The sequence below is a fragment of the Streptomyces sp. NPDC041108 genome, from assembly GCF_055592645.1.
This window is the reverse complement of sequence record NZ_JBVIYK010000010.1, coordinates 84,604-183,152: the sequence shown is the minus strand read 5'-3', so window position 1 is coordinate 183,152 and position 98,549 is coordinate 84,604. Positions and strand designations below refer to the sequence as shown.

80 protein-coding genes, 2 tRNA genes and 1 pseudogene are annotated in these 98,549 nt (G+C 70.2%); 43 read left to right on the top strand and 40 right to left on the bottom strand.

Annotated features, from left to right (window positions below; translation table 11 throughout):
* Window positions 1-179 precede the first annotated feature (179 nt).
* From ACZ6BB_RS27130 to ACZ6BB_RS27105, 6 genes are all read right to left on the bottom strand, one after another.
* Window positions 180-1,838: a long-chain fatty acid--CoA ligase gene (locus ACZ6BB_RS27130; protein WP_471617766.1), complete on the bottom strand. Its 1,659-nt coding sequence runs from the start codon at window positions 1,836-1,838 to the stop codon at window positions 180-182.
* A 238-nt stretch (window positions 1,839-2,076) separates the two neighbouring features.
* Entirely contained in the window at window positions 2,077-2,796 is a 720-nt protein-coding gene (locus ACZ6BB_RS27125; protein ID WP_471617765.1) for a SigE family RNA polymerase sigma factor, read from the bottom strand.
* Window positions 2,797-3,014: 218 nt separating this feature from the next.
* Window positions 3,015-4,181 (bottom strand): lipid-transfer protein, encoded by a 1,167-nt coding sequence (locus ACZ6BB_RS27120; RefSeq protein WP_471617764.1) that lies wholly within the window; start codon window positions 4,179-4,181, stop codon window positions 3,015-3,017.
* Entirely contained in the window at window positions 4,178-4,627 is a 450-nt protein-coding gene (locus tag ACZ6BB_RS27115) for a MaoC family dehydratase (RefSeq protein WP_471617763.1), read from the bottom strand. The genes ACZ6BB_RS27120 and ACZ6BB_RS27115 overlap by 4 nt, the downstream gene beginning before the upstream one ends.
* Window positions 4,624-5,721, bottom strand: coding sequence for a bifunctional MaoC family dehydratase N-terminal/OB-fold nucleic acid binding domain-containing protein (locus ACZ6BB_RS27110; RefSeq protein ID WP_471617762.1), 1,098 nt, complete (start codon window positions 5,719-5,721; stop codon window positions 4,624-4,626). Before ACZ6BB_RS27110 ends, ACZ6BB_RS27115 begins: the two co-directional genes overlap by 4 nt.
* Before the next feature lie 436 nt (window positions 5,722-6,157).
* Window positions 6,158-6,406 carry a hypothetical protein gene (locus ACZ6BB_RS27105; protein WP_471617761.1) on the bottom strand — a complete coding sequence of 83 codons (249 nt, stop codon included), beginning with the start codon at window positions 6,404-6,406 and terminating at the stop codon, window positions 6,158-6,160.
* A 63-nt stretch (window positions 6,407-6,469) separates the two neighbouring features.
* Here ACZ6BB_RS27105 and ACZ6BB_RS27100 point away from each other — a divergent pair, with 63 nt between their 5' ends.
* Window positions 6,470-7,342, top strand: a complete 873-nt coding sequence (locus ACZ6BB_RS27100; protein ID WP_471617760.1) for a bifunctional DNA primase/polymerase — start codon at window positions 6,470-6,472, stop codon at window positions 7,340-7,342.
* Between the two features lie 77 nt (window positions 7,343-7,419).
* On the opposite strand, the gene ACZ6BB_RS27095 is transcribed toward ACZ6BB_RS27100, so the two are convergent.
* From ACZ6BB_RS27095 to ACZ6BB_RS27085, 3 genes are all read right to left on the bottom strand, one after another.
* Window positions 7,420-7,632, bottom strand: coding sequence for an antitoxin (locus tag ACZ6BB_RS27095; RefSeq protein ID WP_471617759.1), 213 nt, complete (start codon window positions 7,630-7,632; stop codon window positions 7,420-7,422).
* A gap of 413 nt (window positions 7,633-8,045) precedes the next feature.
* Window positions 8,046-8,132: transfer RNA gene (locus ACZ6BB_RS27090), tRNA-Ser, on the bottom strand.
* 495 nt (window positions 8,133-8,627) lie between these two features.
* Window positions 8,628-10,424 (bottom strand): S1C family serine protease, encoded by a 1,797-nt coding sequence (locus ACZ6BB_RS27085; protein ID WP_471617758.1) that lies wholly within the window; start codon window positions 10,422-10,424, stop codon window positions 8,628-8,630.
* Window positions 10,425-10,679: 255 nt separating this feature from the next.
* Between ACZ6BB_RS27085 and ACZ6BB_RS27080 the strand changes: the two genes are divergently transcribed.
* From ACZ6BB_RS27080 to ACZ6BB_RS27070, 3 genes are all read left to right on the top strand, one after another.
* Window positions 10,680-11,489, top strand: a complete 810-nt coding sequence (locus ACZ6BB_RS27080) for a glycerophosphodiester phosphodiesterase (protein WP_471617757.1) — start codon at window positions 10,680-10,682, stop codon at window positions 11,487-11,489.
* 418 nt (window positions 11,490-11,907) lie between these two features.
* On the top strand, window positions 11,908-12,537 hold the full coding sequence (locus tag ACZ6BB_RS27075; RefSeq protein ID WP_471617756.1) for an ATP-binding protein: 630 nt from the start codon (window positions 11,908-11,910) through the stop codon (window positions 12,535-12,537).
* A gap of 152 nt (window positions 12,538-12,689) precedes the next feature.
* Window positions 12,690-13,679, top strand: a complete 990-nt coding sequence (locus ACZ6BB_RS27070) for a DUF5926 family protein (protein ID WP_471617755.1) — start codon at window positions 12,690-12,692, stop codon at window positions 13,677-13,679.
* A gap of 246 nt (window positions 13,680-13,925) precedes the next feature.
* Here ACZ6BB_RS27070 and ACZ6BB_RS27065 read toward each other — a convergent pair whose 3' ends face one another.
* Complete coding sequence (locus ACZ6BB_RS27065; RefSeq protein ID WP_471617754.1) at window positions 13,926-14,723, bottom strand: hypothetical protein; 798 nt, start codon at window positions 14,721-14,723, stop codon at window positions 13,926-13,928.
* A 55-nt stretch (window positions 14,724-14,778) separates the two neighbouring features.
* Window positions 14,779-15,444, bottom strand: a complete 666-nt coding sequence (locus ACZ6BB_RS27060) for a bifunctional DNA primase/polymerase (protein WP_471617753.1) — start codon at window positions 15,442-15,444, stop codon at window positions 14,779-14,781.
* A 513-nt stretch (window positions 15,445-15,957) separates the two neighbouring features.
* Between ACZ6BB_RS27060 and ACZ6BB_RS27055 the strand changes: the two genes are divergently transcribed.
* Both ACZ6BB_RS27055 and ACZ6BB_RS27050 read left to right on the top strand, forming a co-directional pair.
* Window positions 15,958-17,481 carry a PP2C family protein-serine/threonine phosphatase gene (locus ACZ6BB_RS27055; protein WP_471617870.1) on the top strand — a complete coding sequence of 508 codons (1,524 nt, stop codon included), beginning with the start codon at window positions 15,958-15,960 and terminating at the stop codon, window positions 17,479-17,481.
* Window positions 17,482-17,641: 160 nt separating this feature from the next.
* Window positions 17,642-19,123 carry an aminopeptidase P family protein gene (locus ACZ6BB_RS27050; protein WP_471617752.1) on the top strand — a complete coding sequence of 494 codons (1,482 nt, stop codon included), beginning with the start codon at window positions 17,642-17,644 and terminating at the stop codon, window positions 19,121-19,123.
* A 47-nt stretch (window positions 19,124-19,170) separates the two neighbouring features.
* On the opposite strand, the gene ACZ6BB_RS27045 is transcribed toward ACZ6BB_RS27050, so the two are convergent.
* Window positions 19,171-19,497 (bottom strand): triphosphoribosyl-dephospho-CoA synthase, encoded by a 327-nt coding sequence (locus ACZ6BB_RS27045; protein WP_471617751.1) that lies wholly within the window; start codon window positions 19,495-19,497, stop codon window positions 19,171-19,173.
* A gap of 742 nt (window positions 19,498-20,239) precedes the next feature.
* Between ACZ6BB_RS27045 and fxsA the strand changes: the two genes are divergently transcribed.
* The 4 genes from fxsA (at window position 20,240) to fxsT (ending at window position 28,371) form a co-directional block, all read left to right on the top strand.
* Complete coding sequence (fxsA, locus tag ACZ6BB_RS27040; RefSeq protein WP_471617750.1) at window positions 20,240-20,437, top strand: FxSxx-COOH cyclophane-containing RiPP peptide; 198 nt, start codon at window positions 20,240-20,242, stop codon at window positions 20,435-20,437.
* A 34-nt stretch (window positions 20,438-20,471) separates the two neighbouring features.
* Entirely contained in the window at window positions 20,472-22,880 is a 2,409-nt protein-coding gene (locus ACZ6BB_RS27035) for an FxsB family cyclophane-forming radical SAM/SPASM peptide maturase (protein WP_471617749.1), read from the top strand.
* A 149-nt stretch (window positions 22,881-23,029) separates the two neighbouring features.
* A complete protein-coding gene (locus ACZ6BB_RS27030; protein ID WP_471617748.1) occupies window positions 23,030-24,280 on the top strand; it encodes a TIR-like protein FxsC in 1,251 nt (416 codons plus the stop codon).
* A gap of 77 nt (window positions 24,281-24,357) precedes the next feature.
* Complete coding sequence (fxsT, locus tag ACZ6BB_RS27025; protein WP_471617747.1) at window positions 24,358-28,371, top strand: FxSxx-COOH system tetratricopeptide repeat protein; 4,014 nt, start codon at window positions 24,358-24,360, stop codon at window positions 28,369-28,371.
* Between the two features lie 27 nt (window positions 28,372-28,398).
* On the opposite strand, the gene ACZ6BB_RS27020 is transcribed toward fxsT, so the two are convergent.
* The gene (locus ACZ6BB_RS27020; RefSeq protein WP_471617746.1) at window positions 28,399-28,851 is read right to left on the bottom strand and encodes an ATP-binding protein; all 453 of its coding nucleotides are present in this window, start codon (window positions 28,849-28,851) and stop codon (window positions 28,399-28,401) included.
* 559 nt (window positions 28,852-29,410) lie between these two features.
* Here ACZ6BB_RS27020 and ACZ6BB_RS27015 point away from each other — a divergent pair.
* The 9 genes from ACZ6BB_RS27015 (at window position 29,411) to ACZ6BB_RS26975 (ending at window position 40,126) form a co-directional block, all read left to right on the top strand.
* The gene (locus ACZ6BB_RS27015; RefSeq protein ID WP_471617745.1) at window positions 29,411-30,223 is read left to right on the top strand and encodes a hypothetical protein; all 813 of its coding nucleotides are present in this window, start codon (window positions 29,411-29,413) and stop codon (window positions 30,221-30,223) included.
* A gap of 167 nt (window positions 30,224-30,390) precedes the next feature.
* A complete protein-coding gene (locus ACZ6BB_RS27010) occupies window positions 30,391-31,134 on the top strand; it encodes a YcnI family copper-binding membrane protein (protein ID WP_471617744.1) in 744 nt (247 codons plus the stop codon).
* A gap of 84 nt (window positions 31,135-31,218) precedes the next feature.
* A complete protein-coding gene (locus ACZ6BB_RS27005) occupies window positions 31,219-31,890 on the top strand; it encodes an SCO family protein (protein WP_471617743.1) in 672 nt (223 codons plus the stop codon).
* Complete coding sequence (locus tag ACZ6BB_RS27000) at window positions 31,887-32,351, top strand: copper chaperone PCu(A)C (RefSeq protein ID WP_471617742.1); 465 nt, start codon at window positions 31,887-31,889, stop codon at window positions 32,349-32,351. Before ACZ6BB_RS27005 ends, ACZ6BB_RS27000 begins: the two co-directional genes overlap by 4 nt.
* Before the next feature lie 13 nt (window positions 32,352-32,364).
* A complete protein-coding gene (locus tag ACZ6BB_RS26995) occupies window positions 32,365-34,473 on the top strand; it encodes a copper resistance CopC/CopD family protein (RefSeq protein WP_471617741.1) in 2,109 nt (702 codons plus the stop codon).
* An 8-nt stretch (window positions 34,474-34,481) separates the two neighbouring features.
* On the top strand, window positions 34,482-36,023 hold the full coding sequence (gene efeB, locus ACZ6BB_RS26990; RefSeq protein WP_471617740.1) for an iron uptake transporter deferrochelatase/peroxidase subunit: 1,542 nt from the start codon (window positions 34,482-34,484) through the stop codon (window positions 36,021-36,023).
* A gap of 285 nt (window positions 36,024-36,308) precedes the next feature.
* On the top strand, window positions 36,309-37,244 hold the full coding sequence (gene pheA, locus ACZ6BB_RS26985) for a prephenate dehydratase (RefSeq protein WP_013002307.1): 936 nt from the start codon (window positions 36,309-36,311) through the stop codon (window positions 37,242-37,244).
* A 708-nt stretch (window positions 37,245-37,952) separates the two neighbouring features.
* Window positions 37,953-39,230: a serine--tRNA ligase gene (gene serS / locus ACZ6BB_RS26980; protein ID WP_471617739.1), complete on the top strand. Its 1,278-nt coding sequence runs from the start codon at window positions 37,953-37,955 to the stop codon at window positions 39,228-39,230.
* The gene (locus tag ACZ6BB_RS26975) at window positions 39,227-40,126 is read left to right on the top strand and encodes an HAD family hydrolase (RefSeq protein ID WP_471617738.1); all 900 of its coding nucleotides are present in this window, start codon (window positions 39,227-39,229) and stop codon (window positions 40,124-40,126) included. The genes serS and ACZ6BB_RS26975 overlap by 4 nt, the downstream gene beginning before the upstream one ends.
* Window positions 40,127-40,575: 449 nt before the next feature.
* On the opposite strand, the gene ACZ6BB_RS26970 is transcribed toward ACZ6BB_RS26975, so the two are convergent.
* The 6 genes from ACZ6BB_RS26970 to ACZ6BB_RS26945 all read right to left on the bottom strand — a co-directional run bounded on the left by ACZ6BB_RS26970 (window position 40,576) and on the right by ACZ6BB_RS26945 (window position 45,043).
* Window positions 40,576-40,659: transfer RNA gene (locus tag ACZ6BB_RS26970), tRNA-Ser, on the bottom strand.
* Window positions 40,660-40,944: 285 nt separating this feature from the next.
* Window positions 40,945-41,265, bottom strand: coding sequence for an SGM_3592 family protein (locus ACZ6BB_RS26965; protein WP_471617869.1), 321 nt, complete (start codon window positions 41,263-41,265; stop codon window positions 40,945-40,947).
* 225 nt (window positions 41,266-41,490) lie between these two features.
* The gene (locus tag ACZ6BB_RS26960; protein ID WP_471617737.1) at window positions 41,491-42,210 is read right to left on the bottom strand and encodes an ABC transporter permease; all 720 of its coding nucleotides are present in this window, start codon (window positions 42,208-42,210) and stop codon (window positions 41,491-41,493) included.
* A gap of 10 nt (window positions 42,211-42,220) precedes the next feature.
* Window positions 42,221-43,132 carry an ABC transporter ATP-binding protein gene (locus ACZ6BB_RS26955; RefSeq protein ID WP_005482879.1) on the bottom strand — a complete coding sequence of 304 codons (912 nt, stop codon included), beginning with the start codon at window positions 43,130-43,132 and terminating at the stop codon, window positions 42,221-42,223.
* A complete protein-coding gene (locus tag ACZ6BB_RS26950; RefSeq protein WP_471617736.1) occupies window positions 43,129-44,064 on the bottom strand; it encodes an ABC transporter permease subunit in 936 nt (311 codons plus the stop codon). The genes ACZ6BB_RS26955 and ACZ6BB_RS26950 overlap by 4 nt, the downstream gene beginning before the upstream one ends.
* Window positions 44,054-45,043, bottom strand: coding sequence for an ABC transporter ATP-binding protein (locus tag ACZ6BB_RS26945; RefSeq protein WP_471617868.1), 990 nt, complete (start codon window positions 45,041-45,043; stop codon window positions 44,054-44,056). Before ACZ6BB_RS26945 ends, ACZ6BB_RS26950 begins: the two co-directional genes overlap by 11 nt.
* Window positions 45,044-45,412: 369 nt before the next feature.
* Here ACZ6BB_RS26945 and ACZ6BB_RS26940 point away from each other — a divergent pair, with 369 nt between their 5' ends.
* The 6 genes from ACZ6BB_RS26940 (at window position 45,413) to ACZ6BB_RS26915 (ending at window position 51,931) form a co-directional block, all read left to right on the top strand.
* Window positions 45,413-46,270: a M24 family metallopeptidase gene (locus ACZ6BB_RS26940; RefSeq protein WP_471617735.1), complete on the top strand. Its 858-nt coding sequence runs from the start codon at window positions 45,413-45,415 to the stop codon at window positions 46,268-46,270.
* Window positions 46,267-48,051, top strand: a complete 1,785-nt coding sequence (locus ACZ6BB_RS26935; RefSeq protein ID WP_471617734.1) for an SDR family oxidoreductase — start codon at window positions 46,267-46,269, stop codon at window positions 48,049-48,051. The genes ACZ6BB_RS26940 and ACZ6BB_RS26935 overlap by 4 nt, the downstream gene beginning before the upstream one ends.
* A gap of 277 nt (window positions 48,052-48,328) precedes the next feature.
* Window positions 48,329-49,270: a MerR family transcriptional regulator gene (locus ACZ6BB_RS26930; RefSeq protein WP_471617733.1), complete on the top strand. Its 942-nt coding sequence runs from the start codon at window positions 48,329-48,331 to the stop codon at window positions 49,268-49,270.
* A gap of 132 nt (window positions 49,271-49,402) precedes the next feature.
* On the top strand, window positions 49,403-49,951 hold the full coding sequence (locus ACZ6BB_RS26925) for an RNA 2'-phosphotransferase (protein WP_471617732.1): 549 nt from the start codon (window positions 49,403-49,405) through the stop codon (window positions 49,949-49,951).
* Window positions 49,952-49,987: 36 nt separating this feature from the next.
* Window positions 49,988-50,890: an LLM class flavin-dependent oxidoreductase gene (locus tag ACZ6BB_RS26920; RefSeq protein WP_471617731.1), complete on the top strand. Its 903-nt coding sequence runs from the start codon at window positions 49,988-49,990 to the stop codon at window positions 50,888-50,890.
* 171 nt (window positions 50,891-51,061) lie between these two features.
* Complete coding sequence (locus ACZ6BB_RS26915) at window positions 51,062-51,931, top strand: HAD family hydrolase (RefSeq protein ID WP_471617730.1); 870 nt, start codon at window positions 51,062-51,064, stop codon at window positions 51,929-51,931.
* A 106-nt stretch (window positions 51,932-52,037) separates the two neighbouring features.
* On the opposite strand, the gene ACZ6BB_RS26910 is transcribed toward ACZ6BB_RS26915, so the two are convergent.
* The 5 genes from ACZ6BB_RS26910 to hisC form a co-directional block, all read right to left on the bottom strand.
* Complete coding sequence (locus ACZ6BB_RS26910) at window positions 52,038-53,102, bottom strand: peptidoglycan DD-metalloendopeptidase family protein (RefSeq protein ID WP_471617729.1); 1,065 nt, start codon at window positions 53,100-53,102, stop codon at window positions 52,038-52,040.
* Window positions 53,103-53,321: 219 nt separating this feature from the next.
* Window positions 53,322-56,912 (bottom strand): thiol reductant ABC exporter subunit CydD, encoded by a 3,591-nt coding sequence (gene cydD / locus ACZ6BB_RS26905; protein ID WP_471617728.1) that lies wholly within the window; start codon window positions 56,910-56,912, stop codon window positions 53,322-53,324.
* A gap of 136 nt (window positions 56,913-57,048) precedes the next feature.
* Window positions 57,049-58,053, bottom strand: a complete 1,005-nt coding sequence (gene cydB / locus ACZ6BB_RS26900; protein WP_471617727.1) for a cytochrome d ubiquinol oxidase subunit II — start codon at window positions 58,051-58,053, stop codon at window positions 57,049-57,051.
* A gap of 27 nt (window positions 58,054-58,080) precedes the next feature.
* Window positions 58,081-59,589: a cytochrome ubiquinol oxidase subunit I gene (locus ACZ6BB_RS26895; RefSeq protein WP_471617726.1), complete on the bottom strand. Its 1,509-nt coding sequence runs from the start codon at window positions 59,587-59,589 to the stop codon at window positions 58,081-58,083.
* Between the two features lie 203 nt (window positions 59,590-59,792).
* Window positions 59,793-60,872 carry a histidinol-phosphate transaminase gene (hisC, locus tag ACZ6BB_RS26890; RefSeq protein ID WP_471617725.1) on the bottom strand — a complete coding sequence of 360 codons (1,080 nt, stop codon included), beginning with the start codon at window positions 60,870-60,872 and terminating at the stop codon, window positions 59,793-59,795.
* 412 nt (window positions 60,873-61,284) lie between these two features.
* Between hisC and ACZ6BB_RS26885 the strand changes: the two genes are divergently transcribed.
* The 3 genes from ACZ6BB_RS26885 to ACZ6BB_RS26875 all read left to right on the top strand — a co-directional run bounded on the left by ACZ6BB_RS26885 (window position 61,285) and on the right by ACZ6BB_RS26875 (window position 64,755).
* Window positions 61,285-62,397, top strand: coding sequence for a LacI family DNA-binding transcriptional regulator (locus ACZ6BB_RS26885; RefSeq protein WP_471617724.1), 1,113 nt, complete (start codon window positions 61,285-61,287; stop codon window positions 62,395-62,397).
* A gap of 200 nt (window positions 62,398-62,597) precedes the next feature.
* Window positions 62,598-63,692, top strand: coding sequence for a metallophosphoesterase family protein (locus ACZ6BB_RS26880; protein ID WP_471617867.1), 1,095 nt, complete (start codon window positions 62,598-62,600; stop codon window positions 63,690-63,692).
* Between the two features lie 184 nt (window positions 63,693-63,876).
* Complete coding sequence (locus ACZ6BB_RS26875) at window positions 63,877-64,755, top strand: hypothetical protein (protein WP_471617723.1); 879 nt, start codon at window positions 63,877-63,879, stop codon at window positions 64,753-64,755.
* A gap of 284 nt (window positions 64,756-65,039) precedes the next feature.
* Here the strand turns inward: ACZ6BB_RS26875 and ACZ6BB_RS26870 are convergent, their stop codons facing one another.
* Window positions 65,040-66,509, bottom strand: coding sequence for a VWA domain-containing protein (locus ACZ6BB_RS26870; protein ID WP_471617722.1), 1,470 nt, complete (start codon window positions 66,507-66,509; stop codon window positions 65,040-65,042).
* Between the two features lie 96 nt (window positions 66,510-66,605).
* The gene (thiC, locus tag ACZ6BB_RS26865) at window positions 66,606-68,474 is read right to left on the bottom strand and encodes a phosphomethylpyrimidine synthase ThiC (RefSeq protein WP_471617721.1); all 1,869 of its coding nucleotides are present in this window, start codon (window positions 68,472-68,474) and stop codon (window positions 66,606-66,608) included.
* Between the two features lie 220 nt (window positions 68,475-68,694).
* On the opposite strand from thiC, the gene ACZ6BB_RS26860 reads away from it, so the two are divergent.
* On the top strand, window positions 68,695-70,164 hold the full coding sequence (locus ACZ6BB_RS26860; protein ID WP_471617720.1) for a YibE/F family protein: 1,470 nt from the start codon (window positions 68,695-68,697) through the stop codon (window positions 70,162-70,164).
* A gap of 30 nt (window positions 70,165-70,194) precedes the next feature.
* On the opposite strand, the gene ACZ6BB_RS26855 is transcribed toward ACZ6BB_RS26860, so the two are convergent.
* The 4 genes from ACZ6BB_RS26855 to ACZ6BB_RS26840 form a co-directional block, all read right to left on the bottom strand.
* Window positions 70,195-70,632 carry an SsgA family sporulation/cell division regulator gene (locus ACZ6BB_RS26855; RefSeq protein WP_005482911.1) on the bottom strand — a complete coding sequence of 146 codons (438 nt, stop codon included), beginning with the start codon at window positions 70,630-70,632 and terminating at the stop codon, window positions 70,195-70,197.
* Between the two features lie 98 nt (window positions 70,633-70,730).
* Window positions 70,731-71,456: an IclR family transcriptional regulator gene (locus ACZ6BB_RS26850; protein WP_471617719.1), complete on the bottom strand. Its 726-nt coding sequence runs from the start codon at window positions 71,454-71,456 to the stop codon at window positions 70,731-70,733.
* Window positions 71,457-72,195: 739 nt separating this feature from the next.
* Window positions 72,196-72,408 carry a DUF5326 family protein gene (locus ACZ6BB_RS26845; RefSeq protein WP_471617718.1) on the bottom strand — a complete coding sequence of 71 codons (213 nt, stop codon included), beginning with the start codon at window positions 72,406-72,408 and terminating at the stop codon, window positions 72,196-72,198.
* A gap of 164 nt (window positions 72,409-72,572) precedes the next feature.
* Window positions 72,573-72,890, bottom strand: a complete 318-nt coding sequence (locus ACZ6BB_RS26840) for a cupin domain-containing protein (protein ID WP_471617717.1) — start codon at window positions 72,888-72,890, stop codon at window positions 72,573-72,575.
* A 57-nt stretch (window positions 72,891-72,947) separates the two neighbouring features.
* Here ACZ6BB_RS26840 and ACZ6BB_RS26835 point away from each other — a divergent pair, with 57 nt between their 5' ends.
* The 5 genes from ACZ6BB_RS26835 to ACZ6BB_RS26815 all read left to right on the top strand — a co-directional run bounded on the left by ACZ6BB_RS26835 (window position 72,948) and on the right by ACZ6BB_RS26815 (window position 76,678).
* Window positions 72,948-73,325, top strand: a complete 378-nt coding sequence (locus ACZ6BB_RS26835) for a phage holin family protein (RefSeq protein ID WP_471617716.1) — start codon at window positions 72,948-72,950, stop codon at window positions 73,323-73,325.
* 8 nt (window positions 73,326-73,333) lie between these two features.
* Window positions 73,334-73,825 carry a low molecular weight protein-tyrosine-phosphatase gene (locus tag ACZ6BB_RS26830; protein WP_471617715.1) on the top strand — a complete coding sequence of 164 codons (492 nt, stop codon included), beginning with the start codon at window positions 73,334-73,336 and terminating at the stop codon, window positions 73,823-73,825.
* Entirely contained in the window at window positions 73,822-74,967 is a 1,146-nt protein-coding gene (locus tag ACZ6BB_RS26825) for a cystathionine gamma-lyase (RefSeq protein WP_471617714.1), read from the top strand. The genes ACZ6BB_RS26830 and ACZ6BB_RS26825 overlap by 4 nt, the downstream gene beginning before the upstream one ends.
* A gap of 201 nt (window positions 74,968-75,168) precedes the next feature.
* Window positions 75,169-76,074, top strand: coding sequence for a LysR family transcriptional regulator (locus tag ACZ6BB_RS26820; RefSeq protein WP_471617713.1), 906 nt, complete (start codon window positions 75,169-75,171; stop codon window positions 76,072-76,074).
* Window positions 76,075-76,195: 121 nt separating this feature from the next.
* Window positions 76,196-76,678 carry an NUDIX domain-containing protein gene (locus ACZ6BB_RS26815; RefSeq protein WP_059079598.1) on the top strand — a complete coding sequence of 161 codons (483 nt, stop codon included), beginning with the start codon at window positions 76,196-76,198 and terminating at the stop codon, window positions 76,676-76,678.
* A 42-nt stretch (window positions 76,679-76,720) separates the two neighbouring features.
* On the opposite strand, the gene ACZ6BB_RS26810 is transcribed toward ACZ6BB_RS26815, so the two are convergent.
* Entirely contained in the window at window positions 76,721-78,196 is a 1,476-nt protein-coding gene (locus ACZ6BB_RS26810; RefSeq protein WP_471617712.1) for a globin domain-containing protein, read from the bottom strand.
* Between the two features lie 657 nt (window positions 78,197-78,853).
* On the opposite strand from ACZ6BB_RS26810, the gene ACZ6BB_RS26805 reads away from it, so the two are divergent.
* The gene (locus tag ACZ6BB_RS26805) at window positions 78,854-79,720 is read left to right on the top strand and encodes a GNAT family N-acetyltransferase (RefSeq protein ID WP_471617866.1); all 867 of its coding nucleotides are present in this window, start codon (window positions 78,854-78,856) and stop codon (window positions 79,718-79,720) included.
* Between the two features lie 28 nt (window positions 79,721-79,748).
* Here the strand turns inward: ACZ6BB_RS26805 and ACZ6BB_RS26800 are convergent.
* Window positions 79,749-80,063: pseudogene (locus ACZ6BB_RS26800) on the bottom strand (MFS transporter); the annotation flags it as partial.
* A gap of 61 nt (window positions 80,064-80,124) precedes the next feature.
* On the opposite strand from ACZ6BB_RS26800, the gene ACZ6BB_RS26795 reads away from it, so the two are divergent.
* Window positions 80,125-80,577, top strand: a complete 453-nt coding sequence (locus ACZ6BB_RS26795) for a GNAT family N-acetyltransferase (RefSeq protein ID WP_471617711.1) — start codon at window positions 80,125-80,127, stop codon at window positions 80,575-80,577.
* Window positions 80,578-80,657: 80 nt separating this feature from the next.
* Here the strand turns inward: ACZ6BB_RS26795 and ACZ6BB_RS26790 are convergent, their stop codons facing one another.
* Together ACZ6BB_RS26790 and dnaB are read right to left on the bottom strand one after the other, a co-directional pair.
* Complete coding sequence (locus ACZ6BB_RS26790; protein ID WP_471617710.1) at window positions 80,658-82,043, bottom strand: serine hydrolase domain-containing protein; 1,386 nt, start codon at window positions 82,041-82,043, stop codon at window positions 80,658-80,660.
* A 50-nt stretch (window positions 82,044-82,093) separates the two neighbouring features.
* Window positions 82,094-83,572, bottom strand: a complete 1,479-nt coding sequence (gene dnaB / locus ACZ6BB_RS26785; RefSeq protein WP_037726035.1) for a replicative DNA helicase — start codon at window positions 83,570-83,572, stop codon at window positions 82,094-82,096.
* 449 nt (window positions 83,573-84,021) lie between these two features.
* Here dnaB and ACZ6BB_RS26780 point away from each other — a divergent pair, with 449 nt between their 5' ends.
* A complete protein-coding gene (locus ACZ6BB_RS26780) occupies window positions 84,022-85,368 on the top strand; it encodes an MATE family efflux transporter (RefSeq protein ID WP_471617709.1) in 1,347 nt (448 codons plus the stop codon).
* A gap of 198 nt (window positions 85,369-85,566) precedes the next feature.
* Here the strand turns inward: ACZ6BB_RS26780 and rplI are convergent, their stop codons facing one another.
* From rplI to rpsF, 4 genes are all read right to left on the bottom strand, one after another.
* Complete coding sequence (gene rplI / locus ACZ6BB_RS26775; RefSeq protein WP_005482940.1) at window positions 85,567-86,013, bottom strand: 50S ribosomal protein L9; 447 nt, start codon at window positions 86,011-86,013, stop codon at window positions 85,567-85,569.
* Window positions 86,014-86,031: 18 nt separating this feature from the next.
* Window positions 86,032-86,268 carry a 30S ribosomal protein S18 gene (rpsR, locus tag ACZ6BB_RS26770; RefSeq protein ID WP_003949403.1) on the bottom strand — a complete coding sequence of 79 codons (237 nt, stop codon included), beginning with the start codon at window positions 86,266-86,268 and terminating at the stop codon, window positions 86,032-86,034.
* Between the two features lie 83 nt (window positions 86,269-86,351).
* Entirely contained in the window at window positions 86,352-86,948 is a 597-nt protein-coding gene (locus ACZ6BB_RS26765) for a single-stranded DNA-binding protein (protein ID WP_037726038.1), read from the bottom strand.
* A 75-nt stretch (window positions 86,949-87,023) separates the two neighbouring features.
* On the bottom strand, window positions 87,024-87,314 hold the full coding sequence (gene rpsF / locus ACZ6BB_RS26760; protein ID WP_005482942.1) for a 30S ribosomal protein S6: 291 nt from the start codon (window positions 87,312-87,314) through the stop codon (window positions 87,024-87,026).
* Window positions 87,315-87,576: 262 nt separating this feature from the next.
* On the opposite strand from rpsF, the gene ACZ6BB_RS26755 reads away from it, so the two are divergent.
* The 3 genes from ACZ6BB_RS26755 (at window position 87,577) to ACZ6BB_RS26745 (ending at window position 90,334) form a co-directional block, all read left to right on the top strand.
* Window positions 87,577-87,891, top strand: coding sequence for a hypothetical protein (locus ACZ6BB_RS26755; RefSeq protein WP_471617708.1), 315 nt, complete (start codon window positions 87,577-87,579; stop codon window positions 87,889-87,891).
* A gap of 224 nt (window positions 87,892-88,115) precedes the next feature.
* Window positions 88,116-89,237, top strand: coding sequence for a peptidoglycan bridge formation glycyltransferase FemX (gene femX / locus ACZ6BB_RS26750; RefSeq protein WP_471617707.1), 1,122 nt, complete (start codon window positions 88,116-88,118; stop codon window positions 89,235-89,237).
* Between the two features lie 65 nt (window positions 89,238-89,302).
* The gene (locus tag ACZ6BB_RS26745) at window positions 89,303-90,334 is read left to right on the top strand and encodes an alanine racemase (protein ID WP_471617706.1); all 1,032 of its coding nucleotides are present in this window, start codon (window positions 89,303-89,305) and stop codon (window positions 90,332-90,334) included.
* Window positions 90,335-90,458: 124 nt separating this feature from the next.
* Here ACZ6BB_RS26745 and ACZ6BB_RS26740 read toward each other — a convergent pair whose 3' ends face one another.
* Window positions 90,459-91,967 (bottom strand): glycosyltransferase family 87 protein, encoded by a 1,509-nt coding sequence (locus ACZ6BB_RS26740; protein ID WP_471617705.1) that lies wholly within the window; start codon window positions 91,965-91,967, stop codon window positions 90,459-90,461.
* 183 nt (window positions 91,968-92,150) lie between these two features.
* The gene (locus ACZ6BB_RS26735) at window positions 92,151-94,817 is read right to left on the bottom strand and encodes a transglycosylase domain-containing protein (RefSeq protein WP_471617704.1); all 2,667 of its coding nucleotides are present in this window, start codon (window positions 94,815-94,817) and stop codon (window positions 92,151-92,153) included.
* Between the two features lie 373 nt (window positions 94,818-95,190).
* Here ACZ6BB_RS26735 and ACZ6BB_RS26730 point away from each other — a divergent pair, with 373 nt between their 5' ends.
* The 3 genes from ACZ6BB_RS26730 to ACZ6BB_RS26720 all read left to right on the top strand — a co-directional run bounded on the left by ACZ6BB_RS26730 (window position 95,191) and on the right by ACZ6BB_RS26720 (window position 98,413).
* Window positions 95,191-95,871 carry a PadR family transcriptional regulator gene (locus tag ACZ6BB_RS26730; RefSeq protein ID WP_471617703.1) on the top strand — a complete coding sequence of 227 codons (681 nt, stop codon included), beginning with the start codon at window positions 95,191-95,193 and terminating at the stop codon, window positions 95,869-95,871.
* A 44-nt stretch (window positions 95,872-95,915) separates the two neighbouring features.
* Entirely contained in the window at window positions 95,916-96,998 is a 1,083-nt protein-coding gene (locus ACZ6BB_RS26725) for an inositol-3-phosphate synthase (protein WP_471617702.1), read from the top strand.
* Between the two features lie 80 nt (window positions 96,999-97,078).
* The gene (locus ACZ6BB_RS26720) at window positions 97,079-98,413 is read left to right on the top strand and encodes an MFS transporter (protein WP_471617701.1); all 1,335 of its coding nucleotides are present in this window, start codon (window positions 97,079-97,081) and stop codon (window positions 98,411-98,413) included.
* Window positions 98,414-98,549 lie beyond the last annotated feature (136 nt).

Sequence of the window (98,549 nt, the reverse complement as noted above, 5' to 3'; positions counted from 1 at the left end):
GACTTGGGGGAAGGGGTGGAAAAGGAGTGCTCAGGGGGACGGGGGGGGGCGGTTCTTCCGCGAAAACCCCCCCCCCACCGCCGTCGTACGCACGAGTCCTGGCTTCCCGGCCGGCGCGTCCGGTCCGGCCGATCCGTTCGATCCGGCCAGTCCGGCCGATCCGTCCAGTCCGTCCAGACCTAGATCTGGGTCACGTCCAGCGAGCCCTCCGCGTACTGCCTGCGCAGCACCTTCTTGTCGAACTTGCCCACGCTCGTCTTCGGCACCGACTCGATGATCGTCCAGCGCTCCGGCAGCTGCCACTTGGCGATGTGACCCTCGTCGGCGAGGAAGGTGCGGAGGGCTGCGAAATCGGTGGTGGAGCCTTCCTTCAACACGACCGTGGCGAGGGGTCGTTCACCCCACTTGTCGTCCGGTACGGCGACGACGGCGGCCTCGGCGACGTCAGGGTGGGCCATGAGGGCGTTCTCCAGCTCGACGGAGGAGATCCACTCGCCGCCGGACTTGATGACGTCCTTGGCCCGGTCGGTGAGCGTGAGGAAGCCGTCGGGGCTGATCGTGCCGACGTCGCCCGTCTTCAGCCAGCCGTCCTCGCTGAACTTGTCGTCGGGACGGACGGGCTCGGCGCCCTGGCCGCCGTAGTACGCGCCCGCGATCCAGGGACCGCGCACCTCCAGCTCACCGGCGGACTCGCCGTCCCAGGGCAGGCGTTCGCCGCCGGGGCCGGTGAGACGGGCCTCGACGGAGGCGGGGAAGCGGCCCTGTGTGAGGCGGTACGCGAGCTCCTCCTCGGAGCCGGCCTCGACGTGGGCCGGCGGCCGGGCGATCGTGCCGAGCGGCGAGGTCTCCGTCATGCCCCAGGCGTGGCAGACACGCATGCCCAGCTTGTCGAATGCCTCCATGAGGGCCGGTGGGCAGGCCGAGCCGCCGATGGTGACCTGGTTGAGCGAGGAGACCTCGCGCGGGCGGGCGGTCAGCTCCGCGAGCAGGCCCTGCCAGATGGTGGGGACGGCGGCGGCGTGCGACGGCTTCAGCGTCTCGATCATCTCGGCGAGCGGGCCGGGCTGCAGGAAGCGGTCCGGCATCAGCAGGTTGACGCCGGTCATGAAGGTCGCGTGCGGCAGGCCCCAGGCGTTGACATGGAACTGCGGGACGACGACGAGCGAGAGGTCCGTGTCCGTGAGCCCCATGGACTGGGCCATGTTGACCTGCATGGAGTGCAGGTAGATCGAACGGTGGGAGTAGACGACGCCCTTGGGGTCGCCGGTGGTACCGGAGGTGTAGCACATGGCTGCGGCGGAACGCTCGTCCAGCTCGGGCCAGTCGTACGTGGTCGGCTTGCCGGCGATCAGGTCCTCGTACTCGTGCACCTGGACGCTCGCTCCGGCAAGCAGCGACCGGTCACCGGGTCCGGCGACGACGACGTGCTCCACCGGCTTGAGGTGCGGGAGGAGCGGCGCGAGGAGGGGCAGCAGCGAACCGTTGGCGATGATCACGCGGTCGGCGGCGTGGTTGACGATCCAGGCGAGCTGCTCGGGGGGCAGCCGCAGGTTGAGGGTGTGGAGGACCGCGCCCATGGAGGGGATCGCGAAGTACGCCTCCACGTGTTCCGCGTTGTTCCACATCAGCGTCGCGACCCGCTCGTCGCCGTCGACTCCGAGGTCCTCGCGCAGGGCGTGGGCCAGCTGCGCGGTGCGGGCGCCGATCTCGGCGTAGGAGCGGCGTTCCGGTTCCCCGTCGCCGGTCCATGTGATCACCTGCGACGTCCCGTGGATGACCTGCCCGTGGGTCAGGATCCTGGAGATCAACAGCGGTACGTCCTGCATGGTGCTCAGCACGGCGTCCTCCCGGGGCGGCTCTGCCTACGCGGTGGTAACGGTTGCGCTGATTCTGCTCACATACCGAGCGGTATGTCACTAGGGGACAAGATGATCGATCAGACAGAGTGACCCGTCGCGCCCGAGTTCGAGCCCGCGTTCGAGCCCGGATTCGAGCCCGGATTCGAGTCGAGCCGTCCGGGTCCACAGCCGCAGGCGTCCGACTTCGGGCCGGATTCCTGACAGCCCAACGAACGGCTCAGCGCACGGGTTCCAGTTCGGGATCCTCGCGCAGCTTGCCCAGCGCACGCGAGACCGCCGACTTCACCGTACCGACCGATACGCCGAGAACCTCGGCCGTCTGCACCTCGCTCAGGTCCTCGTAGTACCTGAGGACGACCATGGCCCGCTGCCGCGCCGGCAGCTTCATGATCGCCCGCCACATCGCGTCGTGCAGCGCCTGCTGCTCGGCCGGGTCGGCGGCCTGGGTCCCCTCCGGCTCCGGCAGTTCGTCGCACGCGAACTCGTCCACCTTCCGCTTGCGCCACTGGGACGTGCGGGTGTTGAGCAGCGCGCGGCGCACATAGCCGTCGAGGGCCCGGTGGTCCTCGATGCGCTCCCAGGCGACGTAAGTCTTGGCCAGCGCGGTCTGCAGCAGGTCCTCGGCGTCGCACGGGTTCGCGGTGAGCGAGCGGGCGGTCCGCAGCAGCACCGGCTGGCGGGCCTTCACGTACGCCGAGAACGACGGGTAGGACGCGTACGACGACGAGTGCGGCAGGTTCGTCAGGCCAGGCAGGGCCGACCGCGCCGACGTCGACCGGACGGCCCCAGTCGACCGGACCGCGGCCGGGCGGGCCGCCGTCGTCGAGCGGGGGGCCGCTGCCGGTCGGGCTGCCGCAGTCGATCGGGCCGGGGTCGACAGGGTCCGCGGCCCTGGTGCGGCGGCCGTCGAAGCGCTGGTGCAGACGGGTATGGTCATGGCTCCACGCTAGGAGCGGGCCACGCCCGGCGGATCGGCCGCAGGTCCCGAAGCCGAATCCCTCTCAGGTTGTAGAAGTGGGGCAGACCTCACCTACTGCAGGTGGATGAGCAGCCCCCAGGTACTGAGGGTGTACCCCTGAGAACCACCTGCCCGGGGTGTACGGCATCGACTCCCAAGGCACCCGATAACCCCCTCATCCGTCACATCCCGACCACTCACCCGCCCGTCCCCAGTACCAACCCCGAGGTCGGCACCCCGGTCCCGGCGGTGACGAGGACCCGCTCGGCACCCGCGACCTGGTTCACGGCGGTGCCCCGCACCTGCCGCACCGCCTCCGCGATGCCGTTCATCCCGTGCAGATACGCCTCGCCGAGCTGCCCGCCATGGGTGTTGATCGGCAGCCGCTCCTCGGCGACGAAGTCCCCCGCCTCCCCCGGCCCGCAGAAACCGAACTCCTCCAGCTGCATCAGCACGAACGGCGTGAAGTGGTCGTACAGGATGCCCACGTCGATGTCGTCCGGACCCAGCCCCGAGGTCCGCCGAAGCCGGCGGGCGACCACGCCCATCTCCGGCAGCCCGGTGAGATCCCCGTCGTAGAAGCCGGTCATCTGCTGCTGCGCCCGGCCCGCGCCCTGCGCTGCCGCCACGACCACGGCGGGCGGCTTCGGCAGATCCCGCGCGCGCTCCACCGAGGTCACGACGATCGCCTGACCGCCGTCCGTCTCCTGGCAGCAGTCCAGCAGCCGCAGCGGCTCGACGATCCAGCGCGAGGCCGCGTGCTCGTCGAGGGTGATGGGGCGGCCGTGGAAGTACGCCGCCGGGTTCGTCGCCGCGTACTTCCGGTCGACCACGGCCACGTGCCCGAACACCTCGGGGGTCAGCCCGTACGCGTACAGGTAGCGCTGCGCCGCCATCGCGACCCAGGAGGCGGGCGTGAGCAGCCCGAACGGGAGCGTCCAGCCCAGCGCCACGCCCTCCGCCGACGGCTCGCGATGCCGTACGCCCGAACCGAACCGCCGCCCCGAGCGCTCGTTGAACGCCCGGTAGCAGACCACTACCTCCGCCACACCCGCCGCCACGGCGAGCGCCGCCTGCTGCACGGTCGCGCACGCGGCGCCGCCGCCGTAGTGGACGCGTGAGAAGAAGGACAGCTCACCGATGCCGGCCGCCTGCGCGACCGTGATCTCCGGGCTCGTGTCCATCGTGAACGTCACCATCCCGTCCACGTCCGCCGGCGCCAGCCCCGCGTCGTCGAGCGCTGCCCGCACCGCCTCCACCGCCAGGCGCAGCTCACTGCGTCCCGAGTCCTTGGAGAAGTCGGTCGCACCGATGCCGACGATCGCGGCGCGCCCCCCGAGCCGGTCGATGGTTCGTACGCTCATACGAGGCCCCCGGCCTTGGTGGCGGACGGAGAACCGGGGTCATCCGCACCGGCCTCCGGCGTGGGCAGCGTGACCGTGACCGTGCCGGTGACGTGTCTGCCGATGCCGTTCTCGCCGATGATCCTGACCGTGACGGTGTGGCCGTCGGTCGTCTCGACCCTGCCGGTCAACACCATCGTGTCCCCGGGGTAGTTGGGCGCACCGAGCCGGATGGCCACCTTGCGGAGGACGGCGGACGCACCGAAGTGATCGGTGACATAGCGTCCCACCAGCCCGTTCGTCGTCAGGATGTTCATGAAGACGTCCGGTGATCCGCGCCGCCGCGCCAACTCGGGGTCGTGGTGCACGTCCTGGTAGTCGCGCGAGGCGATCGCCCCCGCGACGACGAGCGTGCGGGTGATCTCGATCTCCAGCGGCGGCAGCACGTCCCCGGCCCGGGCCCTCATACCCGCTCCACCTCCTCCCCCGTCCCGACCGCCCTGCCGTCCGCGCTGCCCGCCTCGTCCGCGCGGAACACCGGCAGCTCCAAGTCCTCGTCGTGGCGCACGAATTCGAGCCGTACGGACATTCCGATCCGCACCTTGTCGTACGGCACCCCGATGACGTTGCTGACGATCCGGACCCCTTCCGCCAGCTCGATCAGCCCGACGGCGTACGGCGGGTCGAAGGCCGGAAAGGGCGGATGATGCATGACGACGTACGAGTACACCGTGCCGTCGCCGCTCGCCTCGACCGTGTCCCACTCGGGGGAACCGCACGCGTTGCAGCCCGGGAGCCAGGGGAGACGGAGCGTGCCGCAGTCGGCGCAGCGCTGGATGAGGAGGCGATGACGCGCGACGCCTTCCCAGAACCCGGCGTTGTCACGATTGACGACGGGGCGGGGGCGCCGGGGCTGCCGTTCCGGCGGTTGCTGATCCTGATGTCGCCGCTCCCGGCCCTGCCCCACTCGATCCTGTTCCACTCGGTTCTGCTGCTCCCGGCTCTGCTGCTCCCGGTTCGGTCGCTCGCGATGTCGCTCGTCGGCCGGGGCGGGTGTCCCGGACGTCCTCGCCGGTGCGTACTTGAGGATGCGGAAGCGATGGGTGCCGACGAGTTCGCCGCCTCCCTCACCGGCCCGGACATCCATGCGGGTCGTGACGAAGTAGCCCGTGCCCAGCCGGGTGGTCTTCCGCTCGGACACCGACTCGACGACCGAGTCGAACGTGATCTCGTCCCCCGGCCGCAGCGCCCGCAGATACTCCTGCTCGCAGTCGGTGGCGACGACGGAGGTGTACCCGGCGTCGTCGAGCAGAGCGAGGAGCTCGTCGTACGCCGCCGAGCGCGTCTCGTGCCCGCTCAGGCCACCCATCGTCCACACCTGGAGCATGGTGGGCGGGGCGATGGCATCGGGTCCGGTGTACGCCGGGTTGGAGTCCCCCATGGCCTCGCACCAGTGCCTGATCATGGGCGCGTTGACGGGATCCTTGCCCCGGCCGCCGAGGACGGCCGCGCGCCCCTCGTACGCCTTGAGCCGTACGGACAGGTCCTCGGTCACCGCCACGGCCCCACCGTCCCCTCCACAGTAATCCGATTCTGACTACCCGTCAGATTGAAGGAACTGCTGCCGGAACTGTCAAGGTCGCCGAGACATCCCCCGCTCACGGGCGGCGCGTTCGTGAACGGCCCGCGAGATCAACGGAGAACGCCGGAACACGCCGGAAAGCGCCGGCACATGCCGGAACATGCCGGAGAACGCAGGAGGTCGCCGGTGCGGCGGCGATCCGGAGACGGCCGTGCGGGGATCCAGGGACACCCCGGCGGGAATCCGGAAAACGCCTGTGCGGCGGCGCTTCGGCACCGCCGCACAGGCGTGTCACACTCCACGAACATGTCCCACATGTCCCATACACTCCGCACCCGAGGGTCGGATCCGGGGCCTCGGAGCCGGGGCGACCTCATCCGCCCGCCCTCGAACCCCCGGCCCGCCCTCGACCGGCTCACCAGAGGTCGGCGAAGTTGACGACGGCGTTCTTCTGGTCGATGGCCGTGAGGCCGAAGCCGTTGACCTGGGCGGTGTTGTTCTGGTCGGAGGCGCCCGAGCCGTTCGCCTGCTGCCGCGAGGTCGACGAGTTGCCGCTGTTGTCGCGACCGACCCCGCTGCCGACGAGGTTCGCCACGCCGGCGTTCGATCCGTTGTCCGCGAACGAGCCGTTGTCGGCCGTCGCCGCACCGGCGAACAGCCCCACGACGACCGAAAGGGCCCGCCGAACCCTCTTCCCATTATCGAACGTACGTACGAATATAGAAGCATGGCCACCATAGACCGGCAGGCCGGAACCCTGGCCCTGGCACACGCCCTCTCCGCCGCCGAACGCGGACTGGCGGTGATCCCCCTCTCCCGCTCGAAACTCCCGGCCCTGCGCTCCCCGCACCGTGACGACCCCCACCCCCACCCCCGCCCCTGCCACGGCGAGTGCGGCCGCTTCGGGCATGGCGTCCACGACGCCTCCACCGACCCCCGCCGCGTTCGCGAACTCTTCTCCGCCGCCCCCTGGGCCACCGGTTACGGCATCGCCTGCGGCCTCCACCCCCACCATCTGATCGGCGTCGACCTCGACACGAAGTCCGGTACGGACTCCTCGACGGCCCTGCGCGAACTGGCCCTGCGGCACCTCTTCACGATCCCTGAGACGGTCGTCGTGCTGACACCCAGCGGCGGACGCCACATCTGGCTCACCGGCCCACCCGACGTCGTCGTCCCCAACTCCGCGAGCCGGCTGGCGCCGGGCATCGACATCCGCGGCGCCGGCGGCTACCTCGTCGGCCCCGGCTCCCGCACGGATCACGGTGTCTACGGCACCGCCCCCGGCACCTCCCACCTCGCCCCGGCCCCTTGCCCACCGGCCCTGCTCCGCCTGCTCTCACCACCGCCACGCACGAACCCCTCCGGCACCACCACCGCTCACGGCCACGGCCACGGCCTGGTCCACTTCGTCCTGACCGCCCAGGAAGGCCAGCGCAACACCCGACTCTTCTGGGCCGCCTGCCGCGCCTACGAGAACGGCCTCGGCCCGGACCTCACGAACGCCCTGGTCGAGGCGGCCGTACGCACGGGCCTCACGGAACGGGAGGCCCGCTCGACGGTGGCGTCGGCGGCGCGGATGTCGGGCCGGAGGCCGTAGCCCGCGGCGACCGCCGAGAACCGGTCGGCAGAGGTGAGGTGAGATCCCGACCGGTTCTCGTCGACCGCCCGGCGCTCCTACCGGCGGGGCGGCTCCTCGCGGCCGGTCTCGCCCTGCCCCGTCTGCTCCGAGCCCATCTGGCGCCTGAGCCTCTCCTGCGCGGAGTCGACCTGACCGCTGTACTTCCCCTGCGTCCTGCCGTCGACGTAGTCGCCGGCCTTGTCGGTGCCCTGCCCGGCCTGATCCTCGTGCCCCTTCAGCATCTGCTTCAGCTTGTCCATCACAGACATGGCGTCTCCTTCCACCGCTTACACGGTCCCCACCAGCATCAGCGCCCCGCCCACACCCCGCATCTCGTGACCCCGGCCGACGAACGGCCCCCGGCCAAGGCCGATGGGAAGCGACGGGCTTCGGTCGGGTGGGCGCTCCGAGATTCGGTACCGCCTGCCTCGCACTCGGCGCGCTGGGCGTGCTCGGCCCCTCAAGGCCGGCCGCGGGGGAGCTGCGTGAGCCTCAGGTGAGTCCGACGGCGTGACAACACGGACGGCCAGCGACGGATTCGGCGCGGACACCGGCCGACCACTGTCACAGCAAGTGGCCCTGAATCCTGGCCGCAGGTCGGCCGCAGGCGCCGGTCAGAAAGAAGGGGTACCGCTCCGGAGAGTGGCACCCCTTCTGACCTGCAAGCTTCTGACCTGCGATGCGGTGGGTGTGGGATTTGAACCCACGGTGACATCGCTGCCACGACGGTTTTCAAGACCGTTCCCTTAGGCCGCTCGGGCAACCCACCCACGCCCCGGCCCACCTGGGGCGGAGCGGGTACAGACTACCCGGCGTGGGCGGTGGTCGGGGGCTTGGTCCGTGTGAGGGTCGGCGGTACGGGGGATCGTGGCGCCGGGCGGGGTCCTTGGCGCAGTTCGGTCGGTGAGCTACCGCCGGGTCGCTGTCGGCCTGACGGTGGAGCCGAGGCGTTCCACTCTGCCGCCAGGGCTGCCGCTGCTCAATGGCACGGAACTTTTGCTGCTCGTCCTGGACGACTACTTCGATCCGGTCGCACCCGAGATGTTCTGGCGCCTCGTCACCGAACGGCTCCGGATCGAGATCCGCTGCGAGTCGTTGTACGGCGGCGAGGACTTCGGGGCTGTGAAGGGCCCCGGCACCGGCAGCAGTAGGGGCCGAGAGGTCACGGCCGCAGTGGTCCACGCCAGCGCGCCCCGGCGCCGAACCACCCCACCGATCAAGGGTGTTCCGGCGCCGGGGCGCGCTGGCGTCGTGGTTGCGCGGGTCAGCTGTCGCCCTCGCGTTCGCCGAGGGTGACATCCGCCGTGCGGGTCTTGCCGTCACGGGTGTACGTGAGGGTGACCTTGTCGCCGGGGAGGTGGGTCCAGATCTCGCCGATGAGGGTGGGGCCGCTGTCGATGACGTGGTCGTCGAGCTTGGTGATGACGTCACCGGGCTTGAGGCCGGCCTTGTCGGCGGGGCCGTTCGCGGTGACGGAGTCGGAGCCTCCCTCACCGGAGGGGGTGATCTTCGCTCCGCCCGTGCCCTCCTCCAGGGAGACCGAGGCGCCGATCACGGGATACACCGGCTTGCCCGTCCTGATCAGCTGCTGGGCCACGTTCTTGGCCTGGTTGATCGGGATGGCGAAGCCGAGGCCGATGGAGCCCGCCTGGCCGGAGCCGAAGCTGCCGCCGCTGCTGGCCGACTGGATGGCCGAGTTGATGCCGATGACATTGCCGCGGGCGTCGAGGAGGGGGCCGCCGGAGTTGCCGGGGTTGATCGACGCGTCGGTCTGCAGGGCGCTCATGTAGGAGGCCTTGCTGCCGGAGGAACCGTCGCTGGAGGCCACCGGGCGGTTCTTGGCGCTGATGATGCCCGTCGTGACCGTGTTGGAGAGGCCGAAGGGCGCGCCGATCGCGATCGTCGAGTCGCCCACCGCGACCTTGTCGGAGTCGCCGAGCGTCAACGGCTGCAGGTTCGACGGGGCGTTCTTGAGCTTGATGACCGCCACGTCGTAGCCCTGCGCGTGGCCGACGACCTCCGCGTCGTACTTCTTGCCGTCCGGGAAGGTGGCCGACACCTTGCCGCCGTCGACGGCCTCCGCCACCACGTGGTTGTTGGTGACGATGTGGCCTTCCTTGTCGAACACGAAGCCGGTGCCCGTGCCGCCGTCGCCGTCGCTGTTCGACGCCTCGATGGTCACCGTGCTCGGCAGCGCGGAGGAGGCCACGGCGGCGACCGTACCGGCGGCGCGCTTGACGTCCCCGCCGTTCTGGGAGGCGGAAACGGTCGTGGAACCCGTGGAGTTGTCGTTGCGGTCGGCCAGTGTGTAACCGATGCCGCCGCCGACACCGCCCGCGACCAGCGCGGCCACGAGGATCGCGGCGATCAGGCCGCCCCGCTTCCTGCCCGCCGGCTTGGGGGCCGGCTGCTGCGTCTGCTGCCACGAGGAGCCCCAGCCGCCGTCACCGGGGCCGCCGGTGCCACCGGCTCCTCCGGCCGCACCCGTGTCCGCGTACGCGCCGCCGCCGTTGTCCGCGTACGACGGGACCGCGGGCGGTGCCGGAGGGGGCCAGGAGGCGTCGGGTGCGGAGGACCCGGTCCCACCGGGAGCGTGTCCGTAACCACCGCCGGGCGCCTGGCCCATGCCGTATCCCTGCCCCGGGGCCGCCGCGTACCCCGGCGCCCCGGCGGACACCAACTCCGGGTGCGGCTGATGAGCCACCGGCTGCTGTGCCGTCGGGTGCTGGGCGGTCTGGTGCTGTGCCGTCGGGTGCGGCATCACCGGCTGCTCGGCCGTCGGGTGCGGCGCCACCGGCTGCTCCGCCTGCGGCACCTGTGGCACCTGCGGCTGCACCGCGGTCGCACCCGGCTCCGGGGCCGTCGGCGGGACCGGCGGGAGCTGGGTCGTCGGCGCGTTGTCGGCGCTCGTTCCGCCTGCGGGCGCCGGGGCGGAGGCGTCCGCCGGGGCCGCGCTCGGCTGTTGCGCCGGGGCCTGCGCGGAGGCAGCGGGAGTTTCCACCGGCACGGGAGGTGCGGACGGGGCCGGGGGTACCGGGGTGCCCTCGTTCTCGGTGCTCACAGCTTTTCTCCTCGATCCACGGCTTCACCTTGTCGGCGGTCGACTGTTCGTTGGTCGCGCATCGGACTGTGCGCAAGTTTTGTATGGGGTCAGCTTTTCCCACGAGCCGTCAGGGCACCATAAGCGGTGCCTGTGGGTCCGGGACCATCCTTTATATAGGATCTATCGGACTATTGACGCGTACCGTGTGTACGAACCCGGTCGTCCAGCGCCACCGCCCCCACACCTACCCCGTCCCGGTGGCACCATGACGCGGTGACCCACGTACGACAGCTCCCGATTCAGGTCGTCGCCCACCGGGGGGCCTCCGAGGCGGCCCCCGAGCACACCCTGGCCGCGTACAAGAAGGCGATCGAGGACGGCGCCGACGCCCTCGAATGCGATGTGCGGCTGACGGCCGACGGCCACCTCGTCTGCGTCCACGACCGGCGCATCAACCGTACGTCGAACGGCCGGGGCGCGGTCTCCGCACTGGAGCTGGCCGATCTGGCGGCCCTGGACTTCGGCTCCTGGAAGAACGGCGACGAGGCCCCCGACTGGGAGGTCACCCCCGAGGACCGGGCCGACACCTCCGTTCTCACTCTCGAACGCCTGCTCGAACTCGTGGCCGACGCGGGGCGCCGGGTGGAGCTGGCCATCGAGACCAAGCACCCCACGCGCTGGGCGGGCCAGGTCGAGGAACGGCTGCTGGTCCTGCTGAAGCGGTTCGGGCTGGACGCCCCGGAGACGGCCACCGAGTCGCCGGTACGGATCATGAGCTTCTCGGCGCGCTCGCTGCAGCGGGTCCGCGTCGCGTCCCCGACACTGCCGACGGTCTACCTGATGCAGTTCGTCTCCCCCCGGCTGCGCGACGGGCGTCTGCCGCACGGTGTCCGGATCGCGGGCCCCTCCATCCGGATCGTGCGCAATCACCCCGCCTACATCGAGCGCCTGAAGAGCGCCGGCCACCAGGTGCACGTGTGGACCGTGAACGAGCCCCAGGACGTCGACCTCTGCGTCGAACTGGGTGTCGACGCCATCATCACCAACCGCCCCCGTGCGGTGCTCCACCAGCTCAGCCGCTGACCGCGCGACGCCCACCGGAACCCACCCGAACCTACCTGAACGCACCCGAACCTGCCGTGGTCTGCCGGGCCCGCCGAACCTGCCGGGCCCGCCGAGCCCGCCGGATCCCCTCGCACCCGCCGCAACCCCTCACGCCCGCCGGGACCCGCCGACCGCACGGCCTCCCACAACCTCGAACACACCGATTCCGACAGCTTCCAACACCACGCCCCGGGACCGTTCCGAACACGCCGCTGTTCACAGCTGCGACCACCGCACCGACCGCTTCACCGCGCCTGCGCGGCACTTGACGGAGGTAAGAATTCCGCCAAGGCGGCCGGTCGACGACCGGGGACAAGTCGGCATATCAGGGACGAAATTCAGCCAGTCGGCTACAGGGAGTGCACCGGCGCGTTCGGTACGTATTCGATTGTCGCGAGTGCGTCAGAGCACATGTTCCGGCCGGTTTCCGGTCCAGTCCCATGGGGCATTCACACCGTGGCGTGGGGCGAAGGAGGTCTCGGGGGTGGCGTTGGTGGTGGCACAGGAGGTGCCCACGTCGTCGAGCATGGCCGTACCCCATGGCCCTGCGGGCGTGGGGGAAGCGAGGCACCGGATGCGCGACCAGTTGCGCGACGGCGGTGTGGCGGACACGGTGATCGACGATGCCCTGCTGATCCTTTCCGAACTGCTCAGCAATGCCTGCAAACACGGCAGGCCGCTGGGCGACGCACTGGCCGGCGACGGTGACGTGCGCTGCGCCTGGCGCATGGATCCCACCGGACGGCTCACGGTCGAGGTGACGGACGGCGGTGGTCCGACCCGTCCGGTTCCGTCCACGCCCTCGGTCACCGCACACGGCGGCCGCGGGCTGAACATCGTCACGGCACTGGCGGACGACTGGGGCGTGCGCGACGACGCCCGCGGCGAGGTCACCGTGTGGGTCGTCGTCCAGGACGACATCTACCGCGCCCACCGCAGGGACGACTTCGCCAGCCGCGTCGCAGCCCCGTCGGTCTCCACCGTTCCCGACCTGGACTTCGCGGACGCGTTCGACGACCTGGACTGACCGGGCGGCCTGGGGCCCAGGCGTACGCAACCTGGCCCGAACCACCGGTTCCGGGACGACTCGGTGCGTTGTCCACAGGGTCCCGTCGGTCGTCGTACGAGCGGCTAGGCTCGCGCCAGTACGAGACGAGCCGTGATCGGGAGACACCCACGATGGCCAAGAAGCGACCCCACACGAAGGCCAAGCGCCCGCAGGGCACCGGCGGAGTCGGCGCCGCAGCCGCCGATGGGCAGGTCCCGGTGGTCGGCGCGCGCGAGCAATGCCCCTGCGGCAGCGGCCGCCGCTACAAGGCCTGCCACGGCCGGGCCGCCGCCCAGGCGGTGACCGAGCTGGTGCAGCGCCCCTTCGAGGGCCTGCCGGGTGAGGGCGACTGGATCGCGCTGCGCGAGCTGGTGCCCGCCGCCACCGTCGAGCTGAAGCTGAAGGACGCGCTCCCGGAGGGCGTCCCGTCGGTGACGCTCGCCACCGTCCTGCCCATGGCGTGGCCCGCGCTGCGCCGCGACGACGGCTCGGTGCTGCTCGGCCTGCAGAACGACACGTCGTCCGGCGACATCAGCCGCGACCTCGCCGACACCCTCCAGCGCGCCCTCGTGGCCGCCCCGGGCACCCCCGTCCAGGGCCGGCGCGCGCCGGCCGACGGACCGCGTCTGCAGGACCTGCTGGACCCCGAAGGAAAGTTCGAGCCAGTTGTGCACACCGGCTTCGAGTTCTGGGTCCCGGACACGGAGAACACGACCCCGGAGGTGACCGCCTCCCTGGAGCGCGCCAACTCCGCGGCGATCCCGACTGTGAAGCTCGCGGGCGTGGACGCGGCGTACTGGTGCGAGACTCCCGAGAAGAACCATTTGCGATGGGTCATGCCGCACGCCGAGGAGCGGCTTCTGGACGCCCTCGCCCGGCTGCACGCGGCGGGGCGCTCCAGCCTCGGCGAGGGCACCCGTCTGGTCGGTTCCTTCCGTGCTCACGGCCTCACCGTGCCGGTCTGGGACCTCCCCAGCGGGGTCGGCGCGGACGATGTCGAGAAGCCGGCGGCCGAGTTCGCCGAGCGGCTCGCCACGGCTCTGGCCGACGAGTCCCCGCTCACCCCGGACGAGCGCCGGGCGCGCGGCGGGCTCACCAACCGGCAGGTGACGCTCAGTTGACCGTCCGGGTCGGCGCCGACCGTGCGGGCGGCTGACCGAATGCGCTCGGGATGTGGTGACTCCTGTCACAACTCCCCTACGTGACAAGCAAATTCGTGTCCGAATAGCCAAGACCGAATTTGCGAAGCGCCGATCTCTTGTTACGGTTTCATTAGCCCGGTTGCTGGTGCATCCCCCGTCGCCAGCAACCGGGTCTTCTTATGCCCGGGGTCCTGGACGCTTCCGCCGCACCGACCCCGCTCGGCCTCAACGCCCTTGCGAACGCCCTGCGTTGCTCCCTGAGCGCAGCAACAGCGGCCCGTCGCCGCCCGGTGCCGCGAACTCCGCCACGGCCGTGTACGCCCCCAATACGCCCCGCGTGCGCTCCCTGGGCGTCTCGCACGCCCCCGGCTCGTCGTGCGCGCCCACGGCGCAGTGCATCCGTACGGTGTGACCGCCGGGCGCCATCATGCTCAGGACCGAACTCAGCTCGCGTCCGGTGGCGTTGCGGTAGTACGTGCGGGCCCAGGTCTGCTCGCCCTGCGTGAGGACACAGGTCTGTGCCTCGATGCCGTCGGGGGAGGTGAGTGCGGGGCCGCAGCGCGTGGCCGTGGCGATGCCGATGTCGAGCAGGCGCCGCGAGGAGCGCGCGGGGTCGTCCTCCGTGCCGGCGGCGCCGCCCGTCGCCTTTCCGGCCGACCCACCCGATCCGCCCGGCCCACTCGGCCCACCCGCCTTCGGATCGACATGCCCGGAGGACTTCTCGGCGGACCCTCCGACCCCGTCGACGGCACGGCCCGGGCCGGGGCCGGGAACCCGCTCGGGCGCGAGGGCTCGGTCGGAGGTCCGGGCAGGCTCGGAGACGGGTACCTCGTCGAGGGGGCCCGCGGAGGCGGCGAGGGGCAGACCGAGCGCGACCGCGACCGCGGCGGTCAGGCCCGCCAGGCGCAGTCGGCGCGGATCGGGCCCGCCGCGCGCCCACTCGGGTGCTCTACGGCTCCAGGGCGGGGGAGCGCTGTGGCGACCGCGCGGAGGGGCCCCGCGGCCCCCGGGAAGACGCTGCATGTCCGGAAGATAACGACCGACCGGGGGCGCCCGGCCCCGTGCGCGCCGGGCGCGCTCAGAACTCGGGCGCGCTCACACCCGTACGAGTGAGGGCGTCGACGACCGCGTCCACGACCGCCTCCACGTCGGGCACCCAGGGCGCGGCCGAACCGGGCAGCGGGGCCCGCTCCCAGCGGATCAGACCGTGACCGGTCTCGGAGGGGGGAAGTGCCAGATAGCCGCCCTCGCTGTGGAAGCGGAGCGAGCCGGGCACGAAGTCCTTGGCGTAGAGCAGCTCGCCCAACTGCTCCATGGAGTACGGCGCGACGAGGATCGCCCAGCGGTGCGGGGCCGCGACCACGGGGCCCAGGCGCATGCCGGTACGGTCCAGCGCGGCGAGGGCGCGGGAGGCGGCCAGGGCCGGCAGGCTCACCGCGCAGGGGGCGCTGCCACCGGTGGCCAGCACGATCGGCGCCGTCGGGCGGTTGCCCCACCACCAGCGGACCATGCGCTCGTCGGTGGTGGCGGCCAGCAGCCCGGGGTCGAAGGGGTGAGCGCCGGGCACCACGCACTCCGGGTCCGGGCAGCCGCAGCGGGCACGCCCCTGCGGATCCGGCGCCACACCCGGGAGTACGGGCCACTGCCATTCCGTCGCGAACGTCAGGGCCTGCTCAAGAAGCTCGGGCCTCCCGCCGCTGCGCCTGGACAGGAGCCTGCGTCGCTTTCCGGGGATCTCGCGCATGAGCGCTCGTCCTTTCCGTTGCACGCATGGCAACACCGTGGGTCACATCACAACATGTGTCGTTCACTGCACTGTGCGTACCTGCTGGCGCATCACACCCCTGTCGCGGACAAGGGGAACCCCTGCGGGCCGGGCTCGGTTACGTCCGCGTCCATCGCTTGCGTCGACTTGCGTCTGTCAAAAGCATGGGCATGGCGTAGGGGTGGCGGCGCCTGGCGTTTTGCCGTCTCGCATGTGCTCGCCGCCTCCGCCACGGGAGGATGGGGCTCGGTCGTCGGTGGATAGGACGCCCGGGTCCGTCGCCAGGTTCCGGGCGACCTCCGCCACCCCTGGCCTTCACCGAGTACGTACCCATCACGACCGCTGTGACGCTCTGTTGAACAAGGCCAGTCGACCTCAATACACCGTTCACCACAACACTTTTTGGCCAACTTTGCTTTACCCGAAGGAATGGACAAGGGGTTGACAGATGTCCAACAGCGCCTCACGGACACCAGATATCCCAGCAGGACAATGCTGGACATCCCCTCACGAGTGCGTGTACATGTGGAGAGACTGCTAGCGGCGCAGAATGACATGGGGGTTTGCGATGCTTTTGAGCAATACGCACCGGTCGGAAAGCCGGACACCATGAACGCCCCTCACCCTCCGAAAGTGGCTGGAATCGATTCAACGGTTCCCTCCCCCGCACACACTGTCGCGCCCGCGCCCGCCGCCCCTGGTTCCCCACCGGCCCCTTCCACCACAGGACCGGCCACCGCTCCCGGGGCCGTTCTGCAGGACAGACTCGCGGGCTGGGTCTCGGATCTCACGACGCTGCACGAACTCACCGAACGCCTGACCCGCACGGACTCACTGGACAGCGCGCTGGAGGAGACCCTGCGCGCCGGAGCCGCCCTGGTCGGCGCCCGCCGCGGTCTCCTCGTCCTGGAACCGGCCGACGGACTCGGCCCGGACACCACCGTGGGGCTCGGTCTCGGCCGGGCCGACCTCGGGCACATCGAGACCGTGCCGCGCAGCTCCCTGGCGTACGGCCGCATCCTCGACGGACTGCCGGGCGGTGACGGCGAGATCGCCCAGCCCGACCTGTTCGCCGAGGACGGGCTCGACCCGCGCCACCGCGAGGTCGCCGCCCGGCTCGGTTACGCGGCGAGCTACGCGCTCCCCCTGTCCGCCGAGAGCGCCGGCCGGCTCGGCGCCGCCGTCTGGCTGTACGACGAGCCCGCGGAGCCGGTCGAGCGGCAGCGGCACCTCGTCGGGCTCTACACCCGGTACGCCGCCGAACATCTGGCCCGGCTCGCCGAGGTCGAACGTACGCGCGCCTCCATGGCGACCATCGCCGAGGAACTGCTGCCCTCCCGGCTGCCCCGGGTCGCCGGCGTCCAGCTCGCCGCCCGGCACCGCACCGGACCGCGCGGCGGCGGCGACTGGTACGACGCGCTGCCGCTGCCGGATGCCGCGCTCGGTCTCGCGGTCGGCTCGGTCACGGGGTCGGGGCCCAGCGCGATCGCCGCGATGGGACGGCTGCGGGCCTCGCTGCGGGCGTACGCCGTGATGGAGGGCGAGGACCCCGTCGCCGTCCTCTCCGACCTGGAACTGCTGCTGCGCCTGACCGAGCCGGCCCGCTCGGCCACCGCGCTCTTCGCCTACGTGGAGCCCGCGCTGCGCAAGATCACGCTGGCCGGGGCGGGGCACAGCCCGCCGCTGGTGATCGGCGAACGGCGCACCGAGTTCGTGGAGACCTCCCTGTCGGCGCCGCTCGGCATGCTCGCCTGCTGGGAGGCGCCGAGCGTGGAGCTGACCGCTCATTCAGGAGAAACCGTCCTGCTGTACACCGACGGCCTCCTCCAGCGCACCGGCGAACCAGTCGACCGCGCCTTCGCCCGCCTGCACGCCGCCGCGGCCGGTGTCCCCCGGGCCCTGCGCACCGATCCCGGCGCCATCGCCGACCACGTCCTGCGCACCGTCCTGCCGGAGCGGCTCGACGCGGCCGACGGCACCGAGGACGTGGTGCTGCTGGCGGCGCGGTTCGAGTAGACCCGGCGGCCCCCTCCTTCGGGCAGGGGTCACCGGTCCCTCCCGGCTGCTTGCCGTGAGGGACCGGTGACCCCTGGTGAGAGGTTCCTGGACCGCCCGGGTCCCCGGCGGTGCGACCGTACGATGGACGCGGTCCAGTGCCGTACCTAGGAGGATGACCGTGGCGGACGAGCTCGAGCCGGTGACCCCGGAGACCGAGGCGACCGAAGCCGAGGAGCCGATCAAGCAGCGCAAGAACGGCCTGTACCCGGGCGTGTCCGACGAGCTGGCCGAGAACATGAAGTCGGGCTGGGCCGACACCGAGCTGCACGGCCTGGAGCCGATCGCCCAGGCCGCGGAGACCGCCGCCCGCCGCGCCGCGCTCTCCGCGCGCTTCCCGGGCGACCGCCTGGTGATCCCCTCGGGCAACCTCAAGACCCGGTCGAACGACACCGAGTACCCCTTCCGGGCATCGGTCGAGTACGCCTACCTCACCGGCAACCAGACGGAGGACGGCGTCCTCGTCCTGGAGCCGACGGGCGCCGAGGGCCACGAGGCGACGATCTACCTCCTGCCCCGCTCCGACCGGGAGAACGGCGAGTTCTGGCTCTCCGGCCAGGGCGAGCTGTGGGTCGGACGGCGGCACTCGCTGACCGAGTCGGCGGAGCTGTACGGCATCCCCGCGAGCGACGTGCGCGAACTCGCCGACAGGCTGCGCGAGGCCACCGGCCCGGTGCGGGTCGTCCGCGGGTACGACGCCGGCATCGAGGCGGCGCTCCACGACAAGGTCACGGCCGAGCGCGACGACGAGCTGCGGGTCTTCCTCTCCGAGGCGCGGCTGGTCAAGGACGCCTTCGAGATCGGCGAGCTGCAGAAGGCGGTCGACTCGACCGTGCGCGGCTTCGAGGACGTCGTCCGTGTGCTGGACAAGGCCGAGGCCACCTCGGAGCGGTACATCGAGGGAACGTTCTTCCTGCGGGCCCGGGTCGAGGGCAACGATGTCGGCTACGGCTCCATCTGCGCCGCCGGCCCGCACGCCACGACGCTGCACTGGGTCCGCAACGACGGTCCGGTGCGCTCCGGCGACCTGCTCCTGCTGGACGCCGGCGTCGAGACGCACACCTACTACACGGCCGACGTGACCCGGACCCTGCCGATCAGCGGCACGTTCAGCGCGATCCAGAAGAAGATCTACGACGCCGTGTACGACGCGCAGGAGGCCGGAATCGCCGCCGTGCGGCCCGGCGGCAAGTACCGCGACTTCCACGACGCCGCGCAGCACGTGCTGGCCGAGCGGCTGGTCGCGTGGGGGCTCGTCGAGGGGCCCGTGGAGCGGGTCCTGGAGCTGGGTCTCCAGCGCCGCTGGACCCTGCACGGCACGGGTCACATGCTCGGCATGGACGTCCACGACTGCGCCGCCGCACGCGTCGAGTCCTACGTCGACGGGACGCTGGAGCCGGGGATGGTGCTCACGGTCGAGCCCGGCCTGTACTTCCAGGCGGACGACCTCACCGTTCCCGAGGAGTACCGGGGCATCGGCGTCCGGATCGAGGACGACATCCTGGTGACGGAGGAGGGCAACCGCAACCTCAGCGCCGGGCTGCCGCGCGGTTCCGACGAGGTCGAGCGGTGGATGGCCTCGCTGCGGGGTTCGCGGGACTGAGCGGGCCGGCCGTTCGGCCGCGGGCGCGTGGGGGCTGGCCCAGGGGCCTAGGGGGCGCAGCCCTTGGGGGACGGGGCGGGCAGGGCGTCCACGAACAGCGCCCCGGCCAGCAGCGACCCACTCCCACGAGGACTCCACCCCCGCTCCTGGAGATCCATGTCGAGCGTGGCCAGCGCCTCCCGCCCCGCGTCCGTCGCCGTACCCCCCGCCTCGATCACCGCCCGCCCCCCGGCCTGCACCTGCCGCAGCCCGTGCGGCCCGGCGGTGTAGAGCAGTTCGGTGTCCTGGAGCGTGGACATCACCGTGAGGAGCGCGTCGAGGCGGGCGTCCCCCTCCGGCGTTCCCGCCACGCGGGCCACGGCCAGGACGTCCAATGCCCGGGGGTGCCAGTTCCAACTGGTGGGTGAGGGCGGCCACCGCGGCCCGGGCCAGCGTCTCGTCCTCGCGGCTGCTCATGCGTGTGCCTACGAGGCCGTCTCGGAGCCGGTGGCGCCGCCCGTGAGGGCGTCCGCCGGGGGCTCGCCGGACGGAGGGGCACCGCCCTCGCCGCCGGCGCCACCGGCGCCGGTGTTCTCGGCGTCGGGGTCGATGCCGAGGGTGAGGAGGCCCGGTAGCCGCGGGCCGGTTGCGCCTTCTTCACGGCCTCGAGGGTGAGCAGGCCGCCGGCGGCGACCGTGCCTCCGGTCACCGCGAGGGCGCGGCAAGCGTGATCGTTTCGCTGTGCTTTCCCGTCATGGCGGCGACGTTGGGGGCGCACCCGCTCAGGGGGCCGAGGTCCGGCTGTGCGCGGGCTGAGAGTGCCCGGACGCCGGCGGCGGCACCGGAACGGGGCCTTCCCCGCTCGGCCCGCCGCGCCGGATCCGGGGGATGAGACGGTTCTCACGTTTGCCGTCCTGTAAACGGACGAGGCTTGTGTTGCCGTTCGAAGCATTCCTCGGCGTCGGCTATGTTCTGGTCGCGACCAGCAGCTGACCGGATATTCGGCGCCGCCGGTCCGACCGGACGCCAACTTCTTCTGCTGCCGACGTTCGAGTGAGAAATTCCTGTCGGCAACCGCTTCATCGAGCCGCAAGACCGCAACCCGTCGGTTTCCACGCACAGATTGATGAGGTCTTCATGAACGCATCCCTCGACCCCACGGCCGAAGAGTCAGGGTCCACGGCCGCCGTCGGTCCGCAGCGGGTGTCCTTGGTGCAGTTGGCGGCGCGGAGCAAGGGCGCGCAGTCGCCCGCTCTGACCCGTGCCGTGTCGAACGGCGTCGAACGGACAGGTCCGGGACGGGTCGCGGTGGCGGCCTTCCAGTCCTCCGTCTGACACCGCCCGTACCGGCCGCACCCCTGTGACCGTCATGGACCGACCGCCCCTGCCTCTGCGCCAGTTCGTGCTGAAGATGCACAGTCGCTGTGATCTCGCGTGCGACCACTGCTACGTGTACGAGCACGCGGACCAGAGCTGGCGCGGTCGGCCCCGGGTGATGTCGGACCTCGTCCTGCGCGCCACGGCGGAACGCGTCGCCGAGCACGCGAAGAACCATGGGCTCACCGCCGTCCACGTCGTGCTGCACGGCGGCGAGCCCCTCCTCGCGGGCCGGACCCGGCTGCGCGCGGCCGCCACGGAACTGCGCGCCGCCCTCGACGGCGTGTGCGAGCTGGATCTGCGGATCCACACCAACGCCGTCACGCTCGACGAGCGGTTCCTGGACCTGTTCGACGAGTTCGGCATCAAGGTCGGCGTCTCGCTGGACGGCGACCGGGCCGCGAACGACCTGCACCGGCGCTACGCCGACGGCCGCAGCAGCCACGACCGGGTCCTCAGGGCCGTCGAGCTGCTCGGCCGGCCGCACTACCGCCACCTCTTCGCCGGCATCCTCTGCACGATCGACCTGCGCAACGACCCGGTCGCCGTCCACGACGCGCTCGCCGAACTCGCCCCGCCCCGCGTCGACTTCCTCCTCCCGCACGCCACCTGGGAGGACCCCCCGCCGCGCCCCGCGGACGACGTCGACGGCACCGCGTACGCGCGCTGGCTGCTGGCCGTCCACGACCGCTGGACCGCGACCGGACGGCCCATGGAGGTCCGGGTCTTCGACTCCGTCCTGCGGACCCTGCGCGGCGAGAGCAGTCTGACCGAGTCGCTGGGGCTGGACCCGGCCGACCTCGCCGTGATCGAGACCGACGGGACCTTCGAACAGGCCGACTCCCTGAAGACCGCCCACGAAGGGGCCCCCGCGACCGGCCTGGACGTGTTCTCCCACTCCCTGGACGAGGTCGCCGCGCATCCCGGGATCGTGGCCCGGCAGCAGGGCCTCGACGGGCTGGCCGAGCGGTGCCGTTCCTGTCCGGTGGTGCGCTCCTGCGGCGGCGGCCTCTACGCCCATCGCTACCGGTCCGACGGCAGCGGGTTCCGCAACCCCTCCGTGTACTGCTCCGACCTGCTGTCCCTCATCACCGACCTCCGGGACCGTCACATGAGCGAGCAGTCCGCACCGCCCGTGCTCGCCGAGGCCCTCCTGGACGAGCTGGCCACGGGGCGCGGCACGGACACGACCGTGGACCTGCTGGCCCGTCACCAACTCGCCCTGGGCCGCGAGCTGCTGGGCCAGGTACGGCACGGGACGACACACGCACCGGCGGGCGAGGACGCCGAGGGCGCCGAGGAGGCGTGGAACACCCTGACCGCCCTCGACGGCGAAGCCCCCGAGGCCGTGGACACGGTCCTCGCCCACCCCTACGTACGGCCCTGGGCACTCGGCTCCCTCGGGGCAGGTCCGCGCTCGGGACCGGCGGAGCCGACCTCGGCGGCCGTCCGCGGCATCGCGGAGATCGCCGCCGCCGCGGCGGTGCGCGCCGGGCGTCCGGCGGCGGTCGTCGTCCCGGTCCACGACGGGCTGCTGCGGCTGCCCTCGCTCGGGACGCTGACGGTGGAGCCGGGCGCCGGGAGGGCCGTGGTGCGCGCGGACACCGACGGCTTCACGGTCCACGCGGACGGCCGGACGTACACCGTGGCCCGCAACGGACCCGGGGACCCGGCCTGGCGGGGGAGCCGGCGGTTCGAGCTGGACGGCTGGTCCGTGACCCTGGAGGACACCGACCCCTGGCGGGCCTGCCACGGGCATGCGGCGCACCCCCGGCTCACCGAGGAGGAGGCCGAGGCGTGGCGGGACGGCCTGGCCGGGGCCTGGGCCTGGATCCGCCGCGAACTGCCCCACCACGCGCCGGGGATCGCCGCGGGGCTCCGGGTGATCACCCCGCTGCTGCCCTCCCCCGAGGCCGCCGACATCAGCTCGGCGGCCCGCGACGCCTTCGGGGCCGTGGCGATCGCCCGCCCCGCCGCGCCGGAGACCCTGGCGCTGCTCCTCGTCCACGAGTTCCAGCATGTGAAGCTGGGCGCGGTCCTGGACCTGGTGGACCTGTACGACCCGGCGTGCGCGGAGCTGTTCTACGCGCCCTGGCGCCCCGACCCGCGCCCGTTGGAGGGGCTGCTGCAGGGGACGTACGCCCATCTCGCGGTGGTCGACTTCTGGCTGGCCCGGTGGCGGGGCGGGGGCGGGCGCCCGGCCGAGATCCGGTTCTCCCGGTGGCGGGACCAGACGGCGGAGGCGGTGGACACCCTGGCGGCGTCGGGGGCGCTGACGGAGGCCGGGGAGCGGTTCGTCGCGGGGCTGCGGCGGGCGCTGCCGGATGACGAGGTGAGCGAGGACGCGCGGCGTGCGGCCCGGCGGGTGGCCCAGAAGCACCGGCGGACGGTTCTGCCGTAGGGGAGTGGTGTGTCTCCTGCTTCCGCCCGCGTGTTCGAGGGTCGGGCAATTCCCGCCCGGCGCCGGGACATTGGGCCCGTTCGTCATATTCCACGTGCCCCTGCCCGCTTCCTACACTGAGGAAAGTCACCGGGCATCGGGGGGCACGGGTGCGAGGAGATGCGGCCAACGGCGGGGGAAGCCCATATTTCTTCCTGAGTTATGCGCACACCCCGCGCAACGACGCCGGTGACACCGATCCGAACATCTGGGTGAAGAAGCTGTACGACGGACTGTGCGCGCACATCATGCAGATGACCGATCTGCCGCGCGGCGCACGGGCCGGGTTCCTGGACCAGGGCATGGCGGTCGGCACCCGCTGGACGGACGAGCTGTCGGAGAACCTCGCGCGCTGCAAGGTGTTCGTGCCGCTGTACTCGCCGCGCTACTTCATCAGCGAACAGTGCGGGCGGGAGTGGTGGGCCTTCTCCCAGCGCCAGATCAGCCACCGGGCACGCGGCGGGGCCGCCCGGGAGCACGCGATCATCCCCGCGTTATGGGTGCCCGTGGAACCCGTGCAGCTGCCGCACGCGGCGAAGGACCTGCAGTTCAACCATGTGTCCTTCGGCCAGGACTACGCGGAGGAGGGATTCTACGGGCTGACCAAACTCCGGTATCTGCGGGACGAGTACGAGCGGGCCCTGTACCGGCTGGCCAAGCAGATCGTGCACGTGGCCAGGGTGACGGAGCTGGACGAGGGGCGGATGTACGACGAGTACGAGTCGCTGCCCAGCGCGTTCGGCGCCTCGGGACATCCCCCGGAGTTCGACATCACGGTCCTGGCGTGCACCCGCTCCGACCTGCCCCCGGGGCGTGAACCCGACTGCTACGGCCCGCTGCCGCGCGACTGGAACCCCTACCACCCGGCGTCGGCCCGGCCGCTCGGCGAACACGCCGCCGACCTGGTGCGCACCATGGACTACAAGGTGAACATCGGGGACTTCGAGAAGGACGCCGACCGGCTGCTCGGGCCCGGCCCGCCCCGGGCGCCCGGACTGCTGCTGCTCGACCGGTGGGCGCTGGGCTCCGCCAGGGGCCGGGAGCTGCTGGAACGGCTGTGCGAGGAACAGCGGCCGTGGATCAGCGTGATGATCCCCAGGTGCGAGGACGACGCCGGTCCGGCCCGGGAGAAGAGACTGACGGCGCTCACCGAGAGGGCCCTGGCCGCCCGCATGACGGAGGGCAGCGGGCACCGCACCCTCAACGGTGGCATCCGCACCCTGGACGCCTTCGGCAACGAACTGCAGACGGCCGTGAAGCAGGCCGTCGCCTCCTACGAGGCACACGCGCGGACCTATCCGCCGGCGGGACCCCGCATCGCACCCCCGCGGCTGAGGGGCCCGGCGGACCTGGGCGGCTAGCGCCCGGTGGCACGGGGACGTACGGGAGCACGGGAGCACGGCAAGGGCGGGTCGCAGAGGGCGGAGGACGGCGGGCCATGACGGAGAACCGCAACGGCACGGTGATCACGTTCTACTCGTACAAGGGCGGCACCGGGCGAACGATGACGCTCGCGAACGTGGCGTGGATCCTGGCCGCGGGCGGACACCGCGTCCTGGCCGTCGACTGGGACCTGGAGGCCCCCGGCCTGCACAAGTTCTTCCACCCCTTCCTGAACCCCGCGATGCTCCGGGCGACGCCCGGACTGAGCAACCTCATCGGCGACTACCGCCGCGAGGCGCTGCGCGACCTGCCCGGCCGCGCCCCGGACTGGCACCGCCGGTACGCCCGCGTCCGGCCGCACGCCCTGACCCTCGACTGGGCGTTCCCCGACGGCGGCAGCCTGGACTTCCTGTCCGCCGGCCGCCGGCACGACGACTACCCGATGATCGGCAACATGGACTGGGACCTCTTCTACTCCAGTTACGGCGGCGGCCGGTTCTTCGAGGCGATGCGCGCGGACATGCGGCGCCACTACGACTACACGCTGATCGACAGCCGTACCGGTCTCAGCGACCTCGCCGACGTCTGCACCGTGCAGATGCCCAACACCCTGGTCGTCTGCTACACCCTCAGCGGCCAGAGCATCGAGGGCGCCGCGGCCGTCGCACAGAGCGTCAGGGAGCGGTTCGGCCACAAGGGCATCCGCATCCTGCCGCTCGCCATGCGCATCGACCTCGGTGAGAAGGACAAGCTCGACGCGGGACGCGCCCTGGCCCGGGAGCGCTTCGCCGGGCTGCCGGCCGGCCTGGACGGCGAGCGGCTCACCGACTACTGGTCGTCGATGGAGGTCCTCTACCAGCCGTACTACGCCTACGAGGAGATCCTCGCGGCCTTCGGCGACCCGCCGAAGACGGCCAACTCCATGCTGAGCGCCTGCGAAAGGGTCACCTCCGTCGTCTCCGAGGGCAGGGTCACCCGGCTGCCCGTGATCGGCGAGGAGAAGCGGGCCCGGTACAAGGCCGCGTACACCCGCAGGCGGCCGCTGCCCGTCTCCCGGCTGGTGCTGTACTACGTCTCCGAGGACCGGATGTGGGTGGACTGGCTGGAGTCGGTGCTGCGCGGCGCGGGCTTCGAGGTGGTGCCGATGGACGTCCGGGAACTGCCGCAGCACGCCGACGGGATGCCCGGGGAGGAGGGCCGCACCGGGACCGGCACGGGCGGTGAGGACACGGACGCGGACGCGGACGGCGACTCGGAACGGCTGCTCGCCGTGGTCTCCCCCGCGTTCCTCAACTCCCGGCGGGCCCGCCGGGCCTGGGACGACGCGGTGCGCGCCGGGGGGCGCAAGCCCCGCAACCGGCCGGTCGCGGTGCGGGTCGACGACGTCCGGCTCAGCCTGCCGCACTCCGGCCGGGGTGCCATCGACCTGACCCGGCTGGACGAGGAGCGGGCGTACACCACACTGCTGACCGGCCTCGACCATCCGGACATCCTGCCCGCGCCGCCCGGCGGCACCGCCCGCTTCCCCAACACCGGCACGCGGATCTCCAACGTCCAGCCCCGCTACCCGTGGTTCACCGGTCGCTCACCGATCCTGGACCGCCTGCGTGAACGCCTGGTCAGCGGCCGCTCCGGACAGCGGCTGCCGCAGGTGCTGCACGGCTTGGGCGGGGTGGGCAAGTCACAGCTGGCCCGCGAGTACGCGCACCGGTTCAAGGCGGACTACGACCTGGTCTGGTGGATCGACGCCGAGCAGCCGGACCTGGTCCTGCCGAAGGTCGCCGCGCTCGCCCAGGAGCTGGACCTGCCCGTCGGCGACGACGTCGCCGAGGCGGCCGAGGCGGCGATGGCGGCGCTGCGGCACGGGGACCCGTGCCAGCGCTGGCTGCTGATCTTCGACAACGTCCCCGACCTGGACAAGGCGTTGCACCTCTTCCCGGAGCGTTCCGCGCCCCTGCCCGACCACGTCTACGGCCATGTCCTGGTCACCACCCGGGCCCGGCCCGCCTCGACCGCCGTCCAGTCCCTGGAGATGGAGGTCTTCACCCGCGAGGAGAGTGTGGAGCACCTGTGCCGCCGGGTGCCGGGACTGCGCGAGGACGACGCGGACCGGGTCGCCGACGCGCTGGGCGACCTGCCGCTCGCCGTGGAGGTCGCGGCGGCCTGGCTGGAGACGACGGCCACCCCGGTGCAGGAGTACATCGAGCAGCTGCGGGAGCAGTCCACGCGGGTGCTGTCCGTGCAGGAGGCTGTGGACGCGGTCGAGTACCCGTCCTCCGTGGGCGCCACCTGGAACATCTCCATCGCCCGGCTGCGCGAGGAGTCACCGGCCGCCGCCCGGCTCCTGGAACTGTGCGCCTTCTTCGCCGCCGAGCCCATCTCGATGTCCCTGATCAGCAGCGACGCGATGATCGACGCGCTCCTCCCGTACGACCGCGACCTGCGGGCGCGTTACATGCTCGGCCGGGTCACCCAGGCCCTGAACCGCCTCGCGCTCGCCAAGGTCGACTCGGCCGACAACTCGATCCAGGTGCACCGGCTGGTGCAGGCGGCGGTGCGCGACAGCCTGGACGACCAGCGGCACCTGGAGACCATGCACGAGGTGCACCGCATCCTCGCCGCCGCACGGCCCAGCGAGGGCGCCGTGGACGATCCGGCGCAGTGGCCCGGTCTGGAGGTGATCTGGCCCCATCTGACCCCGTCGAACATCCGTTCCTGCACCAAGGACGAGCCGCGTCAGCTGATGGTGGACCGCGTCCGCTATCTGGGCAGGCGCGGCGAGCTGCAGGCCGCGCGGACCCTGGCCACCCAGCTGCACGAACTGTGGACCGACGCGTTCGGGGACCGGGACGACGAGCAGATCCTGAACCTGCGCTTCCAGCTGGCCAACGTGCTGCGGGCCCAGGGCGACTACCAGGCCGCCGTCGCCATGGACGAGAGCACCCGGGACGGCAGGAGGCGGCTGTTCGGCGAGGCCCATCCGACCGTGCTCATCGCCTCCGGCAGCGTCGCCGCCGACTACCGGGCCCTGGGCCGGTTCAAGGAGGCCCTGGAGCTGGACACACGGATCCACCAGGGCTTCGCGGCCGTCTTCGGCGAGGACCATCCGCGGACCCTGTCCGCCGCCAACAACCTCGCCATCGACTTCCGGCTGGCCGGCGACAGCGAGGCCGCGCGCCGGCTCGACGAGGACACGGTCCGCCGCCGCACCGCGCTGCTGGGCCCGACGCACCCGTACACCCTGGCCACCAAGGGGCTCCACGCGCGCGATCTGCGCGACCTCGGCGACTACCGGACCTCCGCCGAGTTCCTGCGCGAGGTCCGCGAGGGGTTCGAGCAGGTGTTCAACCCGGGCGTACCGGAGGTCCTCCAGGCCGACAAGAGCCTCGCCGTCTCCCTGCGCAAGGCGGGCCGCACCGCCGAGGCGCTGCGGATCACGGAGGAGACCTGGAAGACGTACGCCCGCTACCACGACCGCTACGGCAGCACGATCCCCGAGGTCCTCGCCTGCGGGCTCAACCTCGCCGCCGACTACTACGCCACGGACGCCGAGGACGGTCCCGCGCGGGCCGTCCGCCAGGTCGAGGAGGTGCTCGACGGGTACCGGGACTCGTTCGGCGCCGAGCACCCGTTCACCATGTACTGCTTCAACAACCTCGCCATGTACCACCGGGCCCTCGGCAACACGGAGACGGCCGAGGAGCTGAGCCGCCACGCCCGCGACTGTCTGGCCGCCACCCTCGGGGACGACCATCCGTCCGTCCTGTCCGCCGGCCTCAACCTGGCCAACACCTACGGCGACCGCGGGCTGCACGACCGGGCGGAGCACTGGGAACGCCGGGCCGTGGACGGACTGCGCCGGCGGTTCGGCCCGGACCACCCCGATGTGCTGGTCGGCATGGGCAATCTGGCGGTCACCCTGCGGGACACCGGCCGGGAGGAGGCCGTGCAGCTCCAGGAGAAGGCGGTGACCCGGCTGACCCATCTGCTGGGCAGAGCCCACCCGGTCACCACGCTGGTCCGGTCCTGGCAGCGCGTCGGACGGGACCTGGAGCCGCACCAGATCTGACGCGGGCCGGGGGTGGGTACGAGGGCGTTACACCGCCACCAGCGGGGCGTCCTCGCGCCACTTCAGGATCTTGTCGAAGCTGACGACCGCGCCGCCGTGATCCGGTTTGTTGCCGATGTGGACGTGGTCGGCGAGTTCGCGGATGAGACACAGTCCGCGGCCGTTCTCGGCGTCGGCGTGGGCCTGGGCCGGGCGGACCGGCGGGCGGTGCGGGAAGCCGGGTCCGGAGTCCGCGACCTCGATACGGCACTTCTCGCCGTCGAGGTAGGCGGTGACCCGGTACGCCTCGGTGGTGGCGCCGGCCGAGATCCCACCGCCGTGCTCGACAGCGTTGGCGCAGGCTTCACTGAGGGCGACGGAGAGGTCGTAGGAGACGTCCGGGTCGACGCCCGCCGTCTCCATCGTGCCGATCAGCAGCCGCCGGGCGAGCGGCACGCTCGCAGCCTCACGCCGCAGATGGAGTGACCACCAGATGCTCATGCTCCAGCCTCCAGGCCGCGGCTCGACATACCGTTACGTATTGCCGCCGAGAGCACCGCGCAATCGCCCGGGCGCGGTCTGTCCGCCCATACGGCGGATGCGCACCCCGCGCATTCGGTGTATGCGGACGAAACTCTTCCGAATCACCTGCCCCTCCGTGCACACCAGGCCATGGCTTGGCAGCCGGGGGGCGACGTTCTCAGGTACCTGGAGAGCCTGGCATTCCAGGGGTACGTAGGCGGCGCTGCCCCGGAGGCACGAGCCCTGCCGTGGCCTCCGGGTACCTTCCAGGCCGCCGGACATCCCTGCCCCCAGGCGCGCGGGGAACTGCGCGACCAGCCCCCACCCGCCCCGCACCCACCCGCCGACCGACCGCCTGCCGCCCCCCTCAGCCCGCCCGGCCTCCGACCGACCCCTCACCCGCCGACCGACCGTCGGCCGACCCCCCACTCAGCCCGCGCCCGAGCCCCCACCTGAACACCGCCCCCCTCACCCCCGTACCTCCCGCCGTGAACCCGCCGAACCCAGCGGAGCGCCCCGGTGCGATGATGGGCCCGCCATGACTGCCCCCCGCCCACAGCGGCCGACCACCCCGCGCCCCGCGCGCGCCGGAGGTGAACTCCGGGTCCTTCGGGCCGCGGTGTTCGCCGCGGTCTGTGTCGCGCTGGCCGCGGCCGGCCACGCCCTCGCCTCGTGCGCGGCGATCCCGCTGTGGACCCTGGGCGTCGGTTTCGTCGGCGTCTTCTCCGTCGCGGCCGCTCTGGCCGGACGGGAACGCTCCCTGCCGGGCATCGCGGCGACGCTGGCGGTGGGCCAGACCCTGCTGCACAGTCTGTTCGGACTGGGCCAGCACGGGCCGACGGCCGCCTCACGGACCGCGGAGGCCATGGACGCGGCGCTCGTGGAGCGCGCCGCCCGCTTCGTGTGCGGTACGACCGCGGCGGCCCTGAGCCCCGCCCAGGCCCAGCGGATCCTGGTCGACGCCGGGGTCGGCGGCGCGCACGCCGCGCACACGCCGGCGGACATGACGACCGCGACGGGCTCCTCCGCCACCCTGCTGCCGTCGCTGCCCATGATGCTCGGCCATGTGCTCGCGGCCGTGGCCGCCGGATGGCTGCTCCGCCACGGCGACTTGGCGCTGCTGCGCCTGGCCCGCCTGTCGGCCCAGGAGCCGCCCGTACGGTCCCTGCGCGGCGCGTTCGCGCTGGCGCGGGTCCTGCGGACCGGGCTTCCGAGTGCGCCGGAGGCCGCGCCTCGCGCTCCGCGCGCCGGGTACGCGGCGCCCGCGACCCTGCGGACGACCGCCCTCCAGCACACGCTCGTCCGGCGCGGCCCCCCGCCCGCCGCCCCCTTCTTCGCCCTCGCCGCCTGACACGACGCCCGCTCACTCCACACCTGGGAGAGGGAGTCCGTCGTACGGCGTCGACGCACGCGCGCATCCGCCTCGGCCCCGGGCTCGGTCCCGGCAGCCGTCCACAGCGCGCGCACCCCTCGTCCTCCTCTCTCCTCTTCCTCACTCACTGTGGAGTGTCACCAGTCATGAAGGCTTCTCGTGTCGCCGCCGTCGGCGCCCTCGCCGGTTCCGCCGTCCTCCTCCTGTCCGGTCCCGCGTTCGCGCACGTCAGCGTCGCGGCGGAAGGCGCCGCGGCCAAGGGCGGATACGCGACCGTCAACTTCAAGGTCCCCAACGAGCGCGACGACGCCACGACCACCAAGCTCGAGGTGAACTTCCCGACCGACCACCCGCTCGCCTCGGCCCAGCCGGAGGCCGTCCCGGGCTGGGACATCAAGGTCACCAAGGCCAAGCTCGACAAGCCCCTCGAACTGCACGGCGAACAGATCGACGAGGCCATCTCCAAGATCACGTGGACCGCCGACGGGGCCGGCATCAAGGCCGGCTTCTTCCAGAAGTTCCCGGTCTCCGTCGGCCAGCTCCCCGAGAACACCGACGAACTGGTCTTCAAGGCGATCCAGACGTACTCCAACAAGGAGGTCGTCCGCTGGATCGAGGTGCCCAAGGACGGCGAGGAGGAGCCCGAGAACCCGGCCCCCGTGCTCGCGCTGTCGGCCGCCACCGGAGACCACCACGGCTCGTCCGCCTCCACCGCCTCCGACGAGTCCGAGGACGCCGACGACGCCAAGGCCGCGTCGAACGAGACCGCCGCCGAGCCCGCCGCCACGAGCGACACCACCGCCCGTGTCCTCGGCGTCGTCGGCATCGTCGTCGGCGCCGCGGGTGTCGCCTACGGCGTCCTGGCCGGCCGCCGGCGCACGAACGCCTGAGTCTCCGGCTTCCCGGCCCTCCCCCTCGGCGCGCACGTGTACGTCCCCGTGCGCGCCGGGGCTCGAACCAACTGGACATCCTCCATGCACACGAACACGAAGAAGAAGACGTTCGCGGCCGGCGCCCTGCTGGTCGCGGCCGTCCTGAGCCTCTCGGCCTGCGGCACGGGCGACGCCTCCACGACGTCGGTCGCCGAGGTCTCCGACACCGGCCCCCAGAAGCCCTTCACGGTCCTCGACCAGCCGTTCACCAAGCCGGATCTGGTCCTCACCGACACCCACGGCAAGCCGTACGACCTCCGCAAGGAGACCGAGGGCAAGCCGACGCTGATCTACTTCGGCTACACCAACTGCCCCGACGTCTGCCCGCTGACCATGAACAACCTGGCGGTCGCGAAGAAGGAGGTGGCGAAGAAGGTGCCGAAGTCGGAGCTGGCGAACCTCCGGCTGGTCTTCGTCACCACCGACCCCGAGCGGGACACCGCGGCGGAACTCGGCAAGTGGCTCAAGGGCATCGACCCCGAGATCGTCGGCCTGACCGGCGACTTCGACGACATCCAGCAGGGCGCCCTCCGCCTCGGCATCTCCATCGACGCACCCGCCAAGAAGAACGGCAAGATCGTCTCCCAGCACGGCACCCAGGTCATCGCGTTCTCGCCGAAGACCGACGGGGGCTATGTGCTGTACGACGACGACGCCACCGTGCAGGACTACGAGAAGGACCTGCCGAAGCTGCTCAAGGGCGAGAACCCGTGAGGTCTCGACTCGCCGGCCCCGTCCTGGTCACGACCGCGCTCGTCCTGGCCGGGTGCGGTTCGAGCGGCTCCTCTTCCGACTCCTCCGCCGCGAAGCTGGCCGTGAAGTCCGCCTACATGCCCCAACCCGTCACGGACTCCCTGGCGGCCGGCTATCTCGTCATCGAGAACGACGGCGGCAAGGCGGACGAGCTGACCTCCGTCACCAGCGACATCGCCCAGGACGTCACCGTGCACGAGACCACCGGGCAGTCGATGCAGGAGGTCACCGGCCTGAAGGTCCCCGCCGACGGCGAACTCGTGCTCAAGAGCGGCGGAAACCACCTGATGTTCGAGAACCTGAAGCGCAAGCCGAAGGAGGGCGAGACGGTGTCCCTGCGCTTGAACTTCACCGAGTCCAAGGCCATCACGGTCGAGATGCCCGTGAAGTCGGCGACGTACCAGCCGACCAACGGGCGCTGAGGGAGGGAGCACCGTGAGCCGGTTGAGGCCGTTGCTGTTGCTGTTGTTCGCCGCCGTCGGGGTGCTGCTCTCCGGCGCCGTGCCCGTCTCCGCGCACGCCGCGCTGACCGGCAGCGACCCTCAGCAGGGGTCGGTGGTCCAGGACGCGCCCGACCAGGTGTCGCTCACCTTCTCCGAGAAGGTCGCGATGTCCGACGGCGCGGTGCGCGTGTACGACCCCAAGGGCAAGGAGGCCGACACCGGCAAGGTCACCGAACTGGGCGGCAACAGCTACTCGGTCGGTCTGCACTCGGGCCTGCCCGACGGCACCTTCACCGTCACCTACCAGGTCGTCTCGGCGGACAGCCACCCCGTCTCCGGAGCCTTCACCTTCTCCGTGGGGGCACCCTCCAAGACGACGGTGGCGGTACCCGAGCAGCAGGCCGGCGGCGGGGTCGTCGGCGGTCTCTACGGGTTCGCGCGCTACCTGTCGTACGCCGGTTTCATCGTGCTGGTCGGCGGCGCGGCCTTCGTGCTGGCCTGCTGGCAGCGCGGTGCCGGGGTGCGGCCCGTGCAGCGGCTCGTGGTCTCCGGCTGGCTCACACTGACCACCGCCACCCTCTCCATGCTGCTGCTGCGCGGCTCCTACACCGGCTCCGGCAAGCTGGGCGACGTCTTCGACCTCGACCTTCTGAGCCAGGTCCTCCAGACGAAGACGGGCGCCGCCCTCGTCTCCCGCCTGCTGCTGCTCGCCGCGGCGGCCCTGTTCATCGCGGTGCTGTTCGGCGCGTACGCACGGCGGGACGAAGAGGTCGAGGAGGTCGAGCAGGTCGAGGAGGTCGAGCAAGGACCCACGGGGCTCGGGAAGGCCAGAGAGCTCGGCGAGACCGGGGAAGCCGACTCCGCACCCGAGAGCCAGGACGAGGAGGAGGAAGAGGACGGGGACGAGGACGAGGACGACGGCTCCTTCCGACGGGACCTCACCCTCGGGCTGGCCATCGGCGGAGGCGTGGTCTCCACAGGTCTCGCCGCGAGCTGGGCGATGGCCGAACACGCCTCGACGGGAATCCAGACCGGCATCTCGATGCCCGTCGACATCCTGCACCTGCTGGCGGTCGCCGCCTGGCTGGGCGGCCTGGCGACACTGCTCGTGGCACTGTTCCGGGCACCGGCGGACGCACAGGTCGAGACCGAGGCCGTACGACGGTTCTCACGGGTCGCGTTCGCGAGTGTGCTGGTTCTGACCGCGACCGGCATCTACCAGTCGTGGCGCCAGGTCGGCACCTGGTCCGCGCTGACCGGCACCTCGTACGGGCAGTTGCTGCTCGTGAAGATCGGCCTGGTCGCCCTGCTGGTCGGGATCGCGTGGGTCTCCCGCCGGTGGACCGCGCAGCTGGCCGAAGCACCGGAGGCGGCGGAGACGGATGCCTCCGAGGCCGCGGCGAAGACGCGGGGCGCACAGGACACGGAAGCCGTGGTGGAGAAGGAGCCGGCGGCTGCGCATGCCACCGGTGGGTCCGCGGGGGGCACGGGCGGTGGTTCCGGAAACCGGGCCGACGAGGGTTCCGAGCGGGCCGCCCAGCTCGCCCGGCAGCGGGCGGCCGTGGCGAGCACCAGGGAGAAGCGCCTGCGGGACGCCGATCCCGGCCGTAGGGGACTTCGCCGGTCGGTACTGGCGGAGGCGGGTGTCGCCGTCGTCCTGCTCGCCGTCACGACGGCGCTGACCGCCGCGGAACCCGGCCGCACCGTGGAGGAGGCCAAGGCGGCGAACGCCGCCGTGCGGCAGGAGAACGAGACGTCGGGAGCCCTGGCGCTGGACATGTCGTTCGACACGGGCGGCAAGAACGGCAAGGGCGTGGCCCGGCTGCAGATCGACCCCGCGCGCGTGGGCGCCAACGAGATGCACGTCTACGTCCAGGGCCCGGACGGCAAACCCTTCGACGTCCCCGAAGTGAAGGTGGCCTTCACCCTGAAGGCCAAGGAGATCGGCCCCCTGCCCGTCGTCCCCGAGCGCGTCACCACCGGTCACTGGACGGCGAACGGCGTGCAGATCCCCATGGCGGGCGACTGGAACATCGAGATCACCGTACGGACATCTGAGATCGACCAGGTGACCGTCAGCAAGAACGCGAAGATCGGCTGAAACACACCATGGCTGACCAGGACCTTGTCCAAGGCGACTCCGTCACACCGGACGGGGCGCGCGGCAGTGACGGGAAGGCGGCCGGCGCCGGCGCCGGTGACAGCGTCGGTGCCGGACACGCGGCAGGCCCCGGAGGCGCGGTCGGTGCCGGACGCGCGGTCGGTGCCGGACGCGCCGTCGGTGCTGCACGCGCGGTCGATGCCGCACGGTCGCGCGCGGCCGAGGACGGCTCGCGGCCTCCGTCCGGCCCTTCGGGCACGGAGGGGAGCGGCGACACCTCAGCCGCCGGTGGCGCGATCTCGCGTCGCCTGCTGCTGGGCACCGCCGGCGCGACCGGACTAGCGCTGGGCACGGCAGGCGCCGCCGCAGGCTACGCGGCCGGGTCCTCCTCCTCGTCCTCCTCTGGCGAGAAGATCACGCCGCTCTCCTCCATCGGCGCGGGGGAGGAGAGGTTTCACGTGAAACATCAGCCGGGCATCACCACTCCCCTCCAGGCCCGTGGCCACCTCGTCGCGTTCGACCTGGCCGCCGGGGCGGGGCGCAAGGAGGCAGCCGCTCTGCTGCGCCGCTGGTCGGACACGGCCCGGCGACTGATGGCGGGCGAGCCCACGGCTCAGGACGACACCGATATCGCCCGTGACGCGGGACCGTCGTCGCTGACGGTCACCTTCGGGTTCGGACACAGCTTCTTCGCCCGTACCGGTCTGGAGAAGCAACGCCCCGACTCCCTGGATCCGCTGCCCGACTTCTCCTCGGACCAGCTCGACCGGACGCGCAGCAACGGCGACCTGTGGGTACAGATCGGGGCCGACGACGCGCTCGTCGCCTTCCACGCCCTGCGCGCGATCCAGAAGGACGCGGGCAGCGCGGCCCGGGTGCGCTGGCAGATGAACGGCTTCAACCGTTCGCCGGGCGCCACGGCCCACCCCATGACGGCACGCAACCTGATGGGTCAGATCGACGGCACCCGCAACCCGAAGCCGGCCGAGTCCGACTTCGACGAGCGGATCTTCGTGCCCGCGTCCGCCTCCCCGTCCACCTCCGGCGACCCGGCGTGGATGGCGAACGGCTCCTACGCCGTCGTACGCCGCATCCGCATGCTCCTGGACGACTGGGAACAGCTCTCGGTCAAGGCGCAGGAGGACGTCATCGGGCGGCGCAAGTCCGACGGCGCGCCTTTGAGCGGCGGCGAGAAGGCGACCGAGACGACCGCGATGGACCTGGAGAAGACCGACGCCCAGGGCAATCTGCTCGTGCCGATCAACGCGCACGCCCGTATCACCCGCCCCGATCAGAACGGCGGGGCGGCCATGCTCCGCCGCCCGTTCTCCTTCCACGACGGCATCGACGCGAAGGGGGTCCCCGACGCCGGCCTCCTCTTCGTCTGCTGGCAGGCCGACCCCCTCCGCGGCTTCGTCACCGTCCAACGCAAACTCGACCGCGGCGACGCGCTCTCCAAGTTCATCCGCCACGAGTCGAGCGGCCTCTTCGCGGTACCGGGGGGCGCGGCGGAGGGGGAGTACGTGGGGCAGCGGCTGCTGGAGAGCTGACCGGCCGGGCAAGCCACCCATTGACCGGTGGACGACCGGCCGGTGACCCGGCCGGGGGGTGGTGACCCGGCCGGGGGGGTGATGACCCGGCCGGTGGTTGGCGACCCAGTCGGTGGTTGGTGACCCGGCCGGTGGGTGCGGCCGCCCTCGGGACCTGGGGGACCGGGGCCCGGCGCCGGGCCCCGAGGAGGTGTGCGGGTGTCTCCGAGGGCTCTACGTCGCTCGCAGGAGTGGTGGGGCGACATGCGTGCGCTGGGGCCCCGCGAGGCCCATTAGGGTGAGCCCATGCCAGCCAGCTACGTGTACCTCGGCCCCGAGGGCACCTTCACCGAGGTCGCCCTGCGCACGCTGCCGGAGGCCGCGACCCGCGAGCTCGTCCCGATGGTGTCCGTTCCCGCAGCGCTCGACGCCGTCCGCAACGGCGAGGCCGAGGCAGCGTTCGTCCCGATCGAGAACTCCGTCGAGGGCGGCATCACGACCACCCTCGACGAGCTGGTCGCCGGTGCCCCGCTGATGATCTACCGCGAGGTGCTCCTCTCGATCACCTTCGCGCTGCTGGTCCGGCCGGGCACCAAGCTGTCGGAGATCAAGACGGTCACCGCGCATCCGGCCGCCCAGCCGCAGGTCCGCAACTGGATGAAGGCCAACCTCTCCCCGGACGTCGTCTGGGAATCCGCCGCCTCGAACGCCGACGGCGCCCGCCTCGTCCAGGAGGGCCGTTACGACGCCGCCTTCGCCGGGGAGTTCGCGGCCGCGCGGTACGGCCTGGAGGCGCTGCAGACCGAGATCCACGACGCGGAGAACGCCCAGACCCGGTTCGTCCTGGTCGGCCGCCCCGCCCGGCCCGCCGCACCGACGGGCTCCGACAAGACGTCCGTCGTCATCTGGCAGCGCGACGACCACCCCGGCGGGCTGCGCGATCTCCTCGGCGAATTCGCCGTCCGCGGCGTCAACCTCATGCTGCTGCAGTCCCGCCCGACCGGCGAGGGCATCGGCAACTACTGCTTCGCCATAGACGCCGAGGGCCATATCTCCGACCGCCGGGTGGCCGAGGCCCTGATGGGGCTCAAGCGGATCTGCCTCCAGGTCCGCTTCCTCGGTTCGTACCCGCGTGCGGACGCCGCCACCGCGAAGATCCGCCCCACGCTGCCGGGCACCTCGGAAGCCGAGTTCGTGGCGGCGGCGGACTGGGTGGCACGCTGCCAGGACGGCCGGTTCTAGCCGCGGGCTTCGGGACGGCGGGCCCCGAGCGGCCCGTCCGAGGGGCCCCTCTGAGCGGCCCCTGAGGCGGTCCCTCACCGACGTGAATCCAGGAGAGCACCTTCCCGGGGCCAGACCTGTGCGCCTGCCGCCGGTCCTACCTGCCTATTTTCTTTGTCCACAGAAGTTATCCACAGGGCGGCTTCTCGACCTGGGGACAAGTCGACAACACACCGCCACACAGTCGACAAATCCCCTTGGTGGCATCCAGTGCGTCCACAACCCCGTAGGTCACCCTTCGTCCATGCGTCTCCCCCCGTCAATCCTTTAGAGCGACCCATTTACCCACGAATCCACTCGAAAGTGGGCGTGAAGGCGGTTTGAGCCGGGAATCCTCAAGTCGGCCTCCGGCCCCCCTGACGACCCTCCCCGTAGTCCACAGATCTTTCGCACAGCCTGTGGATAACTCTGCGGCATTGTGGACCACTGTGGACGGCCCAACCTCAAGTCCCCTACGCACCAAGGGAGTCGAGTCAACCAGGCGCCGCGATCACCCCCTCTTTCAGGGGTTCACGCTCACCTCATTGACTTTCCCCGCCTCGACAGCCGGTTCCCCTCGGCGCCGACTCCCCCTCTCTTCCTCATCGACATTCGGTGCGAAAACCTGCATAAGGGTCATGCGGTGAATTCGATTCGTGGGCCGGAACCACGCACCGGTAGCCTTGGAGGGTGATTGACCTTCGCCTGCTCCGTGAGGACCCCGACCGTGTGCGCGCGTCCCAGCGCGCCCGTGGAGAGGACGTCGCGCTCGTCGACTCCCTCCTGTCCGCCGACGAGCGGCGCAGGTCCTCCGGCGTCCGCTTCGACGAGCTCCGCGCCGAGCAGAGGTCGCTCGGCAAGCTGATCCCCAAGGCGTCCGCCGAGGAGAAGGCCGAGCTGCTCAAGCGCGCGGAACAGCTCAAGGCCGACGTCAAGGCCGCCGCCGCCGAGCGTGACGCGGCCGACACCGAGACCCAGGAGCTCCTCCTGCAGCTCGGCAACCTCGTCCACCCCGACGTCCCCGTCGGCGGCGAGGAGGACTTCGTCACGCTGGAGACGCACGGCGAGATCCGTGACTTCGCGGCCGAGGGCTTCGAGCCGAAGGACCACCTGGAACTCGGCACGATCCTCGGCGCCATCGACACCGAGCGCGGTGCCAAGGTCTCCGGCTCGCGCTTCTACTTCCTGACGGGTGTCGGGGCCCTACTCGAACTCGCCCTGGTCAACGCGGCGATCGCCCAGGCCACCGCCGCCGGCTTCACCCCGATGCTGACCCCGGCGCTGGTCCGTCCGCAGTCGATGGCCGGCACCGGCTTCCTCGGCCAGGCCGCCCAGGACGTGTACCACCTCGACAAGGACGACCTCTACCTGGTCGGCACCTCCGAGGTCGCGCTGGCGGCGTACCACATGGACGAGATCATCGACGCCGACCGCCTCCCCCTGCGCTACGCCGGCTTCTCCCCCTGCTTCCGCCGCGAGGCCGGTTCGCACGGCAAGGACACCCGGGGCATCTTCCGCGTCCACCAGTTCGACAAGGTCGAGATGTTCTCGTACGTCGCGCCGGAGGACTCCCAGGCCGAGCACCAGCGCCTGCTGGACTGGGAGAAGCAGTGGCTGACGTCGCTGGAACTGCCCTTCCGCGTCATCGACGTCGCCTCCGCCGACCTCGGCTCCTCGGCCTCGCGCAAGTTCGACTGCGAGGCGTGGATCCCGACCCAGGGCAAGTACCGCGAGCTGACCTCGACCTCCGACTGCACCGAGTTCCAGTCGCGCCGTCTGCAGATCCGCGTCCGTGACGGCAAGCAGGTCAAGCCGCTGGCCACGCTCAACGGCACGCTCTGCGCCGTCCCGCGCACGATCGTGGCCATCCTGGAGAACCACCAGCAGGCCGACGGCTCCGTCCGCGTCCCCGAGGTCCTGCGGCCGTACCTGGGCGGCCGCGAGGTACTGGAGCCGGTGGCCAAGTGAGCGAGGCGGCTGCCGCCGGAGGTACCACGGACTCCGGGACGACCGCGGCGTCCGGAACGACGGAGACGCCCGAGGTCCGCACATCTTCCGTGCGGCCCTCGGGCTTCCCGTACAAGCTGATCGCCACCGACCTCGACGGAACGCTTCTGCGCTCCGACGACTCCATCTCCCGACGCACCCGTGAGGCGCTCACCGCGGCCACCGCCGTGGGCGCCGCCCACATCGTCGTCACAGGCCGGGCCGTCCCGTGGACTCGCCACATCCTCGACGACCTCGGCTACACGGGCCTGGCCGTCTGCGGCCAGGGTGCCCAGGTCTACGATGCCGGAGAGCACCGTCTGCTCACGGCCGTCACCCTGGACCGGCAGCTCGCCGCCGTGGCCCTCGCCAAGATCGAGGCGGCGGTGGGCCCTCTGCATCTGGCGGCCAGCCGGGCCGGCCTGGAAGGCGAGGTACTCGTCGGCCCCGGTTACGCCCTGCACGGTTCCCTCCCCACCACCCCGCTCACGGACGTGTCCGACCTCTGGGCGGCCCCGCTGAACAAGATCTACATACAGCACCCCACCCTGACCACCGACGAACTCGCCGAAGCCTCCCGCCAGACCGCCGGCGGCTTCGTCACGGTCGCCATGGCCGGCGAGGGCATCGTCGAACTCCTCCCTCTCGGCCTCACCAAGGCCACCGGTCTCTCCCTCGCCGCCCGCCGCCTCGGCACGAAGCGCACCGACACCATCGCCTTCGGCGACATGCCCAACGACATCCCCATGTTCACCTGGTCCACCCACGGCGTGGCCATGGCCAACGCTCATGCCGACCTCAAGGCCGTCGCCGACGAGGTGACCACCTCCAACGACGACGACGGCATCGCCGAGGTACTGGACCGCCTGCTCGGCTAGCCACCGCCCGACCTCACGGCGCCCAGCCGGAACACACCGAGGACGGGCCGGCCGCACGGGCGTCGGCGCCGGACGTCGGCACGGGGCGCGCTCGCCGTACGAGCCACCGGCCCACCGGGAGGCCGACGCCACCGGCACCAGGTGGCCGCTGGAGCGAACGGCGGTGAGACCGCGCGGTAGCGGACGGCGGTGCGAGCGTGTGCCGGGGACGGAGCCGACGATGCCGGGCGCCGCGACATGTGGGGTGGCAGCCGAGCCCTCTGGTGGGACGGGTACGCGGCGCGCGTGCCCCGGCGTCTCTGCAGGGTGGCACAGCGGGCTGCACCAGCGCTCCCCAAGCTCTGTCGCGCCACCGACCCCGCAGGCACAACCTGGCCCCAGCGCGACCGGGGTGCTCGACACATACACCGGCCCAGCAGTCCGGCCAGGTCACAGCGACAGCAAAACGGCGGAGGATGCACGGATCGAACGTGCGCGGGCAAAACCCGACCACGGCTTAGCAAGCCGGTGCCTTACCACTCGGCCAATCCTCCGGGTGGGCGGCCCACGCGAAGCGATTCGCGCGCTCGAAGCGGCCGCCCCGGGCAACCCCCCGCTGGGGGCGCGGACTCGACGGAGGGGTAACTACTCCGGAACCCGCCGTGGGCTGCCCTGCAGGGAACTCGACGTACTGCGCCTGAAGGACAGCATCGCCGGGCTCCTCTCCCAGAACGTGACGCCGACTCGATCCGGCGACCTGGACATCAACCACTGTGCCCGGCAGCCGAGTTGTCCGCCACCGAATATCCCTCGCCCGGGCCGCCGCCCCACGGGGACGGTCACCGTCGGCGCCACCTGCGGCGCCGTGCCTTGCTGAAGAACCACCCGGCGGGCGGCTCGTCCGAACGCCAGGGCTGAGGATCAGGGGCCTCCTGCCGCCAACGCGCCGCGAGCATCCGGGCCCGCGCCGACGGCTCGGCGGTCTCGGCGTCCCGTACGAAGTCCTCGTCCAGCACGACGTCGTCCCAAGCGCCCTGCCCTGCGACCGCTCCTCGCCCGGATCCCTCCGTGGCACCCGGTACCCCGCCGGAGCCGGAACCCGGGCCGTCCCAGAGGCGCGCGCCTGCCGTGACTCCGCCTTCGGAGCCCTCCGCGGACAAGGAGCCCGCGCCGTCCTCGCCCGCGCCGACGGTCGTCGTCCTCGGTGCGTCGCCGTCCTCGGGCGCCACCTCTGTCGCCATCCCCGTGCCTCCTGCCTCCGGGCCGCCCCTTCCGGCCGCGTATGCCCCCGTGTTTCCGCTCGCCCGGTCTGCCCGGACGAGCGTGAAGCCCTGGTCAAGATCAGAAAGGTGGGTCTCCGGGGCTGAGCGCCCCGGAGGGTGCCGTCACTCCTCGCCGGCCAGCTTCAGTGTCCGCAGCTTCTGCCCCGCGTACCAGGTCGCTCCCGCCGTGACCACCGTCAGCAGAACCACCGCGGTCGGCAGCCCCACATCGGACGTCACCAGACCGCCATCGGTGACTTTCTGAGCGACGGCGAGTGCCCACTGCTGAACACTGAGCGTGCGGGCCCCCTCCACCAGGGACCCGAAGAGCGTCTCCCAGACGAGTGCGTACACCAGCCCGAAGACGACCGCGTGCCGCGTGACCGTACCCAGGAGCAGGAACATCGCCGCGTACGCGATCGAGGCGACCAGCGCCGCCACCGTGTAGGCGACCGCGACCTGTTGTCCGTTGCCGTTCAGGATCAGGCCCGCGACGAGTGTCGGAACGGCCGAGAACGCCATGGTCACCGCGATGGCCACGATCAGCTTGGTGAAGATGATCGTCGGGCGCTTCACCGGCTTCGCCAGCAGATACACCACGGAGCCGTCGTCGATCTCCGGCCCGATCGCACCGGTCCCGGCGATGACGCCGATGATCGGGACCATCGTGGCGAGGGCGAACCCGCCGAGGAGGTCCGCGGCCACTTGGTCGTCGGCTCCGCTCAGGGCGCGTACGGCCACCGAGAGCACGATCAGCAGGGCGGGAAGCGCACTGAGAATGAGGGCCCGACGGCGGCCGAGCAGAGCCCGGTAGGTGAGCCGGGCGACTGTGGGGTCGTACATTTTCGGCCTCCTACGCCGCGACGAGATACGAGAAGACGGACTCGAGCGACTCGTCCGACGGCGACACCGTGAGCAGACGGATGCCGTGGTCCCGGGCCACCCTCGGCAGCAGCGTCGTGAACCTGCCGAAGTCGACGGCCTGGATACGCAACGCACCCTCGGCCAGGTCCACTTCGATCCCGGCGGTCGACGGATCTGCGATCAGTGCGGCGGCCAGCGCACGGTCGTCGCTGGAGCGCACCAGATAGCGGTGCGGGCGGTCGGTCATCAGGCGGCGGATGCGCCGGAAGTCACCGCTCGCCGCGTGCCGTCCGGCGACGATCACCTCGATGTGGGCCGCCAACTGCTCGACCTCTTCGAGGATGTGCGACGAGAACAGCACCGTGCGGCCCTCGTCGCCCATGCGCCGCAGCAGATCCATGAGCTGCATGCGCTGGCGTGGGTCCATGCCGTTGAACGGCTCGTCCAGCAGGAGCAGCGACGGCTCGTGGACCAGGGCGGACGCCATCTTCACGCGCTGGCGCATGCCTTTGGAGTACGTCGAGATCTTGCGGTCCTGCGCGTACTCCATCTCCACCGTGGCGAGTGCCCGCTGGGCGGCCTTGGCCCCGAGTCCGTGCAGCTCGGCGTTGGCGACGACGAACTCGCGGCCGGTGAGGAAGTCGTACATCGCCTCGCGCTCGGGGACGATGCCGATGTGCTTGTAGATCTGCTCGTTGCGCCACACCGGCGTCCCGTCGAGGGTGACGGAGCCCGTGGAGGGGGCGAGGAATCCGCCCATCATGTTGATGAGGGTGGACTTGCCGGCGCCGTTCGGGCCGAGCAGGCCGGTGACACCGGGGCCGATCGTCATCGTGACGTCGTTGACCGCCACCACGTTGCCGAACCAGCGTGAGACGTGGTCGATGTTGAGGGTGGTCACAGCCCGACCTTCCGGTAGCGGCGCATCAGCAGGCCGTAGGAGCCGGCGATGAGACCCAGGACGACGAAGAGGTAGAGGACTCCCTGCCCGCTGGAGGGCCCGTGTCCGCCGGGGAAGGCGGAGGCGGCGCCCAGGAAGGCGGTCTGTACGCCGTCTATCAGGGTGATCGGCGAGAAGAGGCCGAGCCAGGGCACCGCGTCGGCGCTGGACTGCTCGTCGGCGATGGCCTGGATGACGGACACGGCCCCGTAGGAGATGGTCAGAACGGCGATGACGGCCGCGATGCCGAATCCGCGGCGCGGGGTGACCGCCGAGATCACCAGGCCGATGCCGGCGAAGAGGAGCGAGAGCAGTGCCACGGACACCAGCCCCTGAGCGAGTCCCTTGGTCTGGTCGGTGAAGTCGAGCTTGGCCAGGAGTGCGCCCACGTACAGCACGAGCAGGGGCACCGCGGTCAGGATGAAGAGGGCCGAGGTCAGGGCCGCGAACTTCGCGCGGACGTAGTCGGCGGTCTCGATCGGGCGCGAGAAGTACAGCGGGACGGTCTTGAAGCGCAGGTCGCGCGAGACGGACTGCGGTGCCTGGGAGGCGACGTACAGGCCGATGACGGCCTGCATGATGACCGCGTAGTCCGTGTACTTGACGGGCAGGTCGTTGGCCTTGGTGGCGACCGCGACCGCCACCATGATGGCCGCCGGCACGCACATCACCGCGAACAGCAGCATGGGCAGCACCTTGGACTTGGCCGAACGGCCCAGTCCGTAGGCACCGCGCAGGGACTGTGAGTACAGCGAGCGGCGGGCGTAGGCGCGGCCCAGGCGAGGGCCGTCGTACGAGCGGTATCCGATGTTGTGGATACGGCTCTGCTCGCCCGTGCGAGCGGGCTGTCCGGTGAGGGCCGATGCTGGTGCACCGTGCTGCTCAACCGCCATGGCCGACCGCCTCCTTCCCTGCGTCCTGGGCGCTGCGAGTGCCCGTCTGCTCGTCGTTGTCCTGGAAGACCTCGGCGATCTGGTGTCTGCGCTGCTCCATGCGGACGAGGCCGAGACCCAGGTCGGCGACCAGGTCGCGGACCAGGTCGTAGGTCTCGTCCCCCTGGGCGGTGATCAGCAGGATGTGCCCGGCGCCGGGAAGGCCGCTTCCTTCGGACACGGTCACCCCGCGCGCGTGGAGCGCCTCGCGCAGAGCATCGGTGCCGTCGGGGTGCTCGTCGCTGTCGGTGACCTCGATCGCGAGGGTCGCCGTGCTCTGGGTGAAGTCCCTGGTGGAACTGGACCGCAGCAGCTTGCCACCGTCGACCACGACGACGTGATCGCAGGTGCGCTCCAGCTCGCCGAGCAGATGCGAGGTGACGAGCACCGAGATGCCGAAGTCGGTGTGGATGCGGCGGATCAGGCCGAGCATCTCGTCCCGGCCGACCGGGTCCAGGCCATTGGTCGGCTCGTCCAGGAAGACCAGCTGCGGGTCGTGCACCAGGGCCTGGGCGAGTTTCACCCGCTGTTTCATGCCCGTGGAGTAGCCGCCTATGGGGCGGTACCGCTCCTCGTACAGGCCGACGTGGCGCAGGGTGTCCGCGGTGCGCTCGCGCGCGGCCGTCGGGGGGAGTCCCGACATGCGAGCCATGTGCACGACGAACTCGGTGGCCGAGACGTCGGGCGGCAGGCAGTCGTGCTCCGGCATGTACCCCACGCGCTCGCGGATGGTGCCGCCCTTGGTGGCGACGTCCAGCCCGAGCACCTCGGCACGGCCCTCCGAAGCGGGGGACAGACCCAGCAGGATTTTGATCAGTGTGGACTTGCCGGCGCCATTGGCACCGACGAGTCCCGTCACACCGGGTCCGATGTCCACGGAGAGCCGGTCAAGAGCGGTAACCCTCGGGAACCGCTTGCTCAGGCTTTCGGTCGCGATCACAGTCACGATCTAGACATTAGGACCACGGACCGACGCCGTCGTCACCCCGCAGAGCTGTCTCCCCATCACCCTCGAGTCGTACGGGCCCGTAGGGGGCATCCACCACCGGGCCCCCTAGGGGTCCCCCTGAGGTCGAACGGGCCCGTCGGGACGTGCCCTGTGGCAGTGGCCGTCAAGCGTTGAACGGCCGGCGTCCCCGTTTCGTGCCCGGGGCCGCGTGCCGTGTTCACGCTCAGGGTCCCGAGCCTCTTGCCCTCGTCGGTCATGCACAGCCGCCGCCCCGACCCATTGACGCAGCCGCCGATCACTGTCACATTCATTGATGTCACATGACGAACACGGACCGTAGTCGAGAGAGACGGGTGGGCTGTGAGTGACACGACCTCTGCACCGAACGGCGGACTCACCGCGGACCTGCGAGGTTTCAGGCAGGTCCAGACGCTCGCGTACGAGTGCGCCGAAGCGGTCGCGGCCCAGCTGAAGCCCGGCGTGACCGAGCGCGAAGCGGCACGGATGCAGCGTCGCTGGCTGAGCGAGCGCGGTGTGCGGGACTGGTTCCACCTGCCGTTCGCATGGTTCGGGGACCGCACGGCATTCGTGAACTTCCGTGTACCGCTGCAGTTCTTCCCCACCGACCGCCGCCTCGAAGCCGGAATGCCCTTCATCCTCGACATGGCCCCCATATACAAGGGGTACACGGCGGACATCGGCTACTCGGGCTGCCTCGGGCCGAGCCCGCTGCACGACAGGCTGATGACGGACCTTCGAGCACACCGCGAGCTGATCCTGCGCGAGGTGCGCGAGCGCCGGTCGCTGCGCGAGATCTACGAGGACGTGGATCGCCTCATGGTCCGTCAGGGATACGCCAACCGGCATCGTGCCTACCCCTTCGGCGTCATCGCGCACAAGGTGGACCGGGTGCGGGAACGCCGTTGGTCACCGCATGTGTTCGGGTTCGGCACGCAGGCGTTGAAGGGGCTCGCGTCCGACGCGCTGCGCGGGCACCGCGAGGGCTGGTCACCGCTGTGGTCGCCGTACCGGTTCTCCGATCACCCGCCGCGGCCGGGGCTCTGGGCGGTCGAGCCCCACATCGGCTTCCGGGGCACGGGCGCGAAGTTCGAGGAGATCCTCGTCGTCACCGACTCCAGAGAGTTCGAGGAGAGCGCGTTCTGGCTCGACGACGACCTCCCGCACGTGCGGCGGTGGGCGGAGGGGACGTGCCGATGACCGAAAAGGGAGACATGGAAGACGCGGGAGCACTCGAAGGCGCGCGCGTGCGCCGGGTGCGCGCGGACGGGGTCGAGCTGTGCGTGGCCGAGCTGGGCGACCCCGAGCAGCCGACCGTGCTGCTCGTGCACGGTTATCCCGACACCAAGGAGGTCTGGTCCGAGGTCGCCGCACGGCTGGCGGAGCGCTTCCACGTGGTGCTGTACGACGTGCGCGGGCACGGCGGGTCGACGGCACCCGAGCCGCTGCGCGGCGGATTCACCCTGGAGAAGCTGACGGACGACTTCCTGGCGGTGGCGGACGCGGTCAGCCCGGGCCGCCCCGTCCACCTCGTGGGGCACGACTGGGGCTCGGTACAGGGCTGGGAGTTCGTGACGGTCGAGCGGACCGAGGGGCGCATCGCGTCCTTCACCTCGATGTCAGGCCCTTCCCTCGACCACATGGGGCACTGGATCAAGCGGCGGGTGAAGCGCCCGACCCCGCGCCGGATCGGCCAACTCCTCGGCCAGGGAGCAAAATCCTGGTACGTCTACGTACTGCACACGCCCGTACTGCCCGAGCTCGCCTGGCGCGGCCCTCTCGGCAGGCATTGGCCCGGCCTGGTCCGGTGGGCCGAGAGACTGCCTCGCGGCGACTACCCCAGCCCGTCGCTGCCCACGGACGCCGCGAACGGGGCGTGGCTGTACCGGGACAACATGCGGCCCCGGCTGTCCCGCCCCCGTGACGACGCATACGCCCACGCGCCCGTGCAGCTCATCACGCCCCTGGGCGACCAGTTCCTCTCCGAGCAACTCCACGACGACCTGGAATCGTGGACTCCGCAGCTCACCCGCCGCACCCTGCCCGCCAAGCACTGGATCCCACGCACGCGTCCCGATCAACTCGCCTCGTGGATAACCGAGTTCGTCACGGCGACCGAAGGCGGCCGCCCCGCACCGGTGGTCACCGGGAAGTACACGGACCGGTTCGGTGGGCAGTTGGTGCTGGTGACGGGTGCGGCCGCGGGTATCGGTCGTGCCACGGCCTTCGCGTTCGCCGAGGCCGGGGCACGCGTCATCGCCGTCGACCTCGACGCCGAAGGAGCGGCGCGTACCGCGGAGTTGTCCCGGCTGATCGGCGCACCTGAAGCCTGGGCCGAGGTGGTCGACGTCTCGGACGAGCAGGCCATGGTGAAGCTCGCCGAGAAGGCCGCCGCCGAGTACGGCGTGGTCGACGTGCTGGTGAACAACGCGGGAATCGGGCTGTCGGGGTCCTTCCTCGACACCACCGCGGAGGACTGGCGGAAGGTCCTCGACGTGAACCTGTGGGGTGTGATCCACGGCTGCCGGCTGTTCGGCAGGCAGATGGTGGAGCGGGGCCAGGGCGGTCACATCGTCAACATCGCCTCGGCCGCCGCGTATCTGCCCTCCAGGTCGCTGCCCGCGTACAGCACCTCCAAGGCGGCCGTGCTGATGCTGAGCGAGTGCCTGCGCGCGGAGCTGGCCGGACGGGGCATCGGGGTGTCGGCGATCTGCCCCGGCATCGTCAACACCAACATCACCTCGACCGCGCGATTCGCCGGCGTCGGACCCGAGGAGGAGAAGCGCCGACAGCGGAGGACCTCGAGGCTGTACGGGCTGCGGAACTACCCGCCGGAGAAGGTCGCGGACGCCGTTCTGCGCGCGGTCGCCCACGATCAGGCGGTCGTGCCCGTCACCCCCGAGGCCCGCGGGGGTCGCTTCATGTCCCGGTTCGCCCCGCGGGCGCTGCGCGCACTCGCCCGGCTGGAGCCACCACTGTGAGCCCCGGAACGGTAGGGAGCGGAAACAGGCGCCCCGGGGGCAGCCCGCGTCGCGTCTCCCTCGACCGGGACAGGAAGGAACGCGGCACGGCCGTCACCCGCCGCCCGCGCGCATCCTCCCGCCCCTCGTGGGAGGGATCGCCGCGCAAGAGAGCCGAGCGTCGGCACAGTGCACCCGCGGCGTCGCGACGCGCCGCGGCGGGTGCGGACGCACGCGCGGGGACCCGGCGCTGTCACGGGCGGCAGCCGGACGCCCTCCGGCAGGAAGAGGCACGAGGATGGTGAACGACGAAGCAGCCGGGGCCTCTTATCGCATCGAGGACCTGGCCCACCGCAGCGGTGCCACGGTCAGAACTATCCGCGCCTATCAGGACCGAGGGCTGCTCCCCCGCCCCGAGCGGCACGGCCGGGCCAACGTGTACGCGGACGCGCATCTGACCAGACTGCGCCAGATCGCCGACCTCCTCGACCGCGGCTACACCCTGGCCTCCATCAAGGAACTTCTGGATGCCTGGGACGCGGGCCGCGGCCTCGGCGGGGTCCTGGGTCTGGCCGCGGAGGTCGACGGGCCGTGGACCGACGAGAAGGCGGTACGGATGTCACGCGCCGAGTTGGTCGAGCGGTTCGGCGGCGTTCAGGACGAGGCGGCGGTCGCGGACGCCATCCGGCTGGGCGTGCTGGAGCGGGTGCCCGGCGAGGAGGACCTCTTCATCGTGCCGAGCCCTCAGGAGCTGGCCGTGGCTGCGGAGTTGCACGAGGCGGGAGTGCCGCTGTCCGCGATCGCCGGTCATCTGCGGGAGTTGAGGGAACAGGTCGAACACATCGCCACCCGCTTCCTGGAGTTCACCACCGAGCACGTCTTCGCCCGCTACATCGGGGCGCACCAGCCACCGTCCGAGGACGACGCGGTCGAGGCGGCGGCACTCGTCCGACGGCTGCGGCCGCTCGCACAGCAGACGGTGGACGTCGAACTCGCTCGCGCTATGCGGCTGTTCGCAACGCGCCGACTGCGCCGGCACCCCGACCCGGGAGCCACCGCCGAACCTGTCGACGAGTCGTGTTCCGTGCGGATACCGGCCTCCACAATGCGAGCCGTCCAGAAGCTGGTTGGGCCCGCGCGGGCAGCGGCTTTCGTCGCCGCGGCGACCGAACGAGAGGTACAGTCACGCACCTTGGATACTCTGGCCGCAAATATGCCTGAAAGCAACAAACTTGACTAATTACCCTATATTCAACGGCGAGTTGTCCACAGAATCTGCAATTCCCCTGTGGATAACCGCACTTCGCTGTGGATCAAACATCGGGTTCAAAATCAAGTGCGTGACGCGGGTCTCGCCAGGCACGCTGACGGCATGAACGAACGACGCACCGTGAGAGTGTCCAAGTACCTCTCCAAACACCTGCGACACCAGCCGGAGCGGATCGGGCTCACCCTCGACGAGGGTGGCTGGATCGGGATCGACATTCTCATCGAGGCGGCCGCCGCCCATGGCTTCCCCTTCACCAGGGCGGAGCTCGATCACGTGGTCGAGGCCAACGACAAGCAGCGCTTCGCCGTCCAGGGCGACCGGATCCGCGCCAGCCAGGGGCACACCGTCGACATCGACCTCGGCCTCCCGCCGGCGACCCCGCCGCCGTACCTCTACCACGGAACCGTGTCGGCCTTCCTCGGTGCGATCCGCGCCGAGGGTCTGCGCCCCATGAACCGCCACGACGTGCACCTATCACCCGATCGCGAGACCGCCACACGCGTCGGTGCCCGTCGCGGCCGCCCCGTCGTGCTCTCGGTGGACGCGGGTGCCATGCACCGGGACGGCCACGTCTTCCGCGTCAGCGCCAACGGGGTGTGGCTGACCGAGGCGGTTCCACCCCGGTACCTGCGGTTCCCGGAGACGTGCTGAGCGGAACCATCCGACGGCCGGCCTTAGGCTCGTCGCATGAGTCTGCGCCTGAGCACCGTGATCCTCCCGCACCTCCGCTGGCACGAGGGAGGCCGCGACAACTGGCAGCGGGCCGAGCAACTCGGGTTCCACACGGCGTTCACCTACGACCACCTGTCGTGGCGCACCTTCCGGGACGGGCCCTGGTTCGGCGCCGTGCCCACCCTCACCGCGGCAGCCGCCGTCACCGAACGTATCCGCCTCGGCACGCTCGTGTCCTCGCCGAACTTCCGGCACCCGGTGACCCTCGCCAAGGAACTGATCTCCCTCGACGACATCTCGGGCGGCCGGATCACCCTCGGCGTCGGTGCGGGCGGCACCGGCTTCGACGCCACCGCGCTCGGGCAGGAGCCGTGGACACCGCGTGAGCGCGCCGACCGTCTGGCCGAGTTCATCCCACTGCTCGACCGCCTGCTCACCGAGGACTCCGTCTCCTACGAGGGCGACCACTACTCCGCCCACGAGGCCCGCAACATCCCCGGCTGCGTCCAGCGCCCCCGGCTGCCCTTCGCGGTGGCCGCCAACGGCCCGCGCGGCATGCGGCTGGCCGCACGGTACGGGCAGGCGTGGGTGACCACCGGAGACCCGAAGCTGTTCGAGTCGGGCACCCCCGAGCAGTCGGTCCAGGCCATTCGCGGCCAGATCGAGAAGCTGGCCGACACGGCCGCCTCGCTCGGCCGGGACGCCGTCCGGCTCGACAAGATCCTCCTCACGGGCTTCACCCCGGACCGCGGCAGGCCGCTGGAGTCACTGGACGCGTTCGTGGACTTCGCGGGCCGCCACGCGGAACTGGGCATCACGGACATCGTGGTCCACTGGCCGATCCCGGACTCGGACTTCGCCGCGGACGAGAAGGTCTTCGAGCGGATCGCCATGGAGGCTCCGGCGCAGCTGGCCTGAGAGCGGCACGCAGCGGTCGCGGAGGACGGGTGCCCTACCGGTCGCGACCACTCGTAGCGGCCCGCCGAGGGCTGCCGCAACAGCATGGGCAGCGGGCGGTCCGGACCGGCGATCACTCACCTGTGCGACCGCCCGCACGACCGTGCGCGCATATGCGCGACAATGGGGCCCGTGACCTCAGCGACGCGACAGCCCGAGACCCCGGCCCCGACCGTCCCGCTCCGGCTGATAGCCACGGATCTCGACGGCACCCTGCTCCGTGACGACAAGTCGGTCTCCCCCCGCACCGTCGCCGCCCTCGCGGCCGCGGAGGAGGCAGGCGTCGAGGTCTTCTTCGTGACCGGCCGACCCGCCCGCTGGATGGACGTCGTCAGCGAACACGTGCACGGCCACGGCCTGGCGATCTGCGGAAACGGCGCCGCGGTGGTCGACCTGCACGGCGGCCCCGGCGCCCACCGCTTCGTGAAGGTCCGCGAGCTGGCGAGGGAGAACGCGCTCGACGCCGTCCGGCTGCTGCGCGAGGCCGCGCCGGGCACGGTCTATGCGGTAGAGCAGACGTTCGGCTTCAATCAGGAGCCCGAGTATCCGAAGCTCCACATGGAGATCCCCGACATTCTCGCGCCCGCGGAGAAACTGCTGGCCCCGGGGGGTGTGGCCGACGACGAACCGGTACTGAAGATCCTCGCGTACCACCCGTCGATCGACCCCGACGACTTCCTCGCCACCGCCCGCATCGCTGTCGGCGACCGTGCCACCATCACCCGCTCCAGCCCGAGCGCGCTGCTGGAGATCAGCGGGCCCGGCGTCTCCAAGGCCAGCACCCTCGCCCTGTGCTGCGCCGAGCGCGGCATCTCCCACGAGGAGGTCGTCGCCTTCGGCGACATGCCGAACGACGTCGAGATGCTCACCTGGGCCGGCCGGTCGTACGCCATGGGCAACGCGCACCCGGACGTCCTCGCCGCGGCCTCGGGCAGGACCGTGGCGAACAACGAGGACGGGGTGGCGGTCGTCATCGAACGACTGCTGGCGGGACGCCTGTAGTTCGACGACCACCCCGCCCCACTCCATACCCACGGCCGTCACGCCCCGGCCGACCGCCGCCCCGCCTGGCGCCCGCGGCGGTCGGCGGTCGGCGGTCGGCGGTCGGCTACAACTCCACCCCGTGGTCCCGCAGCCACGGCGCGGGGTCCACGCCCGACCCCAGCTCCGGGGTGACGCGTACCTCGAAGTGCAGGTGGGGCCCGGTGGAGTTGCCAGTGGTGCCCGACTGCCCGATCCACTGGCCCGCCGTCACCCGATCGCCCTGGTCGACGGTGACGGCGGCAAGATGCGCGTACTGCGTGTAGTAGCCGTCCGCGTGCTCGACCACGATCTGGATGCCGAAGGCGCCCCCGCACGAGACCTTGACCACCCGTCCCTCCCCGACGGCCCGCACGGGCGTGCCGATCGGCACCGCGAAGTCCTGCCCGGTGTGCTGACTGACCCAGCGCTCACCACCCCTGCCGTACCCCGCGGAGAGTTCGTACCGGTCCACGGGCGTGACCCACGCGCTCGCAGGCCCGCGGTCCGGCTGGTCGAGCCGGACCGCTCCCCGGCAGGCACCGGCCGCGACCGCCGCGTCGGCCTCTCCCTGAAGCGTCCACCGGGCCTCCTCGAGCTTCTGGTGGATCGCCTGTTTGATCTCGGCGAGCCCGGTCCTCCACTCCTCCAGCGCCCGCCACGCCGCAGCAGCCTTCGCCTCGTCCCGGGCGAGCCTCGCCTCCGCGCGACGATTCCTGCTCACGGCGTTGTTGACCGCCAGATCGGCCTGCCAGACGGCCCGTCGGCCGCGCATCAACTCCTCCGGGTTCTCCGCGAGCAGCATCTGCGCGGTGTACGGCACGCCGCCTCCCTCCCGGTACTGGGCGCGCGCGATCCGGCCGAGATCGGCGTTCTGCACCGCGATGTTCTTCCGCTCCCGCGCGAGCAGCTTCTCCAGCCGCCGCGCCTTCGTCCTCTGGGCCGCCGCGGTCCGTCGCCCCGCCTCGTACCGCTGTGTCGCCACCGCCGCCTCGTCGAACAGCCGCGCCACTCGGGCACTGGTCCCTGCCTCTCCGGGTGAGCCCGCGGCCTCGCCGCCGTCGCTGTCGGCCGCCGTCGGCCCGGCCTGGAGAACCGCCGCCGCGCACAGCAGCACCACGGTGAACAGCGGGTTCCGACGAGAGAAGCGCATGTCAGCGATCGTGACCCGACCCGGCGCCGCAGTCCCGTTCGAGTCGTACGCCTGGGGGAAACGGTGCCCCGGACGGGTCAAGGAGCTGGGCCGAACAGGGGCCCGGCTGCGGCGCGTTCAGCACGGAGGCCAGCGAACGGTCCCGGCGCCCGTGGCAGGCCGGGCAGATCCACCGCCCCCACAGTCCTCGCGGCGGTGGCCAGGACTTCGGCGACGCGCTCAGACCAGCGCCAACAGCTCTCCCGCGGCCTCCCGTTCGGCCATCGCCCGCAAGGGCCCCTCCACCGTGACCAGTTCCGCGTAGGACCCGCGTTGCACGACGCTCCCTTCCGCCAGCACGACGACCTCGTCCACGGCCTCCAGTCCGGCCAGCCGATGGGTGATCAGGACAGTCGTCCGGCCCTCGGTCGCGGCCAGGAGGTCCGCGGTGAGCGCGTCGGCGGTCGGCAGGTCCAGGTGTTCCGCGGGCTCGTCGAGGACGAGGACGGGGAAGTCGGCCAACAGCGCGCGGGCGAGGGCGAGTCGCTGACGCTGACCGCCCGACAGCCGCGCCCCGTGTTCACCGGTGAGGGTGTCCAGCCCGTCCGGCAGACCATCGACCCAGTCGAGCAGCCGCGCCCGGGCGAGCGCGTCCCGCAGCTCCGCCTCACCCGCGTCCTTCCGAGCGAGCAGCAGGTTCTCCCGCACCGAGCTGTCGAAGAGGTGCGCGTCCTGGGCGCACAGCCCCACGAACCGCCGTACGGCGTCCCCTTCGAGCGCGTGCGCGTCCACACCACCCAGCGTGTACGTCCCTTCCCGCGCGTCCAGGAACCGCAGCAGTACCTGTGCGAGCGTGGTCTTGCCGGCTCCCGAGACACCGACCACGGCGACCCTGCGCCCTTGCTCCAGGGTGAGATCCAGGCCGGCGAGCGCGTCACGGTCCTGCCCGGCGTACCGCGCGCCGAGCCCTGCCAGCCGCAGGGGGAACGGCGACACCGGCGCCCCGGCCGGCTCCACCGGTTCGCGTACGGGTTCGGGGGCGTCCAGCACCTCGTACACCCGCTCCGCGCTCCTGCGCACCCGCTGGCGGAACTGCACGGCCGACGGCATCCCCAGCACCGCCTCGAACGAGGCCAGCGGGGTGAGCACGACGACGGCCATGGCCACACCGCTCAATCGCCCGGCGGAGACGGCCTGTGCCCCGAGAAACGCGGTGACGGCGACGGTGAGACCGGAGACGAGCGCGGTGAGACCGTCGCCGAGCGCGGTGGCGGTGGCGGCGCGGGACGCGATCCGGGTGAGCACCTGGTCGGCCTTCCGTGCCCCGGCCGTGCGCGCCGGCAGGGCACCCGCGACCGTCAACTCGGCGGTGCCGGTGAGCAGATCGGCCACACGGGTGGCGAGGACCCCGCGGGCCGGCGCCAGCCGGTTCTCCGCCCGCCTGGCCACGGCCCCCGTGACGAGGGGCACCCCGGCCCCGGCTGCGAGCAGCCCGACGGCGAGTGCGGCTCCGGCCTCGGGCAGCAGCCAGGCCGTGAACCCGACCGACGCCGCGGAGACCGCCGCGGCGGCCCCCGCCGGAAGCAGCCAGCGCACCCAGTAGTCCTGCAGGGCGTCCACATCCGCGACCAGTCGCGAGAGCAGGTCGCCCCGCCGGGTCGTCCGCAGCCCGGCGGGCGCCAGCCGCTCCAGCCGGCGGTAGACGGCCACCCTGGTGTCGGCCAGCATCCGCAGCACGGTGTCGTGCGAGACCAGCCGCTCCGCGTACCGGAACACCGCCCGTCCGATGCCGAACGCCCGCGTCGCCGTCACCGCGACCATCAGATACAGCACCGGAGGCTGCTGAGAGGCCCGTGAGATCAGCCACCCCGACGTCGCCATCAGACCCACGGCACTGCCCAGCGCGAGGCTGCCCAGCAACAGGGCCATGGCGAGCCGGCCACGGCGCGGCCCGGCCATGGCGCGGACACGGCCGAGCACGGACGGCCGGGAAGCGGCGGACGTCACACCGGAGCGAGCCACCACGCTCCCATCTGTCCCGACCCCTGCCTCAGCCCCGGCTCCGGCCCTCGGTCCTACGCCTGTCCCCGCCGCATCCAGGGAGTCACGCTCGGCGGCCGCTTTCGCGCCCGCCCCCGCACCGACGGCAGCCACGACCGCGGCACCGGAGAGGCCGGATTCCGACGACCTCTCCACCGCCCGCCCCTCCAGCCGCACCACGCGGTCCGCCACCTCCAGCAGCGCCGGCCGGTGGACCACCAACAACACGGTCCGTCCCACCGAAAGCCGCCGTACCGCCTCCACGACCTCGGCCTCGGTCTCTCCGTCCAGCGAGGCCGTCGGTTCGTCGAGCAGCAGCACGGGCCGGTCGGCGAGGAACGCACGGGCGAGAGCGAGCCGCTGGCGCTGTCCGGCGGAGAGACCGGCGCCGTCCTCACCGAGGACAGTCCCGGCCCCGGCGGGCAGCGCGTCCACGAACCCCAGCGCCCCCGCATCACCGAGCGCCCGCCGTACGGCCGCGTCGTCGGCGTCAGGACGGGCCAGCCGTACGTTCTCGGCGATCGACCCGGCGAACAGATGCGGCCGCTGCGGCACCCAGGCGATCCGTGAACGCCATGCGTCCAGGTCGAGCGAGGAGAGGTCGGTCCCCCCGACCCGCACCTCGCCCGCCGCGACCTGCGTGAACCCCAGAAGCACGTTCAGCAGCGTCGACTTGCCCGCGCCACTCGGCCCGACGAGGGCCACCGTCTCACCTGAGCCCACGGTGAAGGACACGTCCGAGACGGCGTCGTACGGCCGCTCGGGGTAGCGGACGGTCACCCCGTCGAAGTGGAGATCACCGGCGGGCGGCACCGCCCCGGTCCCGGACGACGGCACCGGCGTCTCCAGGACCTCGAAGATCTCCTCCGCGGCCGCGAGCCCCTCGGCCGCCGCGTGGAACTGGGCACCCACCTGCCGGACCGGCAGATACGCCTCGGGGGCCAGCACCAGGACGACCAGCCCGATGTAGAGGTCCATCTCGCCGTGCACGAGCCGCATGCCGATGGTGACCGCGACCAGCGCGACCGAGATCGTCGCGAGCAGTTCCAGGGCGAAGGACGACAGGAAGGCGATCCGCAGCGTCCGCATGGTCGCCTGCCGGTACTCGCCGGTGATCCGTTTGATCGACTCGGCCTGGGCCTTGGCCCGACCGAACACCTTCAGTGTCGGCAGCCCGGCGACGACGTCCAGGAAGTGGCCCGACAGCTGTGACAGCAGCCGCCACTGGCGGTCCATCTGTGCACGGGTGGCCCAGCCGATGAGCACCATGAAGACCGGGATCAGCGGCAGAGTGCCGACGATGATCGCCGCCGACACCCAGTCCTCGGTGACGATCCGCGCCAGCACCGCGACGGGCACGACGACGGCGAGGCCCAGCTGGGGGAGATAGCGCGAGAAGTAGTCGTCGAGCGCGTCGACGCCCCGGGTGGCGAGGGCGACCAGGGAGCCGGTGCGCTGCCCACTCAGCCAGCCGGGCCCCAGCGCGGTGGAGCGCTCCAGCAGCCGCCCTCGCAGCTCCGACTTCACCGCCGCACTCGCACGATGAGCCGCCAGCTCGGTGAGCCAGGAGACCAGGGCCCGCCCCAGCGCGACCGACGCCAGGAGCAGCAAGGGAGTGCGGAGTGCACTGACCGACATCCCCTGCTGGAAGGCGCCGACCACCACTTCCGCGATGAGCATGGCCTGCGCGATGACCAGCGCCGCCCCGACGACACCCAGGCCGACGACCACCATCAGGAACCCGCGGGTGGCGCGCGCGTACCGCAGCAGTCGTGGGTCGATCGGTTTCACGTGAAACACCCTCTTCTTCGCAGGCATGTTTCACGTGAAACATGCCCCTTCAGCCCGAAGGGGGTGTGTTTCACGTGAAACATCACCGAACACACCCCCGACCGTGAATCGGGACACCCCGACTCGGTGCGCAAACTCAGTGCGCCGACTCGGCGATGTGCTGCGTACCGATCCGCTTGCGGAACACCCAGTACGTCCACCCCTGGTAGAGCATCACGACCGGTGTGGCGATGGCCGCACACCACGTCATGATCTTCAGGGTGTACGGGCTGGACGAGGCGTTGGTGACCGTGAGGCTCCAGGCCGAGTTCAGCGAGGACGGCATGACGTTCGGGAAGAGCGTCAGGAAGAGCATCGCCACGGCAGCCACAATCGTGACCCCCGACAGGGCGAAGGCCCAGCCCTCACGTCCGGCTCGCACCGCCGCCAGCGCGGTCAGAAGTGCCGCGACTGCCACGGCCGCCGCGACCAGAGACACACCGTCGCCCTTTTCGATCTGGGTCCAGAGCAGGAAGACCAGCGCGAGCCCTGCCGTCACGACTCCGACGCGCAGCGCCAGTTTCCGTGCCCGTTCCCGGATCTCCCCCACGGTCTTGAGGCCGACGAACACCGTTCCGTGGAAGGTGAACAGCGTCAGTGTGACGAGACCGCCCAGCAGGGCGTAGGGGTTCAGCAGGTCGGTGAGACCACCCACGTACTCGAAGTCCCGGTCGATCTTCACGCCACGCACGATGTTGGCGAAGGCCACACCCCACAGGAACGCCGGGAGCAGCGAGGTCCAGAAGATCGCCGTCTCCCAGTTGCGCTGCCAGTTCTCCTCGGGCCGCTTCACCCGGTACTCGAAGGCGACACCGCGGACGATCAGGCAGACCAGGATGAGCAGAAGCGGGAGGTAGAAGCCGGAGAACAGGGTGGCGTACCACTCGGGAAAGGCAGCGAAGGTCGCGCCGCCCGCCGACAGCAGCCATACCTCGTTGCCGTCCCAGACGGGCCCGATGGTGTTGATGAGGACCCGCTTCTCCGGACGGTTGCGGGCCAGCAGTTTGGTGAGGACACCGACCCCGAAGTCGAAGCCCTCCAGGAAGAAGTAGCCGATCCACAGGACGGCGATGAGGACGAACCAGACGTCGTGAAGTTCCATGACTGTGCTCCCTTGGCCCGGTGCGGCCTAGTACGAGAAGGCCATCGGCTTGTCGGCGTCACGGGAGTCGCCGCCGATCTTCGTGGGCGGGTTGAGGTCGGCCTCCGTCAGCTCCGGCGGCCCCGCCTTGACGTACTTCACGAGCAGCTTCACCTCGACGACGGCGAGGACGGCGTACAGGGCCGTGAAGACGAGCATCGAGGTGATGATCTCGCCCTGGGAGACACCGGGGGAGACTGCGTCCTCGGTGCGCAGCACGCCGTAGACGACCCACGGCTGGCGCCCCATCTCGGTGAAGATCCAGCCCCAGGAGCTGGCGATCAGCGGGAAGCCCAGGGTCAGGACCGCGATGCGCCAGTACCACTTGGTGAGGGTCGGGCCGAGTGCCTTGCCCGGCTGCAGCACCAGATGGGGGACCTCGTCGTCGCCGACCCGCAGGTGCTGAGGCAGCAGGAACTTCCGGCGGGTGAGCCAGAGGCCGACCGCGCCGATCGCGACGGACGCCATGCCGAAGCCGATCATCCAGCGGAAGCCCCAGTAGGCGACGGGGATGTTGGGCCGGTAGTCGCCGGGCCCGAACTTCTCCTGCTCGGACTTGTTGACGTCGTTGATGCCGGGGACGTACGAGTCGAAGTCGTCGTTGGCGAGGAAGGACAGCAGTCCGGGGATCTCGATGGCGACCTTGTTGTGTCCCTCGTCGACGTCGCCGTAGGCGAAGACGGAGAAGGGCGCGGGCGCCTCGCCGTCCCACAGGGCCTCGGCGGCGGCCATCTTCATCGGCTGCTGCTTGAACATGACCTTTCCGAGCAGGTCGCCGCTGATCGCGGTGAGCATGCCGGCGATCACCACGGTGACCAGGCCGAGTCGCAGTGAGGTCTTCATCACCGGGATGTGCTTCTTGCGGGCCAGATGGAAGGCGGCGATGCCGACCATGAAGGCACCACCGGCGAGGAAGGCCGCCGAGAGGGTGTGGAAGACCTGGGTGAGGGTGGTGTTCTGGGTCAGGACGAGCCAGAAGTCGGTCAGCTCGGCCCGGCCCTTGGCCTCGTTGATCCGGTAGCCGACGGGGTGCTGCATCCAGGAGTTGGCCGCGAGGATGAAGTAAGCCGACAGGATCGTGCCGATGGAGACCATCCAGATGCAGGCCAGATGGATCTTCTGCGGCAGCTTGTCCCAGCCGAAGATCCACAGGCCGATGAAGGTGGACTCGAAGAAGAAGGCGATCAGCGCCTCGAAGGCGAGCGGGGCCCCGAAGACATCGCCGACGAAGCGGGAGTAGTCCGACCAGTTCATGCCGAACTGGAACTCCTGCACGATGCCGGTGACGACACCCATCGCGATGTTGATCAGGAAGAGCTTGCCCCAGAACTTGGTGGCCTTGAGGTACTTCTCGTTCCCCGAGCGCACCCAGGCGGTCTGCAGGCCGGCGGTGAGCGCGGCGAGCGAGATCGTGAGGGGGACGAAGAGGAAGTGGTAGACGGTCGTGATACCGAACTGCCAGCGCGCCAGGGTCTCCGGCGCCAGAGCGAGGTCCACGTCTTCTCCTTCCGAACCGTGGCACTGCCGCAGCCGTCCCGCCTGTCACGTACATCTCAGGACAACCGGAACCGCGCTTGTGAATGCATTCACATTCACAAGCAAGTATGACGCATGCCCGTTCGAGGCGGGAGCGGGGGTCCCCATAAGCAGGGGGTCCGGAGAAGAATCTCCGAACCCCCTGGTCAGAAGCTTCTGGACCGTCAGAGCTCCTTGCGGAACTCCTCCGTCACCTTCAGGAAGATGTCGTTCGCCTCGGTCTCGCCGATCGTCACGCGCACACCCTCCCCCGGGAAGGGCCGTACGACGACACCCGCCTGCTCGCACGCACCGGCGAACGCGACCGTGCGCTCCCCCAGTCGCAGCCACACGAAGTTGGCCTGGGTCTCCGGCACCGTCCACCCCTGGCCGCGCAGCGCCTCGACGACCCGCTTCCGCTCGCAGACCAGCGAGCCGACCCGGCCGATCAGCTCGTCCTCCGCGCGCAGCGAGGCGACCGCGGCGTCCTGTGCGAGCTGGCTCACACCGAACGGCACGGCCGTCTTACGCAGGGCGGCCGCCACCGGCTCATGAGCGATCGCGAAGCCCACCCGGAGACCCGCGAGGCCGTACGCCTTGGAGAAGGTGCGCAGCACACAGACGTTCGGCCGCTCGCGGTAGAACTCGACGCCGTCCGGTACCTCGACATCCCTGACGAACTCCCGGTACGCCTCGTCCAGCACCACCAGCACATCGCCGGGCACCCGGTCGAGGAAGCGCTCCAGTTCGGCACGACGGACCGCCGTACCCGTCGGGTTGTTCGGGTTGCAGACGAAAATCAGCCGGGTCCGGTCGGTGATCGCGTCCGCCATCGCGTCCAGGTCGTGCACGTCGCCCGGCGTCAGCGGCACCTGTACGGACGTGGCCCCGCTGATCTGCGTGATGATCGGGTACGCCTCGAACGAACGCCAGGCGTAGATCACCTCGTCGCCCGGCCCCGAGGTCGCCTGCAGCAGCTGCTGGGCGACGCCGACCGAGCCGGTGCCCGTCGCCAGGTCCGTGACCGGCACACCGAAGCGGTCCGCGAGTTCGCTCACGAGCCCCGTGCACGCCATGTCCGGGTACCGGTTGAAGGACGCGGCCGACCCCGTCACGGTCTCCAGCACGCCGGGCAGCGGCGGATAGGGGTTCTCGTTGGAGGACAGCTTGTACGCCACCGGGCCGCCCGCCGCGGCCGGCTTGCCGGGCTTGTAGGTGGGGATACCCTCCAGCTCGGCTCGCAGCTTGGGGCTCGTCTCGCTCACCGCAGTCCTCCTCGTCGACGTAATGCTTCTCACCCTATGAGGATTCGGCGCCGCTGCGAATGGCCCGTGGACAACCGCGTGTGCCCGGTCTCCACGTCCCTGTCGCCCCACCCGCCCCACGGGCATCACCGCACGAAGGTGTACGAAATGGGGGGCGCACTGCTTCCGAGCGCACGCGCCGGTGGCTCACGCCGTAGCGCGCATCACCCGTGCAGGTGAGTTGAGACCTCTTCGAGACATGAGCTACTTGGCAGGCCCATGCGCGTCGACAAGTCACGTACTGGCATTGGATCGTTCAACTCCCTTGCAATAAAAGGAATTTACCCCCAAACGACCATGCAGAAACGTGCCTGTCAACGACTGCATATGCGTCCGCACTACCCCACCGCATGAGCCCTACTATCGGCTCGCCATGACAGCAGCAGGGAAGCACCAGGTGAGCCGCGCGGAAACTCCCCGCCGAGGCAGCCGGTCGGGCCGGGCGGGCATCCGGGACGTGGCCGCCGCCGCCGGAGTGTCCATCACGACCGTTTCCGACGCCCTCAACGGCAAGGGCCGGCTCCCGGACGCCACCCGACGCCATGTACGCGAGGTCGCCGACCGACTTGGCTACCGCCCCTCGGCGGCGGCCCGAACCCTCAGAACCGGCAAGTCCGGCCTCATCGGCCTGACCGTGACCACGTACGGGGATGAACCTTTCACCTTCACCGAGTTCGCGTACTTCGCGGAGATGGCGCGAGCCGCCACGTCGGCCGCGCTGGCCCGGGGCTACGCCCTGGTCATCCTCCCCGCCACCTCGCGACACGACGTGTGGTCGAACGTCGCCCTGGACGGCACGGTGGTCATCGACCCGTCCGACCACGACCCGGTCGTCAGCGAACTGGTCCGCCAGGGCTTACCCGTGGTCTCCGACGGCCGTCCGGGCGGCACCCTGCCGGTCACCGCGTGGGTCGACAACGACCACGAGGCCGCCGTCCTCGGCATCCTCGACCACCTGGCCGACGCGGGCGCCCGCCGGATCGGACTCCTCACGGGCACGACGACGGACACGTACACGCATCTGTCCACCACCGCATACCTGCGCTGGTGCGAGCGCGTGGGCCAGGATCCGGTGTACGAGTCCTATCCGGCGCACGATCCGTGCGCGGGGGCCGTGGCCGCCGACCGGCTGCTGGCCCGCCCCGACCGCCCGGACGCGGTCTACGGTCTCTTCGATCCGAACGGCACCGATCTGCTGGCCGCCGCCCGGCGGTACGGTCTGCGCGTCCCGGACGACCTGCTGCTCGTCTGCTGCAGCGAGTCCGCCGTGTACGCGACCACGGAACCCCCGATCACCACGCTCTCGCTCAAGCCGCGCAGAATCGGCACCGCCGTGGTCCAGCTCCTCATCGACGCCATCGAAGGGGTCGAATCGGACCAACCGGTGGAGCAGGTGATACCGACGGAACTGATCGTGCGGACCTCGTCCGAGCGGCGCCCACCGCGTACGACGGTCAGTCCGCCACGGTCACCCGAACAGGGTTGACGCCCGAACTGAGGATCCGAACGGGATTTGGGCGGGGAGAGCCCCGCCCAATTCGGGAGAAAACCGCGGTGAACTGGGGCCCTGCGCCATTTCACCACCCCTGGGTCATCACATGGCGCGATCCGCATTCCTATGATGGGCGCACACACCGGCGGGCAGCTGCGACCAGGCAGTCCGATGCGGTGCAGATGCGGGCGATGGTGGTGGAGGGGTCGATGACTCAGGGGGCCGGTCAGGGACCCGAGGTGCGGACGCCGACGGTGCGCGATTTCCGTGTGCCCGCGTACGTTCACGAGGCCGGTCCGTACGGACAGACCACAGAGCCGGGTGAGGTCTCCGGGCCCGCCGAGGAATCAGAGGGTTACCCCGAGGGGTACACCCCGACGCAGCGCGACCTGCCGGTGATCAACCGGGGTGACACGCTGCAGGTCGTGATCGACCCGGAGGCCACGCCGGCCGAGCAGTCCTCCGCCCGGCCGGGCCCCCTCTTCGTCGTCGGCGACGTCCACGGGTACCTCGACGAGCTCCTCGCCGCGCTCCACGAGAAGGGGCTCGTGGACGACGCGGGCAACTGGTCGGCGGGCACCGCCCGGCTCTGGTTCCTCGGTGACTTCACCGACCGGGGCCCGGACGGCATCGGCGTCATCGACCTCGTGATGCGCCTGTCCGCCGAGGCGGCCGCCGCCGGCGGCTACTGCAAGGCCCTCATGGGCAACCACGAGCTGCTGCTGCTCGGCGCCAAGCGGTTCGGGGACACCCCCGTCAACTCCGGCGCGGGCACCGCCACGTTCCAGGCCGCCTGGCTGCTCAACGGCGGCCAGAAGACCGACATGGACCGCCTCCAGGACCACCACCTCCAGTGGATGGCCCGCCTGGACGCCATGGAGGAGGTCGACGGCCACCTCCTGGTGCACTCCGACACCACCGCCTACCGCGACTACGGCGACTCCATCGAGGCCGTCAACGACACCGTCCGCGAGACGATCACGCGCAACGACCCGGACGAGGTCTGGGACCTCTTCCGCAAGTTCACCCGGCGCTTCTCCTTCCGCGACGAGGGCGGCGCCGATGCGGTGCGCTCGCTGCTGGAGACCTACGGCGGCACCCGCATCGTGCACGGCCACAGCCCCATCCCCTACCTGCTGGGCGAGGTCGGCTCGGAGGACGGCGAGGACGGCACGGGTCCCTCGGTCGACGGCCCGTACACCTATGCGGACGGCCTGGCCGTTGCCATGGACGGCGGCGTGACCATGGCAGGAAAGCTGCTGGTCCAGGAACTCCCGCTGCGTATCTGAGCCGACGGCGGGCAGGCGTGAGACGTCGGAAAGACTTCGTCGGCCAGGGGCCAATTTCTTCAAACCCCCTGTCACCGCCTGCCGTCACCGCTCTACCATCGGCTTATCCGTAGCAGGCTCCCCTCCGTTTCTGCCCGACGGCTCGTCAGCATGCCGAGCCACAAGCCCTACGGAGCATCGGGGGATGCACATGAACAGCGTTCCGCAGCACCTGCTCAGTGAGGACCGCCAGGAGTTCGAGCGGATCCTCGGCGAGGTGCTGCGCTCCGCACCACACCGCCCGGAATTCGCCGCCGGCCTCCAGCGGCTCAACACCGAACAGCTGCGCACCATGGCGCTCAACGCCACGGCGATCATCACGGCCGCCGCGGCGACCGAGTACCAGTACTACGTGAAGGTCCGCGACGAGTTCCGCAGCCCTTCGTCGTCCACCGTGCCCGCCCATGAGCAGGCTGCGTCCGGCACCGGCGAACCGGACGGCACCGCCGTGAGCCTCGCAGCCACCGTCGGCGAGGTCACCGAGGCGGCCGGCGCGGGCGCCGGTGCCATCGCCGCGGTACTCGCTCCCGTCCTCGCCGGGACCGCCGCGGTGCTCTTCCTGCTCGTGGGGTACGTCATGAAGGCGCTCGACCCCGAGCGGGCGATCGCCGAGACCCTGCTCACCACCGGGTGGGTCTTCGGCGCGGTCACCGCGGCCGCCATCCTGGTGGCCGCTGTCGGCCTCCTGCTCACGGCCCTGCGGAACAACGCCACCGCCCTCCTGGACGACGGAGCCCGCAGCGAACTGAACGAAGAAGTGGCCCGGGCCAGGGAAGCCTGGCGCGACACGCTTCTGGAGCGCGGCATCCTGCCGTTCCTCCGCGACGCCCTCGCCAACCCGAGCCCGGCGCTGCTCAACGAACCGGACCGGCCGGCTCCGCCCAGCCGTATGCCGCACCTCGGCTACAACCGCCCGAGCTTCAGCAGCAGCCCGGACAGTGGCAGCTCACGCTCCCGCCCCAGCTTCAGCAGCCCGGACTTCTCCAGCCCGGACTTCGGCGGACCGGAACACCAGCCCGAATAGGACCGGCGCTCCGGCCGCCGCCCCGGACACCGAAAGGGCCCGGACTGTCGCCGCCCGCCCCTGACCTGCCGGGGCCAGACCGGACGGCACCCACCCGCCCAGGCGGCGCGTACTGCTGTCCGGCGACCGGACCGGAGGCGTCCTCGTTGCACGGCCTGGGAGCGCCGTGGTCCGAGCCGCGTCCGCAGTACACGCGTTCCCGGCATCGACACGATCCGCTCCAGGCCCGCCGCATGCCGGAGAGAGTGCCGGGACAGCGCCGGGAGAAGCCCGAGATCATCGGATCAGATGATGCCCGCCCGGCCGGCAGCAGTCACCCATGACGGGAACTCGGACAGGAGGCGGTCGTACAGTTCCTGGTCGGGGACGGTACCGATGTCGTCCACGGCGAAGAAGCCGACGTTGTCCACACGACGGCCGGGCAGCGTGTCGAAGCGTTCCAGCACTCCGTAGTTGGCCCGCCCCAGCCCCACGAACTGCCAGAAGATCGGCTCCTCGACGGCATCCCGCAGCTCTCGCTCGATCAGGGCGTCGCGGTAGACACCTCCGTCGGAGAAGAACAGGACCAACGTGGGGGCATCGGCCGGATTCTCCCGGACGTATGTACGAACTTGGGCGATCGCCTTCTGCTCCTCGTTCTGGATGCCGACCGTCCGCATGTCGATCTGGCCGTCCACCAGTCCTCTGCCCGGCTTCTTGCCACGGCGGAAGAGGCTGATCTGTCCTACCCGCACATGCAGCTGCAACCACGCCGGAAGATCCCCGATGCGCAGGTCGGGCAGCCGCGCCGCGTTCGAAGCGAAGGTCCAGGCCTGCATCTGACCGTCGTCGTCCAGCTGCGCGGCAACCGCTGCCATGCGCTCCACGACATCGGCGACGATGCCCTTGGAGTAGAGGAAGGACATGGATCCGGAGGCATCCAGGACCAGAACGACGCGGGCGGTGACTCCCTCCGCACCATGCTTTCTGAGGCTGACGGCCACCTGCTCCTTGCGCAGCGACAGACGCTTGCGCATGTCGACGGGCAACCGTTCCTCGTCCTTGTCGAGACGCGGGCCTGCCGGCGCTGGTGCTGGTGGCGGTCCCGGTGCCGGTGTTGGTGCCGGTGCTGCAAGAGGTGGCGCGGCGGCCGGAACAGCCGGTGCCGTGGCCGGAACAGCCGGTGCCGTGGCCGGGACAGGGGGCGCGGAAGTCGGCGAGGGAACGGACGAGTCCGAGGGCGCGTCGTCGACGGTGATGCCGAAATCGGAAGCCAGCCCCGCAAGCCCGGAGGCATAACCCTGGCCGACCGCGCGGAACTTCCACTGCCCCGCCCGCAGATACAGCTCGCCGCCGATGAACGCGGTCTCCGTCCCCGCCTCCATGGCGAACCGCGCGATCTCGGTGCGTGTCCCCGCGTCCCAGAGCCGCAGGGTCAGTCCGGGCACCTGTCCGAACGTTCCGCCGTCGGCCGACGCACACAGCAGGACCCGCTCGACCACGGGTTCGAGCGCACGCAGGTCCACCTCGACCGTGTCGGTCAGGACACCGCCGGCACTCTGCTTCCCACGATGAGCCACAGCGTTCGACGCGTGCCGAGGCTGGTTGTAGAAGACGAAGTCACCGTCGTCACGAACGCGTCCGACACCGGTGAGCAGCAGTGCCGAGGCGTCGACATCGGGTACGCCGGGGCCTTCGGACCACGTCAGCTCGACATGTACCGAGGAGGAATCGACGGGAAGGTTGGCACCCTTGCTCAGTGCTCTCGCTGTCATGGAGGCAGTCTGCCCGCCGAAGGCACGGGAGGGCAGACCTGCCGCAGTCCGCAAGGGTGCGATGCCCCGGAGCGCCGGGGCATCGCACGCCGGATCTCACTCCGCCAGCGGCAGATACACCCGGTTCCCGCCCTGCGCGAACTCCTTGGACTTCTGGAGCATCCCCTCGGCGATCTCCTCCTGGGAGGCTCCCTCGGCCGCCGCGCCACCGAACCGCTCCGTGATGCTGCGGCTGATCTTCATCGAGCAGAACTTCGGCCCGCACATGGAGCAGAAGTGGGCCGTCTTGGCCGGCTCCGCCGGGAGCGTCTCGTCGTGGAACGCACGAGCCGTGTCGGGATCGAGCGCCAGGTTGAACTGGTCCTCCCAGCGGAACTCAAAGCGGGCGTCCGACAACGCGTCGTCCCACGCCTGTGCACCCGGGTGTCCCTTGGCCAGGTCCGCCGCATGAGCCGCGATCTTGTAGGTGATGACGCCGGTCTTCACGTCGTCACGGTCAGGCAGCCCCAGGTGCTCCTTGGGGGTGACGTAGCAGAGCATCGCGGTGCCCCACCAGGCGATCATAGCGGCACCGATGCCCGAGGTGATGTGGTCGTACGCCGGGGCGACGTCCGTGGTCAGCGGACCGAGCGTATAGAACGGAGCCTCATCGCAGATCTCCTGCTGCAGATCGATGTTCTCCTTGATCTTGTGCATCGGGACATGTCCCGGGCCCTCGATCATCGTCTGTACGTGGAAACTCTTGGCGATCGTGTTGAGTTCCCCGAGCGTGCGCAACTCCGCGAACTGCGCCTCGTCGTTGGCGTCCGCGATGGACCCCGGCCGCAGGCCGTCGCCGAGCGAGTACGTCACGTCGTAGGCGGCGAGGATCTCGCACAGTTCCGCGAAGTTCTCGTAGAGGAACGACTCCTTGTGGTGGGCCAGGCACCAGGCCGCCATGATCGAGCCGCCGCGCGAGACGATGCCGGTCTTGCGGTTCGCGGTGAGCGGTACATACGCCAGGCGCACGCCCGCGTGGACCGTCATGTAGTCGACGCCCTGCTCGGCCTGTTCGATGACCGTGTCCTTGTAGATCTCCCAGGTCAGCTCCTCGGCCCTGCCGTCGACCTTCTCCAGCGCCTGGTAGAGCGGCACGGTGCCGATGGGGACGGGGGAGTTGCGCAGCACCCACTCGCGGGTGGTGTGGATGTTCCGGCCCGTGGACAGGTCCATGACCGTGTCCGCGCCCCAGCGGGTCGCCCAGGTCATCTTCTCGACCTCCTCCTCGATGGAGGAGGTGACCGCGGAGTTGCCGATGTTGGCGTTGACCTTCACCAGGAACCGCTTGCCGATGATCATCGGCTCGATCTCCGGGTGGTTCACGTTGGCGGGCAGTACGGCCCTGCCCGCGGCGATCTCCTCACGGACGACCTCGGGCGAGACGTTCTCCCGTACGGCCACGTACTCCATCTCGGGGGTGATCTCCCCGCGCCGTGCGTACGCGAGCTGGGTCACCGCCCGGCCGTCGCGGCTCCGGCGTGGCTGACGTGGCCGCCCCGGGAACACCGCGTCGAGGTTGCGCAGTCCGCCACGTGGCGAGGTGTGCTTGATCCCGTCGTCCTCGGGGCGCACGGGTCGGCCCGCGTACTCCTCGGTGTCTCCCCGGGAGATGATCCAGTTCTCGCGCACGGGGAGCAGTCCCCGCCGCACGTCGGTCTCCACCGCCGGATCGGTGTACGGGCCGGAGGTGTCGTACAGGGTGACGGACTGCCCGTTGGTCAGGTGCACCTGGCGGACCGGCACCCGCAGATCGGGGCGAGAGCCCTCGATGTACGCCTTGTGCCAGCCGATGGACTTCCCGGCCTCCAAGGGCTGTTGACTCACGGTTTCTTCGCCCTCGGGCGACGCGGATGCCCCGTCCGTCCGGCTGACGGATGTCGCGTCCGTCTGGTTGGAGGCAGGCGTGCGTGTGTCCTCGATGGTCATGAGACCTACTCCCTACGCCGGCATTACCCGGTAACAGGTTCAGCGGTCGACGCAGCGATTTCCGCCCGGCGATGTTCCACGTGAAACATCGCGTCTGCGGAGGTCAGCGCCCTCTCAGCCCGGTGCTCCGAGCTCCCGCGTGTGCAAAGGTGCCTCCACGCTAGCGGCAGATGTGGCGCGGTGAACAGTGGGCACCGCTCGTTCTTGCGATGATCGGTCGGTGACCACGACGCAGCAGCCTCCGCCTCCGCCCCCCGAGCCGCCCCACGGCCATGGCCCCGGAAACGGTCATGGGCATGGATCCGACGGCGGCCACGGCTACGGCCCGGGGGGCGGTCGCGGCTCCGGCGGCGGCCAGGGGCCCGGCGATGGGCACGGCCACGGCCCGTCCTCCGGCGGCCACGGCCACTCCCACAGTCACGGCCCGGCCGCTCCCGTTTCGCAGCACCTGCGCAAGGTCATCGCGGCGGTGCTGATCCCCTTCGCGACCGCGGTCGTCGTGGGCCTCGTCGTCCTCTGGCCCGGCGGCGCCCCCGCGCACGAGCGCACCGGCGTGGGCTTCGACCGGCAGACGCAGCAGGCCACCGTCACGAAGGTCGACGAGGTCGACTGCTCGTCGGTGAACGCCTCGGGCGATTCCCCGACCGGCGACACCTCCACCGCCGAGGGGTCGTCCGCCCAGCAGCAGGCCAGCGGCACCTGCAGGAAGGCCACGGTCCGCGTCGACACGGGCGACGACAAGGGCCGTACGTTCACGGAGATCGTGCAGCCGGACCAGTCACGGCAGTTGGAGCAGGGCCAGGAGGTCGTGGTCGCGTACGAGCCCGCCGCGCCCAAGGACCTGCAGTACTCGGTCACCGACGTGAACCGGAAGCTCCCGATGGCGCTGCTCGCCGGGATCTTCGCCCTCGCCGTCGTCGTGGTGGGCCGGATGCGCGGTGTCATGGCCCTGGTGGCGCTGGCCATCAGCTTCATGGTGCTGACTCTCTTCATCCTGCCGGCCATCCTGCAGGGCTCGAACCCGCTGGTGGTGGCGGTCGTCGGGGCCAGCGCCATCATGCTGATCGCCCTCTACATGTGCCACGGGCTCTCGGCCCGGACATCCGTGGCGGTGATCGGCACCCTGATCTCGCTGTTGCTGATCGGCCTGCTGGGTTCGGGGTTCATCGACTGGGCCTATCTGACCGGCAACACCGACGACAACACCGGTCTGATCCATGGGCTGTACCCGACGATCGACATGAGCGGCCTGCTGCTCGCGGGCGTCATCATCGGCTCGCTCGGCGTGCTCGACGACGTGACGGTCACCCAGACCTCGGCGGTCTGGGAACTGCACGAGGCCAATCCGGCGATGGGCTGGCGGGGGCTGTACCGCGCCGGCATCCGGATCGGCAGGGACCACATCGCTTCGGTGGTCAACACCCTCGTCCTCGCCTACGCCGGTGCCGCGCTGCCCCTGCTGCTGCTCTTCTCGATCGCGCAGAGCAGTGTCGGTACGGTCGCCAACAGCGAGCTCGTCGCCGAGGAGATCGTGCGCACGCTCGTCGGCTCGATCGGCCTGGTGGCTTCGGTGCCGGTGACCACCGCACTGGCCGCCCTGGTCGTCTCGGCCGACCGCCCGGGTACCCCCGAAGCGGCCGCCGTGCCCGCGCCGGCCCGGGGGGGACGTGGCCGCCGCCGCAAGCGCTGAAGCGTTACGGCACCCCGGCGCCGTAACGGTTCACCCCGCGCTCTGTTCCTCCGCCAGGATGCGGTCCAGAGCCTCGTCGAGCAGCGTGTCGAAGTCGGCGAGGGAGCGCTCCTGCCCCAGCGGCACGAGCTTGTCCGTACGGTCCAGGAAGGCAACCAGCGGCGCCGTGCCGACCCGGAACATGGCCTGGTCGGTGCCCACCTGAAGCCGGATCAGGACCTCGCCGAACGTCTCCGGATCGGCGGGCGCGATGTGCACGTCCCCGTCCCCGCACGGCCGCCCGACACCGTCGATGAGCAGCTCCCGCCCGAAGGCCCAGGTCACCGGGGCGTCGCCGGGCAGGTGGAAGGTCAGGCGCACGGCATAGGGATCGCAGGTCTCATAACGGAGCTCCACCGGGATGCGGAAGGAGAGCTCCTCCGAGACGAGGAAGCTCATCATGACCTCTGCCTGTACCGACTCGCGCATCGCCTACCCCGCCGTGTTCGTCGACTGGCCAGGAATCATCCGCCTGACACCTCTGGAAGTTTGCTGAAAGTACACGGGAGATCACAAGGAGTGATTTTTCAGATGCTGATAGAGATCGCGAGTGTCCCTAGCAGGTTTCCGATCTCGGTCTGCAACTGGCGGGCGAGGGGCAGCAGTCGGTCCGCCTGGTGCGAGGGCAGCGAGATGGCGAGGGTCCCGGCGGTCGGCCCCACGGTGACGGGGAGCGCGGCGCAGACCGTGCCCAGGGCGTACTCCTGCCGCTCCACGACCGGTTCCATCCGTCCCATGCGGTCCAGGCGCCGTAGCAGCGTCTCGTCGTCACGGACGGTGTACGGGGTGAGGGACCGCACCGGATAGCGGTCCAGGTGGTCGCGGCGGGCCTCGTGGCTCAACTGGGACAGCAGACACTGCCCGATGGCGTGGGCGTGACCGGTCTCGCGGAAGTCGGCCCACTCCTCGACCGCCGGGGCGTTCGGGCTGTCGGCGACGCACTTGACCTCGATCTCGCCGTCCCGGTAGATCGCGAAGTACACCGGCACGCCCAGGGTGTCCCGCCAGTGCGCCAGAGCCTCACCCACCGTGCTGCGACGTTTCTGCTGCGCTCCGCTGCTGCCCAGCCGCTCGGCCGCCTCACCCAGGAAGAACAGCCCCTTCTCACGGCGCAGATAGCCCTCATGCACCAAGGTACGGAGCAGGTGGTACGCCGTGGGCAGCGCGAGCCCGGCGTCCCGTGCCAACTGCTTGGCGGGCGCTCCGTGCTCGCGCTCGGCCACCGCCTCCAACAGCCGCATCGCGCGCTGCACGGAGCCGATCAGGGTGCCGGAGTTCGCCTCTGCCGCTGAGGGCGGCGCGGGGGACGGGATACGGGCTCCCCGCACCGACCCGTACCCGGGCCGCGCCCCGGGGCGTACGGGCCCCGCCGGCGGCCGGGTCCTGGTCGGCGGCGCCGGTGGCTGCGCCTGCGCGCGGACCGTCGGAGCAGACGATTGCGTCCGCGGCTGTGTCTGTGTCCGCGTCTCTGTCGGTGTCCGCGACTGCGTCTGCGTCGCCGAAGGGTCGGGGCATCGCACCTGCTCCTCGCCCGGTGACGTACGTGGCTGGACGGGGGGAGCCGGGGTCTTCGACGTCGTACGCGGCGGAGGCTGCGGGAGGAGGGCGTCCGCCTCCCGGACCCGCGCGTGCTCGGCGGCGACCGCCGGTGTCGACCGAGGGCCCGGCTGTGTGGGCGGAACCGCGCTCTGTGCCGCCCGGGAGCGAGGCCGGGCGGAGGCGGAAAGGGGTTCTGCGGATGCCGTGTCAGCCATGGCCGAGGGTCACTCCCGAAGCGCGAGGAGGGCCGCCCGTGCGGGGGACACGGGAGGAGATGCGCCGCCCGCGGGGTCGAACCCGCGGCGAGTTCCCGGACTCTAGCCGCCCGTCACCGCTCGTCGACGGCCTCGCCGGGAAACTTCCCCCTGGCGAGGGAACCTCACGTTCCTGTTACCGCCGTGCCCTGACCGGCCTCACCCACTCACGCCTCATCTGTTGCGCGACGCTGACGCCTCACCAGTCGCCGCGCGAGGAGGAGCCCGCCGTGAACTTCTTGACGACGTAGATCAGTCCGCCGACCAGCGCCACGAAGACCAGCACCTTGAAGAGCAGGCTCACCACGACCTGGACGACGCTGACTATCAGCCCTCCGAACACCAACAGGGCGATGACCGGCACCGCGATCCACTTCACCCACCACGGCATCCCCGCGAAGATCTCCCGCATCGCCCCTGCTCCTTGTGTCTCCACCCGTCGCCCCGCCAACGGGGCACTCGTTCCGGGCCTTCTGCTGTCCTGCCGTCGATGCTAGGGCCACGCGGGGGCCGTCCGGGGGCTTCGCACCCCTTGTCCGTCCCTGATCGTCCCCCTAGGGAACACCGCGGCGGACGTCAGCCCTCCGGCGGAGAGAACACCACCACGACCCTCAGGTCCTCGGTGATGTGATGGAACTTGTGGGCGACCCCGGCAGGCACGTACACGACACTGCCGCGGGCGACCTGGGTGGTCTCCAGACCCACCGTGAGCGCCGCTCGGCCGCTCACCACGAGGTACACCTCGTCCTGGCCGTGCGGCTTCTGCGGATCGAGTTCGCCGGCATCGAGCGCGTACAGGCCGACCGACATGTTCCGCTCGCGCAGGAACTGCAGATAGGCACCGTCATTGGCGGCGCGTTCCGCCTCCAGTTCGTCCAACCGGAATGCCTTCATCGACTTAGTCGCCCCTGCCCAGTGCTCGTACCGATCGCTTCTGCCACGATCAGACACATGATGAATTTCCTAGTCAAGACGATCGCCAACGCGGGCGCTCTGGCGGTCGCCGTCTGGCTGCTCGACAAGATCACACTGACCGGCGACAGCACGGGCAAGGAGATCGCCACCCTGCTGCTGGTCGCGCTCGTGTTCGGCCTGGTCAACGCCGTGGTCAAGCCGCTCGTCAAGCTGCTGACCCTTCCGCTGTTCATAGTGACGCTCGGGCTCTTCACACTGGTCGTGAACGCCCTGATGCTGCTGCTCACCTCCTGGCTGGCCGACGTCCTCGACCTGAGCTTCCACGTGGAGGGCTTCTGGACCGCCGTCCTCGGTGGGCTGATCATCTCGATCGTCTCCTGGGCGCTCTCGCTCGTCCTGCCCGACGGGGACTGAGGTCCGGCATGACCTATCGAGTCTGTTTCGTCTGTACCGGCAACATCTGCCGCTCCCCGATGGCCGAGTCCGTCTTCCGCGCCCGGCTGGAGGAGGCCGGGCTGGAGGACCTGGTCGAGGTCGACAGTGCGGGCACCGGCGGCTGGCACGAGGGCGATGCCGCCGATCCACGCACCGTCTCCGTCCTGGAGGCGAACGGATACGCGGGCGCCCACACGGCACGGCAGTTCCAGGTTTCCTGGTTCTCCCGCCTCGATCTCGTCATCGCCCTCGACGAGGGCCATCTCAAGGCGCTGCGGCGCCTCGCGCCGACCGCGGCGGACGCGGACAAGGTCCGGCTGCTGCGTTCCTACGACCCCGCCGCCGGTGACGACCTCGACGTCCCGGATCCCTACTACGGGGGCGCGGACGGCTTCGAGGAGTGCCTGGAGCTGGTGGAGGCGGCGTGCCCCGGCCTGCTGGCCGGCGTACGCGACAAGGTGGAGGGACGGGCCGCATGAGCGCGGAGAACCCCGCCGCGGGCCCCGGAGACGGCACCCGCGCGGTGAGGGCGGGCCTGCCCGAGCCCGTCAAGCACGAACCGACCCTGCCAGGACCGGTCTTCGCCGCGCACTACCACCTGCCGGGCGAACCCACCGGCCCGTACGCCTACGGGCGCGACCAGAACCCCACCTGGACACTTCTGGAGCGCGCCATCGGAGAACTGGAGGCACCCGGACAGGACGACGCCGAGACGCTCACCTTCTCCTCGGGCATGGCCGCCATCTCGGCGGTCCTCTTCTCCCAGCTTCGCTCCGGCGACGTGCTCGTCCTCCCGAGCGACGGCTACAACGTGCTGCCGTTGGCAGGTGAACAACTGCGGTCGTACGGCATCGAGGTGCGCAGCGCGCCGACGGGCGCCGACGCCCAGCTCGACGCCCTCGACGGCGCCGGGCTGCTCTGGCTGGAGACACCGTCGAACCCGGGGCTGGACGTCTGCGACGTGCGGCGGCTCACCGAGGCGGCACACGCGCGCGGCTGTCTCGTGGCCGTCGACAACACCCTGGCGACCCCGCTCGGGCAGCGGCCGCTGGAGCTGGGCGCCGACTTCGCCGTGGCCAGCGGCACCAAGCAGCTGACCGGGCACGGGGATGTCCTCCTCGGGTACGTCGTCGGGCGTGACGCCTCGCTGATGGCCTCGGTGCGGCGCTGGCGCAAGATCGTCGGCGCGATCCCAGGCCCGATGGAGGCCTGGCTCGCGCACCGCTCGCTCGCCACACTCCAGCTGCGCGCCGACCGGCAGAGCATCAACGCCCTCGCCGTGGCCGAGGCGCTCAGGGAACGGCCGGAGGTGACCGGGCTGCGCTACCCGGGGCTCCCCGACGACCCCTCGCACAGGATCGCCTCGCAGCAGATGAGGCGCTACGGCTGCGTGGTGTCGTTCGCGTTGCCCACACGCGCGCGTGCCGATCGTTTCCTCGACGCGCTCCGCCTGGTGGACGACGCCACGAGTTTCGGAGGGGTGCGTTCCACCGCGGAGCGGCGCGGCCGGTGGGGAGGCGACGCGGTTCCGGAGGGTTTCATCCGCTTCTCGGCCGGCGCGGAGGACACGGCCGATCTGGTGGCCGATGTCCTGCGGGCGCTGTCGGTGGCCGGCGGCTAGCTGTATTGACCTGCGGCGTCGCTCCGCACGACGGACGGTCCGAGCCTCCCCCCTCGTGGCTCGGACCGTCCCCGGTTCCGCGCGCGAAGAACCGCGCGAACAAGGCTAGTTGACTCTGTGTCAGTGTCCAATCACAGTAGCGACAGGGGCCTATCGACTTATTTATGGTTGGTCACTCCGGGCGGCGAGGGGAGGACAAGCATGGATCTGGCCTTACTGCGCACGTTCGTGACCGTGCACCGGGCCGGTTCCTTCACCCGTGCCGCCGCCCTGCTCGGCCTCTCGCAGCCGGCCGTCACCTCGCAGATACGCACCCTGGAACGGCAGCTGGGCCGCCCGCTCTTCCTTCGCCAGGCCCGCGGGGTGACCCCGACGACCATCGGCGACGAACTGGCCCACAAGGCGGCTCCACATCTCGACGCGCTGGTGGAGATCGCCGAGACCGGCCTCGACGACGACTCCTCCTTACGCACCCTGCACCTCGCCGGACCGCCGGAGTTCACCGCCGAGCGGGCCCTTCCCACCCTCGCCGAGCTGACCGGGGCCGATGGCCTGGGCTTCGCGCTGCGGGTGTCCTTCGGCAACTCCGACAAGGCGTTGGAGGGCCTCGCCGCCGGGCACCACGACCTGGCCATCACCACGGCCCAGCCTCGCGGCGCGCTGCTGACCGCGACCCCTCTCTGCGACGAGGAGCACGTCCTGATCGCCGCCCCGCGCTGGGCGGACGAGATCGGACCCGAGAAACTGCGCCGCACAGGAACACAAGCGCTGCGGGGCCTTCCTGTCGTCGAGGTACACGAGTCAATGCCGTTCGTCGCCCGATACTGGGCGACCGTCTTCGACACCCGGCCCGCCGCCTCCGGCACCGTCGTGGTCCCCGACCTGCGGGCAGTGCTCGCCTGTGCCGTCTCGGGCGCCGGTCTCGCCGTACTGCCGCGCTATCTGTGCGCCGCCGCACTGGACCGCGGTGACCTCGTCGCGCTCCTCGACCCCGCGGTGCCGCCGCTGCGCACCTACTTCCTGGTGATCCGAACCGGAACCCTGGCCATGCCGCACATCGCACGGGCGCACGAGTGGCTGCTGGCGGCCGCTGCGAGCTGGTCCTGAGGCAGCGCCGCAGCCACTCGGTCGGGACGAGCGCCCACGCAGGGCCGCCCGTCGGCTCGGGGCATCCACTCTTCCCCTCCGGCGATGTTTCACGTGGAACATGCAGGGCCACATTTCTCCCATGACCGTACGACCCGTGGTCAAGCGCACCGCGCGCGCCGTTCTGCTCGACGGCGACGACCTGATCCTGATCAAGCGGACCAAGCCGGGCGTGGACCCCTACTGGCTCACGCCCGGTGGCGGTGTCGAGCCGGAGGACACCACCGTCGTCGACGCGCTCCACCGCGAGGTGCACGAGGAACTCGGCGCGAAGATCACCGATGTGGTGCCCTGTTTCGTGGACACCGTCGAGCACATCGGGGAGGACGGCGGCGCCACCGGTGTGAAGGTCCAGCACTTCTTCGTCTGCCGTCTGGAGTCCATGGACCCCTCCAAGCGGCACGGTCCGGAGATGGACGAGCCTCTGGGCGAGTACGAGATCGTGCGCATCCCCTTCACCCGGGTCGGCATCGCCTCCGTGCACCTCGTCCCGCTCTCCCTGCGGCACTACCTGGACGGGAACATCGAGGGCGTGCGGGCGATGCACGCGCCGGACCTGGGCTGAGGCAGCGGCCGCAGAAGCATGCGGCACGGCGTCCCCAGGCGGTCAGTCTCCGGCCGCCACCAGTTCCTCGACCGAGTCGTGCCGTATGCGGTCCGAGGGGATGCCCGCGTCCCTCAACGCGTCGACACCGCTGCGGATCATGCCGGGCGGACCGGACAGATACGCGTCGTACCCGTTCCAGGGCCCGTGGTCACGTATCGCGTCGGGCAGCTGGAGCAGCCCGTGCCGGTCCACGACAGGGCGGACCTCCAGCCACGAATTGCTCTGCTGCAGCCGCAGCAGAGTGTCGAGATCGTAGAGATCCTGGCCGGTGCGGGCCCCGTAGAAGACCTCCACCGGACGGTTCCGCCCATGTTCGGCGACGTCCTCCACCATGGCCTTGATGGGTGCGATCCCGGTGCCGCCGCCCAGACAGAGCAGCCCGCTGTCGGTGGTGTGGTCGACCGTCATCGCGCCGGCGGGCGGTCCCAGTCGCAGAACGTCGCCGGGCCGGGCGCGGTGCACGAGCGCGTTGGAGACCCAGCCCGCGGAGATCGCCTTCACATGGAACGTCAGCAGCCCGTCCGAGCGGGGCGCCGAGGCGAACGAGTAGTGCCGCCAGATCCGCGGCCACCAGGGGGTCTCCAGGCTCGTGTACTGCCCGGCGAGGAAGGGATACGGCTGGTTCGGACGGACGGTGATCACCGCTATGTCCGGGGTTTTCGGATCGTGCGAGACGACCTCGGCCAGCCACCAGGGCGGGGCCCGCAACTCGTCCGCCGCCGCCGCGTCGATCATCACCTGGGAGATGGTCGTGTACGCCCGGACCCAGGCCGCCTCGGTCTCGTCGTTCCAGCTCGCCTTGGCGTACCGGCTCAGCGCGCCGATCAGGCACTCACCGACGGCCGGATAGTGATCGGCCTGCGTGCCGTACTTGCGGTGACCGCGACCGAGATTCTGCAGGTAGTCGACGAGAACCGGCGTGTTGTCGATGTGCTCGGCAGCGGTCAGCAGCGCCTTGAGCAGGCGGTCGCGCTGGGCGTCCATCGCCGGAGGGAACATCGAGCGCAGGTCCGGGTGCTGGACGAAGAGCAGCGCGTAGAAGTACGAGGTGACCTTGTCGGCGACGGGCCCGACCTCGGCCATCGTCCGCTGGATGAGAACGGCGTCGGGGGAGGCTGTGGGGCCGCCCGACCGGGCGGGCACGCGGGCGTCGAAGACGGCACGCTCGGCAGCGTGCTCCTCGGCGGGCTGCGCGGGCGGGGAGTGCGGCGGAAGACCGGGGGGAAGGTCCGCGGAGCTCTGTATTCGCTCCCGTACCGCGCCTGCCCGGTCCTGTTCGGCGCCGCTCGGCGGCTCCGGGGAACGGCCGACGGGCCGCAGACCGGCGAGGCGGTACCCCTCGGGCTCCTGGTCCTCACCGAGGGACGGCGGAGAGGTGCGCGGTGTGAACCAGCCGCCTCCGTCACTGCCCCCCGAAGTACCGTTGCCGGCCGACGCGGTGGTCGGAGCGTCCATGGTCTGCCTCGCCTCGAACATCTTTCGGTCGATCTACGTACGCCCCCCGCTCGGAAGTCGCACGCTTTCCCCCGCGGACGGCCTTGCTTTTCCCCGTTCGTTCCCCGTCGGCCAATGCGGCCACATTCAATCCGGTTCACTCCGTACAGACACGTAGGCGAGAGTGTGACGTGCGCCGCAGCACTCACCGCAGGGTCCCACGGCGCGCGAACGCCCCCAGCTCGTAACGGTAAACGCGGGTCCCCGATCCCCCTGTCCGGTTAGGCTGCATTGAGCTGCGTTCGTACCCCCGCCATGAGACGGCTGCATCTCGCTTCGGACACGAACCGGACTCGACCCTACCGGCAGGACCGCCGCACACAAGTCCCCCCATCGCGCGCCGAGAATTCCACGGGGGCGAATGAGCGATTCCTTCAATTACCGGGCTTGGGACACCAATTCACAGATATCCCACAGATCCCGCCTGTGCACGAGTGGGTGTCCGGCCTCGCTCCTGGCCATCGTGTCCCAAATGATTCGCGGCCGCGGCAGGCCGGTGCCTCCTCCCCCGGAGACGGGATGTTTCACGTGAAACATCGACCCGCTCCCTGTGCGGCGGCGCGCGGCATGGCCAAAAGGGTGTGCGTCCGCCCGCAAACCGGTGGACGCCAAGGGCCCATGTCGGACAGCCTGACCTGCGTGCCGACACCTTCCCCCGCCGCTCTGCCCATCCGCCGTCTGACGCCTCGCGACCGCGCCGCCTGCGCCGATCTGTCCGAGGACCGGGGCTGGCCCCGGGAGGAGCACAAATGGGGGCTCCTCCTCGCGGCCGGCACCGGCTATGGCGTCGACGCTCCCGAGGGCGGTCTCGTCACCGCGTGCGTGGTGACCGAGTACGGCCCCGCGGGCCACCCTGAACTGGGGGCGATCGGCATGGTTCTGGTCGCCGAGCGGTACGCCCGCCAGGGCGTCGGGCGCCGTTTGATGCGCCATGTGCTCGCGGAGATGGGAACGACTCCGCTGACCCTGCACGCGACTCCGTACGGACGCCCGCTCTACGAGGAACTGGGTTTCAAGGTCACCGGACAGGCCGAGATGATTCGCGGGCACTTCACCCCCGCGGAACCTGATCCCGGGGTCCGTACGCGTCCGGCCACGGCCGAGGACTTGAGCACCATCCTCGGACTCGACGGTGAGGTATTCGGCACGGACCGCACCCACATCCTCACCCGGCTCCCCGCCTTCGCCGATCAGCTGCGCGTGGCCGAGGAGAACGGCAGGATCATCGGATACGCGGCTGCCTGGCCCAACACGGACGACCACGTCGTCGGCCCCCTGATCGCCCGTGACACTCGTACGGCGAAGGCGCTCATCGCTTCCCTGGCCGCCCACACCGACCGGCCGTTGCGCACCGACATCGACGTACGTCACGAGGAACTGCTGGCGTGGGCCAAGGAACGAGGCCTGGCATCAATCGCCTTCAACTCGGTGATGACCTACGGGCTCTCCGAACTGCCGGGCGACTGGACCCGGCGGTACGCCCCGCTGACCGTGGCCGCGGGCTGAGGCACGAACCCGGCGGTCTCGTCGGCGGTCAGTGGTGAACGACAGCCCGCGGTGCGCTCGCTCCGGCACCCTCGACGTCGGTGCCGGTGGCGTTCCCCCCGCGTTCCAGCATCGACGCGACGAGCGCCAGAACGAGCGCGCTCCCGGCGAGGGCTGCGCCGACCCAGTTGGGAGCCGAGTAGCCGAGACCGGCGTCGATGACGAGCCCGCCGAGCCAGGCGGCGAGGGCGTTGCCGAGGTTGAAGGCACCGATGTTCACAGCCGAGGCCAGCGTAGGGGCGCCTTGCGCCTGGTCGAGGACCCGCTTCTGCAGCGGCGGCACGGTCGCGAAGCCCAGAGCGCCGAACTGGCCCCCCCTGGTCCGCGTCGTGGAGTCGCGGAACGTGTCCGCCTAGGGTGTGCACATGGGAGATCTCGACATCCGTCCGGCAACCGAGAACGACATTCCGGAGATCGTCGCGATGCTGGCCGACGACCCCTTGGGCGCCCAGCGTGAATCGCCGGACGACCTCACTCCGTACCTCTCAGCGCTGAGGCGCCTCAGCGGCGACCCTCATCAGCATGTGGTGGTCGCCGTCCGCGAGAACCGCGTCGTCGGCACACTCCAGCTGACGATCATCCCCGGCCTGTCCCGGCGCGGCTCCACCCGTTCGGTCATCGAAGGAGTGCGGGTGCATGCCGACGAGCGCGGCAGCGGTCTCGGCACGCAGCTCATCGAGTGGGCCGTCGACTCCTCGCGGCGCCTGGGCTGCCAGTTGGTGCAGCTGACGTCCGACGCCACGCGCGCCGACGCCCATCGCTTCTACGAACGCCTCGGCTTCCAAGCGACCCACGTGGGCTTCAAACTGCCGCTCTGAACAGTGAGGTGGACGAGGGCGGGATCCCGTTTCACGTGAAACACCGCGGGCGTGACCCCGGCCCGTCGCCTGAGCCACGCCTACGAGATGCCGCGCCACCCCTCGGGATCCACTCCACCGGGCACCGGAGCCCCCTCCTCGTACGGCTGGCGCGTGAACACGAACGACCCGAGGTCCAGGTGGCTCACGGTCCCGTCCGGCCTTCGTACGGCCCGCAGGAGCTCTCCGGCGAAGTAGCCGTTGAGCCCGGTCCAGCTGCCGTCGTCATTGGCGTGGAAGCGAGCGCCGCGCAGGGTGGCGGAGAGGGGGTCCAGTGAGAGCCCGCCGTCGCCCGTGAGACGCAAGGCGAAGCTGTGGGTTCCCCAGTACCAAGGTCCGGCCAGCTCCAGGACCGCAGCGTCCACGTCGGGTAGCGGCCGCCACGGCTCGGGGATCCGCGGCTCGGCTTCCGCCACGATGCGTACGAGGTCGGCGGCCACGTCCGACACCACGGGCCCCGAGGTGCAGTTGGTCAGCACCACGGCCGCCACATCGTCCTCGACACTGAGGGTGAGCTGCGCGAGGAAGCCGGGTACCGAACCGCCGTGACCGACCAGGAACCGGCCGCCCCGGTGCTGCAGCTGCATGCCGAGCCCGTACGCCACACCGGCCGACACATCGGCGGCCTCCCCCGGCGCGGCCGGCGTACGCATCTCCCGGACGGACTCCGCGCACAGCACCCGGTCGTCCCCCCTGGCCAGGAAGACCGCGAAACGCGCCAGGTCGGACGCGGTCGACCAGAGCTGCCCGGCGGGCCCCATACGGCCCAGATCCTCGACCTTCTCCGGCAGCATCACGTCCGCCCAGGGATGGACGGCCCAGCCGCCGGCGTGCGGTGCCTCCGGGTGCCACGACGTACGGCTCAGCCCGAGCGGTTCGAGCACCTCGCGCCGCAGGACGTCCTCCCAGGCCGCGCCCCGCACCTGCTCGACCAACGCGCCGAGGAGGGTGAAGCCCGGGTTGGAGTAGTGGAAGCGGCGGCCGACGGGGTGCCGGTGGGGCTGTTCTCCGAGCACGTCGGCGAGTTCCGGCCGCAGGGCGCCCGGGGTGCGTTCCCACCAGGGCGACGGCGACTCGGCGGCCAGTCCGCCCGTGTGCGCGAGCAGTTCGGCGATGGTCGCCTCTCCCGCTCCGGTGCCCGGAAGATGCTTCTCCAGCGGATCGCCGAGGTCCAGCACACCCTCGTCGCGCAGCCGCAGGACCAGGACCGCCGTGAAGGTCTTGGTGATCGAGCCGATCCGGTACTGCACGTTCTCGTCCGGCGCGTGCCCCTCCATCGAGGTCCGTGCCCCGCTCCACACCGTCTCCCCGCCCCTGACCACCGCCGCGACCAGTGACGGCGTGCGCCCCTCGGCCTGGGCGACGGCGATGCGGTGCAGCAGAGCCCGGCGTGTGGCGGGGAGCAGCTCTTCCTGAGGTGTTGTCATGCGCCCAGTCCATCGGGCCCGACACCGCGCGTCGAGCGCATTTCCCCGCGTCAGGTCTGTGCCATGTCCACGAATCGTGAGTAGTGGCCCTGGAAGGCGACCGTGATGGTCGCCGTCGGGCCGTTACGGTGCTTGCCCACGATGATGTCGGCCTCACCCGCGCGCGGCGATTCCTTCTCGTAGGCGTCCTCGCGGTGCAGCAGGATCACCATGTCCGCGTCCTGCTCGATCGATCCCGACTCACGCAGGTCGGACACCATGGGCTTCTTGTCCGTACGCTGCTCAGGTCCACGGTTGAGCTGCGACAGCGCGATCACCGGCAGCTCCAGCTCCTTGGCCAGCAGCTTCAGGTTTCGCGACATGTCGGAGACCTCCTGCTGGCGGCTCTCGGACCGCTTTCCACCGGACTGCATGAGCTGCAGATAGTCGATGATGACGAGCTTCAGGTCGTTGCGCTGCTTCAGCCGCCGGCACTTGGCGCGGATCTCCATCATCGACAGGTTCGGGGAGTCGTCGATGTAGAGCGGTGCGGCCGAGACGTCCGGCATCCGGCGGGCCAGGCGCGTCCAGTCCTCGTCCGTCATCGTGCCGGACCGCATGTGGTGCAGGGCGACACGTGCCTCGGCCGACAGCAGACGCATCGCGATCTCGTTGCGTCCCATTTCGAGCGAGAAGATCACGCTCGGCATGTTGTGCTTGATCGAACAGGCGCGCGCGAAGTCCAGCGCCAGGGTCGACTTACCCATGGCGGGACGGGCCGCGATGATGATCATCTGGCCGGGATGCAGACCGTTGGTGAGCTGGTCGAGGTCGGTGAAACCGGTCGGCACACCGGTCATCTCGCCCGACCGCGAACCGATCGCCTCGATCTCGTCGAGCGCGCCCTCCATGATGTCGCCGAGCGGCAGGTAGTCCTCGGTGGTGCGCTGCTCGGTGACCGCGAAGATCTCGGCCTGCGCCCTGTTGACGATCTCGTCGACGTCGTCGTCGGCCGCGTATCCCATCTGCGTGATGCGGGTGCCGGCTTCGACCAGACGGCGCAGGACGGCTCGCTCGTGGACGATCTCCGCGTAGTACTCGGCGTTGGCCGCCGTCGGCACCGTCTGGACGAGGGTGTGCAGATAGGAGGCACCGCCGACCTTGGTGATCTCCCCGCGCTTGGTCAGCTCGGCGGCGATGGTGATGGGGTCGGCCGGCTCACCCTTGGCATAGATGTCGAGAATCGCCTGGTAGATGGTCTCGTGAGCCGGCTTGTAGAAGTCGGGGCCCTTGAGGATCTCTACCACGTCGGCAATGGCGTCCTTGGACAGCAGCATGCCGCCGAGGACGGACTGTTCGGCGTCGAGGTCCTGCGGGGGGACGCGCTCGAAGGCCGAACCCCCGCCGTCCCATTCCCCGTTGTCCCTGCCGCGGTCGTGCCGCTCCTCCCTGCCGCGGCCTCCGTCGTCCGGACGTCGTCGGGAAGGGGGCAGACGATCACCAGGCCCGCTGTCGGCCCACGGGTCGTCCAAGGGCTCGGAAATGCTCACCGAGCGACCTCCTCCCGTCCGCCGAGCGGACCTCGCCGTGCTTCTCATTTCTACGGCACGACACTGACAAATGAGAGGCCCAACTCCGGTTCTGGCGCGTCGGTTTTGCGAGGTTTTCGTGATCTGCCGAGGAGCGGGCGCCGCACCACCGTAGGCCCGTCGGCACCGTCAGCCAATCTGGTTATCCACAGGCCATGTGGACGACGGCCCAGATGCTGTGGAGAACCCCGCGAAACCTGTGCACGACTCGGTGGACAGCCCTGTGAACAAGACCTCGCCTCTTCTGATGAAAACGCCCTGAGCTGCACCTTTGCCGTCCACCGGCTGTGCAGGAGAAAAACTTTCCCGACCGGATCAAGATCATCACGATCTCCGCGCGAGACCGCGCTCGACCAGGCGCATCGTAATAGTCACTAGTGCATTGCATCTCTTACCTGTGGAAGATTAGATTGATGGTCATGACACAGGCTTCCGCGCCCCCCAAGGCCACCCGGCGTCGGCACGATCGCGAGATCATCACGCTGGCCGTTCCGGCCTTCGGCGCACTCGTCGCCGAGCCGCTCTTCCTGATGGTCGACACCGCCGTCGTCGGCCATCTCGGTACCGCACAACTGGCCGGCCTCGGTGTCGCTTCGGCCCTGCTCGTCACCGCGGTGAGCGTCTTCGTCTTTCTCGCGTACGCCACCACGGCCGCCGTCGCCCGACGCGTCGGAGCCGGAGACCTCCGGGCCGCCATCCGGCAAGGCATCGACGGCATCTGGCTCGCCGTGCTGCTGGGCGTCGCAGTCGTGGCCGTCGTCATGCCGACAGCACCCACGCTCGTCGCCCTCTTCGGTTCCTCGGACACAGCGGCTCCCTATGCCACGACCTATCTGCGGATCTCGGCGCTCGGTATCCCCGCCATGCTCGTCGTGCTCGCCGCCACCGGTGTGCTGCGCGGACTCCAGGACACGAAGACACCTCTGTACGTCGCCGTCGCAGGCTTCGTGGCCAACGGCGCGCTGAACGCCTTCCTCGTCTACGGCGCCGATCTCGGCATCGCAGGATCGGCCTGGGGAACGGTCATCGCCCAACTCGGCATGGCGGTCGCCTACCTCTGGGTCGTGATCCGCGGTGCCCGGAGACACGGTGCCTCTCTGCGGCCGGACGCCGACGGGATACGCACCTCGGCTCAGACAGGGATGCCCTTGCTGGTCCGCACGCTCTCCCTCCGCGCTGTCCTCATGATTGCCACCGCGGTCGCCGCCCGGCTCGGGGACGAGGACATCGCCGCGCACCAGATCATCCTCTCGCTCTGGAGCCTGCTCGCCTTCGCCCTGGACGCGATCGCCATCGCCGGGCAGGCCATCATCGGCCGATACCTCGGTGCGGGCGACGCCCAGGGAGCCCGCGAAGCCTGCCGCCGGATGGTGCAGTGGGGGATCGCCACCGGCTCGGTGCTCGGGTTGCTGGTGCTGCTCGCCCGGCCCGTGTTCATTCCGCTCTTCACGGACGACCCGGCCGTGCAGAAAGCCGCGCTCCCCGCTCTGATCGTGGTGGCGCTGGCCCAGCCGATCTCCGGCATCGTCTTCGTGCTGGACGGTGTGCTCATGGGCGCGGGAGACGGGCCTTACCTCGCCCGGGCCATGCTGCTGACGCTGGCGGTGTTCATCCCTGCCGCTCTGCTCGTCCCCGCCCTCGGTGCAGGTCTGACCGCCCTCTGGTGCGCCATGACGTTGATGATGGCGACGCGCATGCTGACTCTGTGGCTCCGCTCCCGTTCCGGCCTCTGGATCGTCACAGGAGCGACCCGCTGACAGAGCAGGGCATGAAGCCGGCGATGTTTCACGTGAAACATCGCCACCTCACGCTGTGCCTCGTGAATCAGTCGCTTCGCCGATGGCCTGGACCGATTGACCGATGGACGCCGGGCGGCACAGAACGTCCGGGCACGCGTATGGGGCCGCACCCTTCGCAGGATGCGGCCCCATACGTCGCTTGAGCGAGAACGACCCTTAGGCCGCGATGACCTCGATGTTGACCTTGGCGGCAACCTCGGGGTGCAGACGCACGGACGTCTCGTGGGCGCCCAGCGTCTTGATCGGAGAGGTCAGCTCGATACGGCGCTTGTCGACCTCGGGGCCACCGGAAGCCTTGATCGCGGAAGCGATGTCGGCCGGGGTGACGGAACCGAACAGCCGACCGGCGTCGCCGGAGCGGACAGCCAGACGAACCTTGACGGCCTCGAGCTGGCCCTTGACCTGGTTGGCCTGCTCGATGGTCTGGATCTCGTGGATCTTGCGAGCGCGACGGATCTGCTCGACGTCCTTCTCGCCGCCCTTGGTCCAGCGGATCGCGAACTTCCGCGGGATCAGGTAGTTGCGAGCGTAGCCGTCCTTGACGTCGACGACGTCGCCGGCAGCGCCGAGGCCGGAGACCTCGTGGGTAAGGATGATCTTCATTGTTCGGTCACCCTTTCCTTAGCGCGCGGTGGACGTGTAGGGCAGCAGCGCCATCTCACGGCTGTTCTTGACGGCCGTGGCGACGTCACGCTGGTGCTGCGTGCAGTTGCCGGTCACGCGGCGGGCACGGATCTTGCCGCGGTCGGAAATGAACTTCCGCAGCATGTTCGTGTCCTTGTAGTCCACGTACGTGACCTTGTCCTTGCAGAATGCGCAGACCTTCTTCTTAGGCTTGCGCACAGGCGGCTTCGCCATGGTGTTTCTCCTGTGTGATCAAGAAGTTTGGGGATGCGCCCCCGTCTTCGCCCTCCAAGGCCGGTGATCCGACCCGGGAGGCCTTAGAAGGGGGGCTCGTCCGAGTAGCCGCCACCGCCGCCGGAGCTACCGCCCCAGCCGCCGCCACCGCCGCCCTGGTTGCCACCGGCGGGTGCGCCGCTGGCCCACGGGTCGTCGGCGGGAGCACCGCCGCCCTGCTGACCGCCGCCGGAGCCTCCGCCCCAGCCGCCGCCACCTTGGCCGCCGCCGTTACCGCCGCCACCGCCGTAACCACCCTGGCCACCGCGGCCGCCGCCGGCGGTCTTGGTGACCTTGGCCGTGGCACTGCGAAGGCTGGCGCCGACTTCCTCGACGTCCAGCTCGTAGACCGTGCGCTTGACGCCCTCACGGTCCTCGTAGGACCGCTGCTTCAGCCGGCCCTGCACGATGACGCGCATGCCTCGCTGGAGCGACTCGGCGACGTTCTCCGCCGCCTGACGCCAGACCGAGCAGGTCAGGAACAGGCTCTCGCCGTCCTTCCACTCGTTGGTCTGACGGTCGAAGGTGCGGGGGGTGGACGCGACACGGAACTTCGCGACCGCCGCACCGGAAGGGGTGAAGCGCAGCTCGGGGTCATCGACAAGATTGCCGACGACCGTGATGACGGTCTCGCCTGCCATGGGGGTACCTCTCGGCGGGTTTGCTGCTGGCTGCTTGTGCTGCTACTCGAATCCCGGGATCGACTGAGCGGAAGCTCAGTGGGTCTCGGGGCGGAGGACCTTGGTCCGGAGGACCGACTCGTTCAGGTTCATCTGGCGGTCGAGCTCCTTGACGACCGCAGGCTCGGCCTGCAGGTCGATGACCGAGTAGATGCCCTCAGGCTTCTTCTTGATCTCGTACGAGAGACGACGACGGCCCCAGGTGTCGACCTTCTCGACCTTTCCGTTGCCCTCACGGACGACGGAGAGGAAGTTCTCGATCAGGGGGGCGACAGCGCGCTCCTCCAGATCGGGGTCGAGGATGACCATCACCTCGTAGTGACGCATGTGGAACCCACCTCCTTCGGACTCAGCGGCCACGGTCGTTCCGTGGCAGGAGGGTTGTGATGCGTACGCAACGGTATCGGCCACCACTGACAATCGAACTTCCCGCGGGAAGCTCTGTCATGGTCTGGGCAGACACCGGTGCAGACGGTACAGACTACCTGCACCCCCGCTTCCGGTTGAAATTGGGGGGCGGTGACCGTCAATCTGTACACATCGGGTGTGTATGGCGCTACGATGCGCCGCCTTCCGCAGGAGGTGCCCTATGGCACAGACATTGCGACCCACCATCGCCGGCTCCCTGTTCGCCACCGACGACAAGCCTCATCCCGTGCAGGACACCCTGCTGGCCGTGACGCTCGTACTCGGGGCGGTCTCCTTCATCACGGCGATGTTCCACCATCTGCACCTGCTCAGCTCCTGGACGGGGCTGGTGGGCATTCTGACCGGCGCGTACGGGCAGTTCATCTCGGAGACGACCCGTGAGCGCTTCGGCCTGATCGTGGGTCTCGGTGCCTCGGCGGTCGGTTTCTTCCTCGGTATGGCCCATGGAGGCCTCTTCGGTGGAGTGATCGGCTGACTTCGCACACCCGGCCGCTCGGGCGGCGCGCCGTGTTCCTTGCTGTCCGCCGCCTTACATCGGACCAAGCGGCCGAATAACACCGCCTGGCGTCCCGGCCGCGTACCGGCCGGGCCCCAGGTTCCATACGGCCATTCGAGGCGCCCGCAGGGCGCAGTAGGCTTCGGCGCGAGAGCCGGAGCCCCTGTACCCATGGGGACACACCAGCCCGAGGAGCGCCCTGAATGAGCCTGACCCTGAGGACGATCAGCCGTGAGCAGCATCTGGCATACATCCAGAGCCTGCCCTCGGCTAGCCACATGCAGGTCCCGGCCTGGGCCGACGTGAAGGCCGAGTGGCGCTCCGAGAACCTCGGGTGGTTCGACGACAGGACCGGTGAGATGGTCGGGGCCGGCCTGGTGCTGTACCGCCAGCTTCCCAAGATCAAGCGCTACCTCGCCTACCTGCCCGAGGGCCCGGTCATCAACTGGTTCGCTCCGAACCTCACCGACTGGCTGGAGCCGATGCTCGCCCATCTGAAGCAGCAGGGCGCCTTCTCGGTGAAGATGGGCCCGCCGGTGATCATCCGGCGCTGGGAGGCCACCTCCATCAAGGCGGGTATCCAGAACCCCGATGTAAAGCGCCTGCGCGACATCGAGGCCGACTTCATCGAGCCGCGGGCCTTCGAGGTCGCCGACAAACTGCGTCGTATGGGCTGGCAGCAGGGCGAGGACGGCGGGGCCGGCTTCGGTGACGTGCAACCCCGCTACGTCTACCAGGTGCCACTGGCCAACCGCTCCCTGGAAGAGGTCCACAAGAACTTCAACCAGCTGTGGCGCCGCAACATCAAGAAGGCCGAGAAGGCCGGCGTCGAGGTCGTCCAGGGCGGTTACCAGGATCTGGAGGAGTGGCAGCGGCTGTACGAGATCACGGCCCTGCGCGACCGTTTCCGGCCGCGCCCGCTGTCGTACTTCCAGCGCATGTGGACGGCCCTCAACACCGAGGACCCCAACCGCATGCGGCTCTACTTCGCCCGCCACAACGGCGTGAACCTGTCCGCCGCCACCATGCTGGTCGTCGGCGGACACGTCTGGTACTCCTACGGCGCCTCGGACAACATCGGCCGTGAGGTCCGGCCCTCGAACGCGATGCAGTGGCGCATGCTGCGCGACTCCTACGCGCTCGGAGCGACCGTCTACGACCTGCGCGGCATCTCCGACTCGCTGGACGAGACGGATCACCTGTTCGGCCTGATCCAGTTCAAGGTGGGCACGGGCGGACAGGCCGCCGAGTACCTCGGCGAATGGGACTTCCCGCTGAACAAGCTGCTCCACAAGGCGCTCGACATCTACATGTCGCGCCGCTGACGCCCCCGTTTTTGTTTCCATACCTCTGATACACCGCAGCCACCAGAAAGGTTCCGGGACCGTCCATGGCGCTCACGCTGTACGTCGACACCGCGCGCTGGCGGGCACACCACAAGCATGTTCAGGAGCAGTTCCCGGGACTCGTGCCCGTCTGCAAGGGCAACGGCTACGGCTTCGGTCACGAGAAGCTGGCGGAAGAGGCCACACGCCTCGGGTCGGACATCCTCGCCGTCGGCACCACGTACGAGGCGGCCCGGATCAAGGACTGGTTCAGCGGCGACCTGCTGGTGCTGACGCCCTACCGCCGCGCTGAGGAGCCCGTTCCCCTGCCCGACCGCGTCATCCGCTCCGTGTCGTCGGTCGACGGCGTGTACGGCCTTGTGGGCGCCCGTGTCGTCATCGAGGTCATGTCCTCGATGAAGCGGCACGGAGTGAGCGAGCAGGAGCTGTCCCAGCTCCACGCGGCCATAGAGAACGTGCGCCTGGAGGGCTTCGCCATCCACCTGCCGCTGGACCGCACAGACGGCTCTGACGCCGTCGAGGAGGTCATCGGCTGGATGGACCGCCTGCGCGCGGCCCGCCTGCCGCTGCACACCATGTTCGTGAGCCACCTCAAGTCCGAGGACCTCATCCGTCTGCAGCAGCAGTTCCCGCAGACCCGTTTCCGGGCCCGCATCGGCACGCGGCTGTGGCTGGGCGACCACGAGGCGACCGAGTACCGCGGGGCGGTGCTGGACGTCACCCGCGTCGCCAAGGGCGACCGCTTCGGTTACCGGCAGCAGAAGGCCGCCTCCGACGGCTTCCTGGTGGTGGTGGCGGGCGGTACATCGCACGGCGTGGGTCTGGAGGCGCCGAAGGCGCTGCACGGTGTCATGCCGCGTGCCAAGGGAGTGGCCCGGGCGGGGCTCGCCACGGTCAACCGGAACCTTTCTCCGTTCGTCTGGGCCGGCAAGCAGCGCTGGTTCGCCGAACCGCCGCACATGCAGGTGTCGATCCTCTTCGTCCCGTCGGACGCCCCGGAGCCGAAGGTCGGCGAGGAACTGGTGGCCCATCTACGGCACACCACCACGCAGTTCGACCGGTCGGTCGACCGCTGAGGGCCCTGCCTCTCGAGAGCTGGGCGAACGAATCGCCGAACGGATCGCCCCCAGCATCACGCGGAGGGCCGTACACGACACCTCGTGTACGGCCCTCCGCGCTACCCGCTCACACTCTGTTCGCTCAGAGCGAACTGCCCTCTTGGTCGCGGTTGCCCCAGTCCACCGGGGGTCCTTCGAAGTGCATCGCGTGCCGCGGAGGGCGGGCCGCCGCACCGTACACGTGAACGTCCTCCGCGCCGTCGAGCACTCCTCCGGAGGGATCGTCGTCACCCGCCCGGCGCACCGGGTCTCGATCGGGCATGAGGATGTCCCGGACGACGATGACGCACAGGAACAGCGTCCCCAGCAGATGGGCCATGATCGCGAGGTGGTAACCCTCGGCAGGCAGGCCCTTGTGGGCGTCTCCACTGGTCGTGTAGGCGAGGTACATCCAGATGCCCAGGAAATACGCCACTTCGCACGCCTGCCAGATGAGGAAGTCCCGCCAGCGGGGCCGCGCCAGCGCGGCGAGGGGGACCAGCCAGAGCACGTACTGCGGTGAGTAGACCTTGTTGGTGAGGATGAAGGCCGCGACGATCAGGAAGGCGAGCTGCGCGAAGCGCGGGCGGCGCGGCGCGGTCAGCGCGAGCACGGCGATACCTCCGCAGACGAGCACCATCGAGACCATCGCGTACGCGTTCGCCGTCTCGGCCGTGATCTGAATGTTCAGCCGCTGCGAGATGACCAGGAAGAAGGAGCCGAAGTCGACGCCGCGTTCCTGACTGAAGCGGTAGAACTTCGCCCATCCGTCGGGGGCCAGGAGCATCACCGGCAGGTTGACCGCGAGCCAGGCCCCGACGGCACCGAGCAGCGCGGTCACGAACCCACGCCACTTGCCCGCCCGCCAGCACAGCACGAAGAGCGGTCCGAGCAGCAGGAACGGATAGAACTTGGCAGCCGTGGCGAGTCCGAGAAGCACGCCGAAGGCGAGAGGCCGACCACGCGACCACATCAGCGTGGCGGCGGCCAGCATGGCTACGGCGAGCAGATCCCAGTTGATGGTGGCAGTCAGAGCGAAGGCGGGCGCCAGCGCCATCAGGAGGCCGTCCCAGGGGCGCCGACGGTGGATGCGTGCGCAGCAGACGGCGATGACGGCCGCGCACGCCATCAGCATCCCGGCATTGACCATCCAGTACCACTGCTCTTGGTCCTGAATGGTGCCGCTACCGGGAGTGAGCCAGGCAGCGACCTCCATGAACACACCCGTCAGCACCGGGTACTCGAGGTACTCCATGTCGCCGGGGATCTTGTCGAAGTACGGCACGAGCCCGTCGGCGAAGCCACGCCCCTGGTAGAGGTGCGGGATGTCCGAGTAGCAGGCATGCGTGTACTGGGAGCTGGCCCCGAAGAACCAGGCGCCGTCGTAGCAGGGCAGCTTCTGCACCATGCCCAGCGCGAACATGCCGATCGCCACGAGCGCGACGACTCGTACCGGCGTCCACCAGGACGTGCCGAGCAGCGCCCGCCGCCCGATCGGGCCGCCGATCAGCTCACTGCCGGTCGCGGCGACCTCGTCCTCCTTGGTCGGCCGTACGGGCTCCGGCTCGTCCACGCTCACTCGCGTCGTCTCTGCACTGGGCATGCCGCACATCCTGCCGTACCTGTCTGGGAATCCGCCCAAGGCCGCCGCATCCCGTCGCGGGCCAGGGCGGATGTTTCACGTGAAACACAGCCCCTGACGCTCTCCGGAACCCCAGGGACGCTCAAGGGCCACCGCACCTGATCGGTGCGGTGGCCCTTGTTTCACGTGAAACACCTTCTGCCGGGCGAGGAGCTACCCGTTGGGGCCTCCGAAGAGTCCTCCCCCGTTCTGATTGCCTCTCGTATCGTCCTCCGACTCCGACGGTGTCGCCGTCGCCCCGCCATCGGTTCCCCCGACGTCCGTACCACCCGCGTCCGTACCACCCGGGTCCTCACAGGTGGGGTCGAACGGGTTGTCGCAGATCTCGCTGGGCGTCGGTGACGGCGTGGGCTCGCTCTCGGAGGGCGTCGGGCTCGGCTCGGGGATCTCCTCCTCCGACTCGCTCGGCGTCGGGGTCGGAGTCGGGTCCGGGTCGTCGTTCACGATCACACCGATCGGCTGGGGTTCCGGGAAGTCCACAGCCGGCTGCCCCTCGAGGGCGTCCTCCATGTAGTCGTGCCAGATCTCGGCCGGGAACGAGGCACCGTGGATCGTCTCCTGACCACCCGTGCCGTACATCTCCAGGAACTTCCGGTTCTTGTTGGACTCGTCGTCGTCCATGCGGTACATGCTGATCGCGGTCGACAACTGCGGGGTGTAGCCGACGAACCAGGCCGACTTGTTGCCGTCGGTGGTACCGGTCTTGCCCGCCACCTCACGGCCGGTGAGCCGGGCCGACGTACCGGTTCCCTCCTCGACGACGGTCTTGAGCACGTCGGTGACGTTGTCGGCGACCTCCGCCGTGAAGGCCCGCTTGGGTTCGGCGATGTCGTCGTGGTCGAACATGGTCAGACCCTCGTGCTCCACCGTCTTCACGGAGAACGGGTCGTTCTGCTTGCCGCTGGCGGCGAAGGTCGCGTAGGAGCCCGCCATACGGATCGCACTGGGATCGGAGATGCCGATCGAGAAGGACGGGAAGCTGGTGCCGGTCAGGCTGCCCTCCTTGAGGCCTGCCGCGACGGCGGCCTCCTTCACTCGATCCAGACCGACGTCCATGCCCAGCTGCACGAAGGCCGAGTTCGCGGAGACCCGCATCGCCTCACGGAGGTCGATCTGGTACTTCGGCGCACTGCCGTACGACGCGTCATCGTCGTTGGCCTGCAGCCACTCCTCACCCTTCTCGTTGGTCCAGACCTGCCCGTCGTAGTCCTTGATCTTGAGGTTGTTCTTGCCGCTGTACAGGCTCTTCGGCGAGACGATGGTGCGTTCGTCCTGCGCTTGGTCCCCGTCGAGGTCGGGATCGCGCTTGCCCCAGGTCATGGCTGCCGCGAGCACGTACGTCTTGAACGTCGAACCGACCTGCGCACCGGTGACGTCGGCGTTGTTGGTGAAGTGCTTGGTGGCGTCCTCACCACCGTAGATCGCCTCGATGGCACCCGACTTCGGATTCACGGACGCGCCGCCGAACTGCACATGCGTGTCGGTCTTCGGGCGCTGGCCGGGCTTGATGTTCTCCTTGCGGACCTTCACCACGGCCTTCTCGAGTTCCTTGACCTTCTTCCTGTCGAAGGTCGTGTGGATCTCGTAGCCGCCCTGCTCCAGCTGCTTCTGGGTGATGTCCGTGTTGTTGAGGATGTAGCCCTTGGCGGTGTCGACGAGGTAGCCGATCTGACCGCCCAGCTGCGCGTTGGACCGAGGACTCTGAATCTTGGGGAAGTCGGGGTACTTGGCCAGCTCGGCCGCGGGCAGGTGCTTGTCCTTGACCATTTCGGTGAGGATCCAGCGCCAGCGGTCCGTGGCCCGCTTGCGGTTGTTCTCCGGTGAGGCCTCCGGGTCGATCGACGGCGCGCCGGCCGGGTCGTAGTACGTCGCGCCCTTGAGGACAGCGGCCAGGAAGGCGCACTGGCTCGGGTTGAGCTTCGCGGCGTCCTTGCCGAAGTACGTGCGGGCGGCCGCCTGGATGCCGTACGCACCGCGACCGTAGTACGCGGTGTTCAGGTACCCCGACATGATCTCTTCCTTCTCGACCGAGGTTCCCACCTTGACCGAGATGAAGAGTTCCTTGACCTTCCGCGACAGGGTCTGCGACTGGTCGTCGAGCATGGCGTTCTTCACGTACTGCTGGGTGATGGTCGAGCCACCCTGCGTCTGACCGCCCTTGGCCATGTTGACGACGGCTCGCGCGATACCCATCGGGTCGACGCCACTGTCGGTCTCGAACGTCTTGTTCTCGGCCGACATGACGGCGTAGCGCATCGCCTTGGGGATCTTCTCGTACGCGATGATCTGGCGGTTGACCTCGCCACCCGTCGCGACCATCTGCGAGCCGTCCGACCAGTAGTAGACGTTGTTCTGCGCCGTCGCGGCCTGGGCAGGGTTGGGCACCGCCACGACCGCGTATCCGATGCCGGCCGCCGCCACCAGACTGCCGAAGAAGCCGATGAGCAACCCGGTCACCTGACGCCACGACGGCACCCAGCGCATCACTCCGTACGTGCCGGCACGCGGGTAATCGATGAAGCGCTTCTTGCCGGGCGGAGCCGCGCGCCCACGGCCGCGTCCTGGTCCGCGCCCCGCGGGCTCGGCGGCTCTGCGACGGCTCGCGCCGACGCCGCTGTCGGCGCTTCTCTGCGACGCCCGACGCGTGGCGGCACGGCCCTCGTACTGGGTCTCCTCACCTCCCGAGCCATAGGTCTCGGAAAGTGACCCGGTGGCGCCCCGCGGTGCCGCGCGGCGGCCGGCGGACGCCGACTGGCCGCGTCGGGCCGCGGCACGTCCGCCTCCCTGCGGCTGCGGCGGTTTGCGACGGTGCTCGCTCATCGAACGACTACTCCTCGGGCAGGCGCACCCGTGCGCGCCTGGAAACGGCGGCTGGTTTCCGGTCCCCCCGAAGTACGGATGCGGTCGTGCTGGCATTCATCCGTACCGCACCCAGGACGGCGACGTGCTCAAACGTCACTCGGCTCCCGGTGATGTGCATGCCGCACAGACTACGCACCGCCAAAACCCACTGAGGACCGAACTTCACCCCAAATCAGGCAACTTGCTTCCTACTAATCGGTGATGTGACCCCGTTCACCGAATCCCCACTTGTCGCATCCGTAGGGGCGTTCTATCGTCTGGATGTATCGAGTCGATACATCAGCTCGGCATAAAACGTGTCGACGGGGCAAGCGGGAGAGGGGAGGCGACGATGAGCCGGCGCTCCGGGATACTCGAGTTCGCCGTCCTCGGTCTGCTCCGCGAAGCCCCGATGCACGGCTACGAGCTGCGCAAACGACTCAACACGTCGTTGGGTGTGTTCCGTGCGTTCAGCTACGGGACCCTGTACCCCTGCCTCAAGACGCTGGTCGCGAACGGCTGGTTGATCGAGGAACCGGGTGGTACCCCGGAAGATGCTGCCGCCGCCCCGCTGACGGGCCGCCGCGCCAAAATCGTCTACCGGTTGACGGCGGAAGGTAAGGAGCACTTCGAGGAGCTGCTCTCGCAGACGGGTCCCGATGCCTACGAGGACGAGCACTTCGCTGCTCGCTTCGCGTTCTTCGGGCAGACCTCCCGTGATGTGCGTATGCGCGTCCTGGAGGGCCGTCGCAGCCGTTTGGAGGAACGGTTGGAGAAGATGCGGGCCTCGCTGGCGCGCACCCGAGAACGCCTCGACGACTACACGCTCGAGCTCCAGCGCCACGGGATGGAGTCCGTGGAGCGCGAAGTGCGCTGGCTGAACGAGCTCATCGAGAGCGAGCGGGCAGGCCGGGACCTGAAGGGTCCCGGTGACGCAGAGCCCGCTCGCGACACCACAGAGGGAGCGCCGGGCGCCCTGCCCCGGCCCGGGGATCTCCCCGGGCCGGATGCGCCCGGCGACACCACCACGTGAGGTCCCTGCCAGGACCTCACTCGTACACACAGGGAGCAGCCGGAATGGGTTCGGTTCGCGTAGCCGTCGTCGGTGTGGGCAACTGCGCCGCGTCGCTGGTGCAGGGAGTCGAGTACTACAAGGACGCCGACCCGGCGTCGAAGGTCCCGGGCCTCATGCACGTCCAGTTCGGCGACTATCACGTCCGTGACGTGGAGTTCGTCGCCGCCTTCGATGTCGACGCCAAGAAGGTCGGTCTCGACCTCGCGGACGCCATCGGCGCCTCCGAGAACAACACGATCAAGATCTGTGACGTGCCCGCCACCGGTGTGACCGTGCAGCGCGGCCACACCCTCGACGGTCTCGGCAAGTACTACCGCGAGACCATCGAGGAGTCGGCCGAGGCCCCGGTGGACGTGGTCCAGGTACTGAAGGACAAGCAGGTCGACGTTCTCGTCTGCTACCTGCCCGTCGGTTCCGAGGCCGCGGCGAAGTTCTACGCCCAGTGCGCCATCGACGCCAAGGTCGCCTTCGTCAACGCCCTTCCGGTCTTCATCGCCGGTACCAAGGAGTGGGCGGACAAGTTCGTCGAGGCGGGCGTCCCGATCGTCGGTGACGACATCAAGTCGCAGGTGGGTGCCACCATCACGCACCGCGTCATGGCGAAGCTGTTCGAGGACCGGGGTGTTGTCCTGGACCGCACGATGCAGCTGAACGTCGGCGGCAACATGGACTTCAAGAACATGCTCGAGCGTGAGCGTCTGGAGTCCAAGAAGATCTCCAAGACCCAGGCCGTCACCTCGCAGATCCCTGACCGGGAGCTCGGCGAGAAGAACGTCCACATCGGTCCGTCCGACTACGTCGCCTGGCTCGACGACCGCAAGTGGGCGTACGTCCGCCTCGAGGGCCGCGCGTTCGGAGACGTCCCGCTGAACCTGGAGTACAAGCTCGAGGTCTGGGACTCCCCGAACTCCGCCGGCGTCATCATCGACGCCGTGCGTGCCGCGAAGATCGCCAAGGACCGCGGCATCGGGGGCCCGATCCTTTCGGCGTCCTCGTACTTCATGAAGTCCCCGCCGGTGCAGTACTTCGACGACGAGGCCCGCGAGAACGTCGAGAAGTTCATCAAGGGCGAGGTCGAGCGCTGACCCAAGCGTTCGTAGTGGGCTGTTGAGGGTCTCCGGGGCGCGTCCCCGGGGGCCCTCCCCTATAGGTGAGGTTGGGCCCCATGTCCGTCGTGCGCGACCTGCGCCTCCTGCTCCGCCTCCGCGACTTCCGGCGTCTGCTGGCCGTCCGTCTGCTGTCCCAGGGAGCCGACGGCGTCTTCCAGGTCGCTCTCGCCACCTACGTGGTCTTCTCTCCCGAGAAGCAGACGTCAGCGGCCGCCATCGCCTCCGCCATGGCGATCCTGCTCCTTCCGTACTCCCTCGTCGGCCCCTTCGCGGGCGTGCTGTTGGATCGCTGGCGGCGTCGCCAGGTACTGCTGTACGGAAACCTGCTGCGTGCCCTGCTGGCGTCCGTGACGGCCGTCCTGATCCTGAGCCATGTGCCCGACTGGCTCTTCTACGTCTCCGCCCTGTGTGTCACCGCGGTCAATCGTTTCGTGCTGGCGGGGCTCTCCGCCGCGTTGCCCCGAGTGGTGGACGCCGACCGCCTGGTGGTCGCCAACTCGCTCTCCCCGACAGCCGGAACGCTGGCCGCGACCGCCGGCGGCGGGCTCGCCTTCGTCGTCCGGCTCGTGGGCTCGGACTCCGACGCGGCGGTGGTGCTGCTCGGCTCGGCCCTCTACCTGTGTGCGGCCCTCGCCTCACTGCGTATCGCCCGCGACCTGCTGGGCCCGGAGCCGGAGTCGGTGCAGCTTCAGCTGCGTGCCGCGCTCGCCGGGACCGCACGCGGCCTGGCAGCGGGCGTGCGGCATCTCGCCGAGCCCGGGCGGCGGGCGGCAGCCTGGGCACTGGCGTCGATGACGCTGATGCGCTTCTGCTACGGCGCCCTGACGGTCATGGTGCTCATGCTCTGCCGGTACGCCTGGCCCTCCGGCAGTTCCGACGCGTCCGGCTCCGAGGAGGGCCTGGCCCTACTGGGTCTTGCCGTGGGGATCTCGGGAGCGGGATTCTTCACCGCGGCGGTGATCACGCCCTGGGCTGCCGGAAGGCTGGGGCCGAGCCGCTGGATCGTCGGCTGCTCCGTTGCCGCGGGCCTGCTTACCCCGCCCCTCAGTCTGCCCTTCGCGCAGGTGCCGCTGTTGATCGCGGCGTTCGTTCTGGGTCTGGTCACCCAGGGAGCGAAGATCGCCACGGACACGATCGTGCAGTCCTCCGTCGAGGACGGCTACCGGGGGCGGATCTTCTCCCTCTACGACGTCCTGTTCAACGTCGCCTTCGTCGGTGCCGCCGCCGTTGCGGCCCTGATGCTCCCGCCGGACGGCCGCTCGGCCGCTCTGGTGATCGTCGTAGCCGTGGCCTACGGGCTGATCGCTGCCGCCATGGTCCGCTTCGGCATGACTGAGCAACGGCGAGCCGGAAGCGTCGATGTTTCACGTGAAACATCGACCCCTCAGTGACGGCGGCCCTGTCGACGTAGAAACAGCGCGGCGGGGGGGGGGGGGTGGTGTTGGGGAGGGAAGCGAGAACCGCGCCACCCCACGCCCCCCCTACCAACAACCCACCACTCACAAAAAACCCAACTCCCCACACAAC

Coding starts and splice junctions, on each gene's coding strand:
- rplI (WP_005482940.1), bottom strand. CDS start 86,013: ATGAAGATCATCCTTACCCACGAGGTCTCCGGCCTCGGCGCTGCCGGC.
- ACZ6BB_RS26720 (WP_471617701.1), top strand. CDS start 97,079: ATGTCCGTCGTGCGCGACCTGCGCCTCCTGCTCCGCCTCCGCGACTTC.
- ACZ6BB_RS26815 (WP_059079598.1), top strand. CDS start 76,196: ATGACCGTACGACCCGTGGTCAAGCGCACCGCGCGCGCCGTTCTGCTC.
- ACZ6BB_RS26845 (WP_471617718.1), bottom strand. CDS start 72,408: ATGCGGGAGATCTTCGCGGGGATGCCGTGGTGGGTGAAGTGGATCGCG.
- ACZ6BB_RS26795 (WP_471617711.1), top strand. CDS start 80,125: ATGGGAGATCTCGACATCCGTCCGGCAACCGAGAACGACATTCCGGAG.
- ACZ6BB_RS26810 (WP_471617712.1), bottom strand. CDS start 78,196: ATGTTCGAGGCGAGGCAGACCATGGACGCTCCGACCACCGCGTCGGCC.
- fxsA (WP_471617750.1), top strand. CDS start 20,240: ATGAACGCATCCCTCGACCCCACGGCCGAAGAGTCAGGGTCCACGGCC.
- ACZ6BB_RS27120 (WP_471617764.1), bottom strand. CDS start 4,181: ATGAGCGTACGAACCATCGACCGGCTCGGGGGGCGCGCCGCGATCGTC.
- ACZ6BB_RS26735 (WP_471617704.1), bottom strand. CDS start 94,817: ATGAGCGAGCACCGTCGCAAACCGCCGCAGCCGCAGGGAGGCGGACGT.
- ACZ6BB_RS26825 (WP_471617714.1), top strand. CDS start 73,822: ATGAGCGCGGAGAACCCCGCCGCGGGCCCCGGAGACGGCACCCGCGCG.
- ACZ6BB_RS26950 (WP_471617736.1), bottom strand. CDS start 44,064: ATGGCGGTTGAGCAGCACGGTGCACCAGCATCGGCCCTCACCGGACAG.
- ACZ6BB_RS26730 (WP_471617703.1), top strand. CDS start 95,191: ATGAGCCGGCGCTCCGGGATACTCGAGTTCGCCGTCCTCGGTCTGCTC.
- ACZ6BB_RS26935 (WP_471617734.1), top strand. CDS start 46,267: ATGACCGAAAAGGGAGACATGGAAGACGCGGGAGCACTCGAAGGCGCG.
- ACZ6BB_RS27060 (WP_471617753.1), bottom strand. CDS start 15,444: ATGCGCGAGATCCCCGGAAAGCGACGCAGGCTCCTGTCCAGGCGCAGC.
- rpsF (WP_005482942.1), bottom strand. CDS start 87,314: ATGCGTCACTACGAGGTGATGGTCATCCTCGACCCCGATCTGGAGGAG.
- ACZ6BB_RS27065 (WP_471617754.1), bottom strand. CDS start 14,723: ATGCAGCGTCTTCCCGGGGGCCGCGGGGCCCCTCCGCGCGGTCGCCAC.
- ACZ6BB_RS26745 (WP_471617706.1), top strand. CDS start 89,303: ATGGCGCTCACGCTGTACGTCGACACCGCGCGCTGGCGGGCACACCAC.
- ACZ6BB_RS27015 (WP_471617745.1), top strand. CDS start 29,411: ATGACTGCCCCCCGCCCACAGCGGCCGACCACCCCGCGCCCCGCGCGC.
- ACZ6BB_RS26840 (WP_471617717.1), bottom strand. CDS start 72,890: ATGAAGGCATTCCGGTTGGACGAACTGGAGGCGGAACGCGCCGCCAAT.
- ACZ6BB_RS27095 (WP_471617759.1), bottom strand. CDS start 7,632: ATGTCTGTGATGGACAAGCTGAAGCAGATGCTGAAGGGGCACGAGGAT.
- ACZ6BB_RS26765 (WP_037726038.1), bottom strand. CDS start 86,948: ATGGCAGGCGAGACCGTCATCACGGTCGTCGGCAATCTTGTCGATGAC.
- ACZ6BB_RS27055 (WP_471617870.1), top strand. CDS start 15,958: ATGCTGGACATCCCCTCACGAGTGCGTGTACATGTGGAGAGACTGCTA.
- ACZ6BB_RS26885 (WP_471617724.1), top strand. CDS start 61,285: ATGACAGCAGCAGGGAAGCACCAGGTGAGCCGCGCGGAAACTCCCCGC.
- ACZ6BB_RS26910 (WP_471617729.1), bottom strand. CDS start 53,102: ATGCGCTTCTCTCGTCGGAACCCGCTGTTCACCGTGGTGCTGCTGTGC.
- ACZ6BB_RS27020 (WP_471617746.1), bottom strand. CDS start 28,851: ATGAGCATCTGGTGGTCACTCCATCTGCGGCGTGAGGCTGCGAGCGTG.
- ACZ6BB_RS26920 (WP_471617731.1), top strand. CDS start 49,988: ATGAGTCTGCGCCTGAGCACCGTGATCCTCCCGCACCTCCGCTGGCAC.
- fxsT (WP_471617747.1), top strand. CDS start 24,358: ATGACGGAGAACCGCAACGGCACGGTGATCACGTTCTACTCGTACAAG.
- ACZ6BB_RS27100 (WP_471617760.1), top strand. CDS start 6,470: ATGGCCACCATAGACCGGCAGGCCGGAACCCTGGCCCTGGCACACGCC.
- rpsR (WP_003949403.1), bottom strand. CDS start 86,268: ATGGCGAAGCCGCCTGTGCGCAAGCCTAAGAAGAAGGTCTGCGCATTC.
- ACZ6BB_RS26755 (WP_471617708.1), top strand. CDS start 87,577: ATGGCACAGACATTGCGACCCACCATCGCCGGCTCCCTGTTCGCCACC.
- ACZ6BB_RS27035 (WP_471617749.1), top strand. CDS start 20,472: ATGGACCGACCGCCCCTGCCTCTGCGCCAGTTCGTGCTGAAGATGCAC.
- ACZ6BB_RS26820 (WP_471617713.1), top strand. CDS start 75,169: ATGGATCTGGCCTTACTGCGCACGTTCGTGACCGTGCACCGGGCCGGT.
- ACZ6BB_RS26830 (WP_471617715.1), top strand. CDS start 73,334: ATGACCTATCGAGTCTGTTTCGTCTGTACCGGCAACATCTGCCGCTCC.
- ACZ6BB_RS27070 (WP_471617755.1), top strand. CDS start 12,690: ATGGCCAAGAAGCGACCCCACACGAAGGCCAAGCGCCCGCAGGGCACC.
- ACZ6BB_RS26930 (WP_471617733.1), top strand. CDS start 48,329: ATGGTGAACGACGAAGCAGCCGGGGCCTCTTATCGCATCGAGGACCTG.
- ACZ6BB_RS27005 (WP_471617743.1), top strand. CDS start 31,219: ATGCACACGAACACGAAGAAGAAGACGTTCGCGGCCGGCGCCCTGCTG.
- ACZ6BB_RS26740 (WP_471617705.1), bottom strand. CDS start 91,967: ATGTGCGGCATGCCCAGTGCAGAGACGACGCGAGTGAGCGTGGACGAG.
- ACZ6BB_RS26870 (WP_471617722.1), bottom strand. CDS start 66,509: ATGACAGCGAGAGCACTGAGCAAGGGTGCCAACCTTCCCGTCGATTCC.
- femX (WP_471617707.1), top strand. CDS start 88,116: ATGAGCCTGACCCTGAGGACGATCAGCCGTGAGCAGCATCTGGCATAC.
- ACZ6BB_RS26960 (WP_471617737.1), bottom strand. CDS start 42,210: ATGTACGACCCCACAGTCGCCCGGCTCACCTACCGGGCTCTGCTCGGC.
- pheA (WP_013002307.1), top strand. CDS start 36,309: ATGCCAGCCAGCTACGTGTACCTCGGCCCCGAGGGCACCTTCACCGAG.
- ACZ6BB_RS27125 (WP_471617765.1), bottom strand. CDS start 2,796: ATGACCATACCCGTCTGCACCAGCGCTTCGACGGCCGCCGCACCAGGG.
- ACZ6BB_RS26855 (WP_005482911.1), bottom strand. CDS start 70,632: ATGCGCGAGTCGGTACAGGCAGAGGTCATGATGAGCTTCCTCGTCTCG.
- ACZ6BB_RS26725 (WP_471617702.1), top strand. CDS start 95,916: ATGGGTTCGGTTCGCGTAGCCGTCGTCGGTGTGGGCAACTGCGCCGCG.
- ACZ6BB_RS27115 (WP_471617763.1), bottom strand. CDS start 4,627: ATGAGGGCCCGGGCCGGGGACGTGCTGCCGCCGCTGGAGATCGAGATC.
- cydB (WP_471617727.1), bottom strand. CDS start 58,053: ATGGAACTTCACGACGTCTGGTTCGTCCTCATCGCCGTCCTGTGGATC.
- ACZ6BB_RS26835 (WP_471617716.1), top strand. CDS start 72,948: ATGATGAATTTCCTAGTCAAGACGATCGCCAACGCGGGCGCTCTGGCG.
- thiC (WP_471617721.1), bottom strand. CDS start 68,474: ATGACCATCGAGGACACACGCACGCCTGCCTCCAACCAGACGGACGCG.
- ACZ6BB_RS26875 (WP_471617723.1), top strand. CDS start 63,877: ATGCACATGAACAGCGTTCCGCAGCACCTGCTCAGTGAGGACCGCCAG.
- ACZ6BB_RS27010 (WP_471617744.1), top strand. CDS start 30,391: ATGAAGGCTTCTCGTGTCGCCGCCGTCGGCGCCCTCGCCGGTTCCGCC.
- efeB (WP_471617740.1), top strand. CDS start 34,482: ATGGCTGACCAGGACCTTGTCCAAGGCGACTCCGTCACACCGGACGGG.
- ACZ6BB_RS26790 (WP_471617710.1), bottom strand. CDS start 82,043: ATGACAACACCTCAGGAAGAGCTGCTCCCCGCCACACGCCGGGCTCTG.
- ACZ6BB_RS26925 (WP_471617732.1), top strand. CDS start 49,403: ATGAACGAACGACGCACCGTGAGAGTGTCCAAGTACCTCTCCAAACAC.